This is a genomic window from Microterricola pindariensis (assembly GCF_002936985.1).
Taxonomy (GTDB): Bacteria; Actinomycetota; Actinomycetes; order Actinomycetales; family Microbacteriaceae; genus Microterricola; species Microterricola pindariensis.
In genome coordinates this window covers 1-112,657 of record NZ_MPZN01000003.1, presented here as the reverse complement: position 1 = coordinate 112,657, position 112,657 = coordinate 1, and the positions used below count along the sequence as shown (strand labels likewise).

Here is a 112,657-nt window from a genome sequence, read left to right as displayed (position 1 = left end):
CAGACCGGTGTCGAGCGCATCACTCCGGTGACCGGCATCCGCAGCGACGAGAACACGTGGCTGGTCGCGGCTTCCCAGAGCGGATCCTCGAAGAACCCGCACTGGTACTACAACCTGCGCGCCCATCCCGATGTGATGATCGAGACGCCGGATGCCGGGATCGTGCCCGTGCGCGCACGCGAACTGCCCCGCGCCGAGCGCGATGCCGCCTGGCCGCTGTTTGTGGCGGCGAATCCCGCCTTCGCCGAGTATGAGAACCGCACAAGTCGTGTCATCCCCGTGTTCTCGCTGACCCGGCGGCGCGGGGCCTGACGTGCTCGAATGAACCTGTCACAAAAGTGACGAAATCTCTTGTTTTCATCGCAGTGAATGACTAGAATTGGGGCATGCGCAGAAGCATGAAAACCCCGGTCGAGAACCCTTTCGGCGATCCCGGGGCGCTGCTTCTGGAGGACGAGATCCCGCCCGAGCCGGACTGGGCATATCTGGACTCTCCCCGGCCCTCCGCACCCGTCGAATCCGTGCCCGTTCTGGCCTCCCCGGTGGAGTCCGTCGGGTACGCCATCGACTCAGCACTGGAGGCCCAGCACGCCGGGAACCGGGCCATGGCCACCCAGCTGGCCGCCCTCGCCGCCGTGTTGAACACCAGCCGGGCCCACCTGTCCGTCTACCTGCAGCCCGGCGGCCTGGCCGAACCGGATGCGGTCGAGCTGGCCGCCCGTGCCGCCGCGCTGGACGCCGCCCTCCAGCTGAACCTCACCCCGAACCAGGTCCGCGACCGCGCCTACGAGGGCCAACTCCTGCAAGAGAAGCTGCCGGCGTTCTGGGAACTGTTCCGGCTCGGCCTGACCAGCTACGCCCACGCCCAGGCCGCCGTGCAGTTCGCGAACGGACTGGACGAGCCGGACGCGGTCGCTGAGTACGACAGCACCCTCGCTGCCGCGGCCCCCACCCTGACGCCGGCCGCGTTCCGGACGAAGGCCCGGGTTCTGCAACAGCGCCTCCTCGCCGAGCCGCCCGCCGCCCGCACCGCCCGCGCCCTGACGGAACGCCGGGTCTGGGTGGAGCCCGCCGAGGACGGAATGGCCTGGCTGCATGCCCTGATCAGCGCCCCCGACGCCATCCGCGTCAAAGCCCGCCTGAACTCCACCGCCCGCAACGTGCAGAAGCAGGAGAAGCAGGCCGATCGCATCGCTCGGGAGGCGGGAACCAACCGCGCGTCGCGGCGCACCCGGCCCCAGATTCGGGCCGACCTGGCCGTGGCCTGGCTGGCCGGGGACGGCACCCCGACCGCCGCGAAGGTCCGGCCGATCCTGCTCGTGCCGATCCTCAGCATGCTCGGCACAGTGGGCCAGGACGGGCAGCTGCCGGTGCTGCACGGCTACGGCCCGATCGACCCGGCCACTGCCGCGGGGCTCTTCGACGACGCCCCCGCCTTCCGCAGGATCGGCACCGACCCGATCAGCGGCGAGATCCTCGACCTGGACCGCACCGCATACCGGCCCACGAAGGCGCAGCGCGACTGGCTCACCGTCAAGTACGGCCGCTGCGCCAGGCCCGGCTGCGACTGCGACGCCGCCACCGCCGACATCGACCACCTCCGGGAATGGGCTCGCGACCACGGGCCGACGAACATTCGAAATCTGATCCCGCTCTGTCCTCCAGAGCACCGGCTGAAAACCCTCACCAAGATCCGCATCAGTCGCGACCGCGACGACGGCGACGCCCTCACCATCCACACCCCCACCGGTTACACCGCCCGCTACACGCCGACCGCTTACCCGGACGACTCCGCTTTCTAGCGCAACCACCGCCCCCGGCCGTGTCAGGGCTTCGGTCGCTGGCGCTCCCTCCAGCCGACGTGGGAAATCACGGGCCGGCTCCTCCCCACGTCGTGTCCAGCGGGCCCAGTCCTCCCCACGTCGGGTCCAGCGGGCCCGCTCCTCCCCCGTCGGGTCCAGCGGGCCCACCCCTCCCCACGTCGGGTCCAGCGGGCCCACTCCTCCCCCGTCGGGTCCAGCGGGCCGGCACCTCCCCACGTCGGCTCGAGGGGGCCGCGCCGCGACGAAGGAGCAGCGCAGCCCCCGAAGCCCGGGAGCCAACACGAAAACAGCCGTCCGCAGCACCCGCGCGCAGCGCCCCTCCCCCGGCCGTGTCAGGGCTTCGGTCGCTGGCGCTCCCTCCAGCCGATGTGGGGAATCGCGAGGACGCGCTACGCGGCCGCGCCTCGGCGGTCCAGCGCCTCGCCGTCCAGGCGGAACCGCGTCCACTCGTCCATGCCCACGGCGCCGAGCGCGCGGTAGAAGCCGATGGCCGGCTCGTTCCAGTCGAGCACGTCCCACTCCAGCCGGGCGTAGCCGCGCTCCACGCACAGGGCTGCCAGATTCAGCAGCAGTGCTTTGCCGAGGCCCCGGCTGCGGTACTCGGGGCTGACGTAGAGGTCCTCCAGATGGATGCCGTGCACGCCCTCCCAAGTGGAGAAGGTCAGGTACCAGATCGAGATCCCGGCCAGTTCGCCCGGCCGGTCGCCGTCGACGACGTGCGCAAAGACCATCGGGTTCTCCGCGAACAGCGCCCGCTGCAGGGATTCCTCCGTGGCCACGACGGCATCCGGCTCCTTCTCGTAGACCGCCAATTCGACGATCAGCCGCAGGATCTCGGCGATATCGGATGGGGTGGCAGGACGCAGAGAACTCATGCATTCAGCGTAGCGGCGCGCTGTGGGCGGAACGCTCCGTGCGCACCGCTCAGAACGCGCTGCGCCTATTCGAGCGCCTCGAGCGCGACGGCGACGTCGTCACGGGAGCCCACCTGCAACTTCAGCAGCACCTTGGCCGCGTGGCTCTCGACGGTGCGCTTGGAGATGGAGAGTCGCCGTGCGATCTGGGCGTTCGAGAAGCCGAGCGCCAGCAATTCGGCGAGCTGTTGCTCGCGGGCGGTGAGCCCGCTGAGGGCCTGCCCGGAGGGGATCACCAGTCCACGCCGCGCCAAGGCCCGCGCGGCGGACCCGGTCGAGCGGGCACCGCCTGCTGCGATGTGCTCGCAGCTCGCCAGCAGCAACCCCGCCAGCGGCGCGTCGATCCGGTTGGCCATTTCCCGAGCGCGTGCCTCGTCATCCGGGTTCAAGCCACCGCCCGTGCACAGCGCGACGGCGTGCAGCGCACGCAACTCCATCAACGCGAACCCGCGCTCGCGGGCGAGCTCGGCGAGGGCCGTTGCCTCGGCCAGCTCCTCGCCGCCCGGCGCGTAGAGCGCGGCGAGCAGCAGGTTGTAGCGGGCCGGCAGCTCAAGCAGCCGGCTGGAGCGCTCACCGAGCGCCTCGAACTGAGCCCGGGTGACGGCCGAGCCCTCGTGGTCGCCGGTCGCGGCCTGCGCCAGCGCCAGCGACGCGAGCAGGAGACCTTCGGAGCCGGTGCCGGTGAAGTCGTCGAGCTCGGCGCAGGCGATGCTGAGGTTGCGCACCGCGCCCTCCCACTCGCCCTGGCTGATCGCCAGCAGCCCGCGGCCGAAGGCAACGAGAGTGTTGCGCACCCGCACATGGCCGGGATTGCGGTCCATGGCGACGTTGAGGAAGCCGTAGATGATGCTCGCCTCGCGGGTGTTGCCGGTGAACAGGTCGGCCAGGCACCACGCGCCGACCATGTCGCCGACGGCCAGCGGATGCCGCTTGATCGACCGCATCGCCAGTCCGAGCTGTTGCCGGCCGACCGCTCTGGCGCGCTTGGTCTCGCCGCGCTGGGCGAGCGAGATCACCAGTGTCGAGGCCAGCGGGAGGAAATCGGCGGAGGAGTGCATCGCCGCATACAACTCGCTCTGCAGCCGGACCGACTCGGTCATCTCGCCCGCGTAGCTCAGGTAGATTCCCCGGGCGATCGCGAGGCGCCGAACGGAGTGGGCCTCGGCCGAATCCGCTTCTGCCAGGCGCTCGGCCCAGTCCAGGATGCGGAGCGCGTCGCGCCAGTTGCCCTGCGGGAGCACGAGGGCGTCGGCCACGACGAGGGCGTGCCCGATGGCCAGCTCGGCCCGGGCGGCACTGGCCGGCATCCGCTCGATGATCTCTCGTGCGCTGGTCGCATCGGACAGCACCGCGTTCGGGGCATTGCTGAAGCGGTGCGCCTCGATGCGGTTGTTCAGGGCAGCCACCCGCACGGCGTCATCCGCGGCCGGGTGCTGGATCAGGGCAGAGTCGAGCAGGATCCGGAACTCGTAGTCGGCCAGCTGCTCGACCAGGGCGAAGGCCCGCTGCAGGATGTCGAGCGGAACGGCGCAGCCGCCGCCGATTCCCCACGAGACGAGCGAGAGCAGCTCGGAGCTCTCGCCGTTCCAGCGGGACGGCGTCGCACCGCTCCCCTGCGCGAGCGCGGCGTCGTACATCGCGCGGAGGCGCGCCATTCGCTGCACGGGGCGCACCAAGGCGGCCATCACCTCGCCGGAGAGCGGGTGGGCGACCGTCGCGACGACCTGCCGGCTGTTGTCGTGCATCCCGTGGAAGGCGACGAGGCCGTCCACGGCGAGCTCGTCGAGCACGGCCGGCTCGAACTGGGTGCAGAGCAGCGCGAGCGACACGGGCGCGCAGAGCGCGATCGTCTCGTAGGCCGCCAACTTCTCCGGCGAGAGCTGGGCAAGCTCCGAGCGAAGGATGTCGCCGAGCGAGGTGTCCGCGGGGAACGGCCGCCGCCAGACCCACAGGCCCTGTCGAAGCTCCAGCGCCTCGGAGCGTTCCAGGCTGCGCAACAGCTCGATCAGGAACAGCGCGTTGCCGCCCGTCGCCTCGGCCAGTCGCTGCACGGCATCGGGGGCGAGCAGCTTCGGCGCCAGCAGCTCCCCTGCGATCTCGGAGATCTCGGCGCGGGTCAGCTCGGGAACGTCGATGCGGGCGAGGATCCCGTCCCGCCAGGCGCGGGTGAGCGCGGGGGTGAGCCCGGGGGTGCTGCGACAGCTGAGCACGACGCGCACATCGGTGCGGGAGAGCAGGTACTCGACGACGAGCGCGCTGAGGTTGTCGAGCAGCGGGACGTCATCGATCATGATCACGAGCTGCGCCGGGCCGGGTTTGCGGCCGCCGTCTGCGCCGGCGTGTTCGAGGCAGGCCTTCACGAGGGCCTGCGCGATGCGGTCCGGGCTCTCGCCGGCCAGCGCGTCGTAGTCGCGCAGCGCGGGAATGAAGACGGCCAGCGGGGACTGCCTCGTCGCGGTGGTGGCCGCGAAGTGCACAGCGTGGAGTGCCGGGTTCTCGCTGGTGAGCCGCACCAGGGCGTGCACGCCGAGCGCCGTCTTGCCTGCGCCCCCGGCGCCGAGGAGCACGACGTTGTTGCCCGGCGCGCCCAGTGCTGCGGTGACCTCGGCGCTCAGCTCGCTGCGCCCCCAGAACTGCGAGACGCGCTCCAGCGCCATCGACCAGCGCATCGACCCCATCATGGGCCATCTCCGACAGTCATTTCCGCTCGCACAACCACGCACTCCGCCCGACAGGCGAGATACCTGCGGTTCCAGAGTAGAAGACGAGTACACCCCCTGTGTTCGAGTGCGGGCCATGCGCCGCGTTCCGCAGCGAATTCACCCCCGTTCTGGGGTCGGAACCGTGCCGCGGGCAACCTGGCCTGCGCCGGGAATCGCGGCGGCCGTCTAAATGGGGCAGGAAAGTACACGCCACGTGCACTCTAGGTAGCAAAGTTTCTTCTAGTGTTGTCTTCATCGACCAACGCGCATGCGCCCCGTCGTCACCGCTCCGTTTCCACCGAGGAGAACCATGCCAGCATCCGAAGCCCGCGCCACGGTCGCCACGGTCGCCACGGAGCGCGCCGTGCTCGTGCGCATGCGAGCCGTGCTGCCCGAGCTGCGCCCGAGCGAACAGCGCATCGCCGCGCTGTTCCTCGCCGACCCCGGCGCGATCGCCGAGCTCTCCATCGGCGAGCTGGCCGCCCGCAGTGACACCTCGACCACCTCGGTGGTGCGCTTCTGCAAGCGCATGGGCTACGGCCATCTCAAAGAGCTGCGCATGGACGTGCTGCGCGACGTGACACGCGAGCGCTTCGAGACGGCGGGGCTGCCGGAGGTCTCCGGCGACGTCGACCGCGACGACAGCCTGGAGGACATCGTGGCCAAGGTGTCGCTGGCCGAGACGCTCTCCATCGCCGACACGGCAAAGGTGCTCGATGTGCCGGCCCTCCAGGCGGCCGTCGACGCGGTCGGCAGCGCGCACCGGGTCGACATCTTCGGCCTCGGCGCGAGCTCCTTCGTCGGCCTCGACCTGCAGCAGAAGCTCACCCGCATCGGGCGCACCGCCCTGAACTGGTCAGACTCGCACGCGGCGTGGACCTCGGCGACGACCATGCGCAGCGGGGCCGTGGCCATCGCCGTCTCGCACAGCGGCAGCACCGTCGACACCGTCGAGTTCCTCTCCATCGCCCGGGCCGCGGGGGCGACCACCATCGCCATCACCAACCATGAGGGCTCGCCGATCGTCGAGCACGCCGACATCGTGCTCACGACGGCGGCCCGCGAATCCGTGTTCCGCTCGGGCGCGCTCGGCAGCCGCATCGCCCAGCTCATGGTCGTCGACTGCATCTTCATCGGCGTGGCCCAGGCCAGTTATGAGGAGTCGATGGAGGCCATTCGCAACACGTACGCGGTCGTGCACAACCTCCGCACACGGCGCTCATGAGCGTCGCGGCCCGGCCCCGCACACCGTCCACCAGCCAGCCCCGCACACCGTCAGGAATCACCCTCGTATGACCGCCTCAGCCACCGCCATCCGCTCCGCCGTCTCCGCCGGCGACGAGTCGCTCGCCGCCGCGCTCGAGCAGGCCATCGGCGCCCCGCGCGAGGGCGGCGCACGCACGGTGAGCGTCGCCGAGTTCGACCGGATTGTGGCCGGCGTCGACGCCTCCCACGTGCTGCTCACCCCCGAGGCCGTCGTCACCCCGCAGACCCTCGAGCAGGTGGCCGCCGTGCTCGGCTTCGCCGCGGCCGCCGGGCGGCACGTGACGGTCCGCTCCGGCGGCACGAGCCTCTCCGGGCAGGCCTCCGGCGACGGCATCCTGCTCGACACCCGGTCGGCGTTCCGCCGCATCGACGTGGAGGACGGCGGCGCCCGGGTGCGCGTGCAGCCGGGCGCCACCGTGCGCCAGGTGAACGCCCGACTGATCCGGCATGGGCGCAAGCTCGGCCCGGACCCGGCGAGCGAGATCGCCGCGACCATCGGCGGTGTCATCGCCAACAACTCCAGTGGCATGGCCTGCGGCACCCACCAGAACAGCTACCGCACGCTGGCCTCGCTGACCTTCGTGCTGCCGAGCGGCACCATCGTCGACACGGCCCGTCCAGACGCCGATGCCCGGCTGGCCAGCGCCGAGCCCGCGCTGCACGCGGGCCTCACCCGGCTGCGCGATGAGATCCGCGGCCGCGCCGACCTCGTCGCCGAGATCGAGCGGCAGTACCGCGGCAAGAACACCATGGGCTACGGCCTGAACTCCTTCCTCGACTTCGGCGAGCCCGTGCAGATCCTGGCCCACCTGCTGGTGGGCAGCGAGGGCACGCTCGGCTTCGTCGCGGAGGCCGTCTTCGACACGGTGACGATCGCGCCCGCCATCGGCACCGCCCTGCTCGTGTTCGACAGCCTCGACGCGGCGACCGGGATCCTGCCCGTGCTGGTCGCCACCGGCGCGGCCACCCTGGAGCTGATGGATGCCGCGTCGCTCCGCGTCATCCAGGCCGACCCGACTGCCGCGGGCATCATCGACGACGTCGTCGTCGCGGGCCACGCCGCCCTGCTGGTGGAGTACCACGGGGCGGATGACGCAGACCTCGCCGCCCAGATCGAGCGCGCCGGGGTGGCGCTGGCCGCCGCCGGCGCCCCCGCGCTCGATGTCACCCGCGACGCCACGGAGCGTGCCAGGCTCTGGCACTTCCGCAAGGGGCTGTACGCCGCCATCGCCGGCGCCAGGAAGCCCGGCACGACGGCCCTGCTCGAGGACATCGCGGTGCCCGTCGAGCAGCTGGCCGGCACCTGCGCGGCCCTGCAGGTGCTGTTCGAGCGCCACGGCTACGACGACGCCGTCATCTTCGGCCACGCCAAGGACGGCAACATCCACTTCCTGCTCACCGAGGACTTCACCGCCGACGGGGCCATCGAGCGCCAGGCCCTCTTCACCGAGGAGCTGGTCGAGCTCGTGCTCGGCGCCGGCGGAACGCTGAAGGCCGAGCACGGCACCGGCCGCATCATGGCCCCCTTCGTGGAGCGCCAGTTCGGCCCGGAGCTCTACGCCGTCATGCGCGAGGTCAAGCGACTCGCCGACCCCCGCGGCGTGCTGAACCCCGGAGTGCTGCTCACCGACTCCCCCACCTCCCATCTGGAGCATCTCAAGGTCACCCCGGAGGTGGAGGCCGAGGTCGACCGCTGCGTGGAGTGCGGCTACTGCGAGCCGGTCTGCCCGAGCAAGGACGTCACCCTGACTCCCCGGCAGCGCATCGCGGTGCGCCGGGCCAGGGCCGCGGCCCGCGCGCACGGCGACACGGCCCTGGATGCCCGGCTGGCCGCGGCCGAGCAGTACGCCTCGGTGGAGACCTGCGCGGCCGACGGCATGTGCCAGACCGCCTGCCCCGTGCTGATCAACACGGGCGACCTGGTGCGCCGGCTGCGCGAGCAGGACGCCAACGCCCCGACCCGCACCATCGCGGCCGGGGTGGCGAAGGCCTGGGGCGGCGTCAGCCGCGGGGCATCCGTCGCGCTCAGCGCCGCCAAGCTGGTGCCGCCCGTCGCGACCCTGGCCAGTGCCGCCGGCCGCGTGGTGCTCGGCAGCGACGTCGTGCCGCAGTGGAGCGGCGACCTGCCCCGCGGCGGCGCCAAGCGGGCACACGGCTCGCCGGCGACCGGCGACGCCGTCTTCTTCTCGGCCTGCGTCGGCTCCATGTTCGGGCCGGCCGACGGCAGCATGGGCGCCGCGGCCGCATTCCGGCTGCTCGCGGAGCGCGCCGGGGTGCAGCTGATCACCCCGGAGCGCATCGACTCGCTCTGCTGCGGCACGCCCTGGAAGTCGAAGGGCCTCGCCGACGGCTACCGCACGGCGATCGAGAACACCGTGCGGGCCTTGCTCGCCGCCTCGGAGGGCGGGTTCCTGCCGATCGTCTGCGACAACTCCTCCTGCACAGAGGGGCTGGTGCACGCGCTGGAGAACGTGGGCGAACTCGACGGGCGACCGGTGTCGCTCACGATCATCGACGCCGTCGACTTCGCCGCAGAGCAGCTGCTGCCCGGGCTGCCCATCACCGAGCAGATCGACTCGCTCGCGCTGCACCCGACCTGCTCCAGCACCCGCCTCGGCTCCAACGAGCACCTGCGTCAGCTGGCCGGGGCCGTCGCGGTCGAGGCCGTCGTTCCGGATGCCTGGGGCTGCTGCGCCTTCGCCGGCGACCGCGGGATGCTGCACCCGGAGCTGACTGCCTCGGCCACCGCCGCCGAGGCCGCCGAGCTTGCCGGGCGCGACTTCGATGCCCATGCCTCCTGCAACCGCACCTGCGAGATCGGCATGACCCGGGCCACCGGCGAGTCCTACGTGCACATCCTGGAGCTGCTGGAGCGCGCCACGCGGTAGTCGTGTCCTATTATCGAACTAGGTGACCGCATTTCGCGCGGATGCCGCGCACGAGCGACACAGGCAGAAGGGCCGGGCACCGATGGCAGAACAGGCCGCAACACAGGCCGGCTCGCAGACGCTGAGCCGCGGCATCCGGCTCTTGGAGATCCTCGCCAACGCCGACCGCAGCCTCTCCATCGCCGAGCTCGCCGCCGAGCTCGCTGTGCACCGCTCGGTGGCGTACCGGCTGCTGCGCACGCTCGAGGACCACGCCCTGGTCACCCGCGACGACGCCGGTTTGGTCGCCCTCGGCGCGGGCCTCGCCGCGCTCTCGTCCGGGGTGGCGCGCAACCTGCAGCAGGCGGCGCTGCCCGAGCTCAGCGAGATCGCCGACGAGCTCGGAATGACCTGCCTGCTTGCGGTGATGGTGGACGGCGGCGAGGCCGTCACGCTGGTCAGCGCCGCGCCGCGGCAGAGCGTCGCCGTGGTCTCCTACCGGCCCGGCCACCGCCACCCGCTCGGCCGCGGCGGCCCGGGCAAGGCGATCCTGCTCGGGATGCCGGAGCGCTCTTGGCCCGCCGAGATCGAGGCGGGCATGAGCGAGCAGCTGCGCGCGGAACTCGCGCGGGCGCGCCTCGCGGGCTACGCCTCCAGCCACGACGAGGTCGTGCCCACCCTCACCTCGATCGCCGTGCCGCTGGCCCTCGCCGGGCAGCCGCCCGCCTCGATCGCGGTGATCCACGTGGCGCTCACGCATCCGGAGTCCGTGATCGCAGAACGGCTGCAGCGCGGCGCGCAGAGCGTGGCGCGCGCCTACGGCGCCTGAGCAGGACGGCTCCCGCAGCGCCCGCCTGAGGGTTGAGGCAGCGCTGACGCGCGCATATGATTCGATCGTGGCTGAGTCCCAGCGTGTGCTGGCCAGAAGCAAAGTCGAGTTGGACAGACTGCTGCTGGAGGCAAAACTGGCGATACCCGCACCTCGGGCGGGGTTCGTCAGCCGCGCAGCGCTCATCGAATCCGCCCTCGAATCGCACCGCCGTGTCGTGACGGTGACGGCGCCATCCGGCTACGGCAAGTCCAGTTTCCTGGCCGAGTGGGCGGCGGCAGAGAAGCGCGGTGTCGGGTGGGTCTCGCTCGACCGGTTCGACGATGACGCCGTCAAACTGTTGACCCTGCTGGCCTCCGCGTTCGTGCGGGCGACGGGCGGGGACGGCCGGCTGATCGCCGATATGCGCGGCCACGGGGTCTCGGCACTCGGCCGCGCCGCCCCCCGCCTCGCGCTCGCGCTGCGCGAGAGCCGTCGCGACTTCGTGCTGATGATCGATGACCTGCACGAGCTCGCGACACCGGCCTGTCAGGACGTCTTGAGCGTGGTGATCGACGCCATCCCGCCCGGCTCGCAGATCGTGACGGCCAGCCGGCGCGAGCAACCCCACCTCGCCCGGCTCCGTGCCGCGGGGCAGACCGTGGAGTTCGGCGCCGACAGCCTCACGCTGGACGCGGACGGCGCGCGAAAGATCTTCGCAGAGGCCGCGGTGCCGTTGACGCCCGAGCTGGCCGATGCCGTCACCGAGCGCACGGAGGGCTGGCCCGTCGGCCTGTACCTGTCGGCCGTCATCGCACACGACAACGCAGAGGGGACGGCGTTGATCTCCGGCGACGACCGCTACGTCGCCGACTACCTGTACCGGGAATCGCTGGCCTCCCTCCCGGCGGACGTGCAGCGCTTCCTCCGCTGCACGGCCGTGCTCGACGAGTTCTCCGGCGAGCTGTGCGACGCGGTGCTCGATGTGCTGGGCTCGCAGGCACGCCTGCGCGAGCTGGAGGGCTCCAACGTCTTCCTGATCCCGCTGGACCGGCGCCGCGAGTGGTATCGCTACCACCCGCTGTTCCGGGAGTTCCTGCTCAGCGAGCTGCGCCGCGTCGACCCCGGCCGAGTCGCTGAGCTGCACGTGCGGGCCGCCGAGTGGTATGAGCAGAACGGCTCCCCGGAGAAGGCGATCGAGCACCTGTTGGAGACACCGGATCGCACGAACAGCGTGCGGCTCGTGACCGAGCACGCCATGGCGACCTTCCAGGCCGGGCAGATGGGAACCGTGCAGCGTTGGCTGGGCGAGCTCGGGCCCGTCACCGTCGAAAGTCACCCGCCGCTCGGGGTGCTGGCCGGCTGGATCGCCGTCATGTCCGGTCAGGCCATCGAGGCCGACCGGCTCGCCGCGATGCTGGAGTCGGCCTCATTCGCCCCGAAGCCCTTCGACGGTTCGGCGACGTTTGACTCCAGCCGGGCCATGCTCCGGGCGCTGATGTGCGCGTCCGGGCCGGAGCGGGCCGCGGCCGACGCCGCGTTCGCGCTCGCCCAGGAACCCTCGTGGAGCCCGTGGCGGGAGCAGGCGCTCTGCCAGGGCGGCGAGGCCGAGCTGCTGCGTGGCAACGCGGATGCCGCAGAGGCCCTGTTCGCCGAGGCGGCCGAGCTCGCCCGCCAGCACGACAACGCCGGAGTGCAGGCCCTCGCCGAAGCCGAGTGCGCGCTGATCGCGATGGACAGGGGCCGCTGGCCGGAGGGCGCGGCCCGGGTGGAGCGGGCACTCTCCTCCGTCGAGCTCCACCGCATCCAGGACTACGCGATCGCCGTGCCCGCCGTCGTCGCCGCCGCGCGGCTGGCTCTGCACGAGGGCGACCTGAGCCGCGCCGAGCGGGAACTGACCAGGGCGATGCGCGCGCGCCCCGTGTGCACGTACGCGGCGCCCGCGCTGGCGACCCGGGTTCGGCTCTCTCTCGCGAAGAGCTACTGGGCGATCGGCGACCATGCGACGGCGCGCCATCTCCTGCGCGAGATCGACGACATCCTGCTGCACCGCCCGGCGCTCGGCGCGCTGCTCGGCTCTGTCTCCGCCCTGCGGGACATCATCTCCTCCAGCGCGGCGGGCGCGGGCGGGTACTCGCCGCTGACCCCGGCGGAACTGCGCCTGCTTCCCTATCTGCAGACGCACCTGTCGATCCCGGAGATCGGCGCCAGGCTGTTCGTCTCCCGCAACACGGTGAGCACCGAGGTCGGATCGATTTACCGCAAGCTGGGCGTCTCGTCCCGGTCGGAGGCCGTCGATCGGGCAACGTCGATCGGGCTGCTCGGCAGCTAGCGGCGCCGGAACTCGGCCCGCTGCACTCGGCCCGCTGCCCTCAACCCAGCGTGTCCTCCACGTCGAAGCCCAGCGCCAGGGCGAGGGTGGGCGCCGCCGCGACCACGCGGGGAAGGCCGACGACCGAGACGATCCCGAACAGCACGTCGACGATCTCGTCGGCGCTCGCCCCGGCGCTCACCGCGGCCGTGACCTGCTCGCCGAACGACGGCTCCGCACCCCCGACGGCGATCAGCGCCGCGAGTCTGGCCAGGCACAGCGTCTTCGGGTCCAGCGTCCCGGGGTCGGTGACACTGGACTCGTCGTCGAGCACGCTCGGCTGGTTGACCGCCAGTCGGCGCAGGCGCTGTGTGTAGTTCGATGGCACATCGTCCTCCCGCGTGTCTCTGCCGACCGACGCCATTGCCCTGGGGCGACTCGCCGCATCGGGTCCCTCCCATAGTCGACGCCCTCTTGGCCGAGAGCGCGTCATCCGGATGGGGTGAACACGCCCGACCGTTGCTGCCCGCCCGGCCGCTGCGCCGCTCAGCCGCACCATCATGTGAATGGGATGATGCGGCTGCCGGGACGGCGCAATACGTTCGAGCCGACCGCGAGCCACCGGATGCGCGGCGATCTGAGAGGCGGCACGCACCATGAGTTTTTGGGACTACTTAATCTGGCTGTTCTGGGTGTACATCACCATTGCGTGCATCTGGATCTTCATCACCGTCATCATCGACATGTTCCGGGACCACACCCTGAACGGCTGGCAGAAGGCGCTCTGGGCGCTGTTCCTCGTCTTTCTGCCCTTCCTGGCCACCTTCGTGTACCTGATCGCCCGCGGCAAGAGCATGTCCGAGCGCCGCATGGACGACTACCGGCACGCGCAGCGGCAGACCGACGAGTACATCCGGGAGGTCGCGAGCAGCTCCCCGGCTGTCGAGATCGAGAAGGCGAAGCAGCTGCTGGACGCCGGGGCCATCACCCAGCCGGAGTTCGAGGCGCTCAAGTCGAAGGCGCTCGCCGCCAGCTGAGGCTCGCGTCACTCTTCGTCCCGGGGCGGGATCGGCGGATGTGTGCCGGTCCCGCTCCTTCGCGTCCGCTGCTCGTGCGTGTGGCCGGCGTCCCGGTGCCGGTTCGCCTTGGCCTCCGCGTCGGCGGCCGCCATGATCGACCGGGCCTCGCCGACGTCGCCGAGAGCCGGCCGCCACCAGCGCATCGTCGGGTCGGCGTCCACCAGCACAGCGCGGGCCAACAGCGTGAGCGGGATGGCCAGAACGGCGCCGATCGGCCCGATCACAATCGCCCAGAACAGCACGGAGAAGAAGGTGAGCGACTGGCTGAGCGCGACCGCGTTGCCGACCACCCGCGGCTGGATGATTGACTGCACGACGGCGTTAACCAGGCCATAGATGATGATCACCGCGATGAACGTCGGCCAGCCGCCGACGAAGTAGCCGAACACGAGCGGCGGGATGATCGCGATGAAGTAGCCGATGTTGGGGATGTAACTGCAGAGGAAGGCCAGGATTGCCCAGAGCAGGGCGGCCGGAACATGCAGCAGCCAGAGCGCAATGCCGTTGATCGCACCCTGGATCAGGCCGAGCACGGTGGTGACGACCATGTACCGGCGCACCCCGCTCGCGTACTCGACGAGGGCCTCCTTGAGGTGCGGCCGCCGCTGCCCGAGCTGCACCAGCACCGTCGGAACGTAGGAGGCGTCCGCCGCGAGGAGGATCAGCATGGTGAGGATGATGACGAGGGTGGCCGTGATGCTCGCGACCCCGCCGACGAGCCCTCCGAAGAACCCCGCAATGGCGCTCGGGTCGAAGCCGCTCTTGACCTGCTCGATCTCGTTGGTTCCGACGCCCAGCTTCTGCAGGAAGTCTCCAAAGTTGGCGGCGATCGCGGCGAACTGGTCCGCGTAGTCGGGGAGCATCGCGACGAACTGCGTCACCGCGATCACGAAGGTGTAGGCGAGCCCGGCGAGCCCGGCGAACAGCACCAGGACGACGGAGCCGGTCGCCAGCCCGCGCGGAACCCCGCGGCGTTCCAGCGCGGTGCGCACGGGCTGGGCGCAGATCGTGAGCACGACGGTGAGCAGCACCGGGCCGAGGATCGACCGGATGCTGCTCATCCCCACGGCGACGACCGTGCCGGCGGCCAGGCCGACGAGGATCACGACGCCGCGCGAATACCGCCGCGCCGGCGCCGGGCCAGCCGATTCTGGGGTTGTCTCGGACATGCCTGCTCCAGCCTCCGCGTGCGAATGCCGGCGGCGCCGGGGCGCCGCGGGCGGGGCGTTAACCGAGCAGCTTGGCCTTGGCCGCCGTGAACTCTTCTTCGCTCAGCAGCCCTTGGGCCTTCAGCTCGGCCAGCCGCTGGATCTGGCCAACGGTGTCCGTCGCCGCGGGCGCCGCGGCCGGCGGTGGGGCCATGGCCGCCTGCTGCTGCTCGTAGGCCTGCTGCTGCTCGTACGCCTGGGCCTCGTTCTGCTCGTTCGCCCGGTTCTGCTGGCGGCGGGCGACGTTGCCGCTGACGGCCGTTGCCGTTCCGGCGACGACCGCTGTACGCGCGGCCATGCCGATCAGCCCGGGTCGTCCCATTCTCCGAAGGGGGGCCATCTGCTGCACCTTTCTCTAGTCGCTCACGGCTCGCGCCTCGGCGACGACGGCGTTGACTGCCGGGGCCGGGATGCGCAGGAAATCAATGACGTAGCCGTTGGACTCGGCCAGGCGGGAGGCGAGGTGCACCGCCCAGCGCAGTTCAACGACGAGCAGCAGCGCCGAGGTGCCGGGCGGCACATTCGCGCCGAACTCGTTCAAGTCTTCCTCCGAGGCAAGACCGCTGAGCTCCATGTCCATCTCTCCGACCGTGATGCCGGCCTCGTCGACCTCGAGAAAGCTCAGCTCGCCGGACTCCGAGCGAGACACCTGCACGAGGTCGAGCAGGCGGACTGTGCCGGCATCCACCAGGCTCATCACGGCCTCGATCACCCCGACGTTGGGGCTATCACCCTCGAAGGCGGCGAGCACCAACTCGACAGGTCCGAATTCCAAGTCACTCATCGCAACGCCTCTCCTCACGCCGACCTGCCAGACTCCTTGATGGTCCCGCCGCCCCCGGGCAAACGCATCACGCAGTTCGGGTGAAGCGCCAGCCCCGGCGCCGGGTTAGCGTGCAACGGCAGCCGTCCGAGCAGGAGGAGGAGCCCATGACCGCGCCCGTGCCGTCCCGCCCGGTCGGCGTCACCGTCGTCGCGGTGATCGCCTGGGTCTCCGGCGCCGGCAACCTGATCACCGGCATCCTGCTGCTCCTGCAGATCAACAACACCGAGCTGGTGGAGGGCTTCGGCGGTGCCGTGCCGTTCCTCACCCTGGCGATTGCCGTCACGATCCTCGGCGCCGTGATCCTCATTGTCGCCGGCGGCCTGTTCACAGGCATCAACGGCGCCCGGGTGGTGATGACGATCTTCCAGGTGCTCTCGATCGTGGGGGCCGTCTTCCTGACCCAGCTGGCGCTGTGGCTGATCTGGTTCGCCGTCGTCAGCATCCTCGTCTCGGTGGCCGTGCTCGTGCTGCTCTACACCGGGCGCGCGAACGCCTACTTCGCCTCCGACACTTGAGATGGCGAGGGGCGGGCCAGCGTGATGCTGGCCCGCCCCTCGTCCTGCCCTGCTAGTTGGCCGGCAGCAGGTTCTGCGCGAAGAACTCGGCGAGTTCTCCGGTTGCCGACAGCGGCAGCACGGCGGCCACGTACTGGTCCGGCCGCACCACGACGACCGCGCCGGTGCGGCTGATGCCGCGCTGCTCGAAGATGTCGTCGGCCGGCAGCGCGGCGTAGACCTTCTCGTAGTCGATCAGGCCGAACGGTCCGGTCTTCGGCAGGAACGTCTCGGGCACGCTGCCGAGGTCGAACTCGGTGTGGGGCTGCTGGTAGACCACCTTGACGTCGAACACGGCGTCGATGTCGCCGCCGGCCGGCGTGTGCACGGTGAGCGGCGAGTCCGGCGCGGTGCGCAGCCAGTCGGCCCAGTCGCCGAGCGCCGAGGCCTCGCCGGGCGCCGCGGCATCCGCGAAGGCATAGACACGCCAGCGGCCGTCGGCCCGGTGGTGGTGGCCGAGCTGCACGGGGTTGGTGTCGCAGACCCGGGTGACGGGCGAGGACTTGAAGCGCTTGCCGATCGGGAAACCGCTCGCGAGCTCCTGGTGCGTGGCCTCGCCGATCAGCATCGACGGGGTGTACTGCGTCATGAAGCCGGCCGGGAACTCGGCGGTGCGGGTGTAGAAGTCCTCGAGCTCGGTCGGGTCGCCGAGGTCCTCCGGCTTGGTCGCCATCAGCGTCGACCATTGCTTGTCGAAGTCGATCAGGTTCTTGGCGATCACCTGGCGCTCGGCCGAGTAGGTGCTGAGCAGGGTTTCCGGGCTGCGGCCGTCGAGCACGTAGCCGAGCTTCCACCCGATGTTGAAGCCGTCCTGCATCGACACGTTCATGCCCTGGCCTGCCTTGGCGCTGTGCGTGTGGCAGGCGTCGCCGGTGATGAAGACGCGCGGGGTGCGCGTGCCGATCTCCTCGGGAAGCACGTCGTCGAAGCGGTCGGTCAGGCGGTGGCCCACCTCGTAGACGCTGTGCCAGGGCACGTCCTTCACCTCGACCGTGTACGGGTGCATGATCGCGTTGGCCTGCGCGATGATCTGCTCGATCGTGGTCTTGCGCACCTCGCCGTTGTCGTCTTCGGCCACCTCGCCGAGGTCGACGTACATGCGGAAGAGCTGGCCGCCCTCGCGCGGGATCAGCAGGATATTGCCGTGCTCGTCCGACTGGATGGCGCACTTGGTGCGGATGTCGGGGAAGTCGGTGACGGCGAGAACGTCCATCACGCCCCAGGCGTGCTTGGCCTGGTCGCCGCGGAGCGAGCAGCCGATCGAGTCGCGCACGCCGCTGCGGGCGCCGTCGGCGCCGACGACGTACTTGGCGTTGACGATCTTCTTCTGGCCGGCCCGCTCGCCCGTGGTGTGCACGAGGGTGACCGTGACGGGGTACTCCCCCGCCTTCGTGTTCTCGAGGCTGACGAACTCGTAGCCGTAGTCCGGCTTCATCCGCGTCGGGGCGTTCGCCATGTACTCGGTGAAGTAGTCCAGCACGCGGGCCTGGTTGACGATGAGGTGCGGGAACTCGCTGATGCCGGTGGGGTCGTCGACGGCGCGGGCGGTGCGCACGATGTTCTCCGGCTTGCTGCCGTCGGGCTTCCAGAACGCCATCTCGGTGATGTGGTACGCCTCGGCGATGATCCGCTCCGCAAAACCGAAGGCCTGGAACGTCTCGACGCTGCGGGCCTGGATGCCGTCGGCCTGGCCGATCGCGAGGCGCTCGCCGCGGCGCTCGATGATGCGCGTCGTCACGTTCGGGAACATGGAGAGCTGTGCAGCGGTGATGACACCGGCCGGGCCCGTCCCCACGATCAGCACATCCACGTTCTCTGGCAGCTCGTCGGGGCGGTCGACACCGACCCCGGCAGCCGGCTGCACTCGCGGGTCGGTGGACACGTATCCGTGGTGGTGGAACTGCACGGGTTTCCTCACTTCTCTGTGTGGCGCTGGGGCACGCTGGGTGGCACGGGGAGCGGCAATTCGGATGCCACCCACTGGCGTTGTTCGATATTAGAACTCGTGGTTCGCATATCGCTCTAGAAATCATACGGCCGGCCGCGCCGCCACACAACCGCGGCCACGGCCGCCCACCGCGAACGCGCGGCACTTACCCATAATTAGCGACTTACCGCCGCTTTGCGTCGACACCTCCAGACCCCCAAGCTGGAAGCGTGGACAACAACTACGGGCACCCGCTGCGCTTCGGACTCTCGCTGCGATCGAGCGCTCCGGCGGGCATGGCCGAACGGGTCGCCCTGGCCGAGGACCTGGGCTACGACCTCGTCTCGGTGCCCGATGCCGGCGAACTGGACGCGTGGAGCGTGGCCTCCTGGCTCGCGGCCGGCACCGGGAGAATCATCCTCTCCCCCCTCGTCAGCCTCGGCGAGCACAACCCGGCGGTGCTCGGCCGGGCAGCCGCGAGCCTCGACCTGCTCTCTGGAGGACGGCTGGAACTCGGACTCACCCTGGACTCCGATTCCGACTCCGACGCGGCGGCACTCGGCGAGGCCATCGACGTCATCCGCGGCATCTGGGAGGGCGAGGCGCGCGCCGCACTCCGCTACGACGGCGAGCACTACCAGCTGCACGGCGCCGCCGGTGGCCCGAGGCCCGCCCACCGGGTGCCGATCGTCGTGCAGGGCGCCGACGCGTCCATGATGCATCTGACAGGGCAGCGCGCCGACGGCTGGCTCGGCGCGGAGCCGGACGGCAACGCGATCGTCGACGCCGCCGCGCGCGCGGCCGGCCGGGACCCCCGCGAGATCCGACGAGTGCTCGAGATCGAGCAGAGCGACGTGCCGAGCACCGCGTGGGCGGCGCAGCTGCTGCCGCTGGTGATCGGGAAGGGCGTCGGCGACATCCTGCTGCGGAGCGCTGACCCGGCGGTCATCCGCCGGTTCATCACCGAGGTCGTCCCGGCACTGCGCCAGGCCGCCGACCTCGCCCTCCCCGGCCTCTCCACCGCCGCGCCGGTGCGCCCGGCGGCCGCGCTGGCCCGGCGCGTGGCCGGCATCGACTACGACTCGATCCCCCTGACGCTCGCGGCGATCGAGCCCGGCGACCACGACTACGCCACGGTGCACTCCACCTACATGCGCGGCGGCAGCCCGGGGCTGGTGCTGCGCCCGCACACCGCAGAACAGGTGACGGATGCCGTCGCCTTCGCGCGCCGGCACCACGAGGTGCCGCTCGGCATCCGCAGCGGCGGCCACGGCATCAGCGGGCGCTCCACCAACCGGGACGGCATCGTCATCGACGTCTCGGCCCTCGACGAGATCGAGGTCCTGGACACCGAGCGCCGACTCGTGCGCATCGGCCCCGGCGCCCGCTGGGGCGAGGTCGCCGCTGCCCTGGAGCCATACGACTGGGCGATCAGCTCGGGCGACTACGGCGGGGTCGGCGTCGGCGGCCTCGCCACGGCCGGCGGGATCGGGTTCCTCGGCCGGGCCCACGGCCTCACCATCGACCACCTGCGCGCCGTCGAACTCGTGCTCGCCGACGGCAGCCGGGTGCGCGCCAGCGCGAGCGAGAACCCGGATCTGTTCTGGGCCGTGCGCGGGGCCGGCCCCAGCTTCGGCATCGCCACCGCCTTCGAGTTCGAGGCGGCGGCCGTGCCCGGCGTCGGCTGGGCCGAGCTCGTCTTCGATGCCAGCGACACCGCCGGGTTTCTGGAGAAGTGGGGCGCGACGCTGGAGGCGACTCCCCGCGACACCACCAGCTTCATCACCCTCGGCGGGGCGCGTCCCGGCGAGCCCCTGCTCGCCCGGTTCTCTGCGATGGTGGACTCTGATGACCCCGAGACGATCATCAGCCGGCTGCAGCCATTCGCCGATATCGCCCCGATGTACCAGCAGTCGGTGCAGGTCCTCAGCTACGCCCGGGCGCTGATGCCCGCCCAGGGCGAGGCGAACGGCGGCAGCGGGGAGCCGCACAGCCGCTCCGGCCTGCTCGAGCACGTGACACCCGAGTTCGCCCGCGCCGCCGCCGGGCTGCTCGGCAGCGGCGCCAGCTACTTCTTCCAGATCCGCTCGACGGGCGGAGCGGCATCCGACATCGACCCGGACGCCACCGCCTACGCCCACCGCTCCGCCCAGTTCTCGGTGGCGGCGATGGGCGCGAGCGCCGAGCGGCTGGACCGGGGCTGGGCGGCGCTCGAGCCCGCCTTCGCCGGCCTGTATCTGAGCTTCGACACCGCCACCGGCCCCGACCGCGTCGCGGCGGCCTTCCCGCCGCGCACCCTCGAGCGGCTGCGCGCGCTCAAGGCGCAGTACGACCCCACGACCCTGTTCCGCGACAACTTCGCGATCAGGCCTGCGACCGCGCCTGCGACCGCATCCGGCAGCACCGAGACGAGGGCGGCACGATGACCGACTACGGCCACGACCTGCAGTTCGGGGTGTTCATCACCCCGACCAACAATCCCGCCCAGCACGCCGTCGACCTCGCCGTCGTCGCCGACCGCGCCGGGCTCGACCTGGCCACCTTCCAAGACCACCCCTACCAACCGCGCTTCCTCGACACCTGGACGCTGCTCTCCTACGTCGCCGCGCGCACCGAGCGGATCCGTCTGAGCGGCAACGTCATCAATCTGCCGCTCCGGCACCCGGCGCTGCTCGCCCGCAGCGCAGCCAGCCTCGACCTGCTGAGCGGCGGCCGGCTCGAGCTGGCCCTCGGCGCCGGCGGCTTCTGGGACGCGATCGAGGCCATGGGCGGCGGGCGGCTCACCCCCGGCGAGTCGGTCGAGGCGCTCGAAGAGGGCATCGGCATCATCCGCCAGATCTGGCACACCGACCAGCCGGGCGGCGAGCGCGCGGGCGGGGTGCACGTGCGCGGCCGGCACTACACCGTCGACGGCGCCAAGCGCGGCCCGGCCCCCGCGCACGACATCGGCATCTGGGTGGGCGCGCTGAAGCCGCGCATCCTGCGGATGACGGGGCGCGTCGCCGACGGCTGGCTGCCCTCGCTCGGCTACGTCGAGGGCGGCCCGGCCGGCCTCGACGCCCTGAACGCCCACATCGACGCGGGGGCGGATGCCGCCGGCCGCAGCCCCCGCGCCATCCGACGCCTGCTCAACATCCAGGGCCGGTTCCAGCCGGCCAACGGCGGCCTGCTGCAGGGCCCGGCCGCGCAGTGGGCGGACGAGCTGACCGAGATCGCGCTGAACCACGGCACCTCTGGCTTCATCCTCGCCAGCGACGACGCCGCAACGATCGAGCGCTACGCGCACGAGGTGGCGCCGGCTGTGCGCGAGGCGGTGGCGCTGGCGCGCGGCGAGGCGGCGCCCGTCAGTCCGCGTTGAGGTACTGCAGTACCGCAAGCACCCGGCGGTGCGCGTCGCTGTCGACGGGCAGCGCCAGCGCGTCGTAGATCCGCGAGGTGTGCTGCACCACGGCCTTCTCGGTGAGGAAGAGCCGGGCGGCGATCGAGGCGTTGCTGCGCCCCTCCGCCATCAGCGCGAGCACCTCCTGCTGGCGCGCGGTGAGCGCGCCCACAGCGCTGTCGGCGAGCCGCGCCCTGGCGAGCATCACGGCGACGATGTCCGGGTCGATCGCGGTGCCGCCGGTCGCGACCTCGCGCAGGTCCCCCACGAAGGTGCGCACATCGGCGATGCGCTGCTTCAACAGATAGCCGACTCCCCCGGCACGGTCGCTCAGCAGCTCGACGGCGTAGCGGCGCTGCACGTGCTGGGAGAGCACCATCACGGCGGTCCCGGGGAAGCCCGCGCGGATGCGTGCGGCGGCGACGAGGCCCTCGTCGGTGAAGCTGGGCGGCATCCGGATGTCGGTGATCACCAGCCGCGGCCGGTGCTCCGCCACGGCGCGCTCGAGCTCGACCGCGTCGGCCGCGGTGGCCACCACCTCGAAACCGCCGTCGCCGAGCACGAGCTCCAGCCCGCGGCGGAGCAGCGCCTCGTCCTCACCGATCACGACCCGCACGGGACCTCCACCTTGATGCGCGTTCCCCGACCCGGCTCGCTGGCGACGGCCAGGCTGCCGCCGAGCACGTCGATGCGCTCGGCCATGCCGCGCAGCCCGGCCCCGGCCGACGGCCGCGCGCCGCCGATGCCGTCGTCCAGCACCTCGATGTGCAGGTCGTCCGCCTGCCGGTGCAGCCGCACGGCGATCGAGCGCGCCTGGGAATACTTGACGGCGTTGGCGAGCGCCTCGGCCACCACGAAGTAGGCGATGCTCTCCACGACGGGCGGGCAGTCGCCGTCAGCGACGTCCAGCTCGAGGACGGTGGGGATCGGCATCCGGTCGACGAGGTCCTCTGCAGCCGCGGAGAGGCCGCGCTGGACCAGTGCGGCCGGCATCACCGAGTGCACCAGGTTGCGCAGCTCGGTGGCCGCCGCGTCGATGCCCATGCGCAGGGCCGTCGCCCGCTCGTCCAGGCTCGCTCCGCCGCCGTTGCCCAGCTGCTGGGCCTCGAGCGCGAGCAGCACCAGCTGCACCTGGAGCCCGTCGTGCAGGTCTTGCGCGATGCGGCGGCGCTCGGCATCCGCCGCCTCGACGAGGCGCTCCCGGGAGAGCTGGAGGTCGCGCCTGCTCGAGCGCAGCTCGGCGGTCAGCCGCTCGCGGTCGAGCGCGATCGCCACCACGCGGCCGGCCGTGCGGGCGAGCTCCGGCTCGACCATGAGCGCGTTGTCGTAGGAGATCGCGCCGATGCGGCGCCCGTCCAGCTCGACGACCTCCAGCCCGCGGCCGGCGTCGACGTCGGCGGTGACCTCGACGCCCTGCACGTCGACGTAGGCGCCGTGGCCGGGCATCCAGAACCACACCTCGATCGAGGGGTCGCCGAGGGTGCGCGCCAGGGCGACCGCGATCGCCGGCTTCTCGTCGCCGGCGGCCCCCAGCCACGCCCCGAGCTCCTCGAGCTCGCCGGTGCGGGCGACGCCCCCGCGCAGCACGGCGAGGGCGAAGGCGATCGGCACCCCGGCCAGCACCGACAGTTGCAGGACGGCGACCGCGATCCCGTCCCACCCGAGCATCGCCCCGAAGAACCGCGTCGAGAACAGGATCACGACGATGGCGAAGACGCCGTAGCCGTAGAGCGGGGCGAGCACGCGGCGCTCGGACCGGGTCGCCCTGCGCAGGCGGACCAGCAGGATCGCCGCGGTGGCGACGAGCGCCGCCCCGCCCACGGCGGACTGCATATGCTCTCCCAGCACAGCGAGCTCCGGCTCGTGCACGATCGTGAGGCCCGGCATCGCCCCGTTCGCCAGAAGCAGGTACGAGGGCAGCTGCAACAGGATCGACGTCGCGTATGCGGTGGCGACGACCATCTTGGCGGCCCGCCCGGTCAGCGTCCCGGACGGGAAGGCGAGGAACAGGTGAATGAACACGGCCAGCGGCAGGCTCGCCGCGACGGTGCCCAGCAGGATGAACAGCGGGATCTCGGTGTTGCCGGCCCCGCTGAGGAAGAGAGCTCCGCCGGCGAGCAGGATGAGCGCGCCCATCCGGTTGCTCGGGCGGTGGAACCAGGCCAGCAGGCCGGCGCACAGGTAGACGATCAGGTTGATCGGGAACAGCAGGAGGGCAAACGTCTCCGGGCCGCCCAGAGGCAGGAGGGCGAGCAGCAACAGGGTGAAGCCCAGACCGGTGGCCAGGATGGTGAGCAGCGCACGGTCCAGGGAGCGCCGGAGCGGCGAGCGCTCCGCCCGCACCCGCTGAAGCGTGTTCCTCAGCAACGCGGTCGCGGCGGGGCCGGTCTGTGTCACATCGCCTCGGTTTCGTCGGTGGACCGGCATGCTGGGGCGCCACCCCGTCTGGCGGAAGGGCGCCCCGATCGCGTCCGAATCCCCCCACGCACTCGGCATGCAATCACGTCTATCTCTACCACAGCGGCTCGGTCGGGACGCCGCCGCCGAACGCCGGTCGCCACTATTGGGGACCTAGGTCGCCAATCCGCCGCCGACAGCCGGCGGCAACCAGCAAGTTCACGGCAGACTCCCGAGTGAATCCAAGCCCACAGCGCCCCGACGGGACTAACGTCGCGCTCATGCGCCGGAATCACTCCGAACCATTGCTGCCTCCCCCCGCTCCGCCCCACTCCCGGCGCTGGTGGACGCTCGCAGTTGTCGCCCTCGCCCAGCTGATGGTCGTGCTGGACGCGACAGTGGTGAACATCGCCTTGCCCTCCGCCCAGGCCGAGCTCGGCTTCACGGACGGCCAGCGGCAGTGGGTCGTCACCGCCTACTCGCTCGCCTTCGGCAGCCTGCTGCTGCTCGGCGGCAGGCTCTCCGACCTGATCGGCCGCAAGCGCACGTTCCTCATCGGGCTGGTCGGATTCGCCGGCGCCTCCGCGCTCGGCGGCGCCGCGCAGAGCTTCGAGTGGCTGGTCGGGGCACGTGCCCTCCAGGGCACATTCGGCGCGCTGCTCGCTCCGACCGCCCTGGCCGTGCTGACAACAACCTTCACCATCCCGAGAGAGCGCTCGCGGGCGTTCGGCGTGTTCGGCGCCATCGCCGGTGCCGGCGGCGCCATCGGTCTGCTCCTCGGCGGCTTCCTCACCGAGTATCTTGATTGGCGCTGGAGCCTGTACATCAACGTGTTGATCGCGGTCATCGCCTTCGCCGGCGCCCTCGTCTTCGTCAGCGCCGGCGCGCGCGCCGAGCCCAGGCCTCGGCTCGACATCCCGGGCACTGTCCTCGCCTCCGGCGCCCTGTTCCTGCTCGTCTACGGGTTCTCCAACGCCGAGACCGCCGGCTGGGGCTCCCCGTCGAGCTGGGTGATGCTCGTGTCCTCCGGCATGCTGCTGATCGCGTTCGTGCTGTGGCAGCGCCGGGCGGCGCACCCGCTGCTGCCCCTCTCCATCGTGCGCGACCGCAACCGCGGCGCCGCCTTCCTCTCCGTGCTCATCGCCGGCGCCTGCATGTTCGGCGTCTTCCTGTTCGTCACCTACTACCTGCAGACCGGGTTGCGCTTCACCCCTGTGCAGACCGGGCTCGCGTTCCTGCCGATGATCGCCTCGCTCGTGCTCGCCGCCCAACTCTCCACGAACATCTTCCTGCCGCGTTTCGGCCCGAAAGTGCTGGTGCCGATCGGCATGCTGCTCGGCGCCACCGGCATGGTCTACCTCACCCACCTCACCCTCGACAGCACGTACGCCGCCGACATCCTCGCGCCGTTGGCGATCGTCGGCCTGGGGATGGGCACCATCATGCCGGCGTCGATCCAGACGGCAACCCTCGGCGTGAACCGGGACTTCGCCGGCGTCGCATCCGCCACGGTCAACACCAGCCAGCAGGTCGGCGGCTCCATCGGCACCGCGCTGCTCAACACGCTGGCCGCCACCGCGGCGACCAGTTACGTCAGCGAGCACCTGCCGGCCTCGCCGTCTGTCCTCGCGGAGGCCGCCCTGCACAGCTACTCGGTGGCCTACTGGTGGGCGGCGGGATTCTTCACCTTCGGCGCGGTGCTCTCGGCGCTCCTGTTCCGCCGCGTTGGCCATGGGCTCTCCGTCGCGCACGCCCGCAGCGTGGCCGCGGAACCGGCCCCAGACGGGGCGGCGGAGCCGCAGCAGGCCTAGCCGCGGCCGGGCTCGGTGCAGCCGGGCTCGGTGCAGCCGGGATCGGGGCAGCCGGGCTCGGGGCTCAGGCCTCGCTCCGCAGCGGCAGGGTGCGCGCGCTCTCGAAACGGCGCGGCGCCCCGCTCAACGGATCGGTGAAGGCCACCTGGCTGGCCAGAAGTTGCAGCGGGGTGCTGAAGTCGTCGATGGCGACGGGCCGCACCACGGGGTAGAGCGGGTCACCGCTGATCGGCACGCCGAGCCCCCACATGTGCATGCGCAGCTGGTGGGTGCGCCCGGTGCGCGGGCTCAGCCGGTACACGGCGTCGGCGCCCAGCACGCTCTCCAGCTCGATGAGCGACTCCGCGTTGGCCGCGGCATCCGGGACCACCTCGGCCTGCATCGTGCCGCGCTGCTTGCCGAGGTGGTTGCGCACGGTGGCGGGCAGCGACAAATCCGGCCGGTGCGCGGCCAGGGCGTGGTACGTCTTGCCCACCTCGCCCCGCTGGAACATGGTCTGGTACGCGCCGCGCCAGCGCTTCTCGGTCGCCATGATCAGCAGGCCGGATGTCACCCTGTCCAGCCGGTGCAGCGGCGAGAGCTCTGGCAGACCCAGTTCGTCGCGGAGGCGCACGACGACGCTCTGCTGCACGTGCTTGCCGCGCGGAATCGTGGACAGGAAGGCCGGCTTGTCGATCACGATGAGCTGCTCGTCGCGGTGCACGACATGGATCCGCCCCGGCACCGGCGCCTCCTCACCGAGGTCACGGTGGAACCAGACGAAGGTGTGCGGTCGGTACGGGTCGGTGCCGACCGCCGGGGTTCCGCCCTCGTAGACGATGCGTTGCTCGGCCAGGAACGCCGGCACATCGATGAACTCGGAGAGCCGCTCGTGCAGCCAGGCACCCATGCTCGGCCAGGGGTCTGGCCGGGAACGATCGAGGTCCGGCGTGCGCATCCACGCGGCATCCAGCCCCAGTCTTTGCGGAAGTGGGGAACGTGGGGGCACCGAACGATCCTACGTTGTCGTGCCTGACACCGCGGAGTAGCGTTGCGCTCACGAAGGGGCCGCCCCTGGGGGTGAGGGTGCGCCGCCCGAAGCGCACGCCACTGGAGTAGAGGTGCGAGATGACGCACGTGGACCTGTCCCCCCTGAACGCGCTGGACGGCGACTTCGTCGTGCCGGGCCAGCCGGACTATGAAACGGTCCGGCACATCTGGAATGGGATGTTCGACAAGCGGCCGGCCGTCGTCATCCGCTGTGCCAGCCCGCATGATGTGGGCATCGGCGTCGCCCTGGCCCGAGACAACGGCCTGCCGTTGGCGGTGCGTGGCGGCGGCCACAGCGCCGCCGGCCACAGCACCGTCGATGACGGGGTCGTGCTGGACCTCGCGCCGATGCACGAGGTCGTCCTGGACGTGGAGAGCGGCATCGTCGCCGTCGGCGGTGGTGCCACCTGGGGCCAGGTGGATGCCGTCACCCAGCGGCACGGTCTGGCCGTGCCGGGCGGCGTCTACTCGAAGACGGGCGTGGGCGGCCTGGCGTTGGCCGGCGGCTACGGCTGGATCCGCAACAGCTATGGCTTCAGCTGTGCCAGTCTCGTCGGCGCCGAGCTCGTCACCGCCGATTCCTCCGTCGTGCGCACCGACGCCGAGCACCACCCGGACCTGCTCTGGGCGTTGCGCGGTGGCGGCGGCAACGTCGGCGTCGTCACCCAGTTCCTGTTCGAGGTGCACCCGGTCGGGCCCGAGGTCTACTTCCTGTTCGTCTTCCACGACGGCCGCGACGGCGGCATCCCGCGGGCGCTCGGCCTGTTCCGGGAGTTCTGCTCCACTGCGCCGAACAGCGTCAGCGCGCTCGCGTTCGCCGGAGTCGTCCCGGATGGCATGGAGGGCGTTGCGGCCGAGGCGTTCGGGCGGCCGTTCACCGCATTCGGGGCGGTCTTCCTCGGCGACCCGTCCGCCGGCGAGGAGGTGCTGCGCCCGCTGCACGATTTCGGGGTGCCGCTCTTCGACGCCTCTGGCACGACGAGCTACGTGCAGGTTCAGCAGATGTTCGACCCGGACTACCCCGCCGGCGAGCGGCACTACTGGAAGTCGGTGCAGCTGGAGGGCCTGGGTGATGAGGCGGTCGCCTTGATCGCCGACGCCGCGGTGCAGCCGGCATCCGACCTCAGCACCGTCGACGTCTGGCACCTCGGCGGCCGCACCCACGAGCCGATCGACGGCGCGATGCCGGTCACCTCCGCCGCGTATCTGATCAGCCCGGAGGCGAACTGGAGGGACGCCGACCGCGATGAGGAGAACATCGGTTGGGTCCGCGGCCTGGTCGCCGCGCTGCATCCGCTCTCCAATGGGGTGCGCTACCTCAACTTCGCCGGGTTCCAGGAGGAGGGCGACGAGTTGATGCGCAGCTCGCTCGCGCCCAACTACCAGCGGCTGGCCGAGGTGAAGGCGCGCTGGGACCCGCAGAACCTGTTCCGGCTGAACCAGAACGTGCCACCGGCGCCCGCATGATGCCCGGCCGCGCGCGATAGGCTCGGCGGCAGTATGAACGAGATCAGGATCGGCCGCTACCGGCACTACAAGGGCGGCCTCTACGACGTGATCGGGGTCGCCCGGCACTCCGAGACCGAGGAGGCGCTCGTCGTCTACCGCCCGCTCGCCGGCGAGAGCGGGCTGTGGGTGCGCCCGCTGGCCATGTTCCTCGAGACGGTGCTGGTGGACGGCGCAGATCTCCCCCGCTTCGCCCCGGTCGACCCGGCGGCGGAGTAGCGGTCAACCGGTCGATCCGGTCAGACGGTCACAGTGACTTCGTGGACCTCGTCGGCCGGATGCCCGGTGCGCTCGTGAATGCGCCGGACGGCATCCGCCGACGGCCCCTCTGACAGGCAGAACGCCCGCCCGCTCACCGGGTCGGCCCAGGCCTGCTTGAACTGCACTTTCTCGTCATCCTGGATCGCGACATCCGCGTTGTGTGCGGCCAGCAGCTGCTCGGGGGTAATGCCCTTCATGTTGTGGTGGACATCCATGAACTGAGTCATGAGCTTGCTTCTTCCTTGAGGATGAACGCAGCATTCGCTCGACGTTCGGCTCATGGTACGCCCGTGCGGTGACGACGGCGTGGGAGATTGGTCCGAGTGCTCCGGCTCGCGCTAGTCGGAGGCCGGCCGCTGGCGCTGCCTCTTCGTCTCCGAGCGCTGGCTCTTGGCGGCCAGCCGGCGCCGGTCCGACCCGCGGGTGGCCTTCGTCGCCCGCCGGCGCGGCCCGTCGGGGGCCAGGGCCCCGGCGAGCAACTCGGCGAGCTTGGCCAGGGCGATCTCGCGGTTGCGCAGCTGCGAGCGCTGCTCGGAGGCGGCCACGGTGACCACCCCGCCGACGAGCCGCCCCTGCAGCCGGTCGAGTATCCGCTGCCGTTGGCTCTCGGAGAGCACGCCGGAGCCCGCCACATTCCAGAACAGCTCGACCCTGCTGTCCGAGGTGTTCACGTGCTGACCGCCGGGGCCGGAGGAGCGTGAGAAGCGCCAGCCGAGTTCCGTCGCCGGAATCGTCAGCGCGGGCGACACCTCGAGATCCATGCCTCAAGCATGCACGCTCGCGGCGCCTAGCGCGCGCGTTTGCGCCAGGCCTTCCACGCCCCGGTGCTCCAGAGCGCCCACAGCACGAGCAGCGGCTGGAACAGCAGGCGGATGCCGCGGGCACGGTCGGAGTCCAGGCCGAAGGCGTCGGAGTGCGTCACGTACTGCGAGATGTTGCCGGGGAAGACCGCCACGAAGAACGCGGCGACCACCCAGCCGACGCTCACCCGGCGCTTCCGCAGCAGGAGCAACGCCATGCCGAGGGAGATCTCGACGACGCCGGAGGCCAGCACCACGACATCCTTGCCGGCCGGCAGCCAGTCGGGAACCTGCGCGGTGAACTCCTGCCGGGCGAACGTCAGGTGGCTGACCCCGGCGAAGACCAGGAACACGCCGAGTGCGACCCGTCCGACGGTGCGCGGAAGAGTGGACCGCAGTGCCACCTCGCGGTCAGCCATGCGCCGCAACCTCGAGCGCCAGCACCAGCACGCCGAGCAGGGCGAGGGCCAAGAGCACGGCGAGCTGCTGCCAGGGGCCGATCGCGGTGCGCCGAATCGCGAGGAACACGACCGCGACGAGCGTGGCGATGAGCAGGACGCTCGCGATGGTGAGCGCGGTTGTGACCGACCAGACGCCCACTGCAGCCAACACCAAGGCGAGGATCGGCAGCACGACGATCCCCACGGCGCCGACCGTGGAGCGGAGCATGTGCGTGACCTCCGCGCGGTCCGGCAGCGCGCTTCCCACGATCATGTGGGTGATCACCTCGGCGATGAATGCGGCCAACAGCACCCCGAACACCGTGATGGAGAGCGTCGTCGCCGCGGCCTGGCCGGTGAGGTCGTGGGCATGGGATTGCAGGGCGATGATCACCGCCAGACCGGTGAAGGTCACGTACACCTGCTCGCGCAGGCGGTCTGCAAGGTGCGTCTTCTTACTGCGGCGGTCTCCTGACACACCACGAGCCTAGTCCTGCGAGGGCGAGGGTCGCCGGGACCTCGCCCGCAGCTGCAGCGCGAAGAGGAAGCCGAGGGCGAGAAAGCCGGCGGCGGCGTAGAGCGAGGTGCGCGCGGCATCCGCGAAGCCGTCGGAGAGCGCGGTGGCGACGGCCGGGCCGGACTCCCCCAGTTTGCCGGTCGTGCCCTCCTCCCGAATCTGGCCGATCGTGCCTCCGGCGGAGAGCTCTGTCGCCTGCGCCAGCTGTTCGGCGGCTGCCGGCGGCAGGCCGGACACCGTCTCGAGCTGGGCCGGGATCGCCGTCGCCAACCCCGCCGCGAGCACCGCTCCGATGAGGGCGGTGCCGAGCGCCGAGCCGACCTGGCGCACCGTGCTCTGCGTCGCAGAGCCCTGGCCGGACTTCTCGGTCGGGATGTCGACCAGCACTGTTCCGGTCAGCTGGGCGGATGCCAGCCCGAGGCCGAGGCCGTAGACGACGAGCAGCAGGGCGATGAGCCAGGGCGCGGAGCCGGCGTGCAGGAACAGCGCCGTGAGCGTGACGCCGACGACCTCGATGCCCAGCCCGAGCAGCACGACGTTGGGGGCGCCCATCCGCTCGGAGAGGTGCCGCGCGGAGGCGCCGGAGAGGAAGGCGCCGACACCCATCGCGGCCAGCACCAGGCCGGCGCCGAGCGTCGTCAGCCCCATCGCGTTGACGATGAACAGCGGCAGCACGAACAGGAGGCCGAACTCGCCGATCGCCACGCAGAGCGCGGTCAGGTTGCCCCAGGTGAAGGTGGGCACCGAGAACAGCTTGAGGTCGAGGATCGCCGAGCGCCCGTTGCGGCCGCGGTGCCGCTCCCAGAACACGAACAGCACGATGCAGACGATGCCGATGAACCCGGCGACCGGCACCGGTGAGACGGGGGCGGATGTCGGCCACACCCAGCCGAAGACCTCGAACTCGGCGGTCGGCGCCCACCAACCGAGCGAACGCCCCTCGATCAGGGCGAACACGATGCCACCGAAGCCGATCGCGCTGAGCAGCAGGCCGTCGACGTCCAGGCCCGGCGAGGTGATGACGGCGCGGGTCTCGCTGACGGCGAGGAAGGCGCCGACCAGGATGATCGCGCCGAGCGGCAGGTTGACGATGAAGATCCACTGCCAGCTGAACGCGGTGGTCAACCAGCCGCCGAGCAGCGGCCCGAAGGCGGCCATGCCCGAGATGACGGCGCCCCAGATGCCGAAGGCCACCGCCCGGTCCCGCCCGCGGAAGGTGGCGTTCACCGTCGAGAGTGTGGTCGGCAGGATCAGCGCGCCGCCGACGCCCTGCACGAGGCGGGCGGCGATCAGCGTGCCGCCCGAGACGGAGAGGGCGGCGAGCAGGCTGCCCGTCATGAAGATCAGAATGCCGACGACGAGCATCCTGCGGCGTCCGAGTCGGTCGCCGAGCCGCCCGGCGGTGAGCAGCAGCGCCGCGAACACGACCGAGTAGATGCCGTTGACCCACTGCGCATCGCTCAGATCCAGGTGCAGGTCTTCGATGATGACCGGCAGCGCGACGCCGACGATGGTGCCGTCGAGCACGATCATCGACAGGGCCGCGGCCAGCACGCCCAGTCCGATCCAGCGGCGGCGCCCGGACTGCGGGGGCGTGATGGACTCGTTCTCCGCGCCGTGGGACGGTGCTTGTGACTGTGACTGTGACTGGAACTCTGCCATCGTGCGTCTCGCGGCCCGGAGCGGCCGCGTCCTTCCATCCCCCAGCCTAGGGATGGCGGGCTCAGCCGGCATCGCTCAAATGGTTGATCAGCCAGATGTGTGATGAGCGTCGCGCGGAGGCCCGCCAACGCCGGCATCCGAGAGCGCCCGCATCCAGCGGGTGAAGATTATAGACGATGACGCATACCTGGGCGATCCCCAAAATCTCCCTGATTGCCAGCGACCGCTTCCTGCGCGCCGCGATCCGCACAAACACGGCGAAGCGCGACGGTCGCGCGCATCGCGGCCTCGCCTGGCCGTGGCCGAAGGGGTTGAGCGCGGCCTGGGATGAAAGAAGGCTCTGAAAGTGGAACGGAGGTGGCGAGAACCGTCGCCTTGAGCTCCACTGAATTGTCAAGGAGAGCCATGTCGAACACAGAAGCGAACTTCGGCACTAACAACCCCGGCTTCGGCACGGATGTCAGCACCGATGACACGCGAAGCACCACCGAACGCGCCGCCGATGTCAAAGACGCCTCGCTTGCCGCCGGGCAGCACGTGGCCGAGGTCGCACAAGACGAGATCCACCGGGTTGGCACCGAGACGAAGAAGCAGGCCAGAGAACTGTACCGGGAGACGCAAGCAGAGCTTGCCGACCAGGCTGCCGCGCAGCAGAAGCGCGTCGCCACAGGCCTGCGCTCCTTCGGTGATGAGCTGGCGTCCATGGCCGCATCATCCGAGTCACCCGGCGTGGCCAGCGACCTCGCCCAGCAGGCCGCAACACGGGCGAGCAGCATCGCCGACTGGTTGGACCGCCGTGACCCCGGCTCGCTACTCAACGAGGTCAAGTCGTATGCACGCCGTCAGCCCGGCACGTTCATCGCCATCGCGGCTGCGGCAGGCGTTGTCGCGGGCCGCCTGACCCGTTCCATGATCGCCGACAACGCCGATCAGCAGCCCACTGGATCTGCGGCGCCCCCGCACTCGGCGACGTCAACGGCCCCCCGCTCGACGGCTGCGCCGACGCCCGCGACACCCCCGTCCCCGTCTGATCCGCTCGCGCCGCCGGCATGGCCGTCGACATCGGTTGGGGGGTCGTGATGAGTGATCTTCCAACCCCGTCCGAGCGCAAGGCCGAGGAGACTTCGCTCGGCGACCTGCTCGGAGAAGTCACCCGCGACGTTTCCACTCTCATCCGCCAGGAACTCGAGCTGGCGAAGGCGGAGGTCCGCCAGACGGCCACCCGGGCCGGCAAGAGCGCGGGGATCCTCGGTGGGGCCGGCTACACAGCCCACCTCACGGTGCTCTTCCTCTCGTTCGCCGCCTGGTGGGGCCTCGGCCATGTCATGGACATCGCCTGGGCAGCTTTGGTGATCGCCGTGATCTGGGGCATCGTGGCGGCCATCCTCTACTCGATCGGCCGCCGCGAGATGAAGTCGGTGCGCGGTGCGCCCCGCACCGTCGACTCCCTGAAGAAGATTCCAGACGCACTCAAAAGAAACGAGGAAGACCGATGAGCACCCCCACACCCGCCAGTGACGACCCCCGCGTCATCCAGGCCCAGCTTGAAGACACCCGCCGCGAACTCGGCAGCAACGTCGACGCCCTCGTCGACAAGGTCACACCGAGCAAGATCATGCACCGCCAAGGCAACAAGGTGAAGAGGGCGTTCGGCACCCTCAGCGACACGCTCATGGGCTCGGCGTCCGACGCCCAGGACGCGGTGGGCGATGCCGCCGACCACGTCTCCGGTGCCGCACATCATGCCGCAGCGCAGGCCAAGGGCAACCCGCTCGCCGTCGGACTCATCGCGTTCGGCGCTGGCCTCCTCGCCGCATCGCTGATCCCGGCAAGCACCGCCGAGAAGAAGATCGCCGCAAACGTGAAAGATGCCGCGGAGCCACTGGCCCATGAACTCGCGGACGCGGCCACGGAGGTGGGAGAGCATCTCAAGCAGCCGCTTGCGGATGCCGCTGAAGCCGTGAAAGAGACGGCGACGGATGCCGCGACCACGGTGCAGCACGAGGCCGCATCCTCGGCCTCGGACGTCAAGGAGCAGGCGACCGGGCCCGGGCAGGACACCGGCGTGTAGGAGCGCAGCTGCCCCGCCGCCCGTCGACGAGAACCGAGGAGGGCCCCGTGGCTCGTGATTCCGCCAGTGACAAGCACCGTGCCGCGCCGGCGCCGGATGATCCGCGCAAGCCTGATTCTCCGGCGAGGGTCGCCGCCCCCACGTGGAAGTACGCGATTCGCAAGACGATCCGCGAGTTCTCGGCCGACCAGTGTCTGGATTTGGCGGCCTCGCTCACCTTCTACGCGGTGCTGTCGATCTTCCCTGCCCTGATCGCGCTGGTCTCGCTGCTGGGCGTGGTCGGCCAGGGCGAGCGCGCGGCCGACACCATCCTCTCCCTCATCGACGAGGTGGCGCCCGGCGGCACCGCCGACACGCTGCGCGGCCCGATCGAGAGCTTCAGCTCCTCGTCGAGCGCCGGGCTCGCGCTCGTCGTCGGTGTCGTTCTGGCCGTCTGGTCGGCCTCCGGCTACGTCGGCGCGTTCAGCCGGGCGATGAACAGGATCTATGAAGTGCAGGAGGGGCGCCCCTTCTGGAAGCTGCGCCCCGTGCAGCTCGGCGTCACGATCGCCGCCATCCTGCTCATGCTCGTGATGATCGTGATCGTGATCGTGTCCGGACCGGTCGCCACCGCCATCGGCAACACCCTCGGCATCGGTGAAACGGCACAGCTCGTGTGGGCGATCCTCAAATGGCCGGTGCTGGCGGTGGCAGCCGTGCTGGTTGTCGCGCTGCTGTACTACGCCACGCCCAACGCAAAGCAACCCAAGTTTCGCTGGATCAGCCTGGGCGCGCTGCTGGCGCTGGTGACGCTGCTGGTGGCGTCGTTCCTGTTCGGGCTGTACGTGACGAACTTCGCCAACTACGACCGCAACTACGGCTCACTGGCCGGTGTCATCGTCTTCTTGCTCTGGCTGTGGATAGCCAACATCGCCCTGCTGTTCGGCGCCGAATTCGACGCCGAGCTGGAGCGGAGCCGGCAGTTGCAGGCCGGAATCGCCGCGGAGGAAGAGATCCAGCTGCCGCCGCGCGACACCCGCAAGAGCGACAAGGCCGCCGAGAAGGAGCGCGCCGACATTGCGGCCGGCCGCCGCATCCGTGAACAGAACGAACACCCCGAGACACCCCACTGACGCAGAGAAAGGCACGACCATGTACTTCCACGTTCAACGCCTCATCAACGACATTGCACAAGACGAGCCGGATCCGGCAGCGGCCAACGCGCTGCAAGAGGGCCTCGGGGGTCAGTTCGGGGAGATGCGCACCATGATGCAGTACCTCTTCCAAGCCATGAATTTTCGCGGACCGGCGGCGAAGCCCTATCGTGACCTCTTGCAGGGCATCGGAACGGAGGAAATCAGTCACGTCGAGCTCATCGGCACCACCATCTCGCGCCTGCTCGACGGCTCGCCGCGCTATCGCGGCCGGCCCGATGAGCCGCTGGACAAGCCGGGTGCCGGGGGTGCGATCCCCCTCGAGATTGCGCTGGACCACGGCAACATCCACCACTATCTGGTGGGCGCCCAAGGCGCTCTCCCTGTGGACGCCGCGGGCAACCCGTGGAGCGGCAGCTACGTCTACAACTCAGGAAACCTCCCACTCGATCTGCTCTACAACCTGATGTTGGAGTCCACCGGGCGTTTGCAGAAGTGCCGGATCTACGAGATGACCGACAACAAGACCGCGCGTTCGACGATCGCCTACCTGATCGTGCGCGACCAGGCGCATGAGATCGCCTATGCCAAGGCCCTGGAGACGCTGGGGGTGAAGTGGAACGCCCTCTTGCCGATTCCGAAGACCAACGCCGAGGCGTTTCCCGAAGTGAAGAAGCTGTTGGACCTCGGGCTGCACAACAAGCAGTACACCTTTGACCTCGCCACCCAGTCCGAGGCCGGAAAGATCTTCCAAGGCGCGTCGCCGGCTGGCGATGGCTCGACCCTTGTCGCCGACGAACAAGCGCCAGAGGGTGTGCCGTCGACGATCTCGGTTGAGCGCCCCGAGGAGTTCGCCCCGGGGTTGGACCCGGCCCTCCTCGAGTTGATCCAGGCCACGGCAGACCTGGAGATGACGGCGGTTGACGCGAGTTTCGGGCCAGTGAGTTCGAGATGAGGGCCCTCACCTGGCAGGCCAAACGCTCCGTCAGCGTCGAAGAGGTGCCCGACCCGGTCATCGAGCAGCCCACCGACGTCGTCATCCGCATCACCTCGACCGCGATCTGCGGATCCGACCTGCACCTCTACGAATTGCTCGGTCCGTTCCTGTCTCGCGGCGATGTTCTCGGTCACGAGTCGATGGGCATCGTGGAGGAGGTGGGCGCGGCAGTGCGCACGCTCACCGCGGGCGATCGCGTGGTCATCCCCTTCGTCATCGCCTGCGGCGAGTGTTTCATGTGTCGGCGGGGGCTCAGCACTCAGTGCGAGACCACCCAGGTGCGCGCACATGGCAGCGGGGCAAGCCTGTACGGCTACACCGAGCTGTACGGCTCGGTTCCGGGCGGCCAGGCGGAGCGTTTGCGGGTGCCGCTCGCCGACGCCAACGCACGCAAGGTCGGCCACGACTTGCCCGATGCGCGCTACCTGTTTCTCAGCGACATCCTCCCCACTGCCTGGCAAGGTGTCATCTATGCCGGGCTCCCGGATGACGGCGTGCTCGGCGTGTTGGGGCTCGGCCCGGTCGGCCAGCTGGCCGGGCGCATCGCCCGGCACCTCGGGCACCGCGTGCTGGCCGTCGAGCCTGTGCCCGAGCGCCGGCTGATGGCTGAGCGCTACGGCATCGAAACCATGGACCTCACCGCGGACGCGGCCGAGCAGTTGCGGGCGGGCACTGAGGGGCGGGGCCCGGACGCGATCATCGACGCCGTCGGCATGGAAGCCCATGGCGCCCCCGCCGCCGGGCTGGGCCAGGCGATTGTCGGCATGCTTCCAGACCCTGTTGCCAACGTCGTCATGAACACGACCGGGATCGACCGGCTGAGCGCCATGCACCTCGCCTTCGACGCGGTGCGCCGCGGCGGCACGGTGTCACTCAGCGGGGTCTACGCCGGCGAGTCCGATCCGACGCCCTTCAAGTCACTCTTTGACAAGCAGGTCGCGATCCGCATGGGCCAGTGCAATGTGCATCGCTGGATCGACGAGCTGATGCCGCTGGTCGAAGACCCGGCCGACCCGCTGGGCCTCGAAGACCTGGTGACGCACCGCGCCCCATTGGAGCGTGCGCCGGAGATGTACGAGCTGTTCCAGAAGAAGGAGCGTGGCTGCGTCAAGGTCGTGCTCAGCCCCTGAGCATCCCGCGGGCGGGCTGCCTGAGCAGCCCGCCCGCGCGTTCTCAGCTACTGAGGGCGGCCGTCGGAGAGGTGCGGGCCGCGCGCACGGCCGGCAGCAGGCCGGCGATCGCCCCGACCACGGCCGTGACGGCGACTCCGGCCACCAGCACCTCCGGCGGGATCGCCAGTGCCCAGCCGTTGGCCCGGGCGGCGATCGCCGTGATGAGCCAGCCGAGGGCGGTGCCGGCGAGCCCGCCGGCGGCGGCCAACAGCACCGCCTCCAGCAGGAACTGCTGCCGGATGTGCCGTCTGGTTGCTCCGAGCGAGCGGCGCAGGCCGATCTCGCGGCGCCGCTCCAACACGGAGATGACCATGGTGTTCGCCACGCCGATGCCGCCGACGAGCAGCGCGATCGAGCCGACGCCGACGAGCAGCCCAGTGAACGCCTGGTCAACCGTGTTCTTGGCGGCGAGGGCATCCGATGGCCGGCTCACCTTGACCGCGCTGGGCTTCTCCGGGCTGAGGGTGGGCGGCAGCAGCGTGCGCACGGCGCCGACGCGCGCGTCATCCGAGCGCTCGTAGATCGTCGTCGGGTTGCCGGTGTGCCCGAACAGCTGCCGCGCGACCGGCTCGCCGATCAGCGCCATCGAGTCGAGCTCTGGCACGAGCACCGAGGAGTCGAGGATGCCGAGCACCGAGAAGTGCGCCCCGCCGAGCCAGACCAGGGAGCCGGGGCTCTGGATGCCGAGTCGCTCGGCCGCGGCCCGGCCGAGCACGACGGTCGGGTACTGTGCTGTCGCCTCGTTCAGCCAGGCGCCGGTGAGCATCTGGGTACCCGTCGCGTCCAGCAGCTCGAGGTCGGCGGCGGCAACGCTCAGGCCGCCGGTGCGCGAGGGCGCGATCTCGGAGTTGCGGTAGACGTTCACGTCGGCGAGTGCCGCCGTCGACCCGGCGTGCTGCACACCGGGGATCCGGCGGATGGCGGCCACGGCCCCCTCGGCGAGCGGCACCTCCTGGCCGAGCAGGTCGGAGCCGCCGGTGACGGTGAGCAGGTTGGTGCCGAGCTCCGAGAGCCGTTCCTTGACGAGCGCCTGGCTCGACGTGGAGATGCCGATCACCGCGATCATCGCCGCGATGCCGATGGCGATGCCGAGCGAGGAGAGCACCGCGCGCAGCGGTCGCGCGCGCAGACCGTGGAATCCGAGCGCGAGCAGGTCGCCGGGGCGCAGCCGTGAGCGGGCCGGTGCCGCCCCTGGCCGGCTTGCCCGTGGCCGGCTCACGCCGCCACCCCGCGCTCGTCGGCCACGATCTCGCCGTCGCGCAGGCGAACCTGGCGCGGCATCCGTTCGGCCAGCTCCTGGTCGTGCGTGATGACGACGACGGTCGTGCCGGAGCGGTTCAGCTCGGCCAGGATCTCGACCACGCCGGCGCCGGCCTTCGTGTCGAGGCTGCCTGTCGGCTCATCGGCCAGCAGCAGGCTCGGCTCGCCGACCACGGCCCGCGCGATGGCGACCCGCTGCCGCTCGCCGCCGGAGAGTTGGCGGGGGTGGTGCCGCAGCCGGTCGCCGAGGCCGACGCGGCGCAGAGCCACCTCGGCCTTGCGGCGCCGCTCGCGGGCCGGCATCCCGGTGTAGAGCAGGCCGGTCGCCACGTTGTCGAGGGCGGTGACGCCGTCGGAGAGGTGGAACTGCTGGAACACGAATCCGATCGCATGGGCGCGCAACGCCGAGAGCTCGGCGTCGCTCATCCGGTTGACTTCGTGCCCGGCGATGCGGGTGTCCCCGGCGCTGGCGCGGTCGAGCGAGCCGATGATGTTGAGCAGGGTCGACTTGCCGGAGCCGCTCGGCCCGACGATCGCCAGCATCTCCCCCGCGGCGATGCGGAGGTCGACTCCGTTCAGGGCCACCGTCGGCGGGGAGCCGTACGCACGTGTCACCGCGCGCAGTTCGACGACATGTTCGGCCGCGGCGTCCTCGCTCATTTGGCGACCACCACGGTGTCGCCCTCGGCCAGCGTGCCGCCGGTGACGGCGACAAGGCCGTCGGCGAAGGCGCCGAGCGTGACGGGGACCACTGTTCGGGTGTGACCGGATGCTGCCGCAGCGCGCACGACCTCGACGGCGAATCCTCCGCCGGGCTGGGCGAGCAGGGCGCCGACGGGCAGCAACAGCACGTCGGCCGCCTTGGTCTGGGTGAGGAGCACGCTGACCGAGACGTTGTCGAGTGCGGCGGCGGCATCCGTGTCGTCCAGCGTGATGCTCACGGGGATCTTCATGCTCTTGCCGCTGCTGCCGTCGCGTTCGACGGGTGCACCGGCAGCCGCGACGGTGCCCGTCGTCTGGGCGCCGCCCGGCAGCGCGATGCTGACGCTGGCGCCGACCGCGACGAGGTCTTGGTTGGCGGTGTCGACGAACGCCTGCACCTCTTTGGCGGTGCCGGTGGTCGAGACGATCGCGGCGCCGGCCGCATCGCCGATGGCGGCCGTGGGCTCCTGGATACGGAGGTCCGCGGGCGCGAAGGCGATCCGGCCGAGCTCGACCATGCCCGTCTGCTCGAGGCCGAGGGACTTCTGCCAGCGCTCGATGGCGGCCTCGGTGCTGCCGGCGAACTCCTCGTCCGGCTCGCGCTCGAAAAAGCCGAGGGCGGCCAGGCTGCGCTCCAGCTGCAGCACGTCGGCGCCGTCCGTCATGCCCGCGGAGAAGGCGCGCCAAACGGGCAGCTCCCCGTGCAGCAGCACGACGGGGCTGTCGTCCACCCGGAATAGCTCGCCGCCGACGGTGACGACGCTGCCCGCGCCCGGCAGGCCGGTGACGATGCCGGGCAGCACGGTGCCGAGCTCGCGGGGGGCGCCGTACGAGAGCGTGCCCGGCGCGCGCACCAGCTCGGTGAGGTCGCCGCGGCTGACCAGTGCGGTCTCCACCTCGACCGGGGCCGGCCCGGCCGCGCCGCTCTTCGGCGGTTGGGCGAGCAGGATGGCCGCCGCGGCGACCGCGGCCACGAGCAGACCGGCGACGCTCAGCAGGAGCACCCGCTTGCCGCGACGCCGGGTGCCCGCGACGGGGCCGTTCACAGTGGGGCTATCCGCGGCGGGGCTGTTCGCGGCGGGGCTGTTCTCGGCACTCATTCCGCACCGAAGTCTGCGTAGGCCTCGGCAGAGCAGGCGTCGACGACCTCGATGTCGGTCTCCGGCCCGAAGGCGGGGCTCAGTCCGCCGGATCCCTTCACCGGGTCGGGGTAGTCATAGCCGGCCTCGCGCATGCACGCGGCGAAGAGCAGCTGGGCGTCGAACAGCTCCTCCTCGCTGGGCAGGCTCTCGTCGACGGGCGCCTCGCCGACCTGCTCCGTGCAGGCCGCGTAGGCCTTGTCGAACTCGGCCATGTCGAACTGGGAGGTGTCGATGGCCTCCGAGGAGCCGTCGGCGGAGACCTGCGCGGTCAGGTCGAAGCCGGCATCCAGCATGCAGTCGTCCATGTTCTGCCGCCACTCGGCGATCGAGACATCCAGCGAGCCGGACTCCAGCTCCGGGTCTCCGGCGGAGGCCGGCGCACAGGCGCTCAGGCTGAGGAGCAGGAGGGCAGCGGTCGCGGCGGCGACGGCGGTTCGGCGAGCGGGGGTGGTGGGGAGCATGTTGGCATCCTTCGTCGGTTCTCCGGCGTCGAGTGAGCCGGCAGTGACCACTCCAGCAGGGGGCAGGTTTCGAGAGGGTAAAGGGCAGCGCTTACCTTTCTCTAACCTCGGGTCTGCTTGACTCTCCGGAGGGGATCAAGCGGAAGCAGGGTGAACGGCGCGTGAGAGTACTGATCGTCGAGGACGAGGAGTTCCTCGCCGACGCCATCCGCGCCCGGCTCGAGATGGACGCCATCGCCGCCGACATCGTCGGCGACGGGGATGCCGCGCTGCTCGCGGTCGCCGTCAACGACTACGACCTGGTGCTGCTGGACCGGGACATCCCGGGCACCCACGGCGACGACGTCTGCCGGGCACTTGCCGCCGACCCCGAGGGGCCCGCGGTCCTCATGCTGACCGCCGCCGGGCGCCTCGACGACAAGGTCGCCGGGCTGGAGCTCGGCGCCGACGACTACCTGGCCAAACCGTTTGAGTTCCCCGAGCTCATCGCCCGGCTGCGCGCGCTGAACCGGCGCCAGTTCAGCTCGCACCCGCCCGTGCTCGAACGAAACGGCGTTCGGCTCGACCCGTTCCGACGCGAGGTGACCTGCCAGGGGCGGTATGTCGCACTCACGCGCAAGGAGTTCTCTGTGCTCGAGTTGCTGCTGAAGGCGGGCGGCGGCGTGGTCAGTGCAGAGACCATCCTCGAGAAGGCCTGGGACGAGAACGCCAACCCGTTCACCCAGACCGTCAAGGTGACGATCAGCACCCTGCGCCGCAAGCTGGGCGACCCCGGCATCATCACCACGGTTTCTGGAGCCGGCTATGCGATCCGCTGAGGCCGCTGGGCCGGGCATCCGCCGCTATCGGGCAACCGTGCGCACCCGGCTCGCGCTGACCTACTCGGCGCTGCTCACCGGCGCGGGCATCGCCATGCTCACGGTGGTCTACCTCGTGATGCGCTTCCTCCCCAGCTACGAGCTGGTGGCCGCCCCCACCGTGCCCGCACAGTCGCTGGTGCCGACCGACTCGACGTCGGCCGTCATCCCGGACCCCGGCATGGCCGGCGAACCCGCTGCAACCGTCACCCCGAGCTCGGCACTCGTCATCACCTCGACCGAGCAGATGTTCAACCTGTTGTTGGTCATCTCGGTGGTGGTGCTCGTGGTGCTCGCCATCGTCGGCATCGCTGTCGGCTGGGCCGTCGCCGGGCGGGTGCTCGCCCCGCTGCAGTACATCAACAGCGCCGCCAGCCGGGCCGCACACGGCGACCTCAGCCAGCGCATCGGGCTGACCGGCCCGCGCGACGAGATCTCGGAGCTGGCCGCGAACTTCGACGACATGCTGGCGCAGCTGGAGCGCTCCTTCGCCGCCTCGAAGCGGTTCGCGTTGAACGCCTCGCACGAGCTGCTCACCCCGTTGGCCACGACCCGGGCGATGCTGGATGTCGCGCTCGCGCAGCGCCAGGACGCGGAGGACCGGCAGGTCTTCGACCGGCTCCGGGTGATGAACGAGCGCAGCATCGAGACGGTGGAGGCGCTGCTCGACCTCGCCCAGATCCAGTCGTCGACGGCCCCGCCCGAGCCGGTCGACCTGGCGCAGGCCGCGGCCGCGGTTGTCGAGAGCGCCGCGGCGGAGGCTGCAGAGCGCGGTGTCCGGGTCGAGCTCGAGCTGGAGCCGGCCACGATCGAGGCTGAGCCGGTGCTGGTACGCCAGCTGCTGACGAACCTCGTGCACAACGCGATCCGGCACAACGTGGACGGCGGCGGGTTCCTGCACGTGAAGACGCGGGCGGATGCCGCGGGCGCCACGATCGAGCTCGCCAACAGCGGCGCCGTACTCGGCGCCGCCGACGTCGCCGCGCTCACGGAGCAGTTCACCCGGGTCGCCGGCCGCACCACCAGCTCCTCCGCGCGCGGCCACGGTCTCGGCCTGTCGATCGTTGCCGCGATCGTCGACCGCTTCGAGGCCACGCTGGAGCTGACCCCCCGCCCCGGCGGCGGTCTCCTGGTGCGCGTGACGGTTCCCGCCGCCGCCTGAGCTGCCGGCCGGCAGCGCCGCCCGTTCTGCGCCACTTCCTGCGCTCTACGCCCGTTCAGCTGGCGCGATTCCGGCTGAACTGGCGTAGGCGGCCGGGCCGGCTACGCCGGCATCCGCCCGCCGCCTGAGCGGCTAGCTCTCGGGGATCGGCTCCTTGGGCAGCTTCCGCACGCGCGCACGGCGGCGGCGGCGCTCCGGCACCATCGAGCGCATCTCGTCGAGCTTGCCGAAGCAGAGCAGTCTGTCCCCCGCCTCCAGCACCAGGTCGGCCTTGGGGTTGGGCAGCACGGCCGTGCCGCGGTGCACCGTCAGCACGGTGATGTCGCGGTCACCGAGCCCGGAGGCCGCCATCGTCTTGCCGACGAAGTCCGCGTTGCCGTAGACCACGATCTCGGCCACGCCGTAGCCGGTCGAGACGCTGAGCCGCTGGCGCACGTCGATCTCGGGGAAGCCGACCTGGTCGGCGATGTAGTCGATGATCGCGCCGGCCACGTCGAGTCCGGTCGCCCGCTCGATGCCCTCGAGCCCTGGCGAGGAGTTGACCTCCATGATCAGGGGGCCGTCGTTGCCCTCGAGCATGTCGACACCGGCCACGCGCAGGCCCATGATCTGCGCGGCCCGCACGGCGGCGCGGGTGTACTCCGGCGTCAGCTCGACGGCCTCCACCGTGCCACCGCGGTGCACGTTCGAGCGGAACTCATCGCCGCTGGCGACCCGGCGCATCGCGGCGACGACGCGGTCGCCGACGACGAGGGCGCGGATGTCGCGGCCCTTGCTCTCGGAGATGAAGCTCTGGATCAGCACGTTCTGCTTGGTCGAGTGCAGTGTCTCGATGATCGCCTCGGCGATCTTCACCTCGGGGGCGAGGATGACGCCGATGCCCTGGGTGCCCTCGAGCAGCTTGATGACGACCGGCGCCCCGCCGACGCGTTCGATGGCCAGGCGCACGTCGGCCCGGCTGTGCACGAAGGCCGTCGCGGGCATCGCGATCTCGTGGCGGGAGAGGATCTGGCTGGCCCGCAGCTTGTCGCGCGCGTTGCTGATGCCGTTGGCCGTGTTGGGCGTGTAGACGTCCATCTGCTCGAACTGGCGCACAACGGCGGTGCCGAAGTAGGTGATCGAGTTGCCGATGCGCGGCAGGATCGCGTCATAGTCCGAGAGCAGGCGGCCCCTGTACTGCAGGTCAGGCTCGGCCCCGGAGAGGTCAATCGCGAAGCGAAGCGTGTTCAGCACCTTGACCCGGTGGCCGCGTTGAAGAGCCGCGGCCCGGAGCCTTTGTGTCGAGTAAGAGTGAGGGGCGCGCGAGAGGATAGCGAGTTTCAACTGTGGAGCCTGCCAAGATGAAGGAGTGAGTGAACCTGTCTATTCAAACACCATAGCGGGCTGGCGCGAGTGGGTCCGTCTGCCGGGCATCGGTGTGCCCTGGATCAAGGCCAAGCTCGACACCGGCGCCCGGAGCTCGGCCCTGCACGCCTTTGACATCGAGGAGTTCAGCGGAGACACCGGCGATTGGGTGCGCTTCCGGGTTCACCCGTGGCAGAAGTCCGAGTCGGATGCCGTCACGGTCGAGTGCCCCGTGCACGACCGCCGCACGGTGCGCAGTTCGTCCGGTCATGTCGAGGAGCGCATTGTCGTACTCCTCAATGTCGAGATCCACGGGCGCACCGTCACCGCCGAGACGACGCTGACCAACCGCGACCAGATGGGATTCCGCATGCTGATCGGGCGCGAGGCGCTTCGCCAGGGATTCCTCGTCGACTCGGACAAGTCCTTCCTCGGCGGCCGCGCGCCGCGTGAGGTCCGCCGCCAGAACCGAGGGCGCGCCTAACAGCTCGCGGGCGTAAAATCCGCCCTGCCGGCACCGTCAAGCTGCCCGCAGAATCGGAGACGATCATGTCCAAGTTTGCTGTGATTTACACCTCACCGGAGACGGTCGAATCGGCGGTGTCGAACTTATCTCCCGAAGAGGAGGCCGCGAGCACCCAGGCGTGGATCGAGTGGTCGTCGCGCGTCGGCAAGAACCTCGCCGACTTCGGCGCCCCGCTCGGCAACGGCAAGCACGTCGCGCCGTCCGGCGTCACCGACGCCCCTGTTGGAGTCAGCGGCTACTCGTTCATCGAGGCCGACAGCCTCGACGAGGCCGTGGCGATGATGGACGGGCACCCGCACCTCATGACGCCGGGCGCCACCATCCAGGTGTACGAGGTGCTCGCGGTCCCGGGCATGTAGGAGCCCGCGCTCCCGTGGCCTGCCGCGGGAGCTGGAAGCCGCTTCACACGCCGGCGGCCGCTGCCGGTTGGATGGCAGCGCGCACCAGGCGCAGCTGCAGCGCAATGCCGGGCCTCACCGGAAGCAGTGCGGAGCGCTGCGCCTTGATTCCGTCGACGGATGCCAGCAGCAGGACGGCCAACTCCGCGCTTGCGGTCGCGATTCCGGAGAGACGAATCTCACCGCGAACCTCGGCCGCATCCAACGCGTCCCGGAGGAGGTCGCTGAGCCGTAGCCGCGCGCCCAGCACCACGTCGCCGACGAGTTCGGCGCTGGCGTCAAAGAGCTCCGCCCCGTGCGGACTCGCCGCGATCTGCTCGACGAGACCCTCGAAGTAGGCCACGAGAGCGGCCTCGATTCGCTCGAAGACATCGCCGGGCTGGCCGAGCTCGGCCTCCACGAGCGCCATGACCGCGGCATGGGTGCGCACGGCGCCGGAGCGGAAGACGTCCTCCTTGTTCGCGAAGTGGAGGTAGAGGGCCGCCCGGGACATCCCAGCCGCGCGGGCGATGTCTTGCATCGACGTCTTCTGAAAGCCGTACGTGCAGAAGACGGGGAGCGAGGAGTCGAGGATGTGGGCGGACTTGGCGTCGGGGGTGGGCACACTCGATATTGACACTTTCGTCTGAAAGTGTCAATCTGTCAGTCGCGTGCCGCGCGCACTGCCGCGGCACCCCTCCCGACCGACAAGGACACCTCAGCGTGACGTCATCCGCCACCCCCTCCGAGCTCGCCGAGACTCCCGTGCTCGCCGACCCCAGAGCCGAGCAGATTCGCGATCGAGAGCGCGCCCGCCTGCAGGCCCTCGTCGAGGGCGATATCGCTGCGGCGAGCGCACTGCACGCCGACGACTTCCAGCTCGTGACACCCATCGGGGCCCTCCTCACCAAGGCGCAGTACCTCGGCGCGGTCTCCGCCGGCGAGATCGACTACCTCGCGTGGGAGCCGGGCCCGATCGAGGTTCGACTCGCCGGCCCGGTGGCGACGATCCGCTACCGCGCCGAACTCGAAGTCGTATTCGGCGGGCACCACGTCGCGCGCACCGGCTACTGGCACACCGATAGCTATGAGCTCAACGAGGGCGGCTGGCAGGCCGTCTGGTCCCAGGCAACCGAGATTCGGTAGCAGTCGACGCGGCGGCGGTGCTAGCCGGCCCGCACGATCAGCGCGCCCCCGGCCGCTCCCACCGAGGCGAGGATGTCGGCCGTGTCGACGATCATGCGCTGCATCGCCTCGGCCGCCCGGGTGAGCGCGACGTCGCCGCGGTGGGCGAGGCTGATCGAGCGGGTCAGTCGGGGCGCGCTGAGGCGCACCGAGCAGAGCCCCGGTCGGTCGGCGAGCACCATCGCCGGCACGACGGCGACGCCGAGCCCGCGTTCGACGCAGCGCAGCACGGCATCCATCTCGGAGCCCTCGAGCACGATCTGCGGGCTGAGCCCGGCCTCCGCGAAGGCCTGCATCGTGGCGGCGCGCAGGTCGTAGTTCTCGTGGAAGGTAATCTGCGGCAGCGCCGCCAGCTCGGCGAGGGTGATGGACGTGCGATCGCCGAAGTGCGCGCCGTGCGCGGCGGAGACCACGACGAGCTCCTCGGTGAGCAGCGGGATGCGGCGGAGGCCCGTCGACGGGCCCGGCCCGTCCTCGGTGGTGGTGATCAGTGCCAGGTCGAGCGCGCCGCCGGCCAGCTCCTCGAGCAGTCCGCGGGAGCCGCCCTCCGTCAGGTGCAGCTGGATTCCGGGGTACGCCGCGTGGAAGGCGGTCAGCACCTCGGCGACGAGGCTGATGCAGAGCGTCGGCGTCGCGCCGAGCCGCACCCGCCCCGAGCGGAGCCCAGCCAGCTCCTGCATCTCGTAGCGCACGGCCTCGGCATCCGCGAGCATGCGCTTGGCCAGCGGCAACAACGACTCGCCGGCCGCCGTGAGCGTGATATTGCCGCGCACCCGGTGGAACAGCGGGGCGCCGAGGTCGGCCTCCAGCGTGGAGATCTGCCGGCTGAGCGAGGGCTGGGCGAGGTGGAGCTGCGCGGCTGCGCGGGTGAAGTGCCCGGTCTGGGCCACCTCGACGAAGCTCTGCAACTGTTCCAGGTTCATGCCGACAGCCTACGTTCTCTTCATAGCTAAAGGACATCGAATCGACTCGAATGATTCATTGGACTAATGGATGAGCAATTCTTAGCGTTGAACGCATGAGTTCATCACCTGAGAATGAAAAGCAGATCTCGACCACCGTGCTGGTGATCGGCACGGGCGGCTCCGGCCTGCGGGCGGCCATCGAACTGGCCGAGATGGGCGTCGACGTGCTCGCCGTCGGCAAGCGGCCCCGCAACGATGCGCACACCTCCCTCGCCGCCGGCGGCATCAACGCCGCCCTCGGCACCATGGACGAGGAGGACTCCTGGCAGCAGCACGCCGCCGACACCATCACCGAGAGCTACAACCTCGCCAACCCTCACACCGTCGAGATCGTCGCCCGCGGCGCCGAGCAGGGCATCCGCGACCTCGAGCGCTACGGCATGAACTTCGCCCGCGAGGACGACGGGCGCATCTCGCAGCGCTTCTTCGGCGCGCACACCTTTCGCCGCACCGCCTTCGCCGGCGACTACACCGGCCTCGAGATCCAGCGCACCCTGGTCGGCCGTGCCGAACAGCTGGACGTGGCCATCCTCGACTCCGTCTACATCACCCGCCTGCTGGTGAGGGGCAACCAGGTCTTCGGCGCCTACGGCTTCGACATCAACACCGGCACCCGCTACCTGATCCATGCGGATGCCGTCATCCTCGCCGCCGGCGGGCACAACCGCATCTGGCGCCGCACCTCCTCCCGCCGCGACGAGAACACGGGCGACTCGTTCCGCCTCGCCGTCGAAGCCGGCGCGCGCCTGCGCGACCCGGAGCTGGTGCAGTTCCACCCGTCCGGCATCATCGAGCCCGAGTCGGCCGCCGGCACCCTGATCTCGGAGGCGGCCCGCGGCGAGGGCGGCATCCTGCGCAACGCCAACGGCGAGCGCTTCATGGAGCGCTACGACCCGGAGCGGATGGAACTCTCCACCCGCGACCGGGTGGCACTGGCCGCGTACACCGAGATCAAGGAGGGCCGCGGCACGGCGAACGGCGGCGTCTGGCTCGACGTCTCCGAGCTGCCCCGCTCGGTGATCATGGAGCGCCTCCCCCGCGTCTACCAGACCATGATGGAGCTGCAGATGCTCGACATCACCGAGCAGCCGATCGAGATCGCGCCCACCGCGCACTACTCGATGGGCGGCGTCTGGGTGCGCCCGGAGGACCACAGCACCGATGTCGACGGCCTGTACGCGATCGGCGAGGCCTCCAGCGGCCTGCACGGCGCCAACCGCCTCGGCGGCAACTCGCTCATCGAGCTGCTCGTCTTCGGCCGCATCGTCGCCCGGGCCGCCGCCGCGTACTCGGCCGGCTTGGACTCGCAGCCGCGCTCGGCCGAGGCCCTCGCCGGGGCCCGCGCCGAGATCAGCGACCTTCTCGCCGCCGACGGCCACGAGAACGTGCGCGCCCTGCAGCGCGCCATCCGCAACATGATGACCGAGCACGCCGGCGTGGTGCGCGACGAGGCCGGGCTGAAAGCTGGCCTCGCCGCCCTCGACGAGATCGAGGCGCGCATGGCCGGCATCGGCATCCACCCCGACATCGCCGGTTACCACGACCTGGCCCACGCCTTCGACCTCAAGGCGTCGGCGCTGGCCGCCCGCGCCACCCTGGAGGCGGCGCTCGAGCGGCGCGAGACACGCGGATGCCACAACCGCAGCGACTACCCGCTGACCGACCCCGCACTGCAGGTGAACCTGGTCTGGTCGCCGAGCACCGGTGTCGTGCGCGAGGAGATCCCGCCCGTGCCGGAGGAGATCGCCGCCTACATGCAGGAGGTCTCGGCCGCCGGCAAGCTCGTCGAGTAGCGCGCCTTGTGCAGGGGTGGGGGCTTGCCAGCGGGCCCCCACCCCTGCACAGAATGAGCCCGGCCGCATCGCGAGCCCGAGTTCGGAACGGAGCGCTCATGCACGACGTGATCATCATCGGCGGCGGGCCGACCGGCGTGATGCTGGCCAGCGAGCTGGCGCTCCAGGGTGTCCAGGCGCTCGTGTTGGAGAGGGACGCGGAGCCGACGCCCGTCGTACGCTCGCTCGGCCTGCACGCGCGGAGCCTCGAGATCCTGGAACAGCGCGGGATCCTCGAGCGCTTTCTGGAACACGGCACCAAGCACCCGCTGGACGGATTCTTCGCAGGCATCCCCCAGCCGGCGCCGCAGCTGTTGGACACCACCCACCCGTATGTGCTCGGCATCCCGCAGCCGGTCACCGATCGCCTGCTGCGCGAGCACGCCGCCGAGCTCGGCGTCGAGATCCAGTGGGGGCGCGAGCTCGTCGGGCTCAGCCAGGGCGAGGAGGCGGTGACCGCCGAACTCCTCGACGGCGAGCGACACAGCGCACGCTACCTGATCGGATGCGACGGCGGCCGCAGCACGGTGCGGCGGTTGTGCGAGATCGACTTCCCCGGTGAGCCGAGCCGCAGCGAGACGCTGATCGGCGAGATGGAGCTGACGATGGCGGCGGAGGAGCTCGGCGCCGTGATGGCGAAGGTGCGCCAGACGCACAAGAACTTCGGCGCGGGGCCGCTCGGCGACGGCCTCTTCCGTGTGCTCGTGCCCGCCGCGGGTGTGGCGGAGGAGCGCGGCACTCCCCCGACGCTCGAGGAGTTCCGCGCACAGCTGCTCGCCATCGCCGGCACCGACTTCGGCGTGCACTCCCCGCGCTGGCTGTCCCGCTTCGGCGACGCCACCCGGCTGGCCGCGCACTACCGGCAGGGCCGGGTGCTCCTCGCCGGCGACGCGGCGCACATCCACCCGCCCTACGGCGGCCAGGGTCTCAACCTCGGCATCCAGGATGCCTGCAACCTCGGTTGGAAGCTCGCCGCCGCCGTCACCGGCTGGGCTCCGCCCGGAATGCTGGACAGCTACGAGTCCGAGCGGCGCCCGGTCGCCGCCGACGTGCTGCAGAACACCCGGGCGCAGGCCGAGCTGAGCTCGCCAGAGCCGGGTCCGCAGGCCGTGCGGGCACTGCTGGCGGAGCTGATGGACTTCGAGGACGCCAACCGCTTCCTGATCGAGAAGATCACCGCGACCGGCATCCGCTACGACGTCGGCGACGGCCCCGCCCTGCTCGGCCGGCGGATGCCGGACGTGCCGCTCGCGCAGGGCCGGCTCTTCGAGCGGATGCACGACGGCCGCGGCATCCTGCTCGACCGGACCGGCGGGCTGTCCGTCGCCGGGTGGGCCGACCGCGTCGACCGCGTCGTCGGGGCGGAAACGGACAACGGCGCGCTCAACGTGCCCGCAGCGCTGCTGCGCCCCGACGGCCACGTGGTCTGGGTCGGCGACGATCAGGCCGCACTACAGGGCGCACTCCACACGTGGTTCGGTGCGAGCACACCTTGACCGCAGGAACAGCCAGTGGGTACCGTGCCCTGTTGAGCGCCGTCCGGTTCTCGACGCCGAACCACCACCAGGAGAATCAGCGATGTCTTTCCAGGCCTACCTCGACACGATCGAGAAGAAGACCGGGCTCACGCCCCGCCAGCTCGTCGACCTCGCACACGAGCGCGGCTTCGATGCCAACACCAAGGCGACCCCGATCCTCGCCTGGCTCGCCGAGGACTACGGCCTCGGCCGCGGGCACGGCATGGCCCTGGTCCACGTCATCACCAAGGGCGACCGCATCGACACCAAGCACGTCGGCACGGACGGCTCGCACAGCGACCCCTCCGAGCAGCTCTGGCTGGACGGCATCGCCAGCAAGCCGGAAGGCTACTGACGCGCGACCAGGTCTGGTGACGGCGCAGGCCCCCCGGGCGCGAACGCCGCGGGGGCCCCTAGCCGCCTAGCTGTTCGCCTCCTCCGCGTAGCCCTTCAGGCCGGCCAGCCCCGGGGCGAAGGCCTGCGTGCCCATGAACCCGTCGAGCATCGCGGCCGTGGCGTCGTCGGCCTCGAAACGGGCCGTCCAGGAGGCCACCGCGGAGTCCCCGTCGGCGACGACCGCAATCGTGGCCTCGTGGCGCTCCATCGGGAACGGCGACTCGATGATCGAGTAGGCCAGCTCGTGCGCCTCGTCATCGATTCGGTTCAGCCGTTCGGCGAACACGGGGCGGCCCGGCGCGGCGAAGCGCCGCACGGTGCCCGGCGTGTTGGCGTCGCCGGACCAGCTGAGGTGCTCCGCCCCGGCGCCGGCGCCCGGCATCCACGCGCCGTGCCCGCCGAAATCGCGCACCGCCGCCCAGATCAGCTCGACGGGCGCGTCGATCCGGATGCTGCGTGCAACGGTCTGCGCGGGCAGGGCCGCATCGGCAGCGCCCGGGTGCGCGCTCATGCCGCCACCCCCTCAGACTCGGTGGACTCCGCAGGCCGTGCCGCCGGCTCCGCACCCTCGGTCATGAACCCGGCGACACGCTCGCCGATGAGCATCGCCGTCGCCGCGGGGCCCCGAGAGGGGACGAACGGCAGGATCGAGGTGTCGGCCACGCGCAGGCCTCTCACGCCGTGCACCCGCCCGAACTGGTCGACGACGTGGCCGGCCGCCGGGTCACTGCCCATGGCACAGCTGCCCGAGGCGTGGATCGCGGTGGCCAGGTGGGTCTTCATCCAGACGTCGAGCTTGGCGTCGCTCGCCAGCGTCTCGGCGTCGAGCTCGGTCACCCGCTTGAAGTACGGCTTGAACGCCTGCGACTGCAGGATCTGGATTGTGGTGCGCACCACCTCGCGCATCCGCACGACGTCGCGCGGGTCGCTCAGGTAGTTGTACTCGATCTTGGGCTGCGTGAGCGGGTCGGCCGACACCGTGAAGACGTTGCCGCGGGATTCGGCCTGCTGCACGGCGATCGCCATGGCCAGGTCATTGGCGCGCTGCATCTGCTGCGCGAAGCGCTTGATCGAGACCCCCTTCATCGATTTCAGGAAGGCACCGGGCCGGCGCACGATGCCCCACATCGTCGACAGGGCGCTGCCCTGCTCCATTCCCATCATCGACATCATGGAACGCATCATCGGCAGCACTTCGAGGTCGCCGTCGTACTGGGAGCCGTGTGAGTTGAAGTTCAGCACCGTCTGAAAGGCGAACGGTGTCTTCTCCTTGCCGAGCCTGCGGGTGGGCGACCAGTTGAACGAGATGTCCGGGTGGTCGCTGAAGTCCTTGCCCACGCCGGGCAGGTCGACGAGAACCGAGATGCCGGCCGCCTCCAGCTCGGCGCGCGGTCCGATTCCCGAGAGGGCGAGCAGGTGCGGGGACTTGAACGCGCCCGCCGCGATGACGATCTCGGCGGCCCGCACGACCTCGATGCCGCCGTTCCTGCCCACCTCCAGGCCGGTGACGGTCGTGCCGTCGAAGAGCACCTTGCGGGCGAGCGTGTCGCCCCAGACATGGAAGTTCGCGCGGGAACGGGCCGGATTCACATAGGTGATGCCGGTGTTCATCCGCACGTTGTCGACGGCGTTCATCGGCAGCAGGCCGACGCCGGGAACGCTCGTCGGCGAGTTCTTGTCCTCTTCCCAGCCGAAGCCGAGCTCATGGCAGGCGGCGATGAACGCCTTCGTGTACTGCGTCTGCTCCGCCGGGGAGACTCGGTAGATCGGCACGGGGCCGCGCCCCTCATGCCCCTCCTGGCCCTCGAAGGCCAGATCGTGCTCCAGCTTCTCGTAGTACGGGAGCACCTTCTCGAACGACCACTCCGTGTTGCCCCGCGCGGCGTAGGTGTCGAAGTCCTGCTTGCGCCCGCGAATGTAATAGGTGCCGTTCAGCGAGCTCGACCCGCCGAGGATCTTCCCGCGGGAGACGAGGTAGGGCAGCTCGGGGGTGAGGTTGGCCACGAAGGACCAGTTGTTGGGGTGGCCGGGCATCGCCCCGGACATGAGCCCTGCGTCGAGCAGGTCCTTCGGGAATCCGTCCGTCGAGGCGGGCGCCGGTCCGGCCTCGATGAGCAGGACCCGGCGAGACGGATCCTCCGACAGCCGGGCGGCGAGCGGGCCGCCAGAGGCGCCGGAACCCACAACGATTACGTCGTACTGTGCCACGTGTTACTCCTGTTTCTTCGTTGAACCAGAAATGCCGGCTGCAAGCAGCCGGCTCGTGCGGCCAGACTAACCGAACACTGTTCAGAATGTAAACACCCCGCTCGAGCGCATTTCCTGCCAGAGTTGTCCCATGATCGGCAGACCACGGGCAACGACGCACTGGGCGATCCGCGACACCGCGATCGAGCTGTTCATCCAGGACGGCTACGCAGAGACGTCGCTCGCCCGGATCGCGAAGGAGTGTGGCATCAGCCGCACCACGCTGTTCTCCTACTTCCCGGCGAAGGCCGACATGATCGTCTACGGCGAGGAGCGCAACTTCGAGCGGTTGCGCGATGTCCTGGCCGATGCCCCCTACGACATCCCCGCCGGCACCGTCCTCGCCCAGGCGGCGCGAACGATGCGCCCGCTGCCCTCCAACGCCCGCGAGGAGCTGACGCTGTTCTGGGTGCTTCTCGAGGAGAACGCGGATGTCGCGGCCCAGTCGGCGCGCTACGGCCATCGCTACCGCACGGTGATCGAGGAGTTCGTGGTGGAGCGCCTCGGCACCGACCCCGACGACCCGATGCCCGCGGTGTTCAGCGCCACAATGTCCGCGGCGATGTACGCAGCCGCGCAGCACTGGACCAGCCATGCCGAGGGCGAGGCGTCCTTGGAGGACGCGCTCGAGCGCGCCGTCGCCCCGCTCATCGACGCATATTTGGGCGAGCGCTAGCCGCACCGCGTCGCCCCCGCGGCATCCGTTCGTCATAGGCTGAACGGCGAACCGAGCGAGAGGACGCCGACGTGGCACAGACAACGGTGGAGAGTGCGAGGGTGGCCGAGCTGTTGGCCGAGCTGGCCGCGCTCGAGGAGCCGCGGGTGCGCGAGGTGAACGCGAACCACGGCGACGACCACGGGGTGAACCTCGGCAAGCTGCGCGCCGTCGCCAAACGGCTGAAGACCGACCACGAGCTGGCGCTCGAGCTCTGGGACTCCGGCGACAGCGCGGCGCGGCTGCTGGCGATCCTGGTCTGCCGACCGAAGTCGTTCACCGCTGCCGAGCTGGACGCCATGATCCGTGAGGCCCGCACCCCGAAGGTGATCGACTGGCTCGTGAACTATGTGGTGAAGAAGAGCCCACACGCCGAGGCGCTGCGCCTGGCCTGGTCCGCAGACCCGGACCAGCTCGTGGCCGCCGCCGGCTGGGCGCTCACCGCCGAGCGCGTGGCGAAGACGCCGGACGGCCTCGACCTGCCCGGCCTGCTCGACGTCGTCGAGGCGGAGATGAAGGCAGCCCCCGACCGGCTGCAGTGGGAGATGAACCACACCCTGGCGGAGATCGGGATCTCGCACGCCGAGTACCGCCCGCGCGCGCTCGAGATCGGCGAGCGCCTCGAAGTGCTCAAGGACTACCCGACTCCCCCGAACTGCACCTCGCCGTATGCCCCGATCTGGATCGCCGAGATCGTGGGCCGGCGCGCGGGCGAGTAGCGCTCGAGCGCCCGCCCTCCGGCGCCGGATGACGATCGGCGGCACGAGCCCGACGACGATCCTCTGACATGGCTCGTTCCGCGCACAGGGCGCTCCCGCCGCGGACGAGCTCGCGTGTAGTACTTGCGGACCATGCGCGGGCCCTGCAGATGGGCACTCGGGAGGACGCGCCGCCCAGGATCCCTCCCGTAGCGTGAAAGCGCTCGAAGAACGCCGATCGAAGGACTCCCCCGCCCCATGTTGCTGCTCACCCGCCCGCGCGTCGTCGACGCGCTGGTCGCCCTGAGCTGGGTGATCATGACTGTGCCGGCGCTGGTGATCACGACGCTGTCCCCACGTTTCGGCTGGGCCGCCGGCGTGGCCTTCGCGGGCATCGTGCTCGCCGTCGCCGTTGTTCTCTTCGGCTTCCGCCGCCGCCGCCCGCTGGTCGCGTTCTGGGTCACCTTCGTCCTCACCCTGCCGCTGGTCCTGGTCAGCCCCGACCTGCTCAACCTGGCCGCCGCCTACTGCGCGTTCGCGGTCGCCGTGTATGACTCGGTGAGGAACGCGTGGCTGGCTGCCGCGGCATCCGCCGCTGTGACCGTCACGGTCAGCGTCACGTACCTGTGGATCGATCCCCCGCCGGCACTCCCGGCCCTCGGCAGCTCCCGCATCGGCGATGTCCTCGCCTACGCGGTGACCGGCCTGCTGGTCTTGCTGGTGGCGTTGTTCTGGGGCCAGAGCACGGGCAATCGTCGCCGCTACATCAAGGGCTTGCTCGAGCACGCCCGGCACCTGGAGCGCGAGCGCGATCAACAGGCGCAGCTGGCCGCACTCGCCGAGCGGTCCCGCATCGCCCGCGACGTGCACGACATCGTGTCGCACTCGCTGTCGGTGATCGTGCGGCTGGCCGACGGTGCGAACGCCGTCTTCGACGGGGAGCCGGAGCGCGCCAGGGAGGCGATCGCCCAGCTGGGCACCGTCGCCCGCTCCTCGCTCACCGAGATGCGCCGGGTCATCGGCGTGCTCGAGTCGACGCCCGGATCCACCTGCGCGCAGTCGGGCACCGGGTTTGACGACCTGCCCCGGCTGGTCGAGGTCTACCGCGGCGTCGGCCTGCCGGTCAGCCTCACCGTGATCGGCGACGCCCCGCCGCAGTCCGGAGTGCAGGTCGCCGTGTTCCGCGTTGTGCAGGAGGCGCTGACCAACGCGCTGCGGCACGCCTCCTCGCCGACGACAGTGGATGTGCTGGTGCAGATCGATGACGATGTGAGCGTCACGGCGGTGAACGACGGCGCGCCAGCCGAGGCCCCGAACAGTGGTCACGTGGGCAGGGGCTTGGTCGGCATGCGCGAGCGGGCTGCACTGTACGGCGGCACCCTCGCGGCCGCACCGGACGGCGCCGGCCGGTGGGCCGTGCGACTGATCCTCCCGGGGGCAGGCCGATGACGGCCATCCGAGTGTTGATCGCCGATGACCAGGCGCTCATCCGCACCGGGCTGGCCATGGTTTTGGGTGCGGCGGCCGGCATCGAGGTGGTCGGTGAGGCGTCCGATGGCATCGAGGCGGTGGCGCTCGCCGCGGCGGTGACCCCCGACATCGTGCTGATGGACGTGCAGATGCCTCGCATGGACGGCATCGAGGCGACACGGGCGATCACGGCGAGCAGCGGCGGCAGCCGGGTGATCATCCTCACCACCTTCGACATCGATGCCTACGCGTTCGGCGGGCTGGAGGCCGGCGCCAGCGGGTTCCTGCTCAAGGACTCCGAGAGCGACGACATCCTGGCGGCCGTGCGCGCCGTCGCCGCCGGCGATGCCGTGCTGGCTCCCCGGGTCACCTCGGAGCTGCTGCGCCGCTATGGCGAGCTCACGCAGGTGCCGGATGCCGCAGAGCGGACGCAGCGGGAGTCCGAGCGGCTCGCGGCGCTGGAACGCCTGCGGGCCCTCACCGACCGCGAGCGCGAGGTGTTCGACGCCCTCGTGCTCGGGCTCTCGAACGCCGAGATCGCCCAGCAGCTGTGGCTCTCCGAGTCCACCGTGAAGACGCATGTCGGCCGCATCCTGCAGAAACTCGGCATGCGCGACAGGGTGCAGGCCGTCGTCTTCGCGTTCCGCAGCGGCGTCATCTAGCTTCCCACCCCCTCTGCCGGTGGGCCCACGAGGCCGACACCGGTTCCTTCTCCAACCCCAGAAACGGAAGAAAATGAAGAAAATCCTCAGAATCTCACTCCTCACGATCGGCGCGATCGTCGGGGTCATCGCGTTGGTGCTGGCCACGACGACAATCGTGAACGCGGTCGCGACGGACGCCGAGTCCCGGGATCTCCCGCGCTACGGGCAGCTGGTTCCCGTTGACGGCAAACAGATGAATGTGCTCGTCAGCGGCAGCGGAGATGAGACGATCGTGCTGCTTCCCGGCTTCGGCACGGCGGCCCCCGCACTGGACTTCACACCCCTCATCGCCCAGTTGGAGTCCAGCTACCGGGTCGTGGCCGTGGAGCCGTTCGGCTATGGCCTCAGCGACCAGACGGAGAAGCCCCGCACCACCGAGAACATCGTGAGCGAGGTGCACGAGGCGCTGCAGGCCCTCGACATCGACCGGTACACCCTGATGGGCCACTCCATCGCGGGCATCTACGGGATCGCGTACGCCAACACCTACCGCGACGAGGTCACCGCGTTCGTCGGCATCGACAGCAGCGTGCCCGGGCAACCGGGCATGGACGAAGAGCTCCCCCTCAACACGATCAAGGCCCTCCAGACGCTCGGACTCCTACGCGTGCTGAACTCGCTCAACGACCCCTACGACGGCCTTCCCTTCGACGAGGAGACCAAGGGGCAGATGTTGGTCCTCTCCGCCCAGAACTCGCTCTCCCCCACATACCTGAACGAGGCGGAGCACATCGGATCCAACTTCGGCGCCGCCCTCGGCACCACCTTCCCGCACGACCTGCCTGTGCTGCTCTTCGCGCAGGCGGACAGTCCCGACATCGCAACGTGGGCCGAGCTGCACACCGAGCAGGCGCAGAGCGTCGACCATGGTGAGGTCGTCTTCCTCGACGGCGGGCACTACCTGCACCACACCCTGTCGCCGGAGATCGCCCGGGACACCGCGCGGTTCCTGTCTGAGCTGCCCTAACCGGCCAGCGCGCCGAACGGCACCGGGCGGCCGAGGATGTTCTCGGCCGCCCGGTGGCCGGATCGGAGCGCCGCCGTGACCGTGGCCGGGTCCTCGCTCCAGGTCGCCTCCCCGGCGAGGTGGAGCACACCGGCGACGGGGCTGGCCAGCGCGTCGTGGTCCTCGACGTTCCCGCCGGGCTTGAGGTACGCGTACGAACCCTGCGCAAACGGGTCGTCGCGCCAGTCGGTGATCAGCACGTGCTCTGGCGTCTCGACCCGATCCCCGTAGAGTCCGCGCAGGGCATCGAGCACCGACTCGACGATGCGGCCGGTGGGCCAGTCGCGGGTCTCGATGGCGCACGGCCCGGCGGCGAAGGTGAGCAGGGTGGGCACGCCGTGCAGGGCCGTGAGGTCGTACCAGGAGTGCCACCACGCACTGGCCTCGCCCTGCTGGCGGATCGCGTAGACGCCGTCATCCCAGAATTTGGTGGGGAAGCGCAGGAACACCTTCTCGAAGTTGTTCATCTGGAAAGAGCCGATCGCACGGACAAGCGACTCGGGCAGCGCCGGCTCGAAGGCGAGGTCGCCCGAGCGCAGCACGCCGATCGGCACCGTGACGACCGCCCTGTCCGCCATGAAGGCGCCCTGCTCTGAGCGGACCGTGACACCCTCCGGCGTCCACTCGACGCGGGTCACCACCTGCTCCAGCCGCACGTCGAGCCCGGTGGCCAGGTGCGCGGCGAGCCGGTCGAAGCCGTCGGGGAACACGACCTCGTCGCCCTCGATCGTGTCGTCGTCCAGGCCGTGCGCGGCCAGGTCGCCCGCCCACACCCCGTACTGTTCCTCGGAGCGGTGCCGCAAGAACTCGCGGACGCGCTCGGCTCTCTCCGCGTCCCAACCGAGCCGAGCCAGCGCGACCTCGATCGCGTCGAGGTAGGTCTCGCCCGGCACGGAGGCCCCGACGGCCACCGCGAGCTGCGCGTCGGCCTCGCGGATGTCGGCGGCGAATGCCCGAACTTGCTGATCGTCCAGCCGCTCCCCCTCCGGCCCGTAGTACGCGATGGGCCGGCCGTCCGGCTGGTAGCTGCCGACGGTGAACTCCACCGTGCGCATGCCGATGGCCGCGACCAGGTGGGTCAGCGGGTTGTCGTCGATGCCGTGGATCCACGAGGCGCCGCGGTCGGTGGCGAGGCCGTCCTCCCGGTCGGTCCAGGTGCGTCCGCCGACGCGATCACGCGCCTCGAGCACGAGTACCCGCTGCCCGGCCTGGGCAAGCACGCGTGCGGCGGTCAAACCGGACACGCCCGCGCCGATGACGACAGTGTCGAAGTTCTCCATGGGGTCAGGGTAGCGATGCTCGGCGCGGCCCGGGCTGCAGCGCGCGGCCGCCGCACTCAGGACGGTTCGAGGCCGCGCTCGTACCGGGTGCCCTGGCTGCCGCCGAGGCTGGCCGGGTCCGCGGGCCCGACCGCAACGAACCCCGCATTCGTGAGCACCTTCTGCGACGCGGCGTTTTCGGTGGCGGCCGAGGCGGCCACCGAGCGTGCGCCGTGCCGGCTGGCTGCCAACAGGCAGAGCTCCCGCACCGCGGATGTCGCCAGGCCGCGTCCGGCGGCGTGCTGCGCGACCCGGTAGCCGAGCTCGGCGTCACCGTCGCCGGTGAACACCAGGTTGAACCGGCCGAGCACGGCGCCGTCCTCGTCGACCAGCACATAGTAGGCGCCGTCGCCGCTCGCCTGCTCGGCCAGCAGTGCGGCATGGCGTTCGGCGTACTCGGCGAAGTAGCCGTCGCCGCGGTCTGGCACCGCGGCGCCGAAGTAGGCACGGTTCTGCCGCTCGAAGGCGAGTACCGCCGGGGCATGATCCGCGCGCAACAACTGCAAGGTGGGCATCCTCCGACGATACTCGGCCGCCCGGTCGACACCGCGCTCGGACGACGGGCAGCCGAGCCAGCGAGCACCGCGCGCGGCCCGGCCGCGCCACGAGGGAGGCGGCGCGCATACCGAGATCGATGCCCTCTTCCACGGCCCCGATTGGGTGCCCCGGCCCGAGGTCCTGGACGATCTTCACCGATCCCGAGCACATCATTCGCTGGGCGATCGCCACCAGAGGGGTCTACCGCCAGCGCATACCCGAGCTCGAGCGCCTGCACCCGCATCTCGTGATCGTTCGGCTGCGGTCACAACGCGAGGCCGACGCCTGGGTGGCGACAATCGTGCCGGCTGCCGTGCGCGGCGGGCAGGGTGCGCCGATGGATCAGCGCCTGCACGACCACCGTCCAGCGGCATCCGGGCCCCGCTGAGTGCGGGTCAGCTGCCGCCCGCTGCCCTGCGGACGTACTCCGTGATGGTCTGCTCCGTCTTCGGCGTCAGCGCGAGAACGGCGAAGGAGGTCACCCAGAGGTCACCGTCATCGAGCTGGGCGGACTCCTCGAAGCCGAGGGTCGCATAGCGGCTGGTGTACTTCGAGGCGGGCTTGAAGAACACGACCACCTTCCCGTCCCTGTCGGTGTACGCCGGGAACCCGTACCAGGTCTTCGGCATGAGCTGCGGAGCGACCTCCGTCACGATCCGGTCGATTCCCTCGGCGAGCGCGCGGTCGTCAGCCGGCAGCTCCGCGATCGCCTCGCGCAGGGCCTGCTCCCCTGCCGCGCGGGTCTTGCCGGCCTTCGCCTCCGCGCGCAGCTCGGCGGCGCGCTGCTTGACGGCCTCGCGCTCCTCCTGCGAGAGTCCAGCGGTCTTCTCAGCCATGTGATGCTCCTTCTGCGGGTGGTGCTGTTTGGTGGCCGTTGCGGCCTACCCACACGCTACGGGTCTGCAGAGGAATGCGCTTCTCGAATCCTGCGCGATTCGGGCTGCGGCCGCACAGCGACCAGACAGCGACCGGTCAGCGTCCGCGCCCGCCGCCGAACAGGGCGAAGAGCAGCGGGATGATCGAGCCGATCATCAGCACCGTGCCGAACACGGCCGCATCGGCGCGCAGCACGGCGCCGGCGATGAGCAGCGCCGCGAACAACACGGCGGCCAGCAGGCGCCGCGCGGTGCGCTCCAGCCGGGCGACCCGGCGCTCCAGGTGCGGGTTCTGCACCGACACCTGCCCGTCCTCGATGCGGGTGAGGACGGCATCCATGCGCTTCGGCAGGCGCCAGGCCACCCCCGCGACCTCCAGGGCCTGTTTGCCGAGGTCGGTGACGACGTTGCCGCTCTCGTCCCTGATCAGCTGCGCGGCGTACGGCTCGATGGAGTCCCAGACGTTGAAGTCGGGGTCCAGCGCGCTGCACACCCCGGAGGTGAGCGACATCGCCCGGATGATGAGCAGGAAGTTCTCCGGCAGTTGGAACGGCAGCGAGCGCACCACGTCGCCGAACTGCACGGCGAAGTCGCGGAACTCGCGCGGGTCCACCTCGCGCAGCTCGGCGAAGCCCATGCCGCCGAAGCGGGCGAAGAGCGCCACCATCGCCTGCTCGAGTTCGCGGGTGTCGGTCGACGGCACGAGCACGCCCACCTCGCGGATCGCGTCCACCAGCCCCTTGCCGTCACGGGAGGCCGCGGCGATGAGCAGCTTTCGCAGGCCGCTGCGCGTGCCGGCGGAGACCTCGCCCATCATGCCGAAGTCGATGAACGTCAGCTTCCACGGGCGCCCGCCCGCCCCGTCTGCGGCCGGGGTGACGAAGATGTTGCCCGGGTGCGGGTCGGCGTGGAAGAACCCGGTGCCGAACAGCTGGTCGAACATGACGGTCGCGAAGACGGGGGCCACCTCGGCCGGATCGATGCCGGCCTCGCGGAGCGCGACGGCATCCGTGATCTTGATCGCTGTGACGTCCTCCAGGGTGAGCACGCGCCGGGTGGTGCGCTCCCACACCACGGCGGGCACCGCCACCCGGGCGTCTCCGGCGAAATCGGCGGCGAAGCGCTCGGCGCTCGTGGCCTCGTGCAGGTAGTCGATCTCCTCCAGGCTCGTGGCCGCGAACTCCTCGACGAGGGCGGGCATGTCGACACGGTCAGAGACCAAGCGCACCCGGCTGAGCCAGCCGCCCACCTTGCGCAGCGCCGCCAGGTCGACGTCGACGATCTGGTCGATGCCCGGCCGCTGCACCTTGACCACGACGCCGTCGAGGCCGGTCTCGCTGGCATCGAGCTCGGCGAGCCGGGCACGGTGGGCCTGACCGAGGGATGCCGCGGCCACCGGCACCTCGTCCATCGCCGCGAACGCCCGCTCCAGCGGCACACCCAGCTCGACCTCGGCGAGCGCCCGAATGGCCGGGAACGGCACGGGCGGCACCTCGTCTTGCAGCCCCTCCAGCTCGCTTGTGATCTCGGGCGGCAGCACGTCCAGCCGCGACGACATGAACTGGCCCACCTTGATCATGAGCCCGCCGAGCTCCACCGCGAGCACATGGAAGCGCTGCGCGACGCGCGTCATCCGCGTCGCCCGGGTGCGCTCGGCGACCCGGGCGAGCCCGATGCGCGGCAGGAGCAGCTCGTACCACCAGGTCACCGCGAGGTTCCAGCCGGCGAATCGGAGGATGCGGCGGTAGCGGGCACGGGTGGCTCCGGCGCCGGGCATCGCCTCTCCCCCTGGACTGGCTGCTGCCACCCTCGTCAGTCCTGCGCGAGGATCGAGTAGAGCCGGCGCCGGGCCTCATCGAGCACGGTGACGGCCTGCTGTACCTGTTCCGGCGTGCCCGTCCGCCCCACCTGCGCGGCCGCCTGAGCGAGTTCGATGCCGGCCTTGGGCAGGGCGGTGAACCCGGAGTTGTCGCCCGCAGCCGAGGCGTCCCAGGGGGCGGATGCCGGGGCGCCCGCGGCCTCGGCGCGGCCCGCATCGGTGAGCGCGTAGATCTTGCGCCCGTTCGACTCCTCCGCGGCGATCAGCCCCTCGTCGGAGAGGAGCTGCAGCGTCGGGTACACCGAGCCGGCGCTCGGCTTCCAACTGCCGCCGCTGCGCTCCTCGACCTCGCGGATGATCTGGTAGCCGTGCATCGGCTGCTCGGCGAGCAGCGTCAGCACCGCGGTGCGCACATCACCCCTGCCCATGCGGGAGCCGGCGCGTTTCTCGAATGCGCCGCGTAGCTGCTCCATCATCTGCCACATCCCATCGCCTCGATTGCCGGCGCCAAATCCGCCGGCGGGGAACGAACCACCCATGATGACCTCCTCGAATGCAACTGAGCGATACTCAACGATAGGTCGGGACGGGCGGGAGCGATAGGGCCGGTTACGGCAGCTGGGCTTAGGCCCGACGGGATATCCACTGCGCCGCCGCGAGTCAAGCCCCCTCCGCGCCGGGACCCCGCGGGTTACGGTGGCAGACGAGAGCGAAGGAGCCCGTCATGAGTGATCCCAGAGACAGCACGTCGCACCCGGTGGAGGAGTCGCTCTGGCGGCACGGGCGGCCCCCTTTTCAGAGCGATCAGTTGCCCGTCGGTGAACGAGCGGGGGTCGTGATCGTCGGCGCCGGGCTCACCGGCCTCGTCACGGCGTGCCTCTTGGCGCGCACCGGGCACGACGTCATCGTCGTCGATGCGCACGAGCCGGGGGCGCTGACGACAGGCGGTTCCACCGGCAAAGTCAGCCTGTTGCAGGGTGCGACGCTGAGCGCGATCGCCGACCACCACCCCGAGGAGGTGGTGCGCGCATACGTCGCCGCGAACGAGGCGGGGCAGCGCTGGCTGCACGACTTCCTCGTCATCAACGGCGTGCGCTTCGATGAGCGCCCTGCTGTGAGCTACGCGGGCTCCGCGGAGAGTGTCGCGCGCCTGGAACGGGAATTCGCGCTCGGGCGCTCCGCCGGCCTCTCGCTGGAGCGCACGCGGGACACCGAACTGCCCTGGCAGGTCGAGATCGCCCTCCGCCTCGACGGCCAGCTTCACGTCAACACCATGTCGCTCATCGACGCGCTGGTCGACGAGGTCCGTGCGCACGGCGTTCGCGTCGTCGGCGGATGCACGGCGACGGCCGCCTCGGCCGCGTCGGGCGGCCTGCGCGTTCGCACCTCACACGGAGACATCATGGCCGACCGGGTGATCGCCGCCACCGGTACGCCGTTCCTCTCCCGCGGCGGGCACTTCGCCCGCATGGAGGCCAAACGCTCATCCCTGGCGGCGTTCCGGGTGCCCGGCGAACCGATGCAGGGCATGTACCTCTCGCTCGACGAGCCGCGCCGTTCCCTGCTGAGCACCACTCTCGCACCTGCCCACTCCGCCGGCGAAGACCGGCTGCTCCTGGTGGGCGGTGCGGCGTCGATCGTCGGGCGGGCGCGCACCCTGAGTGAGAGACCCGACGAGGTGGATGCCTGGACCACGGCGCGATTCCCGGGTGCGACTCTGCTCCGACGCTGGTGGGCGCAGGACTACTCGACCTTGGACGACGCGCCCTACGTCGGCCCGCTGCGTCCCGGCGAGCGCCGCATCTTGGTGGCGACCGGCTTCGGCAAATGGGGGCTCGCCAACGCCGCCGCCGCCGGGCTCGCCTTGACCGCATTGGTCAACGGGAAGGGGCTCGCGTGGGCGCACACCCTGTACCGCCGGCGCGGCTGGCCGGCCCCCAACGTCGCGCAGATGCTCCACACCAACGCGGCCGTCGTGGCCGAGATGGCCCGCGGCGCCACCCGGCTGCTCGGGGGCGAGAATGAGGCCGCCGGGGCGAAGGACGACGCGCGGGTCGAGCTCGACGGAGTGAAATCTGTCGCGCACTGCACGGTCGGCGGGGTCACCCACCGAGTGTCGGCAGTCTGCCCTCACCTGGGCGGAATCATCGCGTGGAATGCGGAGGAGTCCACGTGGGATTGCCCGCTTCACGGTTCGCGTTTCGCCCCGGACGGCACACGGATCGAGGGCCCGGCCCGCAACGGGCTCGGCGCGGTCGATGCCGGGCCCCGCCATGTTGCGACGCCGCCGGCCGCTCCGGAAGCCTGAGCGAGCGGCATCCGTGACCCGCCGTGTTTCCCTGTGCGCCGCGCCGGGGCGGGCATACAGTGGATCTGTGGCCCGGAGGCTCTCAGGAACCCGGCCTCGTCGATGTATGGGATGAACTGCCTTTCCGGAAGCGTGGTCGCACGATGCCAGACGAAGTTGCCAGCACCACATCCGCCGAGGGCGCGTTCCTCCTGGACGCCGCGACCGTCGCGGCGCACCTGGGTGTCGACCCGGCAACCGGCCTCTCCGACGCGGAGGCCGCCGGGCGGCTCGCGGCCGACGGCCCGAACGAGCTGCGCGGCACACCGCCGGTTCCGACCTGGCGGAAGATCCTGGCCCAGTTTCAAGACCCGCTGATCTACCTGCTGCTCGCCGCCGTCGCGATCTCGTTGTTGGCCTGGGTGGTCGAGGGCGCGCACGGCGCCCCCGTCGACTCGATCGTGATCGCCGCCATCATCGTCCTGAACGCGATCATCGGCTACACGCAGGAGGCGAAGGCCGCGGATGCCGTCGCGGCACTCGGCGCGATGACCGCCGCAAGCTCCACCGTGCTGCGCGGCGGCGAGCTGAAGACCGTGCCCTCCAGCGAGCTGGTGCGCGGCGACATCCTCGTGCTCGCGGAGGGCGACGCCGTCGGGGCGGATGCCCGGCTGCTCACCGCCACGGGGCTGCGCATCCAGGAGGCCTCCCTGACCGGCGAGAGCGCGTCGGTCACCAAGAACGCCGCGACGCTGCCGGACCCCGCCCCGCTCGGCGACCGGGCGAACATGGTGTTCAAGGGCACCTCGGTGGCGCAGGGCGTCGGCCGTGCCGTCGTCACCGCCACCGGCATGGCGACCGAGATGGGGGCGATCGCCGAGATGCTCGACGCGACCGTCGAGGAGCCGACGCCGCTGCAGAACGAGATCAAGCGCATCAGCAAGGCGCTCGGCATCATCGTCGTGATCGTCGCCCTCGTCGTGATGATCACCTTCATCCTGGTGCAGGGCGTCACCTCACCCGCCGACCTCGTCGTCGTGCTGCTGCTCGGCGTCTCCCTCGCCGTCGCCGCCGTGCCGGAGGGGCTGCCCACGATCCTCTCCGTGATCCTGGCGATCGGCGTGCAGCGCATGGCCAAGCGCAACGCGGTCGTGAAGAAGCTCAGCTCGGTGGAGGCGCTCGGCTCGGCGTCGGTGATCTGCACCGACAAGACCGGCACGCTCACCCGCAACGAGATGACGATCGAACGGATCGTGACGGCCTCCGGGCAGGCCGACGTCACCGGCGTCGGCTACCGTCCGATCGGCGAGGTGGTGGGGCCCGACGGCGAGCTGGCGGGCGCGCAGCGCTTCGAGGCGCAGCTGGTGCTCGGCGCCGGCACCCTGGCGAACGACGCCCAGCTCACCGAGCGCGACGGCGAGTGGCAGATCCAGGGCGACCCCACCGAGGCCGCCTTCCTCGTGGCCGCCCGCAAGCTCGAGGGCATCCTCGGTCAGATCGGCCGCTTCCAACGCCGGGGCGAGATCCCGTTCACCTCGGAGCGGAAGATGATGTCGACGCTGGACCAGGACAGCGCCGACGGCACCCTCGTCCTGTTCAGCAAGGGCGCCCCGGACGTGCTGCTCGAGCGCTGCACCCGCCTCCAGGTCGGCGAGGGCACCGTCCCGCTCACCGCGGCGCTCCGGCAGAAGGCGCAGGGCGAGGTGGAGGCCCTGTCCGCCCAGGCCTTCCGCACGCTCGGCGTCGCCTACCGGGTCGTGGATGCCGCCGAGCGCTCGGTCGACCCCGCGGTCGAGCTCGACCCGGCGCTGGAGCGGGAACTCGTCTACGCCGGCGTCGTCGGCATCATCGACCCGCCGCGCGGCGAGGCCGCGGCGGCCATCGCCGAGGCGCACCGGGCCGGCATCCGCGTCATCATGATCACCGGCGACCACCCCGTCACCGCCGTGCGGATCGCCGCCGACCTCGGCATCGTCGGGCCGAGCGCGCGCGCCGTCACCGGTGCAGAGCTGGACACGCTGGATGCCGCGCAGTTGCGCGCCACCACCCGCGACGTGTCGGTGTACGCCCGGGTCTCCCCCGAGCACAAGCTGCGCCTCGTCGACGCGCTGCAGGCAGACGGGCAGATCGTGTCGATGACCGGCGACGGCGTGAACGACGCCCCGGCGCTCAAGTCCGCCGACATCGGCGTCGCGATGGGCATCACCGGCACGGAGGTGACGAAGGAGGCGGCGCGCATGATCCTCGCCGACGACAACTTCGCCACGATCGTCGCGGCCGTCCGGCAGGGCCGGGTGATCTTCGACAACATCAAGAAGTTCTTGCGCTACCTGCTCTCCTCCAATGTCGGCGAGGTGCTCACCGTCTTCCTCGGCGTGCTCTTCGCCGGGCTGATCGGCCTCTCCGATGCGAGCGGCGAGGGGCTCGTGCTGCCGCTGCTGGCGACCCAGATTCTGTGGATCAACCTGATCACCGACTCCACCCCCGCGCTGGCGATGGGCATCGACCCCGAGGTGGACGACGTCATGGCCCGCCGGCCCCGCGGCCTGACCGACCGGGCCATCGACGCGCGCATGTGGGGCGGCATCCTCTCCATCGGACTTGTGATGGCGCTGGCCGCCCTGTTCTCGATTGACATGTTCCTGCCCGGCGGCCTCGTCGAGGGCCACGACACCCTGGAGGTGGCCCGCACGGTCGGGTTCACCACGCTCGTCTTCGCCCAGCTGTTCAACGCCCTGAACGCCCGCTCGGAGACGAGCAGCGCGTTCCGGAAGATGTTCTCCAACACGTGGCTCTGGGGCTCGATCCTGCTGGGCATCCTGCTGCAGATCGCCGTCGTGCAGGTGCCGTTCCTGCAGGTGGCGTTCGGCACGGCGCCGCTGGACCTGGCCCACTGGGGCGCGTGCATCGCGCTCGGCTCGGCGGTGCTCTGGTACGACGAGATCCGCAAGCTCATCCTGCGTGCGCTCGCCCGGCGGCGCGCGGCGTCGCCGCTGTCGCCGACCCGCTAGACGGGGCACGGATGCCGGCCGGCCGGCCGGCGTAACACTGGGTAGTCAAATTCGGAGGCGGCGCTCCATAACTCCTAGTCTCCGAGACAGGACGGGGATCGTTCGTCGATCCATTGTCACTCTCCCCCCATGCGCATCATCGACCGTCCGCACGTTCTTCGCCGATCTAGGAGCCACAGTCATGACAATTCTTCGCAAGAGCCTCGCCGTCTTGGGCGCGACCGCGCTCGTCGCGGGCCTCGCCGCCTGCAGCACGCCCACCTCCGGCCCCGGCACCGGTGCCGGAGCCGAGTCCGCGAGCACCGAGCCGATCCGTTTCGGCGTCGCACTGCCTCAGACGGGCAACAATGCCCAGTACGGCGAGTACTTCACGCAGGGCTTCGAGCTCGCGCTCAAGCAGCTCAACGACGAGGGCGGCATCAACGGCCGCGCGGTCGAGCTGCAGTACGAAGACACCCAGGCCGACCCGGCGCAGGCACCGGCCGTGGCCCAGAAGTTCGTCGATGACCCGACGATCCTCGCATCGCTCGGCGACTTCGGCACGCCGGCCTCGGCCGCGGCGAGCCCGATCTACCAGGCCGGCGGCCTCGTGCAGTTCGCCTTCTCGGCGTCTGCGTCGACCGTGACCGACCCGGGTGACTTCGTCTTCGCCACCTGGGTGTCCCAGCAGTTCGAGGCGCCCCGCCTGGCAGATTTCGCCGCCACCAAGGGCAGCAAGCAGGCCGTCTTCTTCCACGACACGGACTGGGGCGCCGACACGCACGGCTTCTTCGCCGACCGCTCGGAGGAGATCGGCCAGGGCACCGTCTACGAGACGGCGTACGACCCCAAGTCGACCGACTTCCGGCCCCTTCTGCTCACCGCAGCGGCCGCCAACCCCGAGGTGATCGTGCTGATCTCCTACGCGGCCGACGGCGCGCTGATCACTTCCCAGGCGCGTGAGCTCGGCATCGATGTGCCCATCGTGGGCATCAGCTCGAACTACAACCAGCAGTTCATCGAGCTCGCCGGCCCCGCCGCGGAGGGCTTCGAGACGCTCAGCTACTTCACGCCGAGCAACCCGGACCCGAGCGTGCAGCAGTTCGTCTCGGACTTCTCAGCCGAGTACGACGTGGCGACCCCGAGCGACTACGCGATCCGCGCCTACGACGCGCTCAAGATCGTTGCGTGGGCTGCGGCCCAGGACCCGAGCCGCGACGGCATCCGCACCGCGTTGGCCACCGGAACCGACATCCCGACGATCCTCTACGGCCCGATCACGTTCTCCGAGAACCGCCGGGTGACGGATGCCGAGCAGTTCGCGCTCGTCGTCAAGGATGGCGAGTTCGTCCTCGCCGAGTAGAACCCCCTCAGGCGCCGCCCCGGGGCCCGGGGCGGCGCCAGAGCCTGTCATCGCTTCACCGCACCAGCACCAGTACCAGCACCAGCACCAGCCAACAGAGGACGCCACAGAATGGACATACTGCTCGCGGGCATCATCAGCGGCAGCACCTACGCACTCATCGCGCTGGGGGTCTCGCTCATCTACGGTGTCTCGAACATCGTCAACTTCGCGCACGGCGCGACCTTTGCCATCGGGGCGATGCTGGGCTGGTTCGTCGCCTCGGTGCTCGGATTCCCGCTCTGGGCGGTGATCATCGTCGTGATCGCCGCCACCGCCCTCCTCGGCTGGATCATCCACTTCATCGCGATCAAGCCGCTGGGCTCCGCCCCGCCCATCGCGGCGCTCCTCACCACCTTCGCCGTCGGGATCATCCTCGACAACACGTCGCAGCGCATCTTCGGCGCAGAGACCCGGCGCTTTCCGGCGCTGCTCGAACAGGGCAACCTGGAGCTGTTCGGCTTCCGCTTCGGCACACTCGGCCTCGTCATCCTCGGCGTGAGCCTGGCCTGCTTCGTGGCGCTCGCCCTGTTCATCACCCGCACCAAGTACGGCCGGGCGATCCGGGCCACCGCGCAAGACAGCGAAGCCGCCCAGCAGATGGGAATCCCCGTCGCGCGGATCCAGGCGGCATCCTTCGTCATCGCCTCGGCGCTCGGCGGCATCGCCGGCGTGCTCGTGGGCATGTACTACTCCAACGTCTCCCCCACCATCGGCTTCATGGCCGGCGTGCAGGGTTTCGCCGCGGCGACCCTTGGCGGCCTCGGCAGCCTCGCCGGCGCCGTCGTCGGCGGCCTCATCCTGGGCATCGCCGAGGCCTTCGGCGTCTCCATCTGGGGCGACTCCGCCCGTCAGCTCATCACCTTCGGCGTGCTCATCGGCGTGCTCTGGATCCGGCCCGGCGGCATCCTGGGGCGCGTCCCCGCCGTCGGTTCCGAGCCGATGACCGGCACCTTTTTCGGTGCGGGCCGGCCGCTCACCCTCAAGCCGTGGCAATACGCCGTGCTCGCCTGTGCGGGCATCCTGCTCGTCTTCCCCGCCAGCGACTACATCCTGCGCGCGGGGAGCCTCGTCTGGATCTACGCGCTCTTCGCCCTCTCCCTCACCATCGTCAGCGGCTTCGCCGGTCAGATTGTGCTCGGCCAGGCCGGCGCCCTCGCGATCGGCGCGTACACATCCGCCCTGCTGATGACGAAGGCGGAGTGGCCGTTCGTGCCCAGCTTCCTCGCCGCCGGACTCGTCGCCGCGGTCATCTCCGTCATCCTCGTCGCCCCCACCTGGCGGCTGCGCGGCCACTACGTCTCGATGGCGACGCTCGGGACCGGCGCGTTCATCGCGGCGCTCGCCCTCAACCTGCCCTGGCTCACCAACGGTGCCCGCGGCATCTTCGCGATCCCGCGCCCGGAGATCTTCGGCTTCGAGATCGCGAGCGCCCCGGCGATGTACCTGTTCACCTTCGCGATCCTCGTCGTCTTCATGCTTCTCGTCGGCCGGCTCGGCAAGAGCCACCTCGGGCGCACCTGGGCGGCCGTGCGCGAGGACGAGGTGGCCGCGGCCTCCTCCGGCATCCACCCGGCCGCCTACAAGTCGCTCGCCTTCGGCATCGGCTCGGCCATCGCGGGCTTCGCCGGTGCGCTCTACGCGAGCCAGCTGACCTACATCGAGCCGGCCCAGTTCGGCATCAACCTCTCGGTGCTCGCCGTGACGATCGTCGTGCTCGGCGGGATGCGCGCCCCGATGGGCGTCATGGTCGGCGCGCTCGTGCTCGTGGCGGTGCCGGAGATCTTCCGCCCGCTGTACGAGTGGCGCTACTTCTTCTACGGGGCGCTGCTGCTCGCGCTCGTGATCTTCCGCCCGCAGGGTTTGTGGGCGCGCGTCGAGAAGGTGCCGACCTGGCTGCACGCCCCGCTGCAGCGAACACGCGCCCTCGTGGGAAGGAACTCGGAATGACCGCGATCCCGCTTCTCGCCGTCCACGGCCTGCACAAGAGCTTCGGCGGGCTGCACGTCGTCGACGACGTCGAGCTCAGCATCGCCGAGGGCGAGGTGGTGAGCATCATCGGTCCCAACGGCTCCGGCAAGACGACGACGCTCAACCTGATCTCCGGGGTGCTGCGGGCGGATGCCGGCTCCGTGCGCCTCGCCGGAACCGAACTGCGCCACTTCAAACCGCACCAGATCGCCGCGCAGGGCCTGACCCGCACCTTCCAGAACGGCCGCGTGATCGGCAACCTGACGGTGCGCGACAACGTGCTCGTCGGGCTGGAGGCCGTGCAGCGGGTGGGGCGGCCGCTCCCCGCCCTGCGCGGCATTCCCGGCATCCGCTGGATTCCTCTGCTCGCCGAGACCGTGCTCGCGATCGTCGGCACCCCGGCGCTGCGCCGGCAGAACGTGCTCGACAACGCCGCCGTCGACGCGCAGATCGCCCGCTTCGGCGAGCGCCTGGCGCCGCGCACCGAGAACTTCAGCTTCACCCTCTCCTACGCCAACCGGCGCCGCACCGAGATCGCGCGCGCGCTGATCTCACAGCCGCGGCTGCTCGTGCTGGACGAGCCGACGGCCGGCATGAACCAGACGGAGACGGCCGAGGTGATGCACCAGCTGCTCGACCTCAAGGCGGGCGGGCAGACGATGCTCCTCGTCGAGCACAAGCTCGACCTCGTGATGACGGTCTCCGACCGCGTCATCGTGCTCGACAACGGGCGCATCATCGCGCAGGGCACCCCGGAGCAGGTCCGCAACGACCCACGGGTCATCGAGGCCTACCTCGGCAAGCGCCACGCACCGGCGCCAGACGCTCAACCGGCAGTCGCGCAGCCGGCCCACTCACAGCCAACGGGAGCCACCGCATGACCGCCCTGCTGCGCCTGGACGGCGTCAACACCTTCTACGGCACCAGTCAGGCGCTCTTCGACGTGAACCTCGAGGTGGGCGAGGGTGAGATCGTCTGCCTGCTCGGCGGCAATGCCTCCGGCAAGTCCACGACGATGAAGACGATCCTCGGCCTCGTCACCCCGAGCACCGGAACCGTCAGCCTCGGCGGAACCGATGTCACGAGCTGGAGCTGCGGCCGCCGCATCACCGCCGGCCTGGCCTCGGTGCCCGAGGCGCGACGCGTCTTCGGCGACATGACGGTCGAGGAGAACCTGCTGACGGGGGCCTACGTGCGGCGTGACCGCCGCGGCATCCTGAGCAGCCTGGAGGAGATCTACGAGGCCTTCCCCCGGCTGGCCGAGCGCAAGAGGCAGCGGGCGGGCACCATGTCCGGCGGCGAGCAGCAGATGCTCGCCTTCGGCCGCGCCCTCATGAGCAAGCCCAAGCTCGTCTGCATGGACGAGCCGACGATGGGCCTCGCCCCCATCATCGTCGACCAGGTGCTCGAGATGATCTCAGACGTCAACGCCCGCCTCGGCGTGAGCGTGCTCATCGTCGAGCAGAACGCCGAGCTCTCGCTCTCGATCGCCGATCGGGGCTACGTGCTGCGCACCGGCCACATCGCGGTGTCGGGATCGGCGTCCTCGCTGCTCGGCGACGCCAGCGTGCGCGAGGCCTACCTCGGCAGCCCCGTCGAGGTCGGCGCAGCAGCCACCACCAGCAAGGAGAACCAATGACGGATGTGATCGACGCCATTTCCGGGCTCGACACCGCGCAGAGCGTCGCGCTGCGCGGCCACCGACCGGATGTCGTGAGCTCGGCCCAGGCGAGCTACGAGGCCCTGCTGCCGCAGAGCCTCGACGCCGACCCGGTGCCCGGGTTCGCGCTGCCCACCCGCCTGCTCGTCGCCGCCCGGTCCGCCCGGCTGGAGCACTCGCCGGCCGCCCTCGCCCACTACTCGGAGCGGCTCTCCGCCCACCCCGAGCAGTCGGCACTGCTCGCCTTCGTGGAGAGCGGGCCCGACCGGGGCGCCGGCCTCCTCGCCTCCCGGCGCGAACGCGCCATCCTGCGCCACGTCGAGCTGCTGGTGGCCCGGCCGGCGGCGACCACGGCCTCCGACCTCGACGCCCTCACCGCCGCCGGTCTCACTCCGGCGGAGATCGTCGTATTGAGCCAGATCGTCGCATTCGTCTCGTTCCAGGTGCGCATCGCACATGGGCTGACCGTCCTGAAGGGAACCCTGTGAGCGAGTCACGATTCAGCACGGACGAACGGGCCTGGCACGCCTGGATCACGCCCGTCGACCCGGCAACCGGAACCGAGCCCCAGCGCGAGGCCATCGAGGCGAGCATCTGGCCCAACTCCCCTTACTTCCGCCTGCTGGCCTGGCACCCGGCCTCCCTGCACGCGCGCACCCTCGTCGACCAGGCGGTCTTCCTCGGCCGGCCCGGCCTCCGCCGCGGCGAGCGGGAACTCGCGGCGACGGTCGTCTCGCGGGTCAACGGCTGCGTGCTCTGCACGAGCGTGCACGCACGGTTGAGCATCACCTTCACCAAGCGTGAGGACGAGGTGCGCGCCCTGCTCGAACACGGCATCGACGCCGAGCTGGACCCGCGCTGGCGGGCCATCACCGACGCGGCGGCCGCCCTCACCGCGATCCCCAACGCCTTCGGCCCCGAGCATGTGGCGGCGCTGCAGGCGGTCGGCCTGAACGCAGCCGAGGTGCTCGACATCGTGCAGTCCGGCGCCTTCTTCGCCTGGGCCAACCGGCTCATGCTGAGCCTCGGCGAGCCGCTGCCGCCCGCCGCAGACGACGCGCAGGCCATCGCCGACCAGCAGGCCAACGACGCGCGCGCACACACGAGCGAGGACTGACCCGCGGTCGTGACGGAACGCTCCCTCTGCATCGTCGGCGCCGGCCTGCGCGGAGCCGTGCTGCTCGAGCGCGTCTCGGCGAGCATCGGAGAGCTGTTGACGGGGCAAGACCTCGTCGTGCACCTGGTCGACCCGCACCCGGCCGGCTCCGGCCGCACCTGGCGTGACGGCCAGCCCGGCACGCTGGTGATGAACACCGTCGCCGCCCAGTCGACGGTGTTCACGGACGCCACGGTGCAGTGCGCCGGGCCCATCGTGCCCGGTCCGAGCTTCCTGGAGTGGTGCGAGGCGGTGGCCGACGGTGGCACCGCCGCCCCCGGGCTCCCCCCGGCGCTGCGCGCGGAGGCGGCGCGCACCCGCGACTGGTCGAACCCGAGCCGCCTGCTCTACGGCCACTACCTGCGCTGGGCGCACGCCCGCACGGTCGCCGCGCTGCCACCGGGAATCCGCCTGGTGGAGCACGGCGCGCGCGCCATCGCCGTCACCGAGACCGGCGACGCCGACACGGGCGGCCCGGCCTGGGAGCTGCAGCTGGACAACGGCTCCTCGCTCAGCGCCGACGCCGTCGTCCTGGCCCTCGGCTGGCTGCCCGTCACGCCCAGCGCGACGGAATCGGAGCTTGCGGCCGCCGTGGCCGACGCGCAGCTGGACTGGGTCGCACCGGACAACCCGATCGACCAAGACCTCAGCCGGGTGCGCGCCGGGGAGCCGGTCATCGTGCGCGGCCTCGGAATGAGCTTCTTCGACACCGTGAGCATGCTCACGGAGGGGCGCGGCGGCCGCTTCGTGGAGCGCGAGCACGGCCTCGACCCGCACCGGCTTCAGTACCTGCCGAGCGGCGCCGAGCCAGTCATCCACGCCGGCTCCCGGCGCGGACTCGTCTTCCGCGCCAAATCGCACTATGGGGCGCCTCCCCCGCCCTCGCCGCAGCGTCTCCTGCGCGCCGCGCTTCCCGCGCTGCTGCGCGAGGAGCGCATCGACTTCGGCCGCCAGGTGCGCCCCCTCATCGATGCGGACGCCACCGCCGCGTACTACGAGACGCTCGCCCGGCTGCGCCCGCACGCCCTCGCCCGCCCGGTTGCACAGCTGCTGCTTGCGCTGGAGGCGCACGGCACCTCCTCGCCACAGTGGCGGCAGGCCCTCGCCCAGGGCGTGCCCGACGCGGCCGACCGGCTCGACCTCGCGCACGTGGAGCGCCCGCTGCCGCAGAGCTTCGCCTCGGCGGAGGAGTTCACGGCGCGCACCATCGCCGCGGTGCACGCCGACGCCGAGCAGGCGGCCCTCGGAGCCGACAGCCCGCTCAAGGCCGCGCTGCTCAGCATCGGCGCCTCCCGCCTGACCATCGTGCCCCTCGTCGAATTCGGCCGCCTGAGCGCCGAGTCCTTCGCCGGCAGCTACCAGGACTTCCAGGCGTTCGCCGGCATCCTCGGCAGCGGGCCGCCCCTGTTCCGCTCCCGGCAGTTGCTCGCCCTGCTCCGCGCCGGCATCGTGCGACCACTCGGCCCGGAGCTGCAGCTGCGTGTGCAGGGCGGCCGCTTCGAGGCGTCCTCCCCGCGGGTGCCCGCCCACACCGTGCGCGCCCGTACGCTCGTGGATGCCTGGCTGCCGCTGCCCGCCGGCCGGCGCAGCGCCGAACCGCTGCTGCGCTCCGTGCTGGAGCAGGGCCTGGCGCGCCCGTTCCGCATCGACGGCCTCGAGACGGGCGCCCTCGACATCTCGCCGCACGACAACGCGCTCGTCCGCGCTGACGGCGCCGCGCACCGCTCCCTCTTCTCCGTGGGCGTCCCCTCGGAAGATGCCCGGATCTTCACCATCATCGCCCCGATTCCCGGGGTAAATTCGACAGTGCTGCGCGAACTGGATGCCACGGCACGCGCCGCGCTCGCAAGCATCGCCACGACGAGGGGAACCCACAGATGACGGAACGGCTCGACACGATCGTGCTCGGCGGCGGGGCGATGGGATCGGCCACCGCCTGGGCGCTCGCCCAGCGCGGCCGAGCCGTGACCCTGCTCGAGCGCTTCGAGCCCGGGCATCACTTCGGCGCGTCCCACGGGGCCACCCGCAACTTCAGCCTGGGCTACACGCACAGCAGCTATCTCGACATGCTCACGGAGGCGCTGCCACTCTGGGACGAGATCGAGCAGCAGAGCGGCGAGAAGCTCTTCGCGCACACCGGCATCGTCAACCACGGCCGCGACCACGGCTACCAGGGCGTGCACGATGCGCTCCGCGCAGCCGGGTTCGAGGCCGCGTTCCTCCCGCTCGACGAGGCACAGGAGCGCTGGGCCGGCATCCGCTTCGACTCCCAGGTGCTGCACCTGCCCCAGGGAGGCCAGCTCAACGCGGATGCCACGCTGCCCGCCCTGCAACGGATCGCCGCCGAGCATGGCGCGATCGTGCGCCACCGCAGCCGGGTGCTGTCGATTCGCGTGCTCGGCGATGAGGATGTCGCCGTCGAGGTGGAGACGGCCGACGGCGTCGAGGTGCTGCGCGCGCACACGCTCGTCGTCACGGCGGGAGCGTGGACGAGCAGACTGCTCGACGGGGTGGTGCGACTGCCGCGCCTCAGCGTCACCCAGGAGCAGCCCGCCCACTTTGCGGTGACTGATCATGAGGCGATCTGGCCCGGTTTCAACCACCGCTTCACGCCAGGCGAACCCGGCTACGAGTACTGGCCGTCAGCGATCTACGGCATGCTCACGCCGGGCGAGGGCGTCAAGGCCGGCTGGCACGCCGTCGGGCCGCTCACCGACCCGGACGCCCGGAGCTTCACACCGGAACCGGGCCAGCTCGCCGATCTGCAGCGCTACGCCCGCGATTGGCTGCCCGGTGCCGACGCCGACTCACTTGTGGACGTCAGCTGCACCTACACGCTGACGGCAGACGAGAACTTCGTGCTCGATCGCATCGGGCCGATCGTGGTGGGGGCGGGCTTCTCCGGCCACGGCTTCAAGTTCGTGCCCGTCGTCGGCCGCATCCTCGCCGACCTGGTGACCGGAACGGGCGCGGCGCCCTCGCTGTTCGCGGCGCACCGCACGACGGCCGGCTCACTCTTCAAGATCACCTCGTAGCCGGGCGGAGGGCGCGAAGAGGAAGCGCACCAGCCGGCGCAGCGGCTCGCCGCTGTCGTTCTGCCTGCCCAGGGCGCGCAGGATGACGGCTCCGAGGATCGACTCCCCGATCTGGTCGATCGGCGCGTTCGCCGGCAGCTGGCCGTCGCGCACCGCGCGCTCCAGCCGCGCCGCGAGGCTGCGCTCGACCCCCAACCGCTCGCTCAGGCTCGCCCCCACGGCCGGGTCCTCGGCGGCGGCCGCGACGAGGGAGCGCACGAGCTCACCACCGTTGCGGGCATCCAGCACCGCCAGCACGGTGCTCAGCCAGTGCTCGATGTCGGGGAGCAGCTGGCCCGAGTCTGGAACCTCGAACTCGACCGGGAACAGGCGGCCCTCGGCGAGGCAGTCGGCGATCACCGCACCCCGGGAGGACCACCAGCGGTAGATCGTCTGCTTGCCGACGCCGGCCTCGCGCGCGATGCCCTCAATCGTCAGCTTGTCGTACCCCTGTTCGTGGAAGAGCCGCGTCGTCGCAGCGAGCACGGCCTCCCGCGCCGCGGCGCTGCGGACGGGTCCATTTCGGTGTTGGTTCACACTCTCAGGCTACTCGCAGCCACTAGACGAGACGAGGCGTATGATCAAAAAGTCTAGAGGAGACTGATCGCGTGGCTTCACTGTTGTTCCGTTTGGGTTCGTTCGCTGCACGCAGGGCTTGGGCGGTGGTCGTCTCCTGGATCGTGATCCTCGGCATCGCGGTCGGCGCCTTCTTCGCCTTCGGCGGAGGGCTGAGCAACAGTTTCGACATCCCCGGCACGGCATCCGGCGCCGTCACCGATGAGCTCGCGGCGAAACTGCCGGACACCGCGGGCGGCACCGGCACCGTGGTCTACCAGACGACCGACGGGGCCGCGTTCACCGACGCCCAACGGCAGGCCATCTCTGAGGTGGCCAGCAGCGCGGAGAGCCTGCCCGGCGTGGCATCCGTCATCGATCCGTTCTCGGCCAGCGACCAGCAGGCCGCGCAGGCCCAGCAGATCGCCGACGGCCAGGCCCAGCTGGAGACCGGGCTCGCCCAACTGGATGCCGGCCAGGCCCAGCTCGACGCAGGCAGGGCCCAGTTGGACCAGGCCGAGCAGCAGCTGAGCGCTGCGCGCGACCAGGCCGTCGCGGCCGGCGCCGGTGCCGAGCAGCTGGCCGCGCTCGACGCCCAGCAGGCGCAGCTCGACGCACAGAAGGCGGCGCTGCAGACCCAGCAGGACACGCTCGACGCCTCCCGCGCCCAGTTGGAGAGCGGAGCGGAGCAGATCGCCCAGGGCACGCAACTCCTGGACCTCGCCACGGGCCTCGGCGTGGTGTCGGAGGACGGCTCGACGGCGATCGTCAACGTCTCCTTCACCGAGCCGCGCCTCGAGCTCTCCGACGAGGTCAAGCAGGACACAATCGCCCACTTCGAGGACGCCCCGATCGATGGGGTCGAGGTCAGCTTCGGCACGGACATCGCCCAGGGCGTGCCCCAGATCTTCGGCGTCGGCGAGGCGGTCGGCCTCGTCTTCGCCGCGATCGTGTTGATCGTGATGCTCGGCTCGCTGATCGCGGCCGCACTGCCCATCGTCACCGCCCTCGTCGGGGTCGGCGTCGGCGTCACCGCCTCGCTCGCGTTCTCCGGCGTGGTCGACATGGCGTCGGTCACCCCCGTTCTCGGTGTGATGCTCGGCCTCGCCGTCGGCATCGACTACTCGCTGTTCATCGTCAACCGGCACCGCAAGCAAGTGCTCGCGGGCGTCGCCGTGCGCGAGTCCATCGGTCTCGCCACAGGCACCTCCGGAACCGCCGTGGTGTTCGCCGGCGCGACGGTCATCGTGGCGCTGCTCGCCCTCAACGTGACCGGGGTCCCGTTCCTCGGACTGATGGGCACCGTCGGGGCCGTCTGCGTCGCCGTCGCCGTGCTGGTCGCGATCACCCTCGCCCCCGCCATCCTCGGCCTCATCGGAACGCGCCTGCTGAACCGCAAGGCGCGCGCCACGATCGGCGCCCCGCACGTCGCGAAGTCGGCCAAGCCGGTGAAGCAGATGTCGACGGTTCGCGCGGTCGTCACGGTGCTGGTGAGCGTCGTGGCGCTTCTCATCGTCGCGATCCCGTCGCTGTCGATGCGACTCGGCCTGCCCGATGGCTCCAGCGAGCCGGCCGGCTCCACCAGCTACACGTCCTTCCAGATCGTCAACGAGGAGTTCGGTGCCGGGGCCAACGGCCCGCTGCTGGTGACCGCCACGCTGCCCGACCCGATCCCGGATGAGGAGCTGCTCGCCACCCAGCTGGAGATCGCCCAGACGATCTCCGAACTGGATGATGTGGTTGCCGTCGCACCTGTCGCGACGTCGGAGGACAACACGCTGATCGCCTTCCAGGTGCTGCCGGCAGAGGGGCCGAACAGCGCCTCCACCGAGCAGCTGGTGAGGGACATCCGCGCCCTGCCCCCGGTCGGCGGCGACATCGTGCTCGGCGTGGCCGGCCAGGCCGCCGCCAACATCGATATCTCCGAGGCGCTCAGCGCGGTGCTGCCGATCTACCTGGTGGTCGTGGTCGGGCTGTCGCTGCTGATCATGATCCTCGTGTTCCGCTCGCTGCTCGTTCCGCTGATCGCGACCGCCGGCTTCGTGCTGTCGCTGTTCGCCACCTACGGGCTGATCGTCGCCGTCTTCCAGTTCGGCTGGGGCGCGGAGCTGATCGGACTGCACAATACGGGCCCGATCCTGAGCTTCCTGCCGGTCATCCTCGTCGGCATCCTGTTCGGTCTCGCCATGGACTACCAGTTGTTCCTCGCCTCGGGCATGCGGGAGGCCTATGTGCACGGCTCCCCCGCGCGGCTCGCCGTCGCCCAGGGGTTCCGCGCCGGCCGCTCTGTCGTGATCGCCGCGGCCCTGATCATGGTCTCGGTCTTCGGCGGCTTCATCTTCTCTGAGTCGACCATCATCCGCTCCATCGGCTTCGGCCTCGCCTTCGGCGTGCTCCTCGACGCCTTCGTGGTGCGGATGCTGCTGATGCCGGCGCTCATGCACCTGCTCGGCTCCTCGGCCTGGTGGCTGCCCCGCTGGCTTGACCGCATCCTCCCGAACGTCGACCTGGAGGGCGCCGCCCTCGAGCGCGAGCACCCCGGCGTGCAGACCGGCGGCGTGCCGACGGCTGGCTAGGCCAGGCGCGGCTCAGTCCTGTCCGCGGGTCACTCCTGCGCGCGCACCTGATCGACGATGGCGATGACCGCCGCGGCGACGAGCTCGGGCTGCTGAACGTGGATGCCGTGGCCGCTGCGCGTGTCGGCGACATGGGTGGCGTGCCAGGCCGCCGCGAGCTCGCCTTGGGCGGCCAGCCAGGCCGGCCAGGTGGAGGCGCCCGGCGTCACCTGCAAGTCCCAGGGCTGGTCCGAGGTCAGCACCGTCGTGGGGAGCGCCGGCACGGCGGCGGCATCCGCCAGCTGGGCGAGGCTGCCCTCGTAGTCTGGGCTCTCCGCGCCCGGGGTGGCGGCGGCGGCGATCACCGACATCCAGCCGTCCCATTGCGCCGGGCTGAGCGTGTCGTGCAGGTACTCGGAGGCGGAGTCCACCAGGACCAGCCCGGCCACGCTCTGCGGGGGCGTGCGGGCGAAGAGCTGGGCGATCTCGCCGCCCCAGGAGGCGCCGACGAGCACGAGGCTGCCCTCCTCGCCGCTGGCATCGAGCAGCCGCTGAAGATCTGCGACGCCCGTGAGGGCAGTCGTCGGCTGGGCGACCTCGGTCGAGGGCGACATCGCCCCATCGAGCAGTGTCGTTCCGGGGCGGTCGTAGGCGCACACCCGCGTGGTCATGGCGACCGTGTCGAAGACGGATCGCGCGCTCGGTGTGGGCGGCGCGGACGGGTCTGCTGGATCCCCGGCGACCATCCACTCGTCGGCGGCGCCGCCGGTTCCGGAGATGAGAAGCACGGTGGGTTTGCCGGTCCCCCGGCAGCTGAGGAACAGCTGCCGGCCGTCGTCGATAGTGACGAGTTCGCCGGCGTCGGCCGCCGGGCTCGCGGAGGGGGCGGCGTTCGGCGCGGCGCCGGTGCACCCGGCGAGCACGCCCAGCCCGCTCAGCAACAGCCCGCCGAGCACCACCGCTGCCAGCGCCCCGCTCCTGCGTTCGGCCATCGCTGCGCCTCCCGTGCCGTTCTCGCATCCGTGCTGTTGAATCCGTGCTGCTGAATCCGTGCTGCCGGTAACGCTACGCCTGCTCCGCCGCACCGGATAGAGCCGCAGCCGCACCCGAAGCGTCAGCCCGCGCGGTGCCGCCTGAACGCGACGAGCCGCGCCTGCATGTCGGCGTAGGCGGTGGCGGCCGGCAGCGGGGAGCCGCCCTGCAGGGCTTGCACAGCGTTGACGGCCGCATCCACGGCGGCGCGGTACGGCAGCGAGCCGGAGCTCACCCGTCTGACGCCCAGCGCGCCCAACTCCACGACGCTCAGTGTCGGGTGGGCCAGCACGTTGAGCGGCAGCGGGGTCCCGGCGGCGATGCGTCGGATGTCGTCCGGCTGCACAAGCCCGGGCACGAAGATTCCGTCCGCGCCGGCGTCCGCATAGGTGCGGGCACGTTGGAGCACTTCCTCGACGCTGGCCTGTTCGCCGAACCAGAAGTTGTCCACCCGGGCGTTCACGAACATCGCGGGGCTCCGCAGCCTGATCGCGGCGACCTTGGCGGCGACAACCGCCGGGTCAACGAGGCGGCCGGCCGCGCTGTCCTCGAGGTTGACCCCGGCGAGGCCCTGCCCCGCGAGCTCGGCGACCAGCCCCGCGACGGCGCCTGGGTCATCGCTGTAGCCGTCTTCGATGTCGGCGGTGACGTGCACGGGCAGCCGGCACATCTCTGCCGCCAGTGCCAGGGTGGCCGTTCGACTGGACCCGTCGCCGTCGGGCAGGCCGGCGCTGGCGGCGACGCCGAAGCTCGTGGTGCCGACGGCGGCGAAGCCGGCATCCGCGAAGGCGAGGGCGAAGCCTAGGTCCCAGGCGTTGGGCAGCACGAGCGGCGCCGACTGCTCGTGGAGTTCTCGAAACGTGGTCATCGTCGTCCCCATCCCGTGTGAACGGATAGCGCAGGTCACCTCAGGGTACCGAGGCGCTGCGCTCCCGTCACCGGAGAGGCGCGGATGTGAGGCGTAGCCTTGAGGGACAGCCCAAACTCTCGGAGGTGCTGCACATGCGCACGGTCGTCGCGTACGAATTGCTCTCGCTCGACGGAGTCGCCGAGGCTCCGAACGAGTTCTTCACCGAGTGGGACGCCGCGATGGACGCCAACCTGGCCGACGTCATCGCATCCCAGGATGCCGTCATCCTCGGACGCCGCAGCTACGAGGAGTGGGCCGAGTTCTGGCCGGGCAGCGAGATCGAGCCCTTCGCGACGTTCATCAACGGGGTCGCCAAGCACGTCGCGACATCCGCACCCCTCACGGGCGACTGGGCCAATGCCACCGCGATCGACAGCGAACTGGTCGGATTCGCGCGGGAGCTGAAGGAACAACCCGGCGGCGACATCGGCGTCCACGCCAGCATTTCCGTCGTCCGGGCGCTGCTCGCCGCCGGTCTCGTCGACGAGCTCCGGGTCGTGATCGCCCCGGTGGTCGCCGGCCACGGGCGGCGCCTCCTCGACGGCCTGCCGCCGACGCGGCTCGAGCTGCTCCGGAGCAGCACCTCCCCCACCGGGCACCTGCTCGTCGACTACCGCGTCGATCCCAGCCCCTTCGGGGCATAGCCGGCCAAACGGCACCGATCCCCGGAGCGAGATGCTCCGGGGATCGGCGAAACGCTCATGCAGGAAGCGGTCAGATGTAGTAGCCGCCGTAGTAGACCGCAACGCTCTCGCGGTAGTCCGAGTCGCTCAACTTCGCGTCCTCGCTGAGTTCCGGCGAGTTCTTGATCTGTTCCTTCGTCAGATCGACGTACACCTTCTCGTCCGCGTCATCGATGCGCTCAATGGTGCCGGCCGGGAGAATAACCTTTCGGCCGAAGATCCACGGTCCCGTGTCGACGACGATGTTGGCGTCGCCGACCGCGTCGCTCGCCTCGTCGATCTTGCCGATGTGGCCATCCGTGGCCTCAACCTTGTAGCCGACGATGCCGCCGGCCTCCGGCGTCCGAGCTACCGACTCTCGATAAGACCAGGGTTCCCATGTGTTGGACATATCCGTTCCTTTCTTCGTGACGGGCTTCGTGCTCTTCCGAGTCTGGTGCGCGCCGGGCGACAGTCACAGGGGCTTGCGGATGCCAAAACCGCATGCTAACCGCGAGCTGTCGCTGTTCGCGGCGCCCGGCAGCGTCAGAGCGTGGCGAGCTTGATGTTCGAGAGCTCTGGACCGTAGTGCTGTCGGATCCGGACCTTCCGTTCCAGGTCCTCGATGATCGCATGTGTGAAGTCGACGCCGTAGAGTGCCTCGCTGGAGCCGAGGCCACCGGGTGAGAACACGTTGACCTCCATCAGCTTGTCGCCCACAATGTCCAGCCCGACGAGGTGCAGGCCGTCTTCGAGCAGTTTCGGACGCACCGCGTCCACGAGTTGCAGCATCTGGTCGGTGACCGCCACCGCTTCCGCGCTGCCGCCGGCAGACATGTTGGAGCGGATGTCGTCCCCTCCCGGACGCCGGCGGAAAGCGGCGTAGGTACCGTCGACCTGCAGGGGGTGACCGTTCATGACGAACATCCGCACGTCGCCGTCCTTGGCCGCGGGCAGGTACTCCTGCGCGACCACGTAGCCGTCTCGAGCGATCGCCTCCACGATCTGGCTGATGTTGGGCGCCTCCTTCTCGGTGACGAGGAACACGCCGGATCCACCCGACCCCTGCAGGGGCTTGAGCACGGCGCGCCCGCCCATCTCGTCAATGAACTGGCGGACCCGCTCCTCGTCTCGCGAGATCAACGTGCGCGGGCGCGCCACCTCGGGGAAGTGCTGGAAATACGCCTTCGACAGGGCGTTGGCCAGGGAGCCGGGGTCGTTGACCACGAGCACACCTGAGGCGGCGGCCAGCTGGCCGAACGCGATGCCGGCTGTGTTCGCCCAGGGGCTGTCCGCGGCATCCACCGCCGGGTCGGCGCGCAGCATGAGCACATCGAAGTCGCTGAGCCCCATCCGCTCCCGCGCGGCTGCCTGCAGGTCTTCGAGGTAGCGCTCGTGCGAGCGATAGGCCTTGCCGGTGCTCGCGGATGCCGCGATCGCGGAGAGCGACTCGTCGGGCTCGTAGCCGAAGTCACGCAGGCCGAGGAGAGCGACCTCGTGGCCCAGTCGGGTGGCGGTCATGGCGAGACGCGTCGTCGTGTAGACGGGCTTCTCGGTGGCGATGTCGTTGACGACGAAGCCGATCTTCATGGTGTCTCCTCACAGTTGTGCGGTCAATGGATCGAAAGAGTGTGGGCTGGGGCTGGCGGGACTACGCGTTGACAAGGGCCGTCAGGTCGTCGCTGTGGGCGGCGTCGTGCAGCCGGGCTGCGGCAGCCGGGTCGGAGAGGTAGCGCGGCATGACCCGTGCCGCCGTGAGCAGGCCGCGTCCGTCGAGGTCCTCCACGAGGGGCAGGTCCTCCAGGGAGAACTTGCCGAGGAAGAAGAGATCCATCGCGCCGCCGTCGGCCAGGTGCTCCAGCAGGCCGAGCAGCCCGCGCAGGTAGATCGCGTCCTTGGTGAACCCGCCGGCGCGGTACACCCGCATCGCGATGCCGTAGGCACTCCCGGCCGGCAGTCCGTGGCCGGTCAGCAGCCGGTGCGTCTCCACGAAGCTCGCTCCGCCGACCAGGGAGTGCACTGCCACAACGCGGGCCGCGAGCTGGCGCAGCCGGGCGGCGGTGAGGCCGCCGCAGGCGATCTCCGCGAGCACGGCGAGGCCCTCCTGCGTCTCGTCGTAGTGGGCGAGGCCGGAGCCCAACATCCGGATCGGCTGCGCCAGGCCGTTCACCTGGGTGACCAGGTGCGTGCCCACCTCGTGCTGCAACAGCGCGTTGACGCGGGGGGCTGCCACTGCGGCGTTGTTCGAGATGAGCAGCGTGTTGCCGTCCACGAGGATGCCCGAGATGTCGTCGCGGATCTCGGCGTGGATGCCGACATCGGGGTCGATCGACCGGTAGTGGTCGATCTCCGCCTGCGCTGCGGCGAGGAACCCCTCCGCGTCCACGGAATCGTGCTCCAGGTGCCCCCGCGGCAGCTTGTCCAACAAGCCCTCGGCGCGGCTCACGAGCGCGGGCAGCACCGCACCGTACTGCGCGATCGAGAGTTGCAGGAAGTCGGGGGTGTCTCGCGCTCGCAGCATCTCCACGCGCAACGCCATCTCCCGCTGTCGGTTCCGCAACAGCGCGGCGAGGGTGGTGTCCTCGACGTCGTCGATCGGCAGCGCGACGACCTGAGCATCCAACACGTCGGGGTCCACATCCAGGTCTCGATACTCGAACACCGGGTCCTTCTCCGGGTGCGCGAGAAACTCCGCACGCACATTGTCGGCGTTCACCGGGGTCATCTCGAGCAGGAAGCGCACGCTGCCCGCCAACGTCGCCATGGCGTGGTCGGCCGCGAGGTCTGCAGGCGAGAGCGCCCCGGCGTTGATGGCAGGCGTCTCCGGCGCGTCCCCGGCGTGCGGCACCGGGTCCCCCGTCACGACACGACCGCCTGGCGCAGCGAGCTCTCGACGGCCGGGAGGGTGCCGGCCAGTGCTCGGGCCAATTCGTCGATCCGGGCCTGGTCGACCTCGCCGGTCCACTCGTCCATGAAGGTCTTCTTGAATTCGAGCGCGAGCACAAGCCCGCGGCCCGGGTATCGGGCGTGCGTCCAGGCCGCGAGCTGTCGACCGCGGAACCGCACGTTCTCCCGGACGTCGAGCGGGCCGGTCGACGTCTCCGCGGCCCGCAGCGACCGCATGAAGGTCTCCACCACCGGCCCGAACCGCTCGTGATCCACCGAGCCCGTTCCCACGTTGACCTCTGGGCTCTCCTCGTCCGCGGCCGGGGCGGCATCCGCTCCGTCGCGCCGGTGGTTATAGGAGTGGACGTCGAACAGCACGAACGGCCCACGGTCGGCGACGGTGTCCAGACGCCGGCCGAGCTCGGCGTAGAAGGCGTCGTACACGGCGAGGGAGCCGGCCACGACGGCCTCGTCGAGCGGCGGATTGCGGACGACGTCCAGGCCCCACGCCTCCTCGGAGGTGCGGTAGACCGACTCCTCGCGGGTGCGGTTCAGGTCGACCTCGAACCGGGACCGGTTCACGATGACGCGGGCGGGGATGAGCGCGCCGATCTCGTCGGTGTGCGGGTCCTCCTCCCGCAAGCGGTCCGCCTCGGGCAGGATCAGCTCCGCGGCGAAGTCGGGGCGCACATCGTGCCCGGTGTGGATGGCGGTGGCGATGAATTGTCCGTCCCAGTTGCCGAGGAACTCGAACGGGGGACGTTCCGTAGTACTCATGGGCACAGCTTTTCAGCCGTGCTGGCGGGCGACAAGGTGCTTGACGGGGCTGCCGATTCGTGACATCGCGCGAGGCCGCGCGGTCACCAGCCCATCGTTCCCGGTCCCCCCTTGAACGGGCCGACGATCCGGGAGGTGATCCAGCCGCCGTAGAAGCCGCCGGCCTGGGCGAGCACTCGCTCGCCGTCGACTTCGCACGAGTCCATCGCGGCCGGGTAGAGCGCGACGCGGTCGCTCAGGGCCTCGAAGCCGCGGCTGGGGTGCGGGTAGGTCCACCCGGCCCGGCGCGCACGCGCTCCCCCGGCGACGACGTCGAAGTAGTGCGCCTGTCCCTTGAACTCGCAGAGGCTGGTGCCGCCCGCCGCAACGAGCGCGCCGGCGGGGAACGCGGCGATCGGCAGGTAGTAGACGGGCGGATGACTCGTCTCCAGCACCCGCACGGCGTCGGTGCTCTCAACGATCACCCGACCGCCGAGCCTCACGGTGACCTGCTCGAGCCGGTGCTCCACCCGCGGCGGCCGCGGGTAGTCCCACACCGATTCCTGCCCAGTTTTCGGTGTGATCGGCCGGGGCCGGCTGGATCGGGGAACGGCGTGTGCAGCACTCATGCGGCCATCCTCTGCCGTCGCACTGGGATTCCGCCGCGAGTGCAGCGCCGGTGCGGGCGAGCAGGCAGGTAGTGGCAGTGCCTCCCGGGGCCGGATGTCACGGCTTATCGTTGGAGCATGGGCGACGTGCGCAGTGAAATCCAGGAGTTCTTGAGTTCCCGGCGAGCCCGGATCTCCCCGGAGCGTGCGGGCCTGCCCGCCTACGGCGGCAACCGGCGCGTCCCCGGGCTGCGCCGGGAAGAGGTCGCGATGCTCAGCGGAGTCTCGGTGGACTACTACGTGCGCCTGGAACGCGGCAACCTCGCCGGAGCGTCGGAGAGCGTGCTCGACGCGCTCGCCAGCACCCTGCAGCTCGACGAGGCGGAACGGGGGTACCTGTTCGACCTGGCCAGGGCGGCGGGCCCCGCGCGCCGCGCGCCGCGCAAACCGGCGAGCGCCGTGCGCCCGGCGGTGCAACAGGTGTTGGAGGCGATGGCGGACGCACCCGCGTGGGTGCGCAATGGGCGCCACGACATCCTGGCCGCGAATCGCATGGGCCGGGCCCTCTACGCCCCCGTGTTCGAGGATCCGCGCCGCCCGGTGAACACCACCCGGTTCACCTATCTGAACCCGGCGGCCCGCACGTTCTGGCGCGACTATGACCAGGTGGCCAGGGATGCGGCCTCGATGTTGCGCCTCGAGGCCGGCCGCAACCCGCACGACGCCGAGCTGATCCGGCTCGTCGGAGAGCTGTCGACGCAGAGCGAGCTCTTCCGCGAGCGCTGGGCGTCGCGCGATGTGGTGTTCCACCGCAGCGGCATGAAACGCCTGCACCACCCGGTCGTCGGTGATCTCGACCTGAACTACGAGTCGATGGAGCTGCCCAGCGAGCCCGGCCTCGTCCTGAACGTGTACACCGCACCGGCGGGGTCGCCGAGTGCGGACGGCCTCCGCCTGCTGGCGTCCTGGGCTGCCTCCCCGGAGGGAGCGAACGCCGAGGCGGGGGCCGCCGCCCAACGGCCCTAGCCGCGGGGCTTCGCGTCGGCCCGCGGGGTCACCTTCAGAGTGGTCTCGAGCACGTCGCCGCCGGTGATCGCCGCGATGGGGGCGGGCCCGTAGCGGTCGTATTTCTGGTGCAGGGCTCGGTCCAACTCGACGCGAACGGACGGGTCGGCCAGCTCGAATGTCACGTCCTTCTCGACGCCGCCGGCGCTGATCCGCCCGCGTCCAGCGTGCAGCGCCCGGCGGAACCAGCCGTTCTCCGGCCCGTGGGCAGAGCGGATGTAGAGGGCGTCGCCCAGGGCACTGTGCCAGATCGTCGTCGCGGGCCGCAGCGACCCGTCGGGGCGCTCGGACGCGACGCGCAGTTCAGCGCTCGCGTCGATGCGGCGGAGTTCGTCGGCCGTCCACTGTTCCATGTCTTGCTCCTCTGTCGTTGGCGGGTGTTCGTCGGGGCGCTGCGTCGTCAGCATCAGAATGTCACGAGCACTTTCAGCGCCGTGCGGTCGTCCATGGCGCGGTACCCGGCCGGCACATCGTCGATGCCGACGCTGAGGTCGAAGACCGGCCCGGGGTCGAGGCGGCCCTCGAGCACCTCGATGAGGGCGTCGTCGACGTAGCCGCGCACCGGGGCCGGCCCGCCGGTCAGGGTGACGTTCTTGCCGAACAGGGAGCCGAATCCGATCGGGGCGTCCTCGTACTGCGGCACGCCGACCCGGGAGATCACGCCGCCGGGGCGCACGATGCCGTAGGCCTGCTCGTAGGCGGGCAGGTGGCCGACGGCCTCGAGCACGACGTGGCTGCCCTCGCCGCCCGTGAGCTCCATGACCCGCGCAATGCCGTCCTCCCCGCGCTCGGCGACGACATCTGTGGCGCCGAACTCGACGCCCAGGTCGGTGCGGGACGGGTGGCGCCCCATCAGGATGATGCGCTCCGCGCCCAGCCGGCGGGCGGCCAGCACCGCGGAGAGGCCGACCGCGCCGTCCCCGATGACGGTCACCGTCTTGCCGGCCTCCACCCGGCCCATCCGGGCGGCGTGGTGGCCGGTGAGGTACACGTCGGAGAGCGTGAGCAGTGCCGGGTAGAGCGCCTCGTCGACGCGGCCGGGCACCTTCACCAGCGATCCGTCGGCGAGGGGCACGCGCACCGCCTCGGCCTGTCCCCCGCCGACGCCGTTGCTGCCGTACCACCCGCCGTGGATGCAGGAGGTCTGGACGCCCTCGCGGCAGAACACGCAGCTGTTGTCTTGGTACGCGAACGGTGCGATCACGAAATCGCCCCGCGTGAGCGAGGTCACCGCGGTGCCGATGTCCTCGACGACGCCGAGGAACTCGTGGCCCATCGGGGTGGCGTCGGCGCCGCTCGGCCTGCTGCGGAAGGGGTGTAGGTCGGAGCCGCAGATGCAGGCGCGGGTGACGCGCACGATGGCATCGGTGGATTCGCGGATGACGGGGTCGGGCACGGTCTCCACCCGAACGTCACCGGCGCCGTACATGAACGTGGCTTTCATACGATCCTCTGTTTCGTGCTTCACGGGGCAGCGGTGTCATCCGCTCCCAGAACCATCAGACGCGATCCACGGATGCGGCGGCAGTGACTGTCGTGTCAGGTACTGACAGGCCCTCCCACGAACCGGGTGCCCGGCGTAGCGTCGACGGCATGAGCATCCCCACCCTGTCCTTGAACAACGGCGTCGAGATCCCCGCACTGGGCTTCGGCGTCTTCCAGACTCCTCCCGCCGAGACGACGGATTCCGTGACGGCGGCGTTGGAGGTCGGCTACCGACACATCGACACCGCGGCCGCCTACCTCAACGAGCGCGAGGTCGGCCAGGCCATCTCAGCCTCCGGGATCCCCCGCGATGAGCTGTTCCTGGAGACGAAGGTGTGGATCAGCGACTACGGCTACGCCGAGACGCTGCACGCGTTCGACAAGTCGGCGGGCAAGCTCGGCGTCGACCAGCTCGACCTCCTGATCCTGCATCAGGCACTGCCGGGACACTTCGACAAGACGCTCGAGGCCTACCGGGCCCTCGAGCAGCTCTACGCCGACGGCAAGGTGCGGGCGATCGGCGTGAGCAACTTCATGCCCGAACACCTCGAGCAGCTGCTGGCCGTCGCCCAGGTGGTGCCGGCCGTGAACCAGATCGAGGTGCACCCCTACTTCCAGCAGAAGGCGCTGCTCGCCTACGACACCGAGCACGGCATCCTGAACCAGGCGTGGTCGCCCATCGGCGGCATCACGTTCTACCGCCCGGGCGTCATCGGCTCGACGCTGGAGGACGAGGTGATCGGGCAGATCGCGGCGGCCCACGGCAAGACCCCCGCCCAGGTGATGCTCCGCTGGCACCTGCAGGAGGGCCGCTCCGCCATCCCGAAGTCGGTGAAGCCGGAGCGGATCGCCGAGAACTTCGACGTGTTCGACTTCGAGCTCAGCGCCGCCGAGCTCGCCCAGATCGACGCGCTGGACACCGGCATCCGCGGTGGTCCAGAGCCCGAGGTGATCACGCTGGAGACGTTCGGCCGGCCCATCCCGGAGGCCTGACCTCCCCGCCGGGCCGGGGGCCTCAGGGGACGGGTCCCAGCGCGACCGCCAGCAGTGCGAGCGCTCCCCCGACGAGGAGGAGCAGGGTGCCGAGCTGCATGGTGCGCGTCTTGTTGCGGTTCGCCACGGTCACGCTGACCTCGAGGATCGGGCAGCCGGACCAGCCCAGCAGCCCGAGGCTGAGCGCCACCAGGGCCGCCCCCGCCCACCACAGGGCGCCCAGCCCGGCCGGCAGCAGCGCCGGACGCCAGCCTGAGGCGAGCAGCGACCCCGTCGACACGGCGGACACCCCGAGTGCGACAGAGAACCAGACCGTCCCGGTGCGCATGATCCTCTGGACGTTCTCGGATTCCCCCATCAGGTCTGCGGATTCACCGGACATGGCTTCCCAGCTTTCTCGAGCACAACGTCTCACGACGGCGGTCTTCGGGGCGGATGCCGGCCAGCGGCTCGGCCAACGGCTCGGCCAACGGCTCGGCCAACGGCGCCACCGGCGTCGGCGTCACTGCGCGGAATCTACCACCAGCGCTCGGGTTTTCGATGGGCGCGCGAGGGCAGGCCGCGACGGCGCACTCGACCGGGCACGTCCGATGCCCTGGGCCGAGTAGGCCGAGCACGGCGAGCGCTCAGCCCACCGCCTGCACGTCGTCGCGGAGTTGCAGGGCGCCGGTCAGGGCCCGGATGCCGAACACGAACGCCTCGTCGACATCCCCGCCGAGCTGGAAGGCGTCCGCCAACTCCATGCTGATGAAGCCGTTCGCCCACGCCGTCAGTGTGCGCGCGGCGTCGAGCGCATGGGCCGGCCCGGCGAGCGCCTCCGCGACCTCGAGGATGGGCGCGCTCGAGGCCAGGATCGCGTCGTGAGACGGGCGGGTGGCCGAGGAGGCGGACGCGAAGATGAGGTGGTACCCGGCCGGGAATCGATGCGCGAATGCCCGGAACGCGAGCGCGACCGCTGCGACTCGTGCGGCGGCGTCCGTCGGCGCAGCGGCCGCGGCCCGCAGGTGCTCGCCGAGGTCGACGACCGTGGCCTCGGCGATCAGCCGAATGAGCTCGTCGCGGTTGCGCACGCGCTTGTAGAGCGACGGGGCCTTGACGCCGACCCGGTCGGCGATCGCCTGCATGGTCAGACCCGTCAGCCCGTCCCGCTCCAGGAGCTCGCGGCCGGTCGCGACGATGGCCTCGCGAGAGGTGCGTTCCGGTGTTGGCATCGTGCCCCCTGATTCTCTTTCCTCCATAGCTATTGACCGTAGCCATGATGGCTATGTATCGTAGCCATGCAGTCAGAGTAGCAAGAGGAAAGGTGCAAGACAATGCAACTCGTCCCAGGCGTCCGTCGCGTCGGCAACGACATCGTGGCGCTCCACCTCATCGACACCCCGGCCGGGATCACCCTGATCGACGCCGGGCTCCCCGGCCACTGGCCCGATCTGCTCGCAGAGCTCGCCGCCATGGGCCGCGGCATCGACGACATCCGCGGCGTCGTGCTCACCCACGGCGACAGCGACCACATCGGCATCGCCGAGCGCCTCCGCCACGACCACGGCGTTCCGGTCTACGTCCACACCGCGGATGCAGCCCGGGCACGCGGCGAGACGGCCTCCCACGCCTCCGGCGGATCCATGCGCTTCGGCGCCGTGCTCGGCTTCGCCGCCTACGCGCTGCGCAAGGGCGGAGTGCGGGCCAGGCACCTGACGGAAGTGGTGGAGGTCCACGACGGCGAGACGCTCCCCCTGCCCGGGGCGCCGCAGATCATCGGCCTGCCCGGGCACTCGCCGGGAAGCGTTGCCGTCTTCGTGCCGAGCGTCGACACCGTCTTCGTCGGCGATGCGCTCACCACGCGCAACGTGCTCACGGGGGCGGTGGGCCCCCAGCCGGCGCCCTTCACCGACGACCCGGTCGAGGCGCTGCGCTCCCTCGAGGCGCTCTCCGCACTCGAGGCACACCACGTCGTTCCCGGACACGGCCCGCCCTGGGCCGGATCGATGGCCGAGGTCATCCGCCAGGCTCGGGCCTGACGCGCTGCAGTCGAGGAGTGGCCGGGCATCACGCGGTGCGAGGGCGAGGACGAGGGCGCCGAGGCACCGCGCAGCGTTAGCGCCAGAAGTCGCCGAGCCGCTCGGCCAGGGCCCTGCCCTGGCCGAGGCCCGCGCGTGCGGCGGGTGCGCGCCGCGACAGGTCCATCATGTTGTCGCCGAATGCGGTGCGCGAACGCTCGTCTGGGAAGACCGTCTCGACGCGGCTGCCTCCGTCGCGCAGTTGCTCGATCTGGTCGGCGAGGCGCATGCCCCAGGCCGCCGGCAGCCGTGACCTGCCCGCGAAGGGGGACAGCACGAGCACTCGTGCATACCCGGCGGCCAGATCGGCGTTGTCGGTGTTGGTTCGGTAGCCGCCGTCGATGTAACGGCGGTCGCCGATGCCGTAGGCGGGGCCGCTCGCGCAGCTGGCGGCCACGGCATCCGCCAGGTCGACCCCGCTGGAGCGGTCGAAGACGACCGGTTCGCCGCTGTCGGCGTCGACCGCGGTGATGAGCACCCGCCGCTCTGGCCAGAGCGGGCCGGGCAGTCGGGAGGCGACGGTGGCGCGCCATCGCTCCTGGGCGGAGTCGGGAGCCGCGGCGGCCAGTTCGATCCCGGACTCCCCCATCCTGCGGCGCATGTCCGCCGCATCCCGAGCGGCGGCGATGATCGCGTTCGTCGCCTCCAGACGGTTCGCCGTCGGCCGCGCCGGCGCAGGCCCCCGGTCGGATCCGGCCGGCCTGGTCTGGGGCGGAGCGGGGGCGGCGAGGATGTCGGCCAGCAGCGCAGCCGGGGCCGCACCCGTGATCTGGGCGGCGGCCGTCGACCCGGCCGACGTGCCGACGATCAGGTCGGCCTGGGAGACGTCGGCCCCGCCCTCGGCGAGGCCGGCGACAACGCCGATCAGCCAGGCGTTGCCGAGCGAGCCGCCACCGCCCAGGACCAGCGCTCTCTGGGCGTCGTGTGCCGAGCGGTCGGGGGAAGTCGTCGCCTGGTCGTTCTCGGGTGCGTGATTCATGCTCGGAGATTCACAACCGCTCTACTCCGTCGGCGGCGCCTGCCCGATGCTGAGCCAGCCATCGCGTGCCTCCCCTTTCGCCCCTGGACCGCCTTCGCCTTCCCGCTGCGACTTCATCGCCTTGAGCTGCCGCTCGATGTCGGAGCGCGACGACAGTTCCGCCAGCTGCCGCTCGATGTCGGCATCCGGCGTCGTCGTCAGGTCTTGCAGCGTGCCGTTGGAGAGCAGGTCGTCCGTGGCCTGGGCCCTGGCCTGCATCTGGGCGACACGATCGCGCGCGCGGTCGAGGCTCGCGCCGATGTCGTTCATGTTCGCGCCGATGCCCGCAACCGCCTCGTTCGCCCGCACCTGCGCCTCGGAGGCGCTGTACGTGGCCTTCATCGTCTCCTTCTCGATGCGGAACGCGGCGATCTGCTCGGCCAGACGACGCTCCCGCTCCTGCAGCAGAGCGGTCTGCTTCTGCAGCGAGGCGTGCTGATCCTGCAGCTTCGCCACCTGGCCCTCGATCGCCGCGCGGCGCTGGAGGGCAGTGCGAGCGAGATCCTCGCGCCCCTGATCCATCGCCTCACCGGCCTGTATGCCCAGGCGGCGGTGCCGCGCGCCCATCTCCTCGCCCTGGAGCTCGATGCGCTTCTTCGCCGTGGCGACCTCGGCGACCGCTTGGCGCACCTCGTGCAGCAGCTTCACCTGTTGCTCGTAGCTGTCGTCGAGGGCGTCGCGTGGATCCTCCATCCGGGTGATCACCTTCGACGTCTTGGTGCGGAAGATTGTGCGCATCCGTGCGGTGTTGTCACTCATGGCTGGACTCCTTTGGGCTGGAGGTGATCGGGTGTGGGTAACGCGGGGCGGTGCTGTCGAATTGGTTGAGGTGGGCCAGCTCCACCAGCCCCGCGTGCAGGGAGGCCACCTCGAGGTCGAGCTCGGCGTGCAGGGCGGAGAGCGCGTCTCCCGTTGGGTCGCCGAGGCCGGCGGCGACGGATGCCCGCAGCTCATGCACCATGTCGGAGATCTGGTCGACCGCCACGCTGGCCGCGGCCAGCTGATCGTCGACCGCGCCGGAGGTCGTCTCGCTCTCCATCAGGCGCAGTTGTGTCCGCAGGGTCGCGCCCTCCGCCTCGATCCGGCGGAACAGCCGGGGCAGGTCGCCGCGACGCCCGTTGTTGCGCACGGCCAGGTCGATCGCGGCTCGCCCGCTGTCGAGGGACTCGTCGAGTTGCAATTGCAGCGAGAGTGCCTTGCGCCGCGGGCCGTGGCTGAGTTGTGCGCGCCCCTTCAGGACCGCACTGTTCACCGCGGGGCTGCGCCGGATGCGGCGATAGAGCGCCCGCACGATGAGAAGGACGGTGACCACCGAGAGGGCGGCGATCACCAGAAGAGAGATCAGAACCCCGAACAAGACGTCCATGACCGACGCCTCCCGTTCCGAGTCGCGTGCTTCGGGTCCATGAGGTGCACCTCCGTGATGTCTCCGCCGCGGCATCGGTGCCGCAAACGCGATATAGCTCAACTTACGCTCGCGGGCGGATCAACGAAAGAAGTCTCGACAGATCCTCAGCGACGGCATGACGCAGGAGGGACGGGCTCAATCAAATCGCAAGCTGTCTCGACATTCTTCAAACCCCCGAGACCTCCCGCATGGTTCGGGCGCTTCTGACTCCTAACAAGAATGCCGGCAACAACCACAGAGCCGCTGAGATTCGGTGCCGCTGTGGAGCACCGGGTCGATCCGCGACACACCAGTTTGGCCGAGTCCGGGGAGACCTGACAAAGGCTCTTCTCGGGTTCGTGGATTCACATGGCGGGCACGCGCGCCCCGGGATCGATCAGGTTGTTGCCGCGGGACGAAACATGACCTCCCTGGCATACCGGCGGCCGGATTGACACCGTCGGCCGTCGATTTCTAGCCGACATCTGCGTACCGCCGGCCGCCGAGCCCGATGGCGAATCCTTGGCACAGCTGGCCGCCATCGGAAGGCGCACGATTCCGCTTTATCTCTCTCCCTAAAAGGCGCTGAGGCCGGTCAGCGCTCGACCGATGATCAGCTGGTGGATCTCGTCAGTGCCCTCATAAGTGCGCACTGATTCCAGATTCGCCATGTGCCGCATGACGGGGAACTCGCTCGTGATGCCGTCACCGGCGAGGATCATGCGCGCCTTCGAGGCGATGCTAATCGCCTCGCGCACGTTGTTCAGCTTGCCCACGCTGATCTGGGTGGGCGTCAACGATCCCTTCGCTTTGAGCATCCCAACGTGGAGCGCCAACAGCATCCCCTTCTCATACTCGACAAACATGTCGGCCAATTTCGCTTGCATCAGCTGTTGCGCGCCCAACGGCTTTCCGAAAACTACACGAGTCTGAACCCGTTCGACGGCAACCTCCAGGCAGGAACGCGCGGCCCCCATGGCCCCCCAGATGATGCCGTAACGGGCCTCATTCAGGCAGGAGAACGGAGCGGACAGTCCCCGTGCTCCCGGCAGCACCGCATCATCTGGAAGGGAAACGTTGTCGAGGTGGACATCACATTGAATGGATGCACGCATCGACAATTTGGTGTCAATCGGGATCGCCGAGAAGCCAGGCGTGTCGGTGGGAACTAGAAACCCCCGCACACCATCGTCTGTCTGCGCCCAGACCACGGCAACGTCAGCAACACTGGCTAGACCGATCCAACGCTTCGCCCCGGTGAGTATCCAACGCCCCTTCTCATAGCGGGCGCTCGTGAGCATTCCGGCCGGATCGCTTCCACCTGACGGCTCGGTTAGGGCGAAGCAGCCGACCATTTCTCCCGCGGCCATACCAGGCAACCATCGCCGCTTCTGATCCTCCGAACCGAACTTCGCGATCGCAGCCATCGCAAGCGACCCTTGCACGGAGACCATTGTGCGCCAACCGCTGTCGGCCGCCTCCAGCTCTAGACAGACCAATCCGTAGCTGATGGCGCTGGCGCCGGCGCAGCCATATCCGGAAATGTGCATTCCGAGGAAGCCCTGCGCGCCGAGCTCCGCGACCAGTTCTCGCCGAAAGTACTTGTCATCGAAGTCTTGCTCGATGGTCGGCAGGATTCGCCGCTGCGCAAATTTCCGAGCTTTCTGCTGCCAGTCGAGCTCTTCGGGACTCAAATACATTTCCATGTCGAATTCTTCCGAGACGCGATTGTCCGAAGAATCTCTCACGCTGGCGATAGTCATTTCTCTCCTAGCTGTGCCGTGCGAGCTGCGGCTGGTGGGGTTGGTAGTGGCGGCGGTCACGGCGTGGCTACAGCTTTGTGAAGCACGTTATGCATAAATCGAGCCGCGTTGTTTTCAAAGCGTCGATACGCCATGCTGCCGAGCCAGGTGATCGCGCTCGTCGACACGACGAACCCCCCACTTCCAGTCTCGAAGAAGGTGATGTCAGCATGCACGTTCGGGTTGTTGCTGCCATTAATCAGCGGCGTTGGAGTGGTGATCTCTTCCAATGCGGCGAGGTAGTACTCCGAATGAGGCTGGGAGCGCGCGATGATCAACGTATGCCGTGGTGTTCCAAGGCGGATGTCAGCCCGGTCGATCTCATCGCCCGCGGCACCTCCGAGAACGAGCCCGAAGTCTCCAATCACGTTTTCATCGATTCCATCAAAGAGCTCGGCAACGCGCGGATCGGTCGCGAGTTCGGTCTTAGCAAATCCAGGTGTTGCAGAGTCCCAGCCTTGTGCTGCCATTCCTACGCCGACAAGCTTGTTCGGAGCGCGACCGCGGAGCCGCCACAGGCCGCCGGGCTCTGCCGACTGGCTCTGGGTGCCCTCTCCTGGCTCGCCCTCCCACGTACGGATGCCTTGTTGACCACGTCGCACCTCGAGCAGATGTGGCCTACCGGCGCTCGCTGACGTGACCCAGTAAAAGCCATTCCCCCCGGTATAGGCCAAGCTGCCTCCGCTGGCAAGGTAGACCTCCATCGCGTCCAGCATCTCCGCGCTCCAATATTCCGGGTGACTACCGGTAATGACGAGCTTGTATCCGGCAAGAGTCCCGGCGCCTCGCTCATGAAGGCCGTGGTCGGAGAGCACATCGAACTCGACCTTCTCGTGTGCAAACCAGCCGGGCCACATCAGATCGGCTGCAAAATGCCGGGGTGCCGACTGCATTGCGCTCCGGAAGTCCCAGCGCATGTTCAGAATCGGACGCAAGCTGCTTGAGTAGCAATTTCCCGATCCGTCGACGTGGTGGTCGTAGAGCGACATTCCGAATTCACGATGCGCGTATATCTGCTGATCGCGCATGGATTCCTCCACGGTCAGATCGGTTAGGGTGCCACCGCTATAGTCGAGTTCCTCAGCGAGGCGACTGTTCGCATACGCAACGTACGAGAATGTGGGAGCCAGGAAGAGCACTTCGGCGCGCTCGACACCCATCGCAGGGCTCACGAAAAGAGGTACGTGGTCTTGGGCAGTGGGCGTTTCAACCAAGACGCAATAGATTCCGCTAGCCAGTCCCACCGGCAGTTGCATGTCGACGGTGCTAGCCCAGGCGGCATCCTCAATGTCATCACTGTGAAAATGCACGGCCCCGTATTCGCGAGGTGCGTATCGGAAGTCCAGATGCATTCCATCCCAGTTGCGCCCAGTCATGCCACGGGCAGGCGCGTTGTACAGCACTCCATCTGGTTGGCCGTCAACTGCGGAGCTGAAATTCCTCGATTCGAACTGGTCATCAAAGCGCCAGGCAGCGAACGCTCCGCCGGCCCAATCAGTACCACTCGTCCTGTTGTCTCCTGCGGCAACCAGCCAGTCCAAGCTACCCGCCCCGGCGAACGCCGCCGGGAATTCGATCTTGCCGTCAAAACACGATTCGGAGCGAGGCTGCCCGTTTGGCGCGTTCACCAGAGACGCCGTTGCGATCAACAACGTGCCCGATCCGTGGATGCCAGCCCCTTTCGTCACGCCTACCGAGTGCTGCTCGCTGGGCACGTCGCGAGGGTCGCTCGAGCGCACGGGCGCTTGGCGCACAACAAGCTCTCCGTCTGACGAGATGCTTGCGCTCAGCGCATACCATTGGCGTTCGTGCAAGGGCAGGTCAAGCGACACCGAATGCGCCTGCCCGCCACCGTCCTCATAGTTCGCCGTCGCGCGGCCGCTCGTGTCGGTGCCCAGACTGAGTGAGGCACCGTTGTCTGCCACCCAAGCGAGGATGGTCTGCGCTTCCGCTCCTAGGCGCGTCGGCCAGACGTAAGCGGCCAGTGTGTATGAGTCACTTTCAGGCGCCGTGACACCAGACACAACGCCGAATGAGCCGACGTAGGTGTGCTGTGGGCCGACACCTAGGTTCTGACGCTCAGTTCCCGGCACCTCGTCGTAGCTGAACTCCACGCCGCTCTGGTCGCCGCCCGCCGTTGGCTTGACCAAGCGCACACGCGCTTGGTCCGGGACCGACGAGGAAATGAAGACGCCGACGCGGTCTCCGGCTGCACAGTCAATCGTGTCGGCATACACAAAAATTTCATTGGTCACGGTTTAGGACTCCTGCGGGGTTGGGGCGATTACGAGTTCCCGAATACACACGCTGTCCGGCTGCTCATGAATCATGACAATGGCGCTTGCGATGTTTTCGGCGGTCAGGCCGCCGTGCAGGCGATCCTTGGTCTGCTGATATGAAGCGACGATCGAGGCGTCGCTCACGGACGAGAGAAGGTTTGTGTCAACGATTCCGGGAGCGACGACGCTGAATCGCACACCCGATGTCGCGTACTCCCGTCGCATCGATTCCATCATTGCGTGCACCGCAAACTTGGAGCCGGAGTAGGCCGTGTGATTGGCGTACACGTTGCGCCCTGCGATCGAGGAGACGCTCACGATAGTGCCCGCGCCACGGCTGAGCATCGCTGGCAGCACTGCGCTCGACGCATGGAGCACTGACAGCGCATTGGTCTCGAAGACGGCGGCCCATTCGGCCGGATCCTGGCTATGGACCTTGCCCAACGGCATGATTCCGGCGTTGTTGATCAGGAGAGCGATCGGCCCATGGTTCGCTTCGTAACGCTGGATGGTCTGGCGCACGAGATTTGCATCGGTGACATCGACGGCCACGCATTTGGAATTCGCCAGATCGAGTTCGACCATGTCATCGAGCCGACGAGACAACAACAGTGTGTGATAGCCCCGCGCGGCGAATGCGATCGCGCAGGCCTTGCCGATCCCAGAGCTCGCGCCTGTGATGACGACCGCGCCCGCATCTGGACTGCTCATCGGGAAGTCCCCGCCGCAAAAGAGGCCATCACGCCCTGCGTGCGGGACTTCAGATGGTCCCGAATACTCGCGGAGTCTGCCCCCAGCTTCGGAGGCGCAGTGTGAATAGCCAAGGCTTCGCCGTCGACATTAATGGCGGTACGAATCTGCGGGATTCCGTTGACCACAGCGATCATGCGCTGCCGAACGACCGGGTCGCCTAGCGCCTCTGCCACTGTGTTCACCGGCGCAACCGGTACGTCGGCGGCGATGAGATGCTCCAGCCAATGATCTCGACTATTTGTGACAAGGAGTGCTTCCAACTCCAGTACAAGGGCGGCTCGATTGACGACTCGATCCCGATTAGTCGCATAGTCCGGGTTGGTGCCGAGTTGGGGAGCACCCAAAGTTTCGACAAACCGTCGAAACTGCCGATCCGTTCCCACCGCAACCGCCAAGGGTTTGTCTGCGGTCGCAAGCGTTTCGTATGGTGCGATGCTCGGATGCGCATTCCCAAACCGTTCCGGAACCGATTCGGAGACCAGCCACCCCGATCCGATATTCGCGAGCATCGAGATCTGAGTATCCAACAGCGATACTTCTATGTGCCGGCCGAGTGCGCCTGTCCTGGTCTCACTCAAGGCCGCAAGTATGCCCGTTGCGCAGAGCACGCCAGCCAGCAGATCGGTGATCGCTACCCCCACGCGAGTCGGCTCTCCGCCCGGCTGGCCGGTGATCGACATCAGACCCCCCATCGCCTGCGCGAGAAAGTCAAACCCAGGGCGCTCGCTGTACATGTTCCCCCGGCCAAAACCCGAGACCGTCGCCGTGACGATCTGTGGATTGGCGGCGGCCAACGTCTCCCGGTCGAGCCCAAAACGTTTCATCCGCCCCGGCAGGAAGTTATCGACGACAATGTCGGCTTGCACGGCGAGAGCGTAGGCAATCTGAGCGTCTTCGGAATTAGCTAGATCAAGTTCAATTGAACGCTTGTTGTGGTTGACCGCCAAGAAATACGAAGCCGTTCCGTCAGACGAGTACGGAGGTCCCCAATGCCGAGTCTCGTCGCCGCGACCCGGGGCCTCAACTTTGATCACGTCGGCGCCAAGGTCGGCCAGATGCATGGTCGCGTACGGCCCCGCGAGAATGCGGGAGAAATCAAGTACTCTCACACCGGAGAGCGGGCCGCTTGACGCAGGGGCTTCAAGCCACGACCCCTGTGACTCTGATCGGGCATTCATGCGGTCTCCTTCATCGTGCTCGGTGCCAGAAGACTGGATGCGGCCAACGCGGCGATTCCGCCCTCCCGCACTTCCTCCGCGAAATGGCAGGCGACAGTTTGGCCCTCCGCCTCCTTGCCGATCACCCGCTGCTTGGGAACGTCAATTGCGCAGATCTCTTGCGCGATCGGGCAGCGGGTGCGGAACACGCATCCGCTTGGCGGGTTGATCGGGCTAGGCACGTCGCCGCGCAACAGTATGCGTTCGCGATTCTTCTCGACTAGGGGGTCCGGCACTGGAACGGCCGATAGGAGCGCCTGTGTGTACGGGTGAGCCGACCTGTTGAGGAGAGCTGCCCTTGGGAGAACTTCGACGGCCCGACCCAGGTACATGACCATAATGCGGTCCGCCATGTGAGTCACTGCTGACACGTCGTGTGAGATGAAAATGAGCGAGAGGCCCCGCTCCTTCTGCAGGCGTCGAAGCAAGTTGAGAACCTGTGCGCGCACCGAAACGTCGAGCGCGGCGGTCGGCTCATCACAGATGATGAGTTCAGGCTCAACTGCGAGCGCGCGGGCAATTCCGATCCGTTGACGCTGTCCGCCCGAGAACTCGTGCGGAAAACGAAGTGCGGAGCTGCGTGGCATTCCGACCATCTCCAGCAGCTCCCCGACGCGCTCTGCGCGTTCACGGGGCGGCACGATGTTGTGCACGGCCAGCGGCTCCGTCAGGATCTGACCGACGGTCATCTTCGCATTGAGCGACGACGTTGGGTCCTGGAACACCATTTGCACTCGCCGGCTCAGCAACTGGCGGTCCCTACCCAGACCCTTGCCCAGCTCCCTATCACCAATGCGAATGTTGCCACTTTGGCGCTTCACCAGTCCTTGGATCGCATATCCGGTAGTGGATTTCCCACAGCCTGATTCCCCCACGATTCCTAGCGTCTCACCGCGGCCTACGGAGAAACTCACCCGATCGACGGCTTTGACAACTTTCTTGGATGTTCGGGTCCCGGTGCTGACTTTGAAGTGCACCGACAGGTCTTCCACGACTAATAGCTCGCTACTCATGATGCAATGTCCTTCGCCTGTGCGACCCAGCAGGCCACGGTTTGAGTGTCTCCGACGCGCTCCAGAGTCGGTCGATCGGTGGCGCACCGGTCGACTCTCACCGCACAGCGGTCATAGAACGGGCATCCGGCGGGGAGCGCCACGAGGTCCGGCGGGGACCCCGGAATGGAAACCAGCTCGTGGGTGCCCGACATTTCATCCGTGCGGGGAATTGATCGCAGTAGGGCCGCAGTGTACGGGTGCTTAGGCGAATGGAAGATATCTTCGACGGGACCTTCCTCGACGACGAATCCGCTGTACATGACGATGACGCGATCAGCCAGACCTGCCACGACGCCCAAATCATGTGAGACCCAGACGATGGCCAGATCTTTAAAACTGCGAACCAGGTCGAGGATCTGGGCTTGCACTGTAACGTCGAGCGCTGTCGTTGGCTCATCGGCGAAGAGGACTTTGGGCTCGCCGGCGAGCGCCATGGCGATCATCGCACGTTGTCTCATTCCGCCGGAGAGCTGGTGCGGGTACTGCTTGGCCCGCTGATCGGGATCGGGGACTCCAACCCGAGCAAGCATGTCGACAGCGAGCTCGTGTGCCGCCGCCTTGGAGAGCTTGCGCTGCTGTCGAACTCCTTCACTGATCTGGCGCCCCACGGTCAATACCGGATTGAATGCGCTGAGCGCGTCCTGGAACACGATCGAGATGTCGCGTCCCCGGATCTCGTTGAGCGCTTTCGGGCCGAGAGTCATTAGATCCGTGCCGTCAACTTCAACCGATCCCCGCACGGTCTTCGACGGCGGTGAGGGCAGAAGGCGCAGGGCAGCCAGGAGCGTCGCAGTCTTTCCGCAGCCGGACTCACCAACGATCGCGAGCTTCTCGCCCGCATGCACCGTGAAGGTCACACCGTTCACGGCCTGAGCGATGCCTCGTGCGGTGTGGTATTCCACAACCAGGTCGGAGACTTTCAACACCGCCTTCGATTCTTCTGGCGAACTCAGGCCTATCCGTGACGTCACGGTCACCGTGCTCATGCGGGCGTCTCCTTTGTTTTGCGCTGGCCCAAGAAAATCCTCTGAAGCATGCTCTTGGCCGACGCCCCCTTGGCGTTGCCACCTCGAAGCTGAGGGTCGAGCTTGTCTCGGAGGCCGTCGCCGACGAAGTTGAAGGCCAGAACCGTTGAGAGGATGGCAAGTCCGGGGAATACAACCAACCACCAGGAGTCGATACGAGTCTGGGCGGCACTGACCATCGCACCCCACTCAGGAGTGGGGGGTGTTACGCCGACGCCGATGAAGCTCAGGCCTGCGGTGATCAGAATCACCATCCCAAGATCGACGGTCGCCTTCACCATGATCGCGGGCAGCCCGTATGGCAGAACATGTTTGGAGAAGACTCGCGTCGGCGAGCATCCGACCGAGATTGCCGCAGTGACATGAAGGTTGGTGCGAATGGACAACACCTGGCTACGCATGAGGCGGCAATATTCCGGCCACATCACCAGAGAGATCGAGGCGACAACGTTGAACCAATTTGGTCCGAGCGCCGCGACGATTGCTAGGGCGAGGACGATGGCCGGGAATGAGAGGATCACGTCGCAGACGCGCATGATCAATTCGTCCACCATTCCGCCGACGAAGCCAGAGATTGCGCCGATCACACTTCCAACGACACCTGCGATCGCAACTGTGAGAAGTGCGATGGGCAACGACAGCTGGGCGCCGGCCATGACGCGACTGAACACGTCCCGGCCCAGCTCATCCGTTCCGAAGATATTCGTGGCAGAGGGGGCAGCAAGACGGTTGGCCACGTCCTGATATTCGGTCGGATGGAACGGGACCCAGAGATACGCGGTCGTCGCGATGACTGCCCACGCCACGATGATCAACAATCCAATGTAGTAGCCGAAATCGAGGCTTCGCGCGCTAGTACGTGCCGCGACGAGCAGCCCTCTGGCGCGGCTGGCTGGGGTCGAAGAGTTTTGATCGACCGTCATGAGACGAATCGTCTTCGGGTCAGGACTTTGCATGGTTACTCCCATGTCGCTCAACTCCCCAGTCGAATTCGAGGGTCGAGTGCCGCATATACGACATCGATGATTGCGTTGGTAATCACGTAGACGAAACCGATTAGGAGTGTCACGCCCAGAATCGCTTGGTAGTCAAGTGCTTTTGCGGCGTCAACCGCGTAGCGGCCTATGCCTGGCCAGGAGAAGACCGTCTCGGTCAGGACCGCACCGGCAAGCAATCCGCCGATGGCCAGGCCGACAACGGTGATCGTGGGGATCAGCGCGTTCGGCAACACGTGAAACTGCGCGATGGTCCGGGTGTTCAGCCCCTTTGAGCGTGCAGTCATGAGGTATGGGGCTTTGAGCACGTCGAGCATCGAGGCGCGCATCATTCGAGACACTAGACCGAGGAAGAACGCTCCCAGCACGGCCGCAGGCAAAACGATGTGTGCCAGGGAATCCCAGAACGCCACACTGTCGGCGCTCAGTATGGAGTCGACCGTGTATGCCCCGGTGATCCGCGGTGGCGGATTCACACGCGAGCTCAGACGTCCCTCCGGACCGGGGCTCCAGCCGAGCTGGAGGTAGAAGACCTGCAGTGCTATCAGTCCCAGCCAGAAGACCGGGACGCCCGATGCAAGCAGTGCAATGGCACGCACTAGGAAGTCCGGCCATTTGTTGTGGAACAGCGCAGCGAGGCTTCCCAAGGCCAAGCCGATGATGCCTGCAAAGAGAATGGCGGCAACACCGAGCTCGACGGTGGCGGGAAGAAAACTGAGGAGGTCCTCCATCACTCCGCGACGGGTGAAGGTTGACTGGCCTAGATCGCCTTGAAGGAGATTGCCGACATAGATGAAGAACTGTTCCCACAACGGCCTGTCGAGGCCCCATTGGGCGCGGTACGCTGCCACTGTTTCAGGGTTACTCCCGCCCACATCCCCGAGCAACCGCGCGAGAGGGTCCCCTGGCATGAAGTTGGCCAGGATAAAGGTCACAATCAGCAGCCCCAGAAGGGTTGGAATTGCTAGAAGGAATCGCCGGAGCGCGAATATCAGGATGCCCATTCAGGTGCCTTCGTGATTGAAATTGGTATCGGTCAGATTCGGGCGTGTGCGGTGACGATCGTCTTGGGCACCAGGTATCCGTCCATCGCCTCGGTGCCGTTTTCTGCGCCGATACCGGAGTGCTTCACACCACTGAAGGGAACAGAAGCCGCGCTCACCGCGAACGTGTTCACCCCGACGATGCCCGCCTGGATCTGTTCGCTGAGCACCGTGACATCGTCGAGGTTGTTCGTGAAGATGTATGCGGCGAGACCAAATGGGGTGTTGTTCGCGTGACCGATCGCCTCGTCACGTGTGGAAAAGCGCACGATGGGTGCGACAGGCCCGAAGGGCTCATCCTGCATAATCTTGGCGTGCGCAGGAACGTCCAAGAGGACGGTTGGTTCGAAGAAGTAGCCTTCGCCCGGCTGCGGCTTCCCCCCACATAGAAGCTCTGACCCGTGACTCAGCGCGTCAGCGACGAGATCTGAAATGCGGACCCGTGCGGAGTCGCTGATGAGCGGGCCGATATCTGTTGCGTCGTTCATGCCGTCGCCGACAACGAGTTCTGCGGTGCGAGCTGCAAAGGCAGAGGCGAACTCGTCGGCAATCGACTCGTGCACATAGAAGCGGGTCGGTGCGATGCAGATCTGCCCGGCATTGCGGAACTTCCCTGAGGCGCACAGCCGCCCGATTTGGGTGGCGTTGACGTCACCCATGATCACGACCGGCGCATGGCCGCCGAGCTCCATCGAGACGTTCACGACGTTGGCCGCACCCAACGCGATGAGGTGTTTACCCACTGGCACCGAGCCGGTGAAGCTGAGCTTTCGGACGATCGGCGAGCTCAACAAATGCTCGGAGATGAACTGGGCCTTACCTGTGACGATTTGAAGCACACCGGAGGGAAGCCCCGCGGATTGGAGCACCTCACCCATAAGAAGGGCTGGCCCGGGCGCCTCGGATGCCGGTTTCAGAATCATTGTGCAGCCGGCGGCGAGCGCGGGTGCGACCTTGCGCGCTGCGAGCAGGAGGGGAAAGTTCCACGGTGTGAATGCTGCGACGGGTCCGACCGGCTCACGGCGGACGGCGAGGCGCAAGGTCGTGTTCCGAGACTCCGGAATCCGGCCGTAGATGCGGCGGGCTTCATCGGCGTACCAATCGAACTGCTCGATACTCGCCGCTACCTCGAGGCGTGATTCCACGATCGGCTTGCCCATCTCCTGGGTCAGCCTGATGGCGATCTCCTCGGCCCGTTCAGTCATGAGTTCAGAGGCACGGCGCAGGATGCTCGAGCGCTCCCACGCGCTCCGGGCCTTCCACTCAGCCCAGGCTGATTCGCTTGCGGCGAGTGCTCGGTCCAGCTGCGAGGCGTCAACCGCGGGAACCGTGGAGATCTGTAGGCCCGTGACCGGGCTGTCGACGCTCAGGTAAGCGTCCCCGAGAGAGTTGACCCACTCGCCGTCGATCAGCTGAGCCGCGTCCAAAGTCTTCGTCATTTCACTCCTTCGGTGCGATCGCTCGCAGTGTTCGTCAAAACTCCGGCCTGAAGGCACAGGCCGTCCCAGCTCGGGAGCTCGCCGAGCGAGCCGATTCCGCTAGCGACGGCAGCTCCGGCCGCGCTGGCCAGTGTGAGGGCGTCACGCAGGGAATACCCGCGAGAAAGTGCGCTCAGGTAGGCGGCAACGACGGAGTCGCCGCAGCCGGTGGTGTCTCTCACAGTGGCCGGGAATGCATCGACCTTAAACGTCTGACTGCGGTCCGCGAAGTAGATGCCTTCTGCGCCGCATGTGATGATGACCTGGCGAACTCCGGTCAAGAGCAGCGCGTGCGCGATCTCGTCGATTGCGGTGAGCCCCGTCAGACCGGCAGCTTGCTCGTCGTTCGGTAGGAAAGCATCGACTTCGCCGACAAGCTCAAGCAATTCGGGCGTGAGATGTTGGGCTGAAGACTGAAAATCGAGGCTAACAAATGTGCCTCGGGCGCGAAGCGTGCGGAGCATGGTGACAACTTCGGTTCGTCCGAGAGCGCTCAGAGCGTCGAGCCCACCGACGTGCACGAAATCGGCGTTGGCAAGCGGAGCCAAGTCAAGATCATCCCATTCAGCCACTTCGTGCACCCCACGGACGTGCAGGGCGGGCCTGTTACCCAGGGAGTCAATGAGCAGGACCGACGACGAGGACTGGGCGCCGGTCAGTGTGCGTACCGCATCGACATCTACACCTTTGGCCCGCATCAGGCCGAGTAGGAACTGACCAGTGGGGTCGTCGCCGACCACGCCGATCGTGGCGGCCGATGAGCCCAAATGTACGAGATCCATTGCGACGCCAGCGGCGGTGCCCCCCACTGCGTGCAGGATCCGCTCGACGCGCACACTGTTTTGCAGTTTAGGAACCTCGTCAATCGGGGCGGCGATCGTGTCGAGAATATGCACGCCGAAGCACACAATGGCACTCACAGTCGGTACCCCCTCTGAGTAGCGGCATCAGCGACGACGGTCAGTTCGTCGGTATCGAGGGTTGCGATGATCGGGCCGGCCGCACGCGCGCGCAGATACACGTCGCAGAGCCATTCGAGTTGTTCGCAGCCGGCCAGGGCGGCGCCAAGGTCTGCTGCGTAAACAACCAATCCGTGACTTCGCATTAGTGCGGCGGTCCTTCCGTGAATCGCTTGGCTTACGAGCGACGCGAGATCAGCGCTCCCGAAGGTCGCATAGTCGGCGACGCGCACGGGGCCACCGAACTGGCGGATCATGTAGTGGATGGCTGGAATTTCGTCAGTGACGAGGCCGGCGGCGACAGCTGCGGCGGAGTGCGCGTGCACCACTGCGGCGGCATCTGAATTGCGATACAGCTCCAAGTGCAAAGGCACCTCTGAGGAGGCCTTGGCGCGTTGCCCTGCGGGCACGGAGCCATCAAGGCCAACCTCGCAGATCAACTCGGGCGTCAGTTCCGAATAGGGCACGGAGGATGGTGAGATCAGGATTCGGTCGCCGACCCTGATGCTCACGTTTCCGGCTGTGCCGTAGACGAGTTTGCTCGACACCATTCGTTGGCAGGCGTTGATGACAGCGGTTCTCAAGGAGCGCTCGTACTCGGCGTTGATCATTTGCGCAGCCCGATGAAGTCACGCATGAGTTCGTACTGGGCCTCAAGCATGTGAGTGCCGTTCGACCAGTTCAAGCCTTTTTCCTCTGCGCACCGCAGCAGTGTGGTGCGAGTCGGATTTATCACAATCTCTGCGATCAGAGTGCCCCGGCTCAGTCGTGACGGATCGATGACCATCTCGACCGATTCCGACATCCCTGCGGAGGTCGTGTTGACGACGACACCAAAACCCGCGGGGTCGTTGCCTCCGGCAACTGTCAGGCAGAGCGGGTACGCCCGTGCTACCTCGGCGGCCAGCGCGACCGCCCGTTCGCTACTCCGATTCCAGATGGTGAGCTGAGCCGCGCCGGCCGCGGCGATTGCAAACGCAATCGCACGGCCGGCGCCGCCTGCACCAAGCTGTAGGACCTTGCGGCCCTTCAACGTCATCCCTTGGTTCGAGAACCCCCGCGTGAATCCGGCCCCATCGATGTTCGTACCGATCAGTTTCCCCTCCGGCGACCGACGCACGAAGTTGACAGATCCGGCCTCTCGTGCCTGCGTAGTGATCTCGTCCAAATGTGGCAAAACTTCGATCTTGTGGGGAATCGTGACTCCGAATCCGGCAACATTCTTCATGTCACGAATTGCCGCGATGACTGTCCCGAGGCTGCCCGGGGCCACATGCAGCGGCGAGAACGCGGCATCGATTCCTTCTTCGAGGAGTTGGCGGTTCAGGATGTCTGTTCCTTTCACATGGGAAACAGGATCACAGAGGATGAAAAGTACTGCGGTAGAGCCGGTGATGCGCACGATGGGGCCAGACCCTCTACTTCGCCAGAGTGATATCAAACATGCGCAATTGCATGTCTGGGCTGTACTTCACGTTGTCGATGCGGTTGGAGTACACGAAGATCTTCTTCGGCTGAATGATCGGGATCAGCGTGGCGTGGTCGCGCATCTCGGTGATGAATTCGACGGCGATTGCTTCGCGCTCAGAGGGATCGATCTCGGAGAGGTACTTCTCATAGAGCTCCTGGCCGATCGGGAAGACCATCTTGGTGCGCTTGCCGTAGATGCCATCTTCGCGGCCGAACGGATCAAAGTACGACGAGGAGTCAAAGTCTTCCGGTGCCCACAAGCCCGATGTCAGTGGCAGACTCGACGCGCGGTAACCCTCGATCCAGTTTGCGTACTCGACGGGCTTGAGGTTCAGGGTAATTCCGACCTGCGAAAGGTCAGCCTTGATCTTTTCCCAGAGGGCTTGCTGGGAAACGCCGTACCAGATGACGTTTGCGAAGGTCACGTCGACAGCGAACTCGCCAACGCCAGCCTCAGCGAGGAGAGCCTTGGCACGGGCGACGTCCGTTTCGATCGGGTCGACCTGGTCTGCTCCGAGGAAGCCGATTGGAACCACTGCGGCGGGGCGCGGGGCATTGCCGCCCAGTGCCGCGCTGATGCCCTCGTAATCGATGGCGGCCTGGACAGCCTGCCGGACTCGAAGGTCCTTGAACTGTGGGTTGGCCGGGGTGTCACTCATCGCGATGTAGTTGAGGTTGTAGGACTGTTCGCTGCCCACGCTGACGCCGGTCGAGTCTTTCAGCGATGCTGCGGTGTCGGGGTCGATGTCCATGGCGATGTCGATGTCGCCGCGCTCAACCAGCTGGCGCTGGGTCGAGGCCGATTGAATGTTGCGAATGGTGACCTTCGTGAACGTGGGCGCATCGCCCCAGTAACCCTCACGAGCAGTGAAGATGATGTCTTCGTTTCGGTTCCACTTCGAGAGCTCGTAAGCTCCGGTGCCGATCGTGGTTGCGTCGAGGAATGCCTGAGCCGTATCCGTGTCAACTGCGGTCTCGTCGCTGACACCGCCGTTCTCGGCAAGGACCTTGCTGTCGAGAATTGCCAGATACGGCGCAGTCATGCGCGACGGAAAGCTTGAGTCCGCGCCCACCAAATTGAACTGGATCGTCGTGGGATCGATCACGTCGATCGACTCGACCATCCCCATCTTGAAGGCAGAAGCCCCTTGGACGTTCTTGATGCGTAGAAGGCTGAACTCGACGTCGTCGGCGGTGAGCTTGTTGCCGCTGGGAAAGGTGACGTCATCGCGCAAGTGGAAGGTGTAGGTCTTCAGATCGTCCGAGACATCCCATGAGCTCGCCAGCGCCGGCTCAATCTGCCGTGGGTCATCCTGGTTCACGTCAACCAGAGTGTCGCTGTACAGCGGGATCACCAGCTGCATGGCATCGGCGAGTACTCGTGCCGGGTCCAAGGTGGCCAGGTCGCCGAGGGCCATGCCGATCACCAGATTGGTGTCGGCAGAGGCGGCACCGTCATTGGCGGCGTTGTTGTTGTTCGACGTTGCGCAACCGGACAACGCAACGAGCGCCGCACAGGCAAGCGCAATCGAAACTTGGATTTGCTTCTTCACAGATCACTCCTCATGCATTGGTTTGGGCCCGACTTCTCGGGATCGATGCCGATACGCTCTGCCGCGAGCAAGTCGGCACATTTCACGCTGTGCCTCGGGAGGGCCCGGATGCCTACGCGACAACATCGTCGGCGGAGCACGCTTAGCCAACCTGTTGGCGGACTTCTGAAGTTAAGGCGAACCAACGTCCAATCCACCTCTAACCTGCGAAGTTATCCGAGAATATTTGTCAAATCCAATGCAAATCACCGCGGGAACTTATGCATTCTGAGCATCAGTCTTTTTCGGTACTACCAAAGGAAAAGCCACCGCAGCAACATCGACAGCGACGCTCACCGCTGGATTGCTGACCGGCGACCTCCAGGCGAGACTCAAATCAGCCGTTCCGATCGCGTCTTCCAACTCGAGAAAGACCACACCCGGAAACCAGGTGCTGTCACGCACTGTGCTGAGGGTGAGCGTCACGCCGAGATTTTCAGACACAAGTGCGAGCACCGTCCATGTGTCCGGGGCGATTTGGCGTACATCTGGCGTGGTTCCGACCATGCGCGAGAGCTCAAAGAGGCGGTCCCGGAGCACCGCGCCGGGATGATCGGGCAACATGATGAATCGCTCGTGCGCGACGTCTGCGAAACGCACGGTTCCCTGCTGCGCGAGTGGATGCGACTCGGCAACCGCGAGCACGATGTACTCGAGAGCCAGTGTCTTCGTCTCAATGCCGGCCGGGATCGCAGCCCATCGCCCGAGCGCTAGGTCGAACTCGCCATCGAAAAGCTTCTCCAGTCCGACTCGAGCAAAATTCGAGCTAAAAAGGTTGACTTGGATTCCAGGGTGGCCTTCAACGATGCTACGCAGAAGGCGGCTCACCATGAGATGCGAGGAGGCGCCGGCGAACCCGAGGTTGATTGTCCCGACCGCGCCCGAGGCGGCCTGCGCGACGCTCTCGGTAGCCCGGTCGTGGGCATCGAGAAAACTCCTACCTGGCCCAACGAGTGCTCGACCCGCCGCAGTCAGGGTTGTCGACCGCGTGCTGCGCTCAAATAGTCGCTCGCCCAGACTCTGTTCAAGTCCCTTAATCGTCCTGCTCAGAGCCGGTTGCGTCGTGAACAGCTTCTGTGCCGCTCGCCCGAAGTGGAGTTCGCTCGCCACCATCAGAAAAGCCCGCATCTGTTGGATCTCCATTGATCCCCCCTCGAAATTTCTCCCGTTCTGCCTCAGCGCAGAAAACCACTCTTGCGATAATCGCATAGATCGTGGAGTGGAATGTCATTGGACAATATGAACCGCTCCACGCGAGAGTGACTACCGACACCAATCGGATCATCAAACGCCTGGAGGGTAATACGATCGTGGTTGCGCAGGCTGATCACTCCGACTTCTTCTTGATGGCCTCACTGTTGAGTGCACGGGAGACTTCGACGCGCGCACGGGTGCGAGAGTTCGTTGACACCAAGTTGCTCCCGATCATCAACGACTATTGGGAACGGGCAGTCTTTCCTCACGAGCTGATCCCTGAGCTTCGAAAGCTTGGAATCGCGGGAACGAGCATTCAGGGCTATGGCTGCCCCGGCATGAGCGTGCTTGAAACAGGTGTCACGGCGATGGAAATCTCCCGTGGCGACGGTTCCCTTAACACCTTCCTAGCCGTGCAATCCGGGCTAGCCATGGGGAGCATCAACCAGCTCGGCTCGGAGGAGCAGAAGCAACGATGGCTCCCGAAGATGGCCACACTCGACTTGATCGGAGCGTTCGCGCTTACCGAACCTGACCACGGGTCAGATTCGGTGGCGTTAGAAACTACTGCCGAACTTCGCGGGTCACATTATGTGCTCAACGGCCACAAACGCTGGATCGGCAACGGCAGCATGGCTGATGTCGTGATCATTTGGGCCAGGGACATTTCAGACAGCGCGGTGAAGGCATTCGTTCTCGAACGGGACCCC

Annotated in this window: 108 protein-coding genes (1 of these 108 cut by a window edge); 50 read left to right on the top strand and 58 right to left on the bottom strand. The window is 69.1% G+C overall.

Translation table 11 applies throughout. The features are described from left to right. Nucleotides 1-312, top strand: partial view of a nitroreductase/quinone reductase family protein gene (locus tag GY24_RS01910; RefSeq protein WP_104474118.1) — the 3' portion only. It extends 120 nt beyond the left edge of the window; only the last 312 of its 432 coding nucleotides appear in the window; its start codon lies beyond the left edge, outside the window; the stop codon is at nt 310-312. Nucleotides 313-386: 74 nt separating this feature from the next. Next, complete coding sequence (locus tag GY24_RS01905) at nt 387-1,802, top strand: HNH endonuclease signature motif containing protein (RefSeq protein WP_104474117.1); 1,416 nt, start codon at nt 387-389, stop codon at nt 1,800-1,802. Between the two features lie 410 nt (nt 1,803-2,212). Here GY24_RS01905 and GY24_RS01900 read toward each other — a convergent pair whose 3' ends face one another. Both GY24_RS01900 and GY24_RS01895 read right to left on the bottom strand, forming a co-directional pair. Then, nucleotides 2,213-2,698 (bottom strand): GNAT family N-acetyltransferase, encoded by a 486-nt coding sequence (locus GY24_RS01900; RefSeq protein WP_104474116.1) that lies wholly within the window; start codon nt 2,696-2,698, stop codon nt 2,213-2,215. Between the two features lie 65 nt (nt 2,699-2,763). Beyond that, nucleotides 2,764-5,418: a helix-turn-helix transcriptional regulator gene (locus GY24_RS01895; protein ID WP_161498662.1), complete on the bottom strand. Its 2,655-nt coding sequence runs from the start codon at nt 5,416-5,418 to the stop codon at nt 2,764-2,766. 331 nt (nt 5,419-5,749) lie between these two features. Here GY24_RS01895 and GY24_RS01890 point away from each other — a divergent pair, with 331 nt between their 5' ends. From GY24_RS01890 to GY24_RS01875, 4 genes are all read left to right on the top strand, one after another. After that, on the top strand, nt 5,750-6,664 hold the full coding sequence (locus tag GY24_RS01890; RefSeq protein WP_104474114.1) for a MurR/RpiR family transcriptional regulator: 915 nt from the start codon (nt 5,750-5,752) through the stop codon (nt 6,662-6,664). A gap of 67 nt (nt 6,665-6,731) precedes the next feature. Continuing rightward, nucleotides 6,732-9,593: an FAD-binding and (Fe-S)-binding domain-containing protein gene (locus GY24_RS01885; RefSeq protein WP_104474113.1), complete on the top strand. Its 2,862-nt coding sequence runs from the start codon at nt 6,732-6,734 to the stop codon at nt 9,591-9,593. 22 nt (nt 9,594-9,615) lie between these two features. Next, nucleotides 9,616-10,401 (top strand): IclR family transcriptional regulator, encoded by a 786-nt coding sequence (locus GY24_RS01880; RefSeq protein ID WP_324778070.1) that lies wholly within the window; start codon nt 9,616-9,618, stop codon nt 10,399-10,401. A 67-nt stretch (nt 10,402-10,468) separates the two neighbouring features. After that, nucleotides 10,469-12,712 (top strand): LuxR family transcriptional regulator, encoded by a 2,244-nt coding sequence (locus GY24_RS01875; RefSeq protein WP_104474111.1) that lies wholly within the window; start codon nt 10,469-10,471, stop codon nt 12,710-12,712. A gap of 40 nt (nt 12,713-12,752) precedes the next feature. Here GY24_RS01875 and GY24_RS01870 read toward each other — a convergent pair whose 3' ends face one another. Then, a complete protein-coding gene (locus tag GY24_RS01870; RefSeq protein WP_233279143.1) occupies nt 12,753-13,079 on the bottom strand; it encodes a carboxymuconolactone decarboxylase family protein in 327 nt (108 codons plus the stop codon). 268 nt (nt 13,080-13,347) lie between these two features. On the opposite strand from GY24_RS01870, the gene GY24_RS01865 reads away from it, so the two are divergent. Next, nucleotides 13,348-13,728, top strand: a complete 381-nt coding sequence (locus tag GY24_RS01865) for an SHOCT domain-containing protein (RefSeq protein WP_104474109.1) — start codon at nt 13,348-13,350, stop codon at nt 13,726-13,728. A gap of 8 nt (nt 13,729-13,736) precedes the next feature. On the opposite strand, the gene GY24_RS01860 is transcribed toward GY24_RS01865, so the two are convergent. Genes GY24_RS01860 through GY24_RS01850 form a run of 3 tightly spaced genes read right to left on the bottom strand, consistent with a single transcriptional unit; the run spans nt 13,737 to nt 15,762 of the window. Next, nucleotides 13,737-14,939, bottom strand: coding sequence for an AI-2E family transporter (locus GY24_RS01860; RefSeq protein ID WP_104474108.1), 1,203 nt, complete (start codon nt 14,937-14,939; stop codon nt 13,737-13,739). Between the two features lie 58 nt (nt 14,940-14,997). Next, nucleotides 14,998-15,276, bottom strand: a complete 279-nt coding sequence (locus tag GY24_RS01855; RefSeq protein ID WP_233279142.1) for an SHOCT domain-containing protein — start codon at nt 15,274-15,276, stop codon at nt 14,998-15,000. A gap of 57 nt (nt 15,277-15,333) precedes the next feature. Further along, nucleotides 15,334-15,762 (bottom strand): DUF6325 family protein, encoded by a 429-nt coding sequence (locus GY24_RS01850; protein WP_104474106.1) that lies wholly within the window; start codon nt 15,760-15,762, stop codon nt 15,334-15,336. A gap of 146 nt (nt 15,763-15,908) precedes the next feature. On the opposite strand from GY24_RS01850, the gene GY24_RS01845 reads away from it, so the two are divergent. Next, the gene (locus GY24_RS01845; protein WP_104474105.1) at nt 15,909-16,319 is read left to right on the top strand and encodes a hypothetical protein; all 411 of its coding nucleotides are present in this window, start codon (nt 15,909-15,911) and stop codon (nt 16,317-16,319) included. 52 nt (nt 16,320-16,371) lie between these two features. Here GY24_RS01845 and GY24_RS01840 read toward each other — a convergent pair whose 3' ends face one another. Continuing rightward, entirely contained in the window at nt 16,372-18,264 is a 1,893-nt protein-coding gene (locus tag GY24_RS01840; protein ID WP_104474104.1) for an FAD-binding monooxygenase, read from the bottom strand. Between the two features lie 251 nt (nt 18,265-18,515). Between GY24_RS01840 and GY24_RS01835 the strand changes: the two genes are divergently transcribed. Both GY24_RS01835 and GY24_RS01830 read left to right on the top strand, forming a co-directional pair. Further along, nucleotides 18,516-20,711, top strand: a complete 2,196-nt coding sequence (locus tag GY24_RS01835; RefSeq protein ID WP_233279141.1) for an LLM class flavin-dependent oxidoreductase — start codon at nt 18,516-18,518, stop codon at nt 20,709-20,711. Next, nucleotides 20,708-21,643 (top strand): LLM class flavin-dependent oxidoreductase, encoded by a 936-nt coding sequence (locus GY24_RS01830; protein WP_104474103.1) that lies wholly within the window; start codon nt 20,708-20,710, stop codon nt 21,641-21,643. The genes GY24_RS01835 and GY24_RS01830 overlap by 4 nt, the downstream gene beginning before the upstream one ends. Here GY24_RS01830 and GY24_RS01825 read toward each other — a convergent pair. Beyond that, nucleotides 21,630-22,280, bottom strand: a complete 651-nt coding sequence (locus tag GY24_RS01825) for a response regulator transcription factor (RefSeq protein ID WP_104474102.1) — start codon at nt 22,278-22,280, stop codon at nt 21,630-21,632. The two genes, GY24_RS01830 and GY24_RS01825, sit on opposite strands and share 14 nt — an antisense overlap. Beyond that, the gene (locus tag GY24_RS01820) at nt 22,268-24,061 is read right to left on the bottom strand and encodes a sensor histidine kinase (RefSeq protein ID WP_161498661.1); all 1,794 of its coding nucleotides are present in this window, start codon (nt 24,059-24,061) and stop codon (nt 22,268-22,270) included. The genes GY24_RS01825 and GY24_RS01820 overlap by 13 nt, the downstream gene beginning before the upstream one ends. A 281-nt stretch (nt 24,062-24,342) precedes the next feature. Between GY24_RS01820 and GY24_RS01815 the strand changes: the two genes are divergently transcribed. Then, nucleotides 24,343-25,872 (top strand): MFS transporter, encoded by a 1,530-nt coding sequence (locus GY24_RS01815; protein WP_104474100.1) that lies wholly within the window; start codon nt 24,343-24,345, stop codon nt 25,870-25,872. A 64-nt stretch (nt 25,873-25,936) separates the two neighbouring features. Here GY24_RS01815 and GY24_RS01805 read toward each other — a convergent pair whose 3' ends face one another. Next, a complete protein-coding gene (locus GY24_RS01805) occupies nt 25,937-26,860 on the bottom strand; it encodes a pseudouridine synthase (RefSeq protein WP_193953476.1) in 924 nt (307 codons plus the stop codon). 119 nt (nt 26,861-26,979) lie between these two features. On the opposite strand from GY24_RS01805, the gene GY24_RS01800 reads away from it, so the two are divergent. Continuing rightward, nucleotides 26,980-28,368, top strand: coding sequence for an FAD-binding oxidoreductase (locus tag GY24_RS01800; RefSeq protein WP_104474098.1), 1,389 nt, complete (start codon nt 26,980-26,982; stop codon nt 28,366-28,368). 33 nt (nt 28,369-28,401) lie between these two features. After that, entirely contained in the window at nt 28,402-28,626 is a 225-nt protein-coding gene (locus GY24_RS01795) for a DUF1653 domain-containing protein (RefSeq protein WP_104474097.1), read from the top strand. Nucleotides 28,627-28,646: 20 nt separating this feature from the next. Here the strand turns inward: GY24_RS01795 and GY24_RS01790 are convergent, their stop codons facing one another. The 5 genes from GY24_RS01790 to GY24_RS01770 all read right to left on the bottom strand — a co-directional run bounded on the left by GY24_RS01790 (nt 28,647) and on the right by GY24_RS01770 (nt 32,087). Beyond that, nucleotides 28,647-28,895, bottom strand: a complete 249-nt coding sequence (locus GY24_RS01790) for an SCO4226 family nickel-binding protein (RefSeq protein WP_104474096.1) — start codon at nt 28,893-28,895, stop codon at nt 28,647-28,649. Nucleotides 28,896-29,006: 111 nt separating this feature from the next. After that, nucleotides 29,007-29,429 (bottom strand): alternative ribosome rescue aminoacyl-tRNA hydrolase ArfB, encoded by a 423-nt coding sequence (gene arfB / locus GY24_RS01785; RefSeq protein ID WP_104474095.1) that lies wholly within the window; start codon nt 29,427-29,429, stop codon nt 29,007-29,009. A gap of 26 nt (nt 29,430-29,455) precedes the next feature. Continuing rightward, complete coding sequence (locus GY24_RS01780) at nt 29,456-29,887, bottom strand: DoxX family protein (RefSeq protein WP_104474094.1); 432 nt, start codon at nt 29,885-29,887, stop codon at nt 29,456-29,458. After that, a complete protein-coding gene (locus GY24_RS01775; RefSeq protein ID WP_133161084.1) occupies nt 29,880-30,386 on the bottom strand; it encodes a hypothetical protein in 507 nt (168 codons plus the stop codon). The genes GY24_RS01780 and GY24_RS01775 overlap by 8 nt, the downstream gene beginning before the upstream one ends. 9 nt (nt 30,387-30,395) lie before the next feature. Beyond that, complete coding sequence (locus GY24_RS01770) at nt 30,396-32,087, bottom strand: DHA2 family efflux MFS transporter permease subunit (protein WP_104474092.1); 1,692 nt, start codon at nt 32,085-32,087, stop codon at nt 30,396-30,398. A 176-nt stretch (nt 32,088-32,263) separates the two neighbouring features. On the opposite strand from GY24_RS01770, the gene GY24_RS17575 reads away from it, so the two are divergent. From GY24_RS17575 to GY24_RS01740, 7 genes are all read left to right on the top strand, one after another. Further along, the gene (locus GY24_RS17575) at nt 32,264-32,431 is read left to right on the top strand and encodes a hypothetical protein (protein ID WP_161498660.1); all 168 of its coding nucleotides are present in this window, start codon (nt 32,264-32,266) and stop codon (nt 32,429-32,431) included. 61 nt (nt 32,432-32,492) lie between these two features. Next, entirely contained in the window at nt 32,493-33,167 is a 675-nt protein-coding gene (locus GY24_RS01765; protein WP_104474091.1) for a hypothetical protein, read from the top strand. Then, on the top strand, nt 33,167-33,583 hold the full coding sequence (locus GY24_RS01760) for a phage holin family protein (protein ID WP_104474135.1): 417 nt from the start codon (nt 33,167-33,169) through the stop codon (nt 33,581-33,583). Before GY24_RS01765 ends, GY24_RS01760 begins: the two co-directional genes overlap by 1 nt. Further along, nucleotides 33,580-34,158: a DUF3618 domain-containing protein gene (locus GY24_RS01755; RefSeq protein WP_104474090.1), complete on the top strand. Its 579-nt coding sequence runs from the start codon at nt 33,580-33,582 to the stop codon at nt 34,156-34,158. Before GY24_RS01760 ends, GY24_RS01755 begins: the two co-directional genes overlap by 4 nt. Before the next feature lie 47 nt (nt 34,159-34,205). Then, nucleotides 34,206-35,270 carry a YihY/virulence factor BrkB family protein gene (locus tag GY24_RS01750; protein WP_104474089.1) on the top strand — a complete coding sequence of 355 codons (1,065 nt, stop codon included), beginning with the start codon at nt 34,206-34,208 and terminating at the stop codon, nt 35,268-35,270. A gap of 19 nt (nt 35,271-35,289) precedes the next feature. Further along, the gene (locus GY24_RS01745; RefSeq protein ID WP_104474088.1) at nt 35,290-36,246 is read left to right on the top strand and encodes a manganese catalase family protein; all 957 of its coding nucleotides are present in this window, start codon (nt 35,290-35,292) and stop codon (nt 36,244-36,246) included. Next, nucleotides 36,243-37,418 (top strand): alcohol dehydrogenase catalytic domain-containing protein, encoded by a 1,176-nt coding sequence (locus GY24_RS01740; RefSeq protein ID WP_104474087.1) that lies wholly within the window; start codon nt 36,243-36,245, stop codon nt 37,416-37,418. Before GY24_RS01745 ends, GY24_RS01740 begins: the two co-directional genes overlap by 4 nt. Nucleotides 37,419-37,461: 43 nt before the next feature. Here the strand turns inward: GY24_RS01740 and GY24_RS01735 are convergent, their stop codons facing one another. Genes GY24_RS01735 through GY24_RS01720 form a run of 4 tightly spaced genes read right to left on the bottom strand, consistent with a single transcriptional unit; the run spans nt 37,462 to nt 41,025 of the window. Then, nucleotides 37,462-38,679: an ABC transporter permease gene (locus GY24_RS01735; protein ID WP_104474086.1), complete on the bottom strand. Its 1,218-nt coding sequence runs from the start codon at nt 38,677-38,679 to the stop codon at nt 37,462-37,464. Next, nucleotides 38,676-39,380, bottom strand: coding sequence for an ABC transporter ATP-binding protein (locus GY24_RS01730; protein ID WP_104474085.1), 705 nt, complete (start codon nt 39,378-39,380; stop codon nt 38,676-38,678). Before GY24_RS01730 ends, GY24_RS01735 begins: the two co-directional genes overlap by 4 nt. Then, a complete protein-coding gene (locus GY24_RS01725) occupies nt 39,377-40,522 on the bottom strand; it encodes a peptidoglycan-binding protein (RefSeq protein WP_104474084.1) in 1,146 nt (381 codons plus the stop codon). Before GY24_RS01725 ends, GY24_RS01730 begins: the two co-directional genes overlap by 4 nt. Then, a complete protein-coding gene (locus tag GY24_RS01720) occupies nt 40,519-41,025 on the bottom strand; it encodes a hypothetical protein (protein ID WP_133161083.1) in 507 nt (168 codons plus the stop codon). Before GY24_RS01720 ends, GY24_RS01725 begins: the two co-directional genes overlap by 4 nt. 161 nt (nt 41,026-41,186) lie before the next feature. Between GY24_RS01720 and GY24_RS01715 the strand changes: the two genes are divergently transcribed. Together GY24_RS01715 and GY24_RS01710 are read left to right on the top strand one after the other, a co-directional pair. Next, nucleotides 41,187-41,843: a response regulator transcription factor gene (locus GY24_RS01715; RefSeq protein ID WP_104474082.1), complete on the top strand. Its 657-nt coding sequence runs from the start codon at nt 41,187-41,189 to the stop codon at nt 41,841-41,843. Next, nucleotides 41,830-43,044: a sensor histidine kinase gene (locus GY24_RS01710; RefSeq protein ID WP_104474081.1), complete on the top strand. Its 1,215-nt coding sequence runs from the start codon at nt 41,830-41,832 to the stop codon at nt 43,042-43,044. The genes GY24_RS01715 and GY24_RS01710 overlap by 14 nt, the downstream gene beginning before the upstream one ends. A 132-nt stretch (nt 43,045-43,176) precedes the next feature. Here the strand turns inward: GY24_RS01710 and rimK are convergent, their stop codons facing one another. Next, a complete protein-coding gene (gene rimK, locus GY24_RS01705; protein WP_104474080.1) occupies nt 43,177-44,367 on the bottom strand; it encodes a 30S ribosomal protein S6--L-glutamate ligase in 1,191 nt (396 codons plus the stop codon). A gap of 25 nt (nt 44,368-44,392) precedes the next feature. Between rimK and GY24_RS01700 the strand changes: the two genes are divergently transcribed. Next, a complete protein-coding gene (locus GY24_RS01700; RefSeq protein ID WP_104474079.1) occupies nt 44,393-44,872 on the top strand; it encodes an ATP-dependent zinc protease family protein in 480 nt (159 codons plus the stop codon). Between the two features lie 65 nt (nt 44,873-44,937). Beyond that, the gene (locus GY24_RS01695) at nt 44,938-45,273 is read left to right on the top strand and encodes a YciI family protein (protein ID WP_104474078.1); all 336 of its coding nucleotides are present in this window, start codon (nt 44,938-44,940) and stop codon (nt 45,271-45,273) included. A gap of 43 nt (nt 45,274-45,316) precedes the next feature. Here GY24_RS01695 and GY24_RS01690 read toward each other — a convergent pair whose 3' ends face one another. Next, nucleotides 45,317-45,916, bottom strand: a complete 600-nt coding sequence (locus tag GY24_RS01690) for a TetR/AcrR family transcriptional regulator (protein WP_161498659.1) — start codon at nt 45,914-45,916, stop codon at nt 45,317-45,319. Nucleotides 45,917-46,014: 98 nt separating this feature from the next. Between GY24_RS01690 and GY24_RS01685 the strand changes: the two genes are divergently transcribed. Then, nucleotides 46,015-46,437: a nuclear transport factor 2 family protein gene (locus GY24_RS01685; RefSeq protein WP_202972898.1), complete on the top strand. Its 423-nt coding sequence runs from the start codon at nt 46,015-46,017 to the stop codon at nt 46,435-46,437. 20 nt (nt 46,438-46,457) lie between these two features. On the opposite strand, the gene GY24_RS01680 is transcribed toward GY24_RS01685, so the two are convergent. Continuing rightward, entirely contained in the window at nt 46,458-47,399 is a 942-nt protein-coding gene (locus tag GY24_RS01680) for a LysR family transcriptional regulator (protein ID WP_104474076.1), read from the bottom strand. 95 nt (nt 47,400-47,494) lie between these two features. Between GY24_RS01680 and GY24_RS01675 the strand changes: the two genes are divergently transcribed. The 3 genes from GY24_RS01675 (at nt 47,495) to GY24_RS01665 (ending at nt 51,145) form a co-directional block, all read left to right on the top strand. Then, nucleotides 47,495-49,234 (top strand): L-aspartate oxidase, encoded by a 1,740-nt coding sequence (locus GY24_RS01675; RefSeq protein ID WP_104474075.1) that lies wholly within the window; start codon nt 47,495-47,497, stop codon nt 49,232-49,234. Between the two features lie 98 nt (nt 49,235-49,332). After that, a complete protein-coding gene (rox, locus tag GY24_RS01670; RefSeq protein ID WP_104474074.1) occupies nt 49,333-50,769 on the top strand; it encodes a rifampin monooxygenase in 1,437 nt (478 codons plus the stop codon). Between the two features lie 82 nt (nt 50,770-50,851). After that, complete coding sequence (locus GY24_RS01665) at nt 50,852-51,145, top strand: DUF4287 domain-containing protein (protein WP_104474073.1); 294 nt, start codon at nt 50,852-50,854, stop codon at nt 51,143-51,145. Between the two features lie 66 nt (nt 51,146-51,211). On the opposite strand, the gene GY24_RS01660 is transcribed toward GY24_RS01665, so the two are convergent. Both GY24_RS01660 and GY24_RS01655 read right to left on the bottom strand, forming a co-directional pair. Next, a complete protein-coding gene (locus tag GY24_RS01660) occupies nt 51,212-51,697 on the bottom strand; it encodes an SRPBCC family protein (RefSeq protein ID WP_104474072.1) in 486 nt (161 codons plus the stop codon). Next, nucleotides 51,694-53,394, bottom strand: coding sequence for a GMC family oxidoreductase (locus tag GY24_RS01655; RefSeq protein ID WP_104474071.1), 1,701 nt, complete (start codon nt 53,392-53,394; stop codon nt 51,694-51,696). The genes GY24_RS01660 and GY24_RS01655 overlap by 4 nt, the downstream gene beginning before the upstream one ends. Nucleotides 53,395-53,524: 130 nt before the next feature. On the opposite strand from GY24_RS01655, the gene GY24_RS01650 reads away from it, so the two are divergent. The 5 genes from GY24_RS01650 (at nt 53,525) to GY24_RS01630 (ending at nt 57,987) form a co-directional block, all read left to right on the top strand. Then, complete coding sequence (locus GY24_RS01650) at nt 53,525-54,109, top strand: TetR/AcrR family transcriptional regulator (RefSeq protein ID WP_104474070.1); 585 nt, start codon at nt 53,525-53,527, stop codon at nt 54,107-54,109. A 71-nt stretch (nt 54,110-54,180) separates the two neighbouring features. Further along, nucleotides 54,181-54,867 (top strand): DNA alkylation repair protein, encoded by a 687-nt coding sequence (locus GY24_RS01645; RefSeq protein ID WP_104474069.1) that lies wholly within the window; start codon nt 54,181-54,183, stop codon nt 54,865-54,867. 237 nt (nt 54,868-55,104) lie between these two features. Beyond that, nucleotides 55,105-56,295, top strand: a complete 1,191-nt coding sequence (locus tag GY24_RS01640; RefSeq protein ID WP_104474068.1) for a sensor histidine kinase — start codon at nt 55,105-55,107, stop codon at nt 56,293-56,295. Then, the gene (locus tag GY24_RS01635) at nt 56,292-56,978 is read left to right on the top strand and encodes a response regulator (RefSeq protein ID WP_104474067.1); all 687 of its coding nucleotides are present in this window, start codon (nt 56,292-56,294) and stop codon (nt 56,976-56,978) included. The genes GY24_RS01640 and GY24_RS01635 overlap by 4 nt, the downstream gene beginning before the upstream one ends. 73 nt (nt 56,979-57,051) lie before the next feature. Beyond that, the gene (locus tag GY24_RS01630) at nt 57,052-57,987 is read left to right on the top strand and encodes an alpha/beta fold hydrolase (protein WP_104474066.1); all 936 of its coding nucleotides are present in this window, start codon (nt 57,052-57,054) and stop codon (nt 57,985-57,987) included. On the opposite strand, the gene GY24_RS01625 is transcribed toward GY24_RS01630, so the two are convergent. After that, nucleotides 57,984-59,306 (bottom strand): flavin monoamine oxidase family protein, encoded by a 1,323-nt coding sequence (locus GY24_RS01625; RefSeq protein ID WP_104474065.1) that lies wholly within the window; start codon nt 59,304-59,306, stop codon nt 57,984-57,986. The genes GY24_RS01630 and GY24_RS01625 overlap by 4 nt on opposite strands. 56 nt (nt 59,307-59,362) lie before the next feature. Next, entirely contained in the window at nt 59,363-59,860 is a 498-nt protein-coding gene (locus GY24_RS01620) for a GNAT family N-acetyltransferase (RefSeq protein ID WP_104474064.1), read from the bottom strand. 119 nt (nt 59,861-59,979) lie between these two features. Between GY24_RS01620 and GY24_RS01615 the strand changes: the two genes are divergently transcribed. Further along, nucleotides 59,980-60,270 carry a hypothetical protein gene (locus tag GY24_RS01615; RefSeq protein WP_193953474.1) on the top strand — a complete coding sequence of 97 codons (291 nt, stop codon included), beginning with the start codon at nt 59,980-59,982 and terminating at the stop codon, nt 60,268-60,270. 7 nt (nt 60,271-60,277) lie between these two features. Here GY24_RS01615 and GY24_RS01610 read toward each other — a convergent pair whose 3' ends face one another. From GY24_RS01610 to GY24_RS01600, 3 genes are all read right to left on the bottom strand, one after another. After that, nucleotides 60,278-60,718, bottom strand: a complete 441-nt coding sequence (locus GY24_RS01610; protein ID WP_104474063.1) for a hypothetical protein — start codon at nt 60,716-60,718, stop codon at nt 60,278-60,280. A 136-nt stretch (nt 60,719-60,854) separates the two neighbouring features. Then, entirely contained in the window at nt 60,855-62,534 is a 1,680-nt protein-coding gene (locus tag GY24_RS01605; RefSeq protein WP_104474062.1) for an ABC1 kinase family protein, read from the bottom strand. A gap of 35 nt (nt 62,535-62,569) precedes the next feature. Continuing rightward, nucleotides 62,570-63,115, bottom strand: coding sequence for a PadR family transcriptional regulator (locus GY24_RS01600; protein ID WP_104474061.1), 546 nt, complete (start codon nt 63,113-63,115; stop codon nt 62,570-62,572). A gap of 185 nt (nt 63,116-63,300) precedes the next feature. Here GY24_RS01600 and GY24_RS01595 point away from each other — a divergent pair, with 185 nt between their 5' ends. The 10 genes from GY24_RS01595 (at nt 63,301) to GY24_RS01550 (ending at nt 77,077) form a co-directional block, all read left to right on the top strand. Further along, nucleotides 63,301-64,884, top strand: a complete 1,584-nt coding sequence (locus tag GY24_RS01595) for an FAD-dependent oxidoreductase (RefSeq protein WP_104474060.1) — start codon at nt 63,301-63,303, stop codon at nt 64,882-64,884. A 143-nt stretch (nt 64,885-65,027) separates the two neighbouring features. After that, entirely contained in the window at nt 65,028-67,874 is a 2,847-nt protein-coding gene (locus GY24_RS01590; protein WP_104474059.1) for a cation-translocating P-type ATPase, read from the top strand. Nucleotides 67,875-68,055: 181 nt separating this feature from the next. Continuing rightward, on the top strand, nt 68,056-69,216 hold the full coding sequence (locus tag GY24_RS01585; RefSeq protein ID WP_104474058.1) for an ABC transporter substrate-binding protein: 1,161 nt from the start codon (nt 68,056-68,058) through the stop codon (nt 69,214-69,216). A 111-nt stretch (nt 69,217-69,327) separates the two neighbouring features. Continuing rightward, a complete protein-coding gene (locus GY24_RS01580) occupies nt 69,328-71,205 on the top strand; it encodes an ABC transporter permease (protein ID WP_104474057.1) in 1,878 nt (625 codons plus the stop codon). After that, entirely contained in the window at nt 71,202-72,107 is a 906-nt protein-coding gene (locus tag GY24_RS01575; protein ID WP_104474056.1) for an ABC transporter ATP-binding protein, read from the top strand. The genes GY24_RS01580 and GY24_RS01575 overlap by 4 nt, the downstream gene beginning before the upstream one ends. Next, the gene (locus tag GY24_RS01570; RefSeq protein WP_104474055.1) at nt 72,104-72,865 is read left to right on the top strand and encodes an ABC transporter ATP-binding protein; all 762 of its coding nucleotides are present in this window, start codon (nt 72,104-72,106) and stop codon (nt 72,863-72,865) included. Before GY24_RS01575 ends, GY24_RS01570 begins: the two co-directional genes overlap by 4 nt. Continuing rightward, the gene (locus GY24_RS01565; protein WP_104474054.1) at nt 72,862-73,374 is read left to right on the top strand and encodes a CMD domain-containing protein; all 513 of its coding nucleotides are present in this window, start codon (nt 72,862-72,864) and stop codon (nt 73,372-73,374) included. Before GY24_RS01570 ends, GY24_RS01565 begins: the two co-directional genes overlap by 4 nt. Next, a complete protein-coding gene (locus tag GY24_RS01560) occupies nt 73,371-74,003 on the top strand; it encodes a peroxidase-related enzyme (RefSeq protein WP_104474053.1) in 633 nt (210 codons plus the stop codon). Before GY24_RS01565 ends, GY24_RS01560 begins: the two co-directional genes overlap by 4 nt. 9 nt (nt 74,004-74,012) lie before the next feature. Continuing rightward, nucleotides 74,013-75,923, top strand: a complete 1,911-nt coding sequence (locus tag GY24_RS01555) for an FAD/NAD(P)-binding protein (RefSeq protein ID WP_104474052.1) — start codon at nt 74,013-74,015, stop codon at nt 75,921-75,923. Next, a complete protein-coding gene (locus GY24_RS01550; protein ID WP_104474051.1) occupies nt 75,920-77,077 on the top strand; it encodes an FAD-dependent oxidoreductase in 1,158 nt (385 codons plus the stop codon). Before GY24_RS01555 ends, GY24_RS01550 begins: the two co-directional genes overlap by 4 nt. Here GY24_RS01550 and GY24_RS01545 read toward each other — a convergent pair. Further along, entirely contained in the window at nt 77,054-77,653 is a 600-nt protein-coding gene (locus GY24_RS01545) for a TetR/AcrR family transcriptional regulator (RefSeq protein WP_104474050.1), read from the bottom strand. The two genes, GY24_RS01550 and GY24_RS01545, sit on opposite strands and share 24 nt — an antisense overlap. Before the next feature lie 71 nt (nt 77,654-77,724). Here GY24_RS01545 and GY24_RS01540 point away from each other — a divergent pair, with 71 nt between their 5' ends. Next, nucleotides 77,725-80,247 carry an MMPL family transporter gene (locus tag GY24_RS01540; RefSeq protein ID WP_104474049.1) on the top strand — a complete coding sequence of 841 codons (2,523 nt, stop codon included), beginning with the start codon at nt 77,725-77,727 and terminating at the stop codon, nt 80,245-80,247. Between the two features lie 29 nt (nt 80,248-80,276). Here the strand turns inward: GY24_RS01540 and GY24_RS01535 are convergent, their stop codons facing one another. Together GY24_RS01535 and GY24_RS01530 are read right to left on the bottom strand one after the other, a co-directional pair. Further along, on the bottom strand, nt 80,277-81,218 hold the full coding sequence (locus tag GY24_RS01535) for an alpha/beta fold hydrolase (protein ID WP_104474048.1): 942 nt from the start codon (nt 81,216-81,218) through the stop codon (nt 80,277-80,279). 122 nt (nt 81,219-81,340) lie between these two features. Continuing rightward, on the bottom strand, nt 81,341-82,126 hold the full coding sequence (locus tag GY24_RS01530) for an isocitrate lyase/PEP mutase family protein (RefSeq protein WP_202972897.1): 786 nt from the start codon (nt 82,124-82,126) through the stop codon (nt 81,341-81,343). Between the two features lie 86 nt (nt 82,127-82,212). On the opposite strand from GY24_RS01530, the gene GY24_RS01525 reads away from it, so the two are divergent. After that, nucleotides 82,213-82,812 carry a dihydrofolate reductase family protein gene (locus GY24_RS01525; protein ID WP_233279140.1) on the top strand — a complete coding sequence of 200 codons (600 nt, stop codon included), beginning with the start codon at nt 82,213-82,215 and terminating at the stop codon, nt 82,810-82,812. A 70-nt stretch (nt 82,813-82,882) separates the two neighbouring features. Here the strand turns inward: GY24_RS01525 and GY24_RS01520 are convergent, their stop codons facing one another. The 5 genes from GY24_RS01520 to GY24_RS01500 all read right to left on the bottom strand — a co-directional run bounded on the left by GY24_RS01520 (nt 82,883) and on the right by GY24_RS01500 (nt 87,101). Beyond that, entirely contained in the window at nt 82,883-83,242 is a 360-nt protein-coding gene (locus tag GY24_RS01520) for a PRC-barrel domain containing protein (protein ID WP_162842916.1), read from the bottom strand. 134 nt (nt 83,243-83,376) lie between these two features. Beyond that, entirely contained in the window at nt 83,377-84,420 is a 1,044-nt protein-coding gene (locus tag GY24_RS01515) for a glutathione synthetase (RefSeq protein ID WP_104474046.1), read from the bottom strand. A 61-nt stretch (nt 84,421-84,481) separates the two neighbouring features. Continuing rightward, nucleotides 84,482-85,693 (bottom strand): flavohemoglobin expression-modulating QEGLA motif protein, encoded by a 1,212-nt coding sequence (locus GY24_RS01510; protein ID WP_233279139.1) that lies wholly within the window; start codon nt 85,691-85,693, stop codon nt 84,482-84,484. Next, the gene (locus GY24_RS01505; RefSeq protein ID WP_104474045.1) at nt 85,690-86,493 is read right to left on the bottom strand and encodes an N-formylglutamate amidohydrolase; all 804 of its coding nucleotides are present in this window, start codon (nt 86,491-86,493) and stop codon (nt 85,690-85,692) included. The genes GY24_RS01510 and GY24_RS01505 overlap by 4 nt, the downstream gene beginning before the upstream one ends. A gap of 83 nt (nt 86,494-86,576) precedes the next feature. Continuing rightward, nucleotides 86,577-87,101, bottom strand: a complete 525-nt coding sequence (locus GY24_RS01500) for a DUF427 domain-containing protein (protein WP_104474044.1) — start codon at nt 87,099-87,101, stop codon at nt 86,577-86,579. A gap of 117 nt (nt 87,102-87,218) precedes the next feature. On the opposite strand from GY24_RS01500, the gene GY24_RS01495 reads away from it, so the two are divergent. After that, nucleotides 87,219-88,106: a helix-turn-helix transcriptional regulator gene (locus GY24_RS01495; protein ID WP_104474043.1), complete on the top strand. Its 888-nt coding sequence runs from the start codon at nt 87,219-87,221 to the stop codon at nt 88,104-88,106. Here the strand turns inward: GY24_RS01495 and GY24_RS01490 are convergent. Together GY24_RS01490 and GY24_RS01485 are read right to left on the bottom strand one after the other, a co-directional pair. After that, complete coding sequence (locus GY24_RS01490) at nt 88,103-88,498, bottom strand: DUF2255 family protein (protein WP_104474130.1); 396 nt, start codon at nt 88,496-88,498, stop codon at nt 88,103-88,105. The genes GY24_RS01495 and GY24_RS01490 overlap by 4 nt on opposite strands. A gap of 53 nt (nt 88,499-88,551) precedes the next feature. Beyond that, nucleotides 88,552-89,589 carry a zinc-binding dehydrogenase gene (locus GY24_RS01485; protein ID WP_162842915.1) on the bottom strand — a complete coding sequence of 346 codons (1,038 nt, stop codon included), beginning with the start codon at nt 89,587-89,589 and terminating at the stop codon, nt 88,552-88,554. 149 nt (nt 89,590-89,738) lie between these two features. Between GY24_RS01485 and GY24_RS01480 the strand changes: the two genes are divergently transcribed. Continuing rightward, nucleotides 89,739-90,623: an aldo/keto reductase gene (locus GY24_RS01480; RefSeq protein WP_104474042.1), complete on the top strand. Its 885-nt coding sequence runs from the start codon at nt 89,739-89,741 to the stop codon at nt 90,621-90,623. 22 nt (nt 90,624-90,645) lie between these two features. On the opposite strand, the gene GY24_RS01475 is transcribed toward GY24_RS01480, so the two are convergent. Then, nucleotides 90,646-91,005, bottom strand: a complete 360-nt coding sequence (locus tag GY24_RS01475; RefSeq protein WP_104474041.1) for a hypothetical protein — start codon at nt 91,003-91,005, stop codon at nt 90,646-90,648. 244 nt (nt 91,006-91,249) lie between these two features. Continuing rightward, the gene (locus GY24_RS01470; RefSeq protein WP_104474040.1) at nt 91,250-91,834 is read right to left on the bottom strand and encodes a TetR/AcrR family transcriptional regulator; all 585 of its coding nucleotides are present in this window, start codon (nt 91,832-91,834) and stop codon (nt 91,250-91,252) included. A 102-nt stretch (nt 91,835-91,936) separates the two neighbouring features. On the opposite strand from GY24_RS01470, the gene GY24_RS01465 reads away from it, so the two are divergent. Further along, nucleotides 91,937-92,641 carry an MBL fold metallo-hydrolase gene (locus tag GY24_RS01465; RefSeq protein WP_104474039.1) on the top strand — a complete coding sequence of 235 codons (705 nt, stop codon included), beginning with the start codon at nt 91,937-91,939 and terminating at the stop codon, nt 92,639-92,641. Nucleotides 92,642-92,717: 76 nt separating this feature from the next. Here the strand turns inward: GY24_RS01465 and GY24_RS01460 are convergent, their stop codons facing one another. From GY24_RS01460 to GY24_RS01380, 17 genes are all read right to left on the bottom strand, one after another. Next, a complete protein-coding gene (locus tag GY24_RS01460; RefSeq protein ID WP_233279138.1) occupies nt 92,718-93,659 on the bottom strand; it encodes a patatin-like phospholipase family protein in 942 nt (313 codons plus the stop codon). 21 nt (nt 93,660-93,680) lie between these two features. Continuing rightward, complete coding sequence (locus tag GY24_RS01455; RefSeq protein ID WP_104474038.1) at nt 93,681-94,457, bottom strand: PspA/IM30 family protein; 777 nt, start codon at nt 94,455-94,457, stop codon at nt 93,681-93,683. Then, nucleotides 94,450-95,064 carry a hypothetical protein gene (locus tag GY24_RS17570; protein ID WP_104474037.1) on the bottom strand — a complete coding sequence of 205 codons (615 nt, stop codon included), beginning with the start codon at nt 95,062-95,064 and terminating at the stop codon, nt 94,450-94,452. The genes GY24_RS01455 and GY24_RS17570 overlap by 8 nt, the downstream gene beginning before the upstream one ends. A 596-nt stretch (nt 95,065-95,660) precedes the next feature. Further along, nucleotides 95,661-96,848 carry an acyl-CoA dehydrogenase family protein gene (locus tag GY24_RS01445; RefSeq protein ID WP_104474036.1) on the bottom strand — a complete coding sequence of 396 codons (1,188 nt, stop codon included), beginning with the start codon at nt 96,846-96,848 and terminating at the stop codon, nt 95,661-95,663. A gap of 56 nt (nt 96,849-96,904) precedes the next feature. After that, entirely contained in the window at nt 96,905-99,142 is a 2,238-nt protein-coding gene (locus GY24_RS17400; RefSeq protein WP_133161081.1) for a N,N-dimethylformamidase beta subunit family domain-containing protein, read from the bottom strand. A 3-nt stretch (nt 99,143-99,145) separates the two neighbouring features. After that, the gene (locus GY24_RS01435; RefSeq protein WP_104474034.1) at nt 99,146-99,877 is read right to left on the bottom strand and encodes an SDR family oxidoreductase; all 732 of its coding nucleotides are present in this window, start codon (nt 99,875-99,877) and stop codon (nt 99,146-99,148) included. Continuing rightward, complete coding sequence (locus GY24_RS01430; RefSeq protein WP_104474033.1) at nt 99,874-101,097, bottom strand: CaiB/BaiF CoA transferase family protein; 1,224 nt, start codon at nt 101,095-101,097, stop codon at nt 99,874-99,876. Before GY24_RS01430 ends, GY24_RS01435 begins: the two co-directional genes overlap by 4 nt. Beyond that, nucleotides 101,094-102,149: an ABC transporter ATP-binding protein gene (locus tag GY24_RS01425; protein WP_104474032.1), complete on the bottom strand. Its 1,056-nt coding sequence runs from the start codon at nt 102,147-102,149 to the stop codon at nt 101,094-101,096. Before GY24_RS01425 ends, GY24_RS01430 begins: the two co-directional genes overlap by 4 nt. Continuing rightward, entirely contained in the window at nt 102,146-103,177 is a 1,032-nt protein-coding gene (locus tag GY24_RS01420) for an ABC transporter ATP-binding protein (RefSeq protein ID WP_104474031.1), read from the bottom strand. Before GY24_RS01420 ends, GY24_RS01425 begins: the two co-directional genes overlap by 4 nt. Next, nucleotides 103,174-104,172, bottom strand: coding sequence for an ABC transporter permease (locus GY24_RS01415; RefSeq protein ID WP_202972896.1), 999 nt, complete (start codon nt 104,170-104,172; stop codon nt 103,174-103,176). Before GY24_RS01415 ends, GY24_RS01420 begins: the two co-directional genes overlap by 4 nt. Nucleotides 104,173-104,189: 17 nt before the next feature. After that, on the bottom strand, nt 104,190-105,215 hold the full coding sequence (locus tag GY24_RS01410) for an ABC transporter permease (RefSeq protein ID WP_104474029.1): 1,026 nt from the start codon (nt 105,213-105,215) through the stop codon (nt 104,190-104,192). Between the two features lie 32 nt (nt 105,216-105,247). Further along, a complete protein-coding gene (locus GY24_RS01405) occupies nt 105,248-106,693 on the bottom strand; it encodes an NAD-dependent succinate-semialdehyde dehydrogenase (protein ID WP_104474028.1) in 1,446 nt (481 codons plus the stop codon). Continuing rightward, the gene (locus tag GY24_RS01400; protein ID WP_104474027.1) at nt 106,690-107,652 is read right to left on the bottom strand and encodes a carbohydrate kinase family protein; all 963 of its coding nucleotides are present in this window, start codon (nt 107,650-107,652) and stop codon (nt 106,690-106,692) included. Before GY24_RS01400 ends, GY24_RS01405 begins: the two co-directional genes overlap by 4 nt. Then, on the bottom strand, nt 107,649-108,302 hold the full coding sequence (locus tag GY24_RS01395) for a class II aldolase/adducin family protein (protein ID WP_104474026.1): 654 nt from the start codon (nt 108,300-108,302) through the stop codon (nt 107,649-107,651). Before GY24_RS01395 ends, GY24_RS01400 begins: the two co-directional genes overlap by 4 nt. Continuing rightward, complete coding sequence (locus GY24_RS01390; protein WP_161498658.1) at nt 108,299-109,093, bottom strand: shikimate dehydrogenase family protein; 795 nt, start codon at nt 109,091-109,093, stop codon at nt 108,299-108,301. Before GY24_RS01390 ends, GY24_RS01395 begins: the two co-directional genes overlap by 4 nt. Before the next feature lie 16 nt (nt 109,094-109,109). After that, nucleotides 109,110-110,714, bottom strand: coding sequence for an ABC transporter substrate-binding protein (locus GY24_RS01385; protein WP_133161080.1), 1,605 nt, complete (start codon nt 110,712-110,714; stop codon nt 109,110-109,112). Between the two features lie 258 nt (nt 110,715-110,972). Next, complete coding sequence (locus tag GY24_RS01380) at nt 110,973-111,896, bottom strand: LysR family transcriptional regulator (protein WP_161498657.1); 924 nt, start codon at nt 111,894-111,896, stop codon at nt 110,973-110,975. A 116-nt stretch (nt 111,897-112,012) separates the two neighbouring features. On the opposite strand from GY24_RS01380, the gene GY24_RS01375 reads away from it, so the two are divergent. Next, nucleotides 112,013-112,657: acyl-CoA dehydrogenase family protein (locus GY24_RS01375; RefSeq protein ID WP_233279137.1), on the top strand; the 645-nt coding region annotated here is incomplete at its 3' end.

Excerpts from the sequence above, each read along its gene's own strand:
- GY24_RS01570 (WP_104474055.1), top strand. The coding sequence starts at position 72,104 with ATGACCGCCCTGCTGCGCCTGGACGGCGTCAACACCTTCTACGGCACC.
- GY24_RS01850 (WP_104474106.1), bottom strand. The coding sequence starts at position 15,762 with ATGAGTGACTTGGAATTCGGACCTGTCGAGTTGGTGCTCGCCGCCTTC.
- GY24_RS01815 (WP_104474100.1), top strand. The coding sequence starts at position 24,343 with ATGCGCCGGAATCACTCCGAACCATTGCTGCCTCCCCCCGCTCCGCCC.
- GY24_RS01575 (WP_104474056.1), top strand. The coding sequence starts at position 71,202 with ATGACCGCGATCCCGCTTCTCGCCGTCCACGGCCTGCACAAGAGCTTC.
- GY24_RS01905 (WP_104474117.1), top strand. The coding sequence starts at position 387 with ATGCGCAGAAGCATGAAAACCCCGGTCGAGAACCCTTTCGGCGATCCC.
- GY24_RS01530 (WP_202972897.1), bottom strand. The coding sequence starts at position 82,126 with ATGACCACGTTTCGAGAACTCCACGAGCAGTCGGCGCCGCTCGTGCTG.
- GY24_RS01665 (WP_104474073.1), top strand. The coding sequence starts at position 50,852 with ATGTCTTTCCAGGCCTACCTCGACACGATCGAGAAGAAGACCGGGCTC.
- GY24_RS01640 (WP_104474068.1), top strand. The coding sequence starts at position 55,105 with ATGTTGCTGCTCACCCGCCCGCGCGTCGTCGACGCGCTGGTCGCCCTG.
- GY24_RS01470 (WP_104474040.1), bottom strand. The coding sequence starts at position 91,834 with ATGCCAACACCGGAACGCACCTCTCGCGAGGCCATCGTCGCGACCGGC.
- GY24_RS01380 (WP_161498657.1), bottom strand. The coding sequence starts at position 111,896 with ATGGAGATCCAACAGATGCGGGCTTTTCTGATGGTGGCGAGCGAACTC.
- GY24_RS01790 (WP_104474096.1), bottom strand. The coding sequence starts at position 28,895 with ATGACTCAGTTCATGGATGTCCACCACAACATGAAGGGCATTACCCCC.
- GY24_RS01620 (WP_104474064.1), bottom strand. The coding sequence starts at position 59,860 with ATGCCCACCTTGCAGTTGTTGCGCGCGGATCATGCCCCGGCGGTACTC.
- GY24_RS01650 (WP_104474070.1), top strand. The coding sequence starts at position 53,525 with ATGATCGGCAGACCACGGGCAACGACGCACTGGGCGATCCGCGACACC.
- GY24_RS01395 (WP_104474026.1), bottom strand. The coding sequence starts at position 108,302 with ATGATCAACGCCGAGTACGAGCGCTCCTTGAGAACCGCTGTCATCAAC.
- GY24_RS01725 (WP_104474084.1), bottom strand. The coding sequence starts at position 40,522 with ATGAGTGCCGAGAACAGCCCCGCCGCGAACAGCCCCGCCGCGGATAGC.
- GY24_RS01630 (WP_104474066.1), top strand. The coding sequence starts at position 57,052 with ATGAAGAAAATCCTCAGAATCTCACTCCTCACGATCGGCGCGATCGTC.
- GY24_RS01625 (WP_104474065.1), bottom strand. The coding sequence starts at position 59,306 with ATGGAGAACTTCGACACTGTCGTCATCGGCGCGGGCGTGTCCGGTTTG.
- GY24_RS01845 (WP_104474105.1), top strand. The coding sequence starts at position 15,909 with ATGACCGCGCCCGTGCCGTCCCGCCCGGTCGGCGTCACCGTCGTCGCG.
- GY24_RS01855 (WP_233279142.1), bottom strand. The coding sequence starts at position 15,276 with ATGGCCGCGCGTACAGCGGTCGTCGCCGGAACGGCAACGGCCGTCAGC.
- GY24_RS17570 (WP_104474037.1), bottom strand. The coding sequence starts at position 95,064 with ATGGACGTCTTGTTCGGGGTTCTGATCTCTCTTCTGGTGATCGCCGCC.
- GY24_RS01830 (WP_104474103.1), top strand. The coding sequence starts at position 20,708 with ATGACCGACTACGGCCACGACCTGCAGTTCGGGGTGTTCATCACCCCG.
- GY24_RS01680 (WP_104474076.1), bottom strand. The coding sequence starts at position 47,399 with ATGAACCTGGAACAGTTGCAGAGCTTCGTCGAGGTGGCCCAGACCGGG.
- GY24_RS01465 (WP_104474039.1), top strand. The coding sequence starts at position 91,937 with ATGCAACTCGTCCCAGGCGTCCGTCGCGTCGGCAACGACATCGTGGCG.
- GY24_RS01605 (WP_104474062.1), bottom strand. The coding sequence starts at position 62,534 with ATGCCCGGCGCCGGAGCCACCCGTGCCCGCTACCGCCGCATCCTCCGA.
- GY24_RS01795 (WP_104474097.1), top strand. The coding sequence starts at position 28,402 with ATGAACGAGATCAGGATCGGCCGCTACCGGCACTACAAGGGCGGCCTC.
- GY24_RS01595 (WP_104474060.1), top strand. The coding sequence starts at position 63,301 with ATGAGTGATCCCAGAGACAGCACGTCGCACCCGGTGGAGGAGTCGCTC.
- GY24_RS01410 (WP_104474029.1), bottom strand. The coding sequence starts at position 105,215 with ATGGGCATCCTGATATTCGCGCTCCGGCGATTCCTTCTAGCAATTCCA.
- GY24_RS01580 (WP_104474057.1), top strand. The coding sequence starts at position 69,328 with ATGGACATACTGCTCGCGGGCATCATCAGCGGCAGCACCTACGCACTC.
- GY24_RS01505 (WP_104474045.1), bottom strand. The coding sequence starts at position 86,493 with ATGAGTACTACGGAACGTCCCCCGTTCGAGTTCCTCGGCAACTGGGAC.
- GY24_RS01675 (WP_104474075.1), top strand. The coding sequence starts at position 47,495 with ATGAGTTCATCACCTGAGAATGAAAAGCAGATCTCGACCACCGTGCTG.
- GY24_RS01590 (WP_104474059.1), top strand. The coding sequence starts at position 65,028 with ATGCCAGACGAAGTTGCCAGCACCACATCCGCCGAGGGCGCGTTCCTC.
- GY24_RS01885 (WP_104474113.1), top strand. The coding sequence starts at position 6,732 with ATGACCGCCTCAGCCACCGCCATCCGCTCCGCCGTCTCCGCCGGCGAC.
- GY24_RS01780 (WP_104474094.1), bottom strand. The coding sequence starts at position 29,887 with ATGGCTGACCGCGAGGTGGCACTGCGGTCCACTCTTCCGCGCACCGTC.
- GY24_RS01550 (WP_104474051.1), top strand. The coding sequence starts at position 75,920 with ATGACGGAACGGCTCGACACGATCGTGCTCGGCGGCGGGGCGATGGGA.
- GY24_RS01565 (WP_104474054.1), top strand. The coding sequence starts at position 72,862 with ATGACGGATGTGATCGACGCCATTTCCGGGCTCGACACCGCGCAGAGC.
- GY24_RS01695 (WP_104474078.1), top strand. The coding sequence starts at position 44,938 with ATGTCCAAGTTTGCTGTGATTTACACCTCACCGGAGACGGTCGAATCG.
- GY24_RS01490 (WP_104474130.1), bottom strand. The coding sequence starts at position 88,498 with ATGGAACAGTGGACGGCCGACGAACTCCGCCGCATCGACGCGAGCGCT.
- GY24_RS17575 (WP_161498660.1), top strand. The coding sequence starts at position 32,264 with ATGACGCATACCTGGGCGATCCCCAAAATCTCCCTGATTGCCAGCGAC.
- GY24_RS01740 (WP_104474087.1), top strand. The coding sequence starts at position 36,243 with ATGAGGGCCCTCACCTGGCAGGCCAAACGCTCCGTCAGCGTCGAAGAG.
- GY24_RS01890 (WP_104474114.1), top strand. The coding sequence starts at position 5,750 with ATGCCAGCATCCGAAGCCCGCGCCACGGTCGCCACGGTCGCCACGGAG.
- GY24_RS01500 (WP_104474044.1), bottom strand. The coding sequence starts at position 87,101 with ATGAGTGCTGCACACGCCGTTCCCCGATCCAGCCGGCCCCGGCCGATC.
- GY24_RS01600 (WP_104474061.1), bottom strand. The coding sequence starts at position 63,115 with ATGGGTGGTTCGTTCCCCGCCGGCGGATTTGGCGCCGGCAATCGAGGC.
- GY24_RS01475 (WP_104474041.1), bottom strand. The coding sequence starts at position 91,005 with ATGTCCGGTGAATCCGCAGACCTGATGGGGGAATCCGAGAACGTCCAG.
- GY24_RS01460 (WP_233279138.1), bottom strand. The coding sequence starts at position 93,659 with ATGAATCACGCACCCGAGAACGACCAGGCGACGACTTCCCCCGACCGC.
- GY24_RS01765 (WP_104474091.1), top strand. The coding sequence starts at position 32,493 with ATGTCGAACACAGAAGCGAACTTCGGCACTAACAACCCCGGCTTCGGC.
- GY24_RS01745 (WP_104474088.1), top strand. The coding sequence starts at position 35,290 with ATGTACTTCCACGTTCAACGCCTCATCAACGACATTGCACAAGACGAG.
- GY24_RS01415 (WP_202972896.1), bottom strand. The coding sequence starts at position 104,172 with ATGCAAAGTCCTGACCCGAAGACGATTCGTCTCATGACGGTCGATCAA.
- GY24_RS01425 (WP_104474032.1), bottom strand. The coding sequence starts at position 102,149 with ATGAGTAGCGAGCTATTAGTCGTGGAAGACCTGTCGGTGCACTTCAAA.
- arfB (WP_104474095.1), bottom strand. The coding sequence starts at position 29,429 with ATGGATCTCGAGGTGTCGCCCGCGCTGACGATTCCGGCGACGGAACTC.
- GY24_RS01635 (WP_104474067.1), top strand. The coding sequence starts at position 56,292 with ATGACGGCCATCCGAGTGTTGATCGCCGATGACCAGGCGCTCATCCGC.
- GY24_RS01520 (WP_162842916.1), bottom strand. The coding sequence starts at position 83,242 with ATGTCCAACACATGGGAACCCTGGTCTTATCGAGAGTCGGTAGCTCGG.
- GY24_RS01480 (WP_104474042.1), top strand. The coding sequence starts at position 89,739 with ATGAGCATCCCCACCCTGTCCTTGAACAACGGCGTCGAGATCCCCGCA.
- rox (WP_104474074.1), top strand. The coding sequence starts at position 49,333 with ATGCACGACGTGATCATCATCGGCGGCGGGCCGACCGGCGTGATGCTG.
- GY24_RS01610 (WP_104474063.1), bottom strand. The coding sequence starts at position 60,718 with ATGGCTGAGAAGACCGCTGGACTCTCGCAGGAGGAGCGCGAGGCCGTC.
- GY24_RS01485 (WP_162842915.1), bottom strand. The coding sequence starts at position 89,589 with ATGAAAGCCACGTTCATGTACGGCGCCGGTGACGTTCGGGTGGAGACC.
- GY24_RS01615 (WP_193953474.1), top strand. The coding sequence starts at position 59,980 with ATGCCCTCTTCCACGGCCCCGATTGGGTGCCCCGGCCCGAGGTCCTGG.
- GY24_RS01770 (WP_104474092.1), bottom strand. The coding sequence starts at position 32,087 with ATGGCAGAGTTCCAGTCACAGTCACAGTCACAAGCACCGTCCCACGGC.
- GY24_RS01760 (WP_104474135.1), top strand. The coding sequence starts at position 33,167 with ATGAGTGATCTTCCAACCCCGTCCGAGCGCAAGGCCGAGGAGACTTCG.
- GY24_RS01405 (WP_104474028.1), bottom strand. The coding sequence starts at position 106,693 with ATGACGAAGACTTTGGACGCGGCTCAGCTGATCGACGGCGAGTGGGTC.
- GY24_RS01860 (WP_104474108.1), bottom strand. The coding sequence starts at position 14,939 with ATGTCCGAGACAACCCCAGAATCGGCTGGCCCGGCGCCGGCGCGGCGG.
- GY24_RS01900 (WP_104474116.1), bottom strand. The coding sequence starts at position 2,698 with ATGAGTTCTCTGCGTCCTGCCACCCCATCCGATATCGCCGAGATCCTG.
- GY24_RS01755 (WP_104474090.1), top strand. The coding sequence starts at position 33,580 with ATGAGCACCCCCACACCCGCCAGTGACGACCCCCGCGTCATCCAGGCC.
- GY24_RS01535 (WP_104474048.1), bottom strand. The coding sequence starts at position 81,218 with ATGGCCGAACGCAGGAGCGGGGCGCTGGCAGCGGTGGTGCTCGGCGGG.
- GY24_RS01865 (WP_104474109.1), top strand. The coding sequence starts at position 13,348 with ATGAGTTTTTGGGACTACTTAATCTGGCTGTTCTGGGTGTACATCACC.
- GY24_RS01455 (WP_104474038.1), bottom strand. The coding sequence starts at position 94,457 with ATGAGTGACAACACCGCACGGATGCGCACAATCTTCCGCACCAAGACG.
- GY24_RS01710 (WP_104474081.1), top strand. The coding sequence starts at position 41,830 with ATGCGATCCGCTGAGGCCGCTGGGCCGGGCATCCGCCGCTATCGGGCA.
- GY24_RS01515 (WP_104474046.1), bottom strand. The coding sequence starts at position 84,420 with ATGAAGATCGGCTTCGTCGTCAACGACATCGCCACCGAGAAGCCCGTC.
- GY24_RS01585 (WP_104474058.1), top strand. The coding sequence starts at position 68,056 with ATGACAATTCTTCGCAAGAGCCTCGCCGTCTTGGGCGCGACCGCGCTC.
- GY24_RS01495 (WP_104474043.1), top strand. The coding sequence starts at position 87,219 with ATGGGCGACGTGCGCAGTGAAATCCAGGAGTTCTTGAGTTCCCGGCGA.
- GY24_RS01720 (WP_133161083.1), bottom strand. The coding sequence starts at position 41,025 with ATGCTCCCCACCACCCCCGCTCGCCGAACCGCCGTCGCCGCCGCGACC.
- GY24_RS01800 (WP_104474098.1), top strand. The coding sequence starts at position 26,980 with ATGACGCACGTGGACCTGTCCCCCCTGAACGCGCTGGACGGCGACTTC.
- GY24_RS01895 (WP_161498662.1), bottom strand. The coding sequence starts at position 5,418 with ATGATGGGGTCGATGCGCTGGTCGATGGCGCTGGAGCGCGTCTCGCAG.
- GY24_RS01430 (WP_104474033.1), bottom strand. The coding sequence starts at position 101,097 with ATGAATGCCCGATCAGAGTCACAGGGGTCGTGGCTTGAAGCCCCTGCG.
- GY24_RS01660 (WP_104474072.1), bottom strand. The coding sequence starts at position 51,697 with ATGAGCGCGCACCCGGGCGCTGCCGATGCGGCCCTGCCCGCGCAGACC.
- GY24_RS01445 (WP_104474036.1), bottom strand. The coding sequence starts at position 96,848 with ATGACTATCGCCAGCGTGAGAGATTCTTCGGACAATCGCGTCTCGGAA.
- GY24_RS01730 (WP_104474085.1), bottom strand. The coding sequence starts at position 39,380 with ATGAGCGAGGACGCCGCGGCCGAACATGTCGTCGAACTGCGCGCGGTG.
- GY24_RS01435 (WP_104474034.1), bottom strand. The coding sequence starts at position 99,877 with ATGAGCAGTCCAGATGCGGGCGCGGTCGTCATCACAGGCGCGAGCTCT.
- GY24_RS01420 (WP_104474031.1), bottom strand. The coding sequence starts at position 103,177 with ATGAGCACGGTGACCGTGACGTCACGGATAGGCCTGAGTTCGCCAGAA.